The sequence below is a fragment of the Pseudomonas sp. R3-57 genome (assembly GCF_051132065.1).
Lineage (GTDB): Bacteria > Pseudomonadota > Gammaproteobacteria > Pseudomonadales > Pseudomonadaceae > Aquipseudomonas.
On record NZ_CP071655.1, the window covers coordinates 4,750,094 to 4,863,402 of the forward strand.

The following is a 113,309-nucleotide window of genomic DNA, read 5'->3' on the forward strand; positions in this document are numbered from 1 at the left end:
ACTGACCGGACGATTTCCAATGAGTTCATTTCTCAACTGCGTGGCGACGGATTACTCTGAACGTCTTGAAAAAGACCCTGCTCAGGAACCACGCCCGTGACAGCACCCACCGACGCTCATGACAGCGAAGCGCAAATCCGACGCACGGCGCTCTACTCCACTCTCGCGCAAGTACCCGAGGGCAAAGTGGTCAGCTATGGTCAGTTGGCCGAACTGGCTGGGTTGGGACGCGCCGCGCGCTGGGTCGGACGAACCCTGAGTCAGTTGCCCGCTAATACCCGGTTGCCATGGCACCGGGTGCTGGGCGCTGGCGGGCGGATCAGCCTTCCTGTGGGCAGCCCGTCCGGCGATGAACAACGGGCGCGACTGCGCATGGAAGGCATCACCGTCCAGAACAATCGTGTGGATATTCGGCGCCATGGCTGGCGTCCGGTAGAGCACAGCGGTTAGAGTGCGCGCTTTGTTTTCGCAATCTTGAGGCAGACTTCAGCCCATGCCCCGTAAAACCTGGCGCGCCGCGCTCGCCGCCTATGCCAGTCCTTCGACGCTCGTGCTGTTGTTGCTCGGTTTTGCCGCCGGCCTGCCGTACATGCTGGTGTTCTCAACGCTTTCGGTCTGGCTGCGTGAAGCCGGCGTCGCCCGTGAAACCATCGGCTACGCCAGCCTGATCGGTCTGGCCTACGCGTTCAAATGGGTCTGGTCGCCGCTGCTCGATCAATGGCGCCTCCCTCTGCTCGGCAAGCTCGGCCGTCGCCGTTCGTGGCTGGTGCTATCGCAGGCACTGGTGATTCTCGGGCTGATCGGCATGGGTTTCTGCGATCCGCAGAAACATCTGTCCTGGCTGATCGCTATTGCGGTGGTCGTCGCTTTTGCCTCCGCCACTCAGGATATTGCCGTCGACGCCTATCGCCTGGAAATCGCCGATGACAGCAGGCAAGCGGCGCTCGCCGCCAGCTACATGTCCGGCTACCGCGTCGCCGCCCTGCTCGCCACCGCCGGCGCGCTGTTCTTCGCCGAAGGCTTCGGCTCCACCGGTTTCAACTATAAGCACGCCGCCTGGACGGGTACTTATGTGCTGTTCGGCGCATTGATGGCTCCGGCACTGCTGACCACACTGTTCATGCGCGAGCCGCCCGTACCGCTGCGTACGCAGTTGCAGGCCGGGCGTTACACCTTCATGCATCAGCTGATGTCGGTGTTCGTGCTGATCATCCTGCTGGTGTCCGTGCCGGCGATGTTCACTCAGCTCTACAACACCGATTTCGCCAGCGTGCTGTTCGGCGACATGAGCCCGCTCGACCTGTTACTGGAAGATCGCGCATTCCTGCGCGCCATTCTCTATACCCTGCTCACCGGCCTGTGCCTTTCAGCCATGGGCCGCCGCGGCCTGGCGCCGGTGCTGACCCCGGTCAACGACTTCATTTTGCGTTACCGCTGGCAGGCGCTGCTGCTGCTCGGCCTGATCGCCACCTATCGCATGTCGGACACGGTCATGGGCGTGATGGCCAACGTGTTCTATATCGACCAGGGCTTCACCAAGGATCAGATCGCCAGCGTCAGCAAGATTTTCGGCCTGATCATGACCCTCGTCGGTGCCGGCATGGGCGGCCTGCTGATCGTGCGCTTTGGCATTCTGCCGATTCTGTTTATCGGCGGTGTAGCCTCGGCGGGGACCAACCTGCTGTTCGTGATGCTCGCTGACATGGGCCCGAACCTGCAGATGCTGGTGGTGACCATCTCTCTGGATAACTTCAGTTCCGGCCTGGCGACCTCGGCGTTCGTGGCCTACCTGTCGAGCCTGACCAACCTCAAGTTCTCGGCCACTCAATACGCCCTGCTCAGCTCGATCATGCTGCTGCTGCCGCGGCTGATGGGCGGCTATTCCGGCGTGCTGGTGGAAAAGTTCGGTTATCACAGTTTCTTCCTCATCACCGCCCTGCTCGGCGTGCCGACGCTGGTACTGATCGCGCTGCACTGGTTTCAGGAGAGCCGTCGCGAAGGCCCGACGCCAACGCCCGAGCCCGCACCGACTCCGGTCGTCGAAGAATCGTAAGACGTTTCGCCGATGGCGCGAGGAATCCCGCCCTCGGACCTCACCAGCGGCCGCATACCTGTACGTCGACAAAACTCGCCGGTACACTGCTCCGTCATTTCCAGTCAAAGCAACCGACAACGGCCAACCATGCGCACCAGTCAATTTTTGCTCGCCACACAGAAAGAAACGCCTTCCGATGCGGTCGTGATCAGCCACCAGCTGATGCTGCGCGCCGGCATGATCCGCAAACTCGCCTCGGGCCTGTACACCTGGCTGCCCATGGGCCTGCGAGTGATGCGCAAGGTTGAAGCCATCGTTCGCGAAGAAATGAACGCGGCCGGCTCTCTGGAAGTGTTGATGCCGAGCACCCAACCGGCCGAGCTGTGGCAGGAATCGGGGCGCTGGGAAGAATACGGTCCTGAGCTGCTGCGCATCAAAGACCGCCACGGTCGCGACTTCTGCGCGGGCCCGACCCACGAAGAAGTGATCACCGATCTGATGCGCAACGAGTTGAGCAGCTACAAGCAGCTGCCGATCAACCTGTACCAGATCCAGACCAAATTCCGTGACGAAATCCGCCCGCGCTTCGGTTTGATGCGCGGCCGCGAATTCATCATGAAGGACTCGTATTCCTTCCACGCCGATCAGGCATCGCTGCAGGTCACCTATGACCGCATGCATGAAGCCTACTGCAACATCTTCACCCGCCTGGGCCTGAAATTCCGTCCGGTTGAAGCCGACAACGGCTCGATCGGTGGCGCCGGTTCGCACGAGTTCCACGTATTGGCCGAGTCCGGCGAAGACGACATCGTCTTCAGCAACGGTTCCGACTACGCGGCGAACATCGAGAAAGCCGAAGCCGTGCCACGGGAAACTTCGCGTCCGGCGCCGGCTGAAGAACTGCGTCTGGTCGATACGCCAGACACCAAGACCATCGCGGCCCTGGTGGAAAAATTCAATCTGCCGATTGAAAAGACCATCAAGACCCTGATCGTGCGCGCCGAAGAAGAAGGCAAGCTGATCGCGCTGGTCGTTCGTGGCGACCACGAACTCAACGAAATCAAGGCCGCCCAGCAACCAGGCGTGGCCAGCCCGCTGGTCATGGCCACCGATGCCGACCTGCGTGACGCGATTGGCGCCGGCGCCGGTTCGCTCGGCCCGCTGAACCTGCCGCTGCCGATCATCATCGACCGCTCGGTCGAACTGATGAGCGACTTCGCGATTGGCGCGAACATCGACGACAAGCACTACTTCGGCGTGAACTGGGAGCGTGACCTGCCGGTTCCGACCGTTGCTGACCTGCGTAACGTCGTCGCCGGCGACCCAAGCCCGGACGGCAAGGGCACGCTGGAGATCAAGCGCGGCATCGAAGTCGGGCACATCTTCCAGCTGGGCAACAAGTACAGCAAGGCGATGAAGTGCGAAGTGCTGGGCGAGAACGGCAAGCCGGTGACCCTGGAAATGGGTTGCTACGGCATAGGCGTGTCCCGCGTGGTTGCAGCGGCGATCGAGCAGAACAACGACGAAAACGGCATCATCTGGAGCGACACCCTGGCGCCGTTCCAGATTGCTCTGGTGCCGCTGCGTTATGAAACCGAGCAGGTGCGCGAAGCCACCGACAAGCTGTACGCCGAACTGACGGCTGCCGGCTTCGAAGTGCTGCTGGACGATCGCGACAAGAAAACCAGCCCGGGCATCAAGTTCGCAGACATGGAGCTGATCGGCATTCCACACCGGATCGTGGTCAGCGACCGCGGCCTCGCCGAAGGCAACCTGGAATACAAGAGTCGTACCGAAGGCGAAGCGCAAGCATTGCCGGTCGCCGACGTACTGTCCTTCCTGCAGGCCCGTATCCGCCGCTGAAACCAGATAGAGACGTCATGTTCAAGCGAAACACCTTAGGCCTCGGTGGCGCCGCCCTGTGCGGCGCCCTGCTGGTCAGCGGCTGCGCCAATCACATGTCGCAGCGCAGCGAGCACGAAGAGCGGGTCGAGCGCAAACTGCTCGACCACAGCCTGCAGATCGATGTCGGCGAGCCCAAGGTGCTTGAGCTGCCGCAACGACGCGTGAAGATCAACGAGCAGAAGACTTTTGAAGTCACGGAGTTCGAGGTCACCCGTCGTTACGACCGCTACACGCCTTACCAACCCTGGCGCGAAGTCTATGAGATTCCGCTGGGCGCGGTCGCCGTGGTCGGCGGTGTCGGTGCCAACGTGGTCAACGTGTTTGCGCTGGGCAACCTGCCGGACAGTGTGACCAAGGACTGGTTCAGCTACGGTTTCGCCGGGCTCAATCCATTCATGAACGCGCAATCCAACGGGCGCGCGCAGCAGAATCTGGCGGGTATCGACGAAGTCCAGCGCGACAAGCGCACGGAATATTCGAGCCTGCCGTGGAGCGAGCGGCCGGTACAGGTCAAGGCTGGCAAGCAGACTTTCGACATGACCACCGATCGCAACGGCGTGCTGCGTTTGAATCTGCTCGACAGCCCGTTCGCCGAAAACGATCTGAATCATATCGGCCGCTTGCAGATCAGTGTCGAGGACGCCAAGGACGACGTGCACTCCGATTCGACGCTGATGCTCAGCAGCCACTTGCGCGACAAGTTGCTGGAAGCGCACGGGCTGATCTATGACGATCTGGAAGACGACGAGGTGAGCCAGTGGGTGCACCGGGTCAAACGCCTGTCGGAGCTGGGCCTGGAAGAAGAAGCCAGCGAACTGGAACAAAGCCTGATCGAATTGACGCGCAACGATCCTGAATTGCAGGCTGAGTTTCTCAAGTCGCTGACTCGGGATGCCGGGCGTCTGGTGGCGGATCCGGGACCGAATTAAAAGCTAAAGGCATCGCGGGCAAGCCCGCTCCCACAGGGTTATGGGTGTTCACACAATAGGTGTTTCACCATCGAACACTGTGGGAGCGGGCTTGCCCGCGATGACTATCTGAGATACGCCGCAAATCTACCGCTCAAACAACTCCATCTGCTTAAACCCGCCACGTAAATCCTCCAGCCTCACCCCAACCCCAAGCAACCGCACCGGCTTACCGCCGCGATTGAACGCCTGCGTCAGCATCAACTGATAGCTGCCAAGATCCCGCCCTGCCCCGGCCTGCTCCAGCGTGGTCTGGGTGAAATCATGGAATTTCACTTTGACGAACGGCTTGCCCGGCCGATAGCTGCTGTCGATCCGCTCCATCCGGGTTTTCAGGGTGTCGAGCAATTCGGGTAACTTGTCGAGACAGCTGCGCAGATCCGGCAGGTCGGCGTCGTAGGTATTTTCCACGCTGATCGACTGTCGCCGACTGTCGTTGTGCACCAGCCGGTCGTCAATGCCACGGGCGAGGTTCCACAGGCGCTCGCCAAAACTGCCGAATTCGCGCACCAGCGCCAATCGCCCCCATTCACGCAGATGCGCGCAATCGACGATGCCGAGTTTGCCCAGCTTGTCGGCGGTGACCTTGCCGACGCCGTGCAGCTTGCTCACTGGCAAGCCGCTGACGAAGTCTTCGACCTGATCCGGCGTGATCACAAACAGGCCGTTGGGTTTTTTCCAGTCACTGGCGATCTTCGCCAGAAACTTGTTTGGCGCTACGCCCGCAGACACGGTGATGTGCAATTGATTGGAGACGCGCCGGCGAATGTCCTGCGCGATTCGCGTGGCACTGCCGCCGAAATGCGCGCTGTCCGAGACATCGAGATAGGCCTCGTCCAGTGACAGCGGCTCGATCAGGTCGGTGTAATCGGCAAAGATCGTATGGATTTCCCTGGACGCCTCGCGATACGCATCCATACGCGGCTTGACGATGGTCAGGTCCGGGCACAATTTCAAGGCGTGCCCCGAGGCCATCGCCGAGCGCACCCCATAGGCGCGCGCCTCATAATTGCAGGTGGCAATCACCCCGCGCCGATCCGCAGAACCACCCACTGCCAACGGCTTGCCGGCCAGACGCGGGTCATCGCGCATTTCGATGGCGGCGTAGAAGCAGTCACAGTCGATGTGGATGATTTTTCGCTGAGTCATGGCAGAAAAGGGAACGTGGCGAGCCAGACCGGCAGTATCTCACTGACACCTGTATATAGCACCAGTGGTGTTGAATGTTCCTGACCGACTGTAGGAAACCGCGATTGAATTTATTTTCTCAATCAAACAAATGCCTTCAATAGAGACAGAACCCTTGCTGCGCCTGCCCTGCGGCCCTACACCCCTCCCAGGAAAAACGCTAACCGATTGAACCTGAACAGATTTATTCCAATCGGCGGTTGACACCTCGGCAAAGCTCTGTAGAATGCCGCCACACAGACGCGGGATGGAGCAGTCTGGTAGCTCGTCGGGCTCATAACCCGAAGGTCGTCGGTTCAAATCCGGCTCCCGCAACCAAACATCAAAAAAGGCTGCTCGTAAGAGTGGCCTTTTTTGTGCGCGTCTGTTTTGCAAATGGGCGCCCTGCTCAATGGCTAACGAAACGGTAACTCGTTGCATTTCCGAAGCTTACGCATCGCCTGCGACCGTTTGCCGCGATTTCGCACTTATTTGATTCTTTACAGGATTAGCGGTTGACACCTCGCCGTTCGCCTGTAGAATGCCGCCACACAGACGCGGGATGGAGCAGTCTGGTAGCTCGTCGGGCTCATAACCCGAAGGTCGTCGGTTCAAATCCGGCTCCCGCAACCAAACATCAAAAAAGGCTACTCGAAAGAGTGGCCTTTTTTGTATCTGTGGAAAAAGTCCTTTCGCAACAATGATCTGTCATCGTGCAGTGAACCGTCCAGGATCCCAGAACCGCCGCGTTGCGACTATGCTTGAGTCGCGGACAAGACGTCTGCAATCCAAGACTGCCCTCGCCGACACCCGGTGAGAGGCGTAATATTTTGTGATTATTTTTTTCGACAGGGATTGGTAACTTGGCTGGATACCTCCATCCTGTCGCGCACAATCCAAGAGGTGATTGATGCGCGCCAACTCGTCTGATCCACAAGACACCGTTACAGCAGAACAACCGATCAAACCCGAGCGTTTACGCTGGCTGGATCGGTTAAGCAAATACCGCCAGCCGATCGGTCTGGCCGTGACGTTGCTGCTGTTTGCCATTGCGCTGATTGCCTGTCGCCATCTGCTCGCCGAGCTTGATCTCGACGCGCTGCACGACTCGATTCTCGACGTGCCGAAACCGGCGTTGCTCGGTGCCATCGGGGCGACCGTGGTCGGCTTCATCATTCTGCTCGGCTATGAATGGTCGGCCAGCCGCTACGCCGGCGTGACATTGCCGCCGCGCATGCTTGCCCTTGGCGGCTTCACCGCGTTTGCCATCGGTAACGCGATTGGTCTGTCGCTGCTGTCGGGCGGATCGGTCCGCTATCGTTTATATGCACGGCTGGGCGTCGGTGCCTCGGAAGTCGCGCACATGACCTTGTTCGCCAGTCTTTCGCTGGGCTGCGCCTTGCCGCCCCTGGCAGCGCTGGCCACTTTGAGCAACCTGTCCGCCGCTTCGCAAGCACTAGGACTGTCCGAGGTGTTGCTGGGCTGCGTAGCCGCCGCCGTGCTGATCCTCAGTGCCGTATTGGCGATCGGCATCTATCGCCGTCGTCTGCCGGAACAACCCTACCCCGACAATCTGTTGGTCAAGGCCGGGCGCCGCACCCTGCGCCTGCCCGGTCGGCGTCTGACCTTCCTGCAACTGGTGATCACTGCACTCGACGTCGCCGCTGCCGCCACCGTGCTCTATCTGTTGCTGCCGCAAGCGCCGCCCTTCGCGCCGTTCCTGCTGGTGTACCTGTTGGCGCTGGCGGCCGGTGTGCTCAGCCACGTGCCGGGCGGCGTTGGCGTGTTCGAAGCGATTTTGCTCGCTGCGTTCGCCGACAAACTCGGCGCGGCGCCACTGGCTGCTGCGCTGCTGCTGTATCGCCTGATCTACGTGGTATTGCCGCTGCTGGTCGCCTGTGTGCTGCTGCTGATCAACGAAGGTCAGCGCCTGTTCCAGACCCAGACCATGCGTGCCGCGTCCGGTCTGGCCGCGCCGATTCTGGCGGTGCTGGTGTTCCTCTCAGGCGTAGTGTTGCTGTTTTCCGGCGCCACCCCTGAAATCGATACGCGTCTGGAGCACATCGGCTTTCTGATCCCGCATCGTCTGGTCGACGCCTCGCACTTCGGCGCCAGCCTGATTGGCGTGTTGTGCCTGCTGCTCGCGCAAGGCCTGCGCCGACGTCTGTCGGCGGCGTGGATGCTGACCACCATCCTGTTGCTGGTCGGTGCCCTGCTCTCGCTGCTCAAGGGCTTCGACTGGGAAGAGGCCACGCTGATGACCCTGACGGCGGCACTGCTCGGCGTCTTCCGTCGCTCGTTCTATCGCCCGAGTCGCCTGACCGAGTTGCCGTTCTCGCCGCTGTATCTGGTCGCCAGCCTGTGCGTCCTTGGTGCGTCGACCTGGCTGCTGTTGTTCGCCTATCAGGACGTGCCGTACAGCCATCAGCTCTGGTGGCAATTCACCCTCGACGCCGACGCCCCGCGCGGCCTGCGTTCGCTACTCGGCGCTGCCGTGCTGTTGCTGGTAATTGCCCTGACCTGGCTGCTGCGTACAGCACGCCCGGTGATTCATCTACCGACAGCGGATGAACTCGATCGCGCGGTAAAAATCCTCATGTCGTCGTCGCAGCCCGACGGCGGCCTCGCGCTGACCGGTGACAAGGCGCTGCTGTTTCACCCCAACGACGAGGCGTTCCTGATGTACGCCCGCCGTGGCCGCAGTCTGGTGGCCCTGTACGACCCGATCGGGCCGAGCCAGCAACGCGCGGAAATGATCTGGCAGTTCCGTGACCTTTGCGATATCCATCACACCCGTCCGGTGTTCTACCAGGTGCGCGCGGAGAACCTGCCGTACTACATGGACATCGGCCTGACGGCGATCAAGCTGGGCGAAGAGGCCCGGGTCGATCTGCAGCGCTTTGATCTCGAAGCCAAGGGCAAGGAGATGAAGGATCTGCGCTACACCTGGAACCGTGGCACCCGCGATGGTCTGTCGCTGGAAATCCATGAGCCGGGTCAGGCGCCGATGGACGAGCTGAAGGTGATTTCCGATGCCTGGCTGACCGGCAAGAACGTGCGCGAGAAAGGCTTTTCCCTCGGCCGCTTCAGCGACGATTACCTGAAGCATTTCCGCATTGCGGTCATTCGCTTCGAAGGCCGCCCGGTCGCGTTCGCCAACCTGCTCGAGACTTACAGCCACGATCTGGCCAGCCTCGACCTGATGCGCGCGCACCCGGACGCGCCGAAGCTGACCATGGAATTCATGATGGTCGGCCTGATTCAACATTATAAGAGTCACGGATACGCGCGCTTCAGCCTGGGCATGGTGCCGTTGTCGGGGTTGCAACCCCGCCGCGGTGCACCATTGACTCAGCGGCTGGGCTCGATGGTGTTCCGCCGTGGTGAGCAGCTGTACAACTTCCAAGGCTTGCGCCGCTTCAAAGACAAGTTCCAGCCTGACTGGGAACCCCGTTATATGGCCGTGCCCGCCGGACTCGATCCGTTGGTGGCGCTGGCCGATACTGCTGCCCTGATCGCGGGCGGCTTGACTGGATTGGTGAAACGCTGATGATTCAACGCTCCCTGAAGTACATCCTGGCTGCACTGATCGTGCTGGCCGTGATTGCCGGCGGCGGTTTCTGGTACCTCAAACGCCCGGCACCGGAACCGACCGTCGAACAGCTCAAACCCGCCGATGGCGCGGCCATGACGCGCGTAATCCCGGGCAGCAAGCCGAAAGCCCAGGTGCTGGTGGCCGTCACCGACGAGCAGAAGCTCTCCGAGAAACAACTGACCACTCTCAGCCGCAGCGCGTCGGCGCAGATCGTTCAGGTGATTCTGCCCAAGGACTGCCTGCTGCAAAGCCGCGCCCTGCAATCGGGCCTGCGTGAACTGAACGGTCCGGCCACGCTGGTCAGCGGTATCGGCCCAGGTGCCGTATTGGCCTGGCGCTGGTTGGCCGAACAGAAAAACGACAAGGCGCAAGCCATCTCCGTCGACCTCGCCGTGGAAAAACCCGGCTGCACTCACCTGCTGCCGAAGTCCGCCGCCCACGGCCACTGGCTGGTTGCGTGGAACGACAACCCGGACGACGCCAGCGCAGGTTTCGTGCGCGATCAACCGAACGCCGAAACCAGCATCAGCGACTACGACATCAACTTGCCGCAAGTGCTGAACAACGAACTGCGCAAAATCCTCGTCGGCGGCGACAAGGCCAACGGCGGTCTGGCGATCCCGGTGGTCGAAGTCCCGGCCGGCCAGGCCAACGACACCGTAACCCTGTTCCTCTCCGGCGATGGCGGCTGGCGCGACCTCGACCGTGATGTGGCCGGCGAAATGGCCAAGATCGGCTACCCGGTGGTCGGCATCGACACCCTGCGCTACTACTGGCAGCACAAGAGCCCGGAGCAAAGCGCGCTGGACCTCACCGAATTGATGCAGCACTACCGGCAGAAATGGGGCACCAAACGCTTCATCCTCACCGGTTACTCGTTCGGCGCTGACGTGCTGCCGGCGATCTACAACCGCCTGCCAGAGAACGAGCAACAGCGCGTCGACGCAATCATCCTGCTCGCCTTCGCCCGCACTGGCAGCTTCGAAATCGAAGTCGAAGGCTGGCTCGGCAACGCCGGCAAAGAAGCCGCCACCGGCCCGGAAATGGCCAAGCTGCCTGCGGCCAAGGTGGTGTGCATTTATGGTGAAGAAGAAACCGATGAGAGTGGCTGCACCGACAAGACTGCAGTGGGTGAGCCGGTGAAACTGCCTGGCGGGCATCATTTCGACGAGAACTACCCGGCGCTGGCCAAGCGCTTGGTGGACTTGATTCAGAAGCGTCAGAGCAAGGACTCGGTCGCCGAAGAATGATCTGAGCCGCACCATCAAAAAGCCCCCGCAACTTCACGGTTGCGGGGGCTTTTTACATCTCGGACGATGAACCCATTCCCCTGGAGTGAGCCTCTCGCGATAGCGGAGTGTCAGCCATCTAGTTGCCAACTGACACACCGCTATCGCGAGCAGGCTCACTACGTCATTGAAGCGAAAACGACAATTGACCTCGTCCTCACCCGTGATCTTGAACCCCTTGGCCGCCAGCCGTTCGGTGAGATGGTTCCAGGCGCTAATACCGGCCAACTCGATCACTAGATCAACGTCATCGGTGAAACGAATGTCGTCCAGCACCGCTGTATCTGTAACCAGCATGGCGGTTGTGCAACCGCCAACAAAAGCAACTTCGGCGCGAAACGCCTCGCCCAAGCCTTCAGCCACGAACTCAATGAGCTCGTAGTTGTGATCCGCGTTTGACGACATGTTATTTCAGCCCCATCCCTGCCTTCAGAATACTGATTGCCACACCACACTCACGTGGACCACCCAGACGGATTGCATCAGCGAGCGCCAGATAGTGGTAAAGGATCCTGTCTTTTTTCACCGCTTCCGGCACTGTTTTGTAAAGCGGCTCTACCGCTTGGCCTCGCTCGGCTCCATGCGCATCGGGCCAGACCGGAATCAAACCACCCGCACTCTTGATGCTTTTGGACAGCGCAGGTGCCGCAAAGCCAGTGGGTATGCCCCGAACCATCGCGCCAGGCTTGACCGGGAAGAAGTACTTCAGCGCGTGCTCGGTAATTTCAAGCAGTTCCCGGCGGTTCACTTTGGCTAGCCCGGTGTCGTAGTCATGAATGAGCAATCCTGATTCCCGGCATCGGGCGAGAGCATTTGAGACTTCGCTTTTGCTCAGTCCGAGAGAAGCAGACAGGGCACGCAGAGAGTACCGATCACTCCAACTGGCCAGTGGTGGGTCAGATGCTGGTTCCGCCCATCCCTCCCAGCCCTGCCCATCAGCGAAAGGCGAATTGATTTCGCGGCGATGGAAGACCGTGTCTTCCCCATCAGTGGAGTAAGTAACCAATGGTTCCCCCACACGCCCCCCTGCAGTCATTCGGCTCATGGCATAAGGCTTAAGCAGCTCTTCGACCCTGTCCGAATTCGATTCGACTTCCATCTCACCCAAGAGATTCTCTTCCTGAGCGTGGAGACTGGCCAATTTGAACAAAAGCAAAATGTCTTGACTCTTCATCAAGTTCAAAACCTCAACTGTCCACATTCCATAAAACGTGGACACTTGTCTCATTGCCGAGAGCGAATAGTCAATACCTTGGGTCGATCGTTAATCACCACGTACCTTGAGCGCATATCGTCGTGGCCGATTGCCTGGGCCAGATCAAAGATGAGCAAGCGTTCACTGGCAGTCTTTTCTACCTGAATGTCCTGCGGTTCATCTTTTTGTTCCGGTGATTCCTTCATAACGTACCTGAATGATTTACACACGTCGGTTCGTGCGTGACGTTTAGTATCGTTTACTTCCAGTTTCGCAATATCAGATGACGCCTCTGGACCTTGTAGGCAAACTCCGAATCTCACATTGAGGCGGCTTGCGGCGCTGTTGCGCTGTTTTTTCACGGGATACTCTTCAGACGTCGCTGACCCATTCAGCGATCGGGCTTGGTAACCCGATGGAATAAGGCGCAACAGCGCACCCGACATGACTCAGGCGTTATCCCGTCCGAGCCCCTGTGTTATGGCAGCTGTGTGTGGGACGCTTTCGAGTGTGCCGGTTTCCTTGGTTCCCCGGTTTACCAACCTGCGCACAGCTGCCACCCATTCGCTTGGTATCGGATGCGGCAGCTCTCAAAATCAAGGGAACTGACCATGAACAATCCATCTGATCTTAAAACCATCGGCTTCACCCCTTTCCTCTACAACTCGGATCAAGCGTTCTTCAACGTCCGCTCCAGCATCCCGATCATCGATGCACTGTCCCGATCCTCCGACCTGCTATATCTCGCAAAGTCCTTCGCAGAAGACGCTGCCTTCATCAGAGACACCGACCGCCATGCATGGGCTGCGCATTATCTGACGGTGATGGGCAAGGCTTTGCTTGATGATGTGATTCAGGCGCTGACGCCGCGACCTGCACGTACAAATACCGAATCCGAAATCGATCTGTCTGAACGCACCACTTAACCCTGTGGGAGCTGGCTTGCCAGCGATGGCGGTGATTCAGTCGACTTGATTCCGAATGTGCCGGCCTTATCGCTGGCAAGCCAGCTCCCACAGGGAATTTGTGGTGGGTTTGAAGTTTATGCGCATGCACAAAAAAGCCCCCGCCAGCACAAGGCTGTCGGGGGCTTTTCGGTTGGGGCCAGGTTTACATCTCCACCTGCGTCCCCAACTCAATCACTCTGTTCAGAGGCAGATTAAAGAACCGCAAATTGCCATTGGCATTCTTCAACATGAACGCAAACAACGCCTCGCGCCAACGCGCCATGCCTTCGAGTTTCGAGGCGATCACAGTTTCGCGGCTGAGGAAGTAGGTGGTGCGCATCGGGCTGAAATCCAGTTCATCCAGATGGCACAGCTTCAGAGCCTGCGGTACGTCCGGTTCGTCGGTGAAGCCGAAGTGCAGGATGACCCGGAAGAAGCCTTCGCCGTGGGCCTCAACTTCAAAACGTCGCGATGGCGGTACGCGTGGGATGTCTTCGTAGACCACCGTCAGCAACACCACCTGTTCGTGCAGCACCTGGTTATGCAGCAGGTTGTGCAACAACGCATGCGGCACGGCGTCGGAGCGGGCGGTGAGGAACACCGCTGTGCCCTGCACGCGATGCGGCGGTTGTACGCGGATGCTGCTGATGAAGATCGGCAGCGGCAGCGCGCCTTCGTCGAGGCGATCGACCAACAGTTGCTTGCCGCGCTTCCAGGTGGTCATCAGCACGAACAAAGCGATACCGGCGATCACCGGGAAGGCACCGCCCTGAATGATCTTCGGCACGTTGGCGGCGAAGTACAGGCCATCGACCAGCAGAAAGCCGAGCAAGACCGGGACCGCGAGGATCGGTGGCCATTTCCACAACAGCAACATGACGGCGGAGACGAGGATGGTGGTCATCAGCATGGTGCCGGTCACCGCTACGCCGTAGGCCGAAGCGAGAGCGCCAGAGGATTCGAAACCGATCACCAGCAGGACCACACCGACCATCAGCGCCCAGTTCACCGCGCCGATGTAGATCTGGCCCTGCTCGTCGCTGGAGGTGTGCTGGATGTACATGCGCGGGATGTAGCCGAGCTGGATCGCCTGGCGGGTCAGGGAGAACGCGCCGGAAATCACCGCTTGCGACGCGATCACCGTGGCCAGGGTCGACAGGCCGACCAGCGGAATCAGCGCCCAGCTCGGCGCCAGCAGATAGAACGGGTTGCGCGCCGCTTCGGGGTTGTCGAGCAGCAAGGCGCCCTGCCCGAAATAGTTCAGTACCAGCGCCGGCAGCACCAACAGAAACCAGGCGCGGGCGATCGGCTTGCGGCCGAAGTGGCCCATGTCGGCGTACAGCGCTTCGGCGCCGGTCAGCGCCAGCACTACCGCGCCGAGAATCGCCACGCCCATGCCGGTGTGCAGCATGAAAAACCGCACCGCCCACGCCGGGTTCAACGCATGCAGCACTTCCGGGGTGTGGCTGATGCCATACACACCGAGAGCGCCAAGCACCAGAAACCAGGTGACCATGATTGGCCCGAACAGAATGCCGATCCGCGCCGTCCCGTGGCGCTGAATCAGGAACAAGGCGACCAGCACGACCAACGACAGCGGCACGACCCAGTGATCGATGCCATCAAACGCCAGCCCCAGACCTTCAATCGCCGACAGTACCGAGATCGCCGGGGTGATCATGCTGTCGCCGTAAAACAGCGCCGCGCCGATCAGGCCGCAGACCACCAGCAACGAGCGCAACTTGCGCCGATGCCCCGCCGCTCGTCGTGCCAGCGCTGTGAGGGCCATTATCCCGCCTTCGCCCTGGTTGTCCGCGCGCAGGACGAACATCATGTATTTGATCGACACGACCCAGATCAGCGACCAGAAGATCAACGACAGAATGCCGAGCACCCCGTCGTGATTGACCGGTACGCCGTAACCGCCGGAAAACACTTCCTTGAGGGTGTACAACGGGCTCGTGCCGATGTCGCCGTAAACTACCCCGACCGCCGCGACCAGCATGCTCAGCGGCCTGGAGGCCGAACCCTCGGCGCCTGCCGCATGACTACTTGCCTGACCCATCCAACACTCCTGATCTCAATACCGGCTTCTTCGAATGAAGCACTATGCTTTGTGGTGCAGCATGCGCTGTTTTACCTGTTGTTACAGACGTTTTGTTGACTGCAAGAAATCGGTAAAGCTCAACGGCGCGAAGCATAGCGCAGCACTCGTCGTATTTCCCTGCATAAAGCTGGTCAAGTGCGTTGCCCGCCGCTAGAATTGCGCACTTTTTGATCAGAGGCGCACGAAACGTCCTGTCTCGCGAATCACTGCTGCTTTTTGACGGTGCCTGTTGTCGCCATGCTGCGTTGCCGCTTCTCGCCATAGCGCGCTATGACTCGGCGCGGCGCCTTGCCTGACGACAACAGTCACTCGTCAAAAAACAGCGGATTCACGAGACAGGACGTAAAGCGCCCATCCGTCGGCTGCCGCGCGTGGCAAGCGACGTCACAAAACACCGAGGTTAGACATGTCCACCACTCCTGCGCCGGCCAATCCAAAGGTTGGCTTTGTATCTCTGGGTTGCCCGAAAGCACTGGTCGACTCCGAGCGCATCCTGACCCAGCTGCGCATGGAAGGCTATGACGTGGTGTCCACTTATCAGGACGCCGACGTGGTGGTGGTCAACACTTGCGGTTTCATCGACTCGGCCAAGGCGGAGTCGCTGGAAGTGATCGGTGAAGCGATCAAGGAAAACGGCAAGGTGATCGTCACCGGCTGCATGGGCGTGGAAGAAGGCAATATCCGCGATGTGCACCCGAGCGTACTGGCCGTGACCGGTCCGCAGCAGTACGAGCAAGTGGTCAACGCCGTGCACGAAGTGGTGCCGCCGCGTCAGGATCACAACCCGCTGATCGATCTGGTGCCGCCGCAAGGCATCAAGCTGACTCCGCGTCACTATGCGTACCTGAAAATTTCCGAAGGCTGCAACCACAGCTGCTCGTTCTGCATCATCCCGTCGATGCGCGGCAAACTGGTCAGCCGCCCGGTTGGCGACGTGCTCGACGAAGCCCAGCGCCTGGTCAAGTCCGGCGTCAAAGAGCTGCTGGTGATCTCGCAGGACACCAGCGCCTACGGCGTCGACGTGAAATACCGCACCGGCTTCTGGAACGGCGCGCCGGTGAAAACCCGCATGACCGAACTCTGCGAAGCGCTGAGCACCCTCGGCGTCTGGGTCCGTCTGCACTACGTTTATCCGTACCCGCACGTCGACGAGCTGATTCCGCTGATGGCTGCCGGCAAGATCCTGCCGTACCTCGACATCCCGTTCCAGCACGCCAGCCCTAAAGTGCTCAAGTCGATGAAACGCCCGGCGTTCGAAGACAAGACCCTGGCGCGGATCAAGAACTGGCGCGAGATCTGCCCGGACCTGATCATCCGTTCGACCTTCATCGTCGGCTTCCCGGGCGAAACCGAAGAAGACTTCCAGTACCTGCTGAACTGGCTGACCGAAGCGCAGCTCGACCGCGTCGGCTGCTTCCAGTACTCGCCGGTCGACGGCGCGCCGGCCAACGATCTGGACCTGGAAGTGGTGCCGGACGATGTCAAGCAAGACCGTTGGGAGCGCTTCATGGCGCACCAGCAGGCGATCAGCTCGGCCCGCCTGCAAATGCGCATCGGCCGTGAAATCGAAGTTCTGGTGGACGAAGTCGACGAGCAAGGCGCGGTTGGCCGCTGCTTCTTCGATGCGCCGGAAATCGACGGTAACGTGTTTATCGACAACGGCAGCAACCTGAAGCCGGGCGACAAGGTCTGGTGCAAGGTGACGGATGCTGACGAATATGATTTGTGGGCTGAGCAGATCTGATCTGAACATCAAAAGCCCCTCACCCTAACCCTCTCCCGGAGGGAGAGGGGACTGATCGGGTTGTTCTTTCTAATTGCGGTAACTTGAAATATCGAGTTGAAACGCAGATTTTGAAAAAGCATGAAGATCTGCTCCCTTTCCCCTCGCCCCCCTTGGGGGAGAGGGGACTGATCGGGTTGTTCTTTCTAATTGCGGTAACTTGAAATATCGAGTTGAACGCTGATTTTGAAAAGCTTGAAGATCAGCTCCCTTCCCCCTCGCCCCCTCTGGGGGGGAGGGTTGGGGTGAGGGGGAAGCTATTGCTGGCGACGCTGACAGCCAGCCGGGCACCCCAGCCATACAAAAAGCCCCGCTCTTTTTCCAGGATGCGGGGCTTTTTTGCGGCTATCGTTTAGCGGGGGACGGACTCCCTTGAAACGTACAAGAGGCTCACGCACATGCGTCACCATTCGGTCATCCATACGCCGAAACTCAGCGATTATCAGGAACTGACCCGGGTCTGGGAGGCCTCGGTCCGTGCGACTCATGATTTTCTGCCGGACAGTTACATCGAGCTGCTGCGCAACCTGGTGCTCACCCGTTATCTGGATGCGGTCATGCTGATCTGCACCAAAGACGCCCAGCAGCGCATCACCGGGTTTGCCGGGGTTGCGGCGGGCAAGATCGAGATGCTGTTCATCGATCCCGATTATCGTGGTCAGGGCCTGGGCAAGAAACTGCTGAGTTACGCCATGCAGCATTTGAACGCCGATGAACTCGATGTCAACGAGCAGAACCCGCAGGCGCTGGGGTTCTATTTCAAGCAAGGCTTTGAAGTGATCGGCCGCTCGGAGGTTGATGGCATGGGCCAGCCGTATCCGCTGCTGCACATGCGTTTGCGACAGAATCAGCAGCGCTCCAGTCATGCCTGACACAACACAATTGCACTGTGGGAGCTAGCCTGCTAGCGATGCAAACACCGCGGTCGGTCAGATACACCGCGCTGATGCCATCGCCAGCAAGCTGGCTCCCACAGGATTTGCCCACCGCCTGCAAATGGAACCGGGCTTAACCGGCGCCACACAGGTACAATGCTCACCCCTTTTTTGTTACGGCCCTGTCATGACTGACCCGATTCGCCTCTCCAAACGCCTCATCGAACTGGTCGGTTGCTCCCGCCGGGAGGCCGAGCTGTTCATTGAGGGCGGCTGGGTCACCGTGGACGGCGAAGTCATCGACGAGCCGCAATTCAAGGTCGGCGAGCAGAAGGTCGAGCTCGACAAGGACGCCAAGGCCACCGCGCCGGAGCCGGTGACCATCCTGCTCAACGCGCCGGCCGGCATGGACGTCGAAACCGCCATGCAATCGCTCAGCGCCGAAACCCTCAGCGAAGAGCACCGCTACAGCAAACGTCCGCTTCGCGGGCACTTCCTGCGTCTGACCGCCAGCGCCGATCTGCAGCCCAAGGCCAGCGGCTTGCTGGTGTTCACCCAGGACTGGAAAATCCTGCGCAAGCTCACCGCCGACGCGGCGAAGATCGAGCAGGAATACGTGGTCGAGGTCGAAGGCGACATGGTCGCCCATGGCCTCAATCGTTTGCAGCACGGCCTGACCCACAAGGGCAAGGAGCTGCCGCCGGTCAAGGCCAGCTGGCAGAACGAAAACCGCCTGCGCTTCGCCATGAAAAACCCGCAACCGGGGATCATTGCGCAGTTTTGCGAAGCGGTCGGCCTGAAGGTCGTCAGCATCCGCCGCATCCGCATTGGCGGCGTGTCGATCGGCAAGGTCCCGGTCGGCCAATGGCGCTACCTGTCCGGCAAAGAGAAGTTCTGACTCTTCCACTGCCGTCACACATCTCGGCAGCGCCCGTGAGTGCTGCCCACCACGCATCAGGAATACCGACATGGTTCACAACGACGTACTGCGCAGCGTGCGCTACATGCTCGACATCAGCGACAAGAAAGTTGTCGAGATCATCAAACTCGGCGGCCTGGACGTGACCCTCGCCGACGTGGTGACCTGGCTCGACAAGAAAGAAGAAGACGAAGAAGGTTTCGTACGCTGCCCGGACGAAGTCATCGCGCACTTCCTCGACGGTCTGGTGATCTTCAAGCGCGGCAAGGACGAAAGCCGTCCGCCGCAGCCAATCGAAGTGCCGGTGACCAACAACATCATCCTGAAAAAGCTGCGCGTGGCCTTCGAGCTAAAAGAAGACGACATGCACGCGATCCTCAAGGCCGCCGATTTTCCGGTGTCCAAGCCTGAGCTGAGCGCGCTGTTCCGCAAGGTCGGCCACACCAACTACCGCCCGTGCGGCGACCAGTTGCTGCGCAATTTCCTCAAAGGGCTCACGCTTCGCGTGAGAGCGTAAAGCAGCTACAAGCTGCAAGCTGCAAGTTACCGCCCCGCTTTAACTTGCCGCTTGTGGCTTGCAACTCGAAGCTGGCCGCATGGCCCCTCATTCCCTCCGAAAATAGTGGCTCCGCTTTGCGCGGCTGACGACTAGGGTGTACTCAACCCCAATCTTCAGGACTCGCCATGCACCCTTACTTTTCCCTGCAAGGCCGCACCGCTCTGGTGACCGGCGGTACCCGTGGTATCGGCAAGATGATCGCCAAAGCCTTTGTCGAGGCTGGCGCCCGTGTCTACGTCTGCTCGCGCGACGCCGAGGCCTGCCATCAAACCGCTGAAGAACTCGGCGCCTTGGGCAATTGCCATGGCGTGGCGGCGAATCTAGCGACTGAGGAAGGTGTGCAGGAACTGGCTGCGCGCCTGGGCGAGCAAATTACCCATCTGGATATTCTGGTGAATAATGCCGGCACCACCTGGGGCGCGCCGCTGGAAAGTTACCCGGTCAAGGGCTGGGAGAAGGTCATGCAACTCAACGTGACGTCGGTGTTCAGTTGCATCCAGCAATTTCTGCCGCTGTTGCGCAAGGCCGGTTCGGCGGCGAATCCGGCGCGGATCATCAATATCGGTTCGGTGGCGGGGATTTCCTCGTTTGGTGAGCAGGCGTATGCCTACGGGCCGAGTAAGGCCGCCCTGCACCAGTTATCGCGGATTCTGGCGCGGGAGCTGGTCAGCCAGCACATCAACGTCAACGTGATCGCGCCGGGGCGGTTTCCGAGCAAGATGACCCAGCATATCGGCAATGATGAGCAGGCGCTGGCCGAGGATACGGCGTTGATTCCAATGAAGCGCTGGGGGCGCGAGGAAGAGATGGCGGCGCTGGCGATCAGCCTGGCGAGTACGGCCGGGGCTTACATGACCGGCAATATCATTCCTCTCGACGGTGGGTTCAGCCTTTAAGATCGGCGGTGTAGCTATCGCTGGCAAGCCAGCTCCCACAGGGTTCGCGGCAGTTCGCATCATATGTGTACTCCACAAAACCTGTGGTAGCTGGCTTGCCAGCGATGGCGTCTGCCCGTTCACCACCAGACTTGAAGCGAGCCGGGGTATCATGCCCACCCTGCCCCGCTTCGATTGCAAACCATGACTTACAGCGTCTCCCCCATCGGCTTCGTGCGCTCCTGCTTCAAGGAGAAATTCGCCATCCCCCGTCAGCCGCAACTGGCGCCCGCCGCCCGTGGCGTGTTGGAACTGGTGGCGCCGTTCGATCAGGGTGACGCGGTGCAGGGGCTGGAACAGGTCAGCCACGTCTGGCTGCTGTTCCTCTTTCACCAAGCGCTGGAAGACAAACCGCGGCTGAAAGTCCGTCCGCCGAGGCTGGGCGGCAACAAGTCGATGGGCGTGTTCGCCACCCGCGCCACACACCGGCCAAACGGCATTGGCCAATCGGTCGTGAAACTCGACCGAGTCGAAGCCGATCGACTGTTCATTTCCGGCATCGATCTGCTCGACGGCACGCCAGTGCTCGACATCAAACCCTATGTGCCTTACGCCGATATCATTCCCGGCGCCGCCAACAGCATCGCCAGCGCCGCGCCGCCGTTGATTGATGTGCAGTGGACGGATTCCGCGCTGCAACAGGCGCATACCCATGCACAGCGCCTCGGCGAGCCGTTGGTTGCGCTGATCGAGCAGTGTCTGGCACAGGATCCACGCCCCGCCTATCAGACCCCGGCGCCGGAACGTGAATATGGCGCGCAATTCTGGGATCTGGATGTGCGCTGGCATTACCCGACGCCTGAGCGGATTTGCGTGCTCGAAGTGATTCCCGCCTCAGCGTAAACCCCGAAAACGCAAAAGCCCGCGCTGCCTTCTCAGGCAACGCGGGCTTTGCTTTTCTGTAAGAGTGAGCCTGCTCGCGATAGGGCCCTGTCAGTCGACATTCATCTTGACTGATCCACCGCTATCGCGAGCAGGCTCACTCCTACAGTTTTGGTGTTTACTTCTCGACGAACGCACGCTCGATCAGGTAATCACCCGGCTCGCGCATCCGCGCCGAGATCTTCAGGCCGAAGCTGTCGAGCACTTCGCTGGTCTCGTCGAGCATGCTTGGGCTGCCGCAGATCATCGCGCGGTCGTCCTGCGGGTTGATCGGGGGCAGGCCGATGTCGCTGAACAGCTTGCCGCTGCGCATCAAGTCAGTCAGACGACCCTGATTCTCGAACGGCTCGCGAGTCACGGTCGGGTAGTAGATCAGCTTGTCACGCAGTGCTTCGCCGAAGAACTCGTTCTGCGGCAGGTGCTCGGTGATGAATTCGCGGTAGGCGACTTCGTTGACGTAGCGCACGCCGTGCACCAGGATCACTTTTTCGAAGCGCTCGTAGGTTTCCGGGTCCTGAATCACGCTCATGAACGGCGCCAGGCCGGTGCCGGTGCTGAGCAGGTACAAGTGCTTGCCCGGGTTCAGGTCATCAAGGACCAGGGTGCCGGTAGGCTTTTTCGAGATGATGATCTCGTCGCCTTCCTTCAGATGCTGCAACTGAGAGGTCAGCGGACCGTCCTGCACCTTGATGCTGAAGAATTCCAGATGCTCTTCCCAGTTCGGGCTGGCGATCGAGTAAGCGCGCATAAGCGGGCGGCCGTTGGGCTGCTGCAGGCCGATCATCACGAACTGACCGTTCTCGAAGCGCAAACCCGGATCGCGGGTGCACTTGAAGCTGAACAGAGTGTCGTTCCAGTGATGAACACTGAGGACACGCTCGTGGTTCATGTTGCTCATGTACGTTTGACTCCTGGAGATTGGGTCTGCGCAGGCCCACCAAGGCCATAGCGCGCAATTGCATCGCATTCTAATAGCGACGACAATATCTGTTAACTGGATTATTAAGATAAGGGTTATCGGTTATATCGATATGCGATTTACTCTCCGTCAACTGCAAGTCTTCGTCGCCGTCGCCCAGCAGGAAAGCGTATCCCGTGCTGCGGGTCTGCTCAACCTCTCGCAGTCGGCGGCCAGCACGTCGATTACCGAACTCGAGCGCCAGTCCAGCTGCCAGCTGTTCGATCGCGCCGGCAAACGGCTGAGCCTCAACGCCTTGGGCAAACAGCTGTTGCCGCAAGCGGTGGCCCTGCTCGATCAGGCCAAGGAAATCGAAGACCTGCTCAACGGTAAATCCGGTTTCGGCTCTTTATCAGTGGGGGCGACGCTGACCATTGGCAACTACCTGGCCACCCTGCTGATCGGCAGCTTCATGCAACGCCACCCGGAAAGCCAGGTGAAGCTGCACGTGCAAAACACTGCCAATATCGTGCAACAAGTCGCGCATTATGAAATTGATCTGGGTCTGATCGAAGGCGATTGCAGCCACCCGGATATCGAAGTGCAGAGCTGGGTCGAGGATGAGCTGGTGGTCTTCTGCGCGCCGCAGCATCCGCTGGCGCAACGCGGCAGCGCGAGCATGGAAGAGCTGACCCACGAGGCGTGGATTCTGCGGGAACAGGGTTCCGGCACGCGCCTGACCTTCGATCAAGCCATGCGCCACCACCGTAGTGCGCTGAATATCCGTCTGGAGCTGGAGCACACCGAAGCAATCAAACGCGCGGTGGAGTCAGGGCTGGGGATTGGCTGCATTTCACGTCTGGCGCTGCGTGACGCGTTTCGTCGCGGCAGCCTGGTGCCGGTGGAAACGCCGGACCTGGATCTGGCCCGGCAGTTTTACTTCATCTGGCACAAGCAGAAGTATCAGACCTCGGCCATGCGCGAGTTTCTCGAACTGTGCCGCGCGTTCACCGCCGGGGTGCAGCGCAGCGATGAGATCGTTTTGCCGACCATCGCTTAAAGCAGAATCACCGCCCACACCAGCGCGATCATGCTCAATGCCACGAATTGCGCGGCGCTGCCCATGTCCTTGGCGTTCTTCGACAGCGGGTGCAGTTCCAGCGAGATGCGGTCAATGGCCGCTTCCACCGCCGAGTTCAACAGCTCGACGATCAGCGCCAGCAGACACACGGCGATCAATACCGCTTGTTCAACACGGCTGACGTTCAAAAAGAACGTCAACGGGACCAGCACGACATTGAGCAGCACCAATTGGCGAAACGCCGCTTCGCCGGTGAAGGCCGCGCGCAGGCCATCAAGCGAATAACCGGAGGCGTTGAGGATACGTTTCAGGCCGGTCTGGCCCTTGAAAGGTGACATATGGAAAAGACCAACCAAAAAGGAGTGGGGAAGCTAGATCAACGAAAGTCAAAAAAGCGTGAAACCGCCAGCCATCACTGGCTCGGAATTGACTCAAGTTGTTGCAGCAGTAAAGCCGCTTGCGTGCGGGTGCGCACATTCAATTTGCGGAAGATCGCCGTGACGTGGGCCTTGATGGTCGCTTCCGACACACTCAGCTCATAGGCAATCTGCTTGTTCAGCAGGCCTTCGCAGACCATGGTCAGTACGCGAAACTGCTGCGGTGTCAGGCTGGCGAGGCCATCGCTGGCGGCTTTGGCTTCGTCGGAAACGCTCACCGCTTCGAACGCTTGTGGCGGCCAGAACACGTCGCCATCGAGGACTTTGCGCACGGCTTGCTGAATCACGCTCAGATCGCTGGACTTGGGGATAAAGCCGCTGGCACCGAACTCGCGGGATTTGACCATCACCGAAGCTTCTTCCTGGGCCGACACCATCACCACCGGAATCTGCGGGTATTGCCCGCGCAGCAAGACCAATCCGGAAAAACCGTAGGCGCCGGGCATGTTCAGGTCCAGCAGGACCAGATCCCAATCAGCCTTTTCGGTCAGGCGGGTTTCCAGTTCGGCGATGCTCGCCACTTCCACCAGCCGCACATCCGGGCCGAGGCCCAGCGTCACCGCTTGATGCAGGGCGCTGCGAAACAGGGGGTGATCATCGGCAATCAGGATGTCGTATGTGGCCATTTTTCAAATGATCCTGTTTTTGATGGCCGGCCGGTGCATTCCGGCCAGACCAAAGCAACTCGAGATGCCGCTTGCAAGCGATATCCACAGGGGCACGTTCAACGCCAATCAACAGCAAACACGGCGTTTCAAACCTTGGCCGCACCCAGAACGGCGCCAAGCATGCCCAGCCAGGACAGGGTGGTCAAGCAGCGCGGCCGCTGGTTTGTACAGTATGGGCCACTATTGCGCCAACTCCGCCTGCGGCTTTGGTATATAGCGCTGCAACTCGGCATGGGCCGGCGTCGACTCGTTCTTGTCCAGTTGCTGCTTGGCGCCGAGGTAATGCTGGCTGAACACGTCGAAATACGCGTCCAGCGCCGAAGCGGCATCCGCATCACCGGCCAGTTCCAGACACAACGCCGCCACTTCTGCGGTGCACAGATGCTCGCTGCGGGTCGAGCGGCGCAAGCGGTAGCGCGACAGTTTGTCAGGCAACAGGCTCAAGATCGGCAGTCGATCGAAATACGGACTCTTGCGGAAAATCTTCCGCGCTTCGGTCCAGGTCGCATCCAGCAGGATGAACAGCGGGCGCTTGCTGGTATCGGCGGCAACCGTGTTGGTCACTCGCGACGGCTCGACATACTCGCCGGGAAACACCAGATACGGCTGCCATTGCGGATCGTTGAGCAATGCCAGCAACTGCGGGTCTGGCTCGGTGCGCGACCAGATGAACGCATGGTTGTCGCGCACCACATCAGCAATCAGCCAACCGGTGTTGCTGGGTTTGAACACTTCTTTACCGGTCATGATCAGGCACACGCCCGAACGGGTTTCGACAGTCGGCCGCCAGGCACACAGGCAATGGCTGATGATCACCCGGCAGTCGCGGCACCGCTCGGAGCGAAAGCCCCGAGCCTGAATCGGCTTGATGCCTTCATCTTCACGCTGATCGCGCAGACGGGCTACGGCGTTGGGGGCATGGTTCATCGCAGGCAACGTCGGCAGGCAGGGAAACTCGACACGAACAACACTCGGCAGGGCAATAAAGGCCGGCAGTTTACCAGAGCGAGAAGCACAAGCCTGTACCCTCCCGACCGGCTCCCCTATAATTCGCCGCCACTGAACGCACAGTCACGTGACGGGTCGAACCACCAGTCACTGAACCAGGAGAGTTTCATGCTGCGCCTTATCGTTCCCACCGCTGCCATTCTGCTGGCGTCGTCCTTCACCGCTCAGGCAGCGTCCCTGAGTGAGCAGAATCTGAACAGAGAGCTGCGCAACGTCGCCGCCCAGAGCAGCGTCGGCACGCCTCGGGGAATCAATGAAGATATCCTTGATCAGGGCTACACCGTTGAAGGCACTCAGTTGATCAATCACCTGAGCGTGCAGAAGAGCCACGCCGACAAAATGCGTGCTGACCCCAAAGCCGTGTATTTCCAGTTAGGCGCTTCGGTGTGCAACAACCCGTCGTACCGCAAGCTGATGGCCAAGGGCGCGATCATGCGTTACGACTTCACCGAAGTGAAAACCAACAAGGCGATCGGCTCCGCGAGCTATCAGGAATCCGACTGCCCGAAAGCTGCCCCGGCGAAGAAGAAGTAATCACGACGCATTGGCGCGCCGCTGTTCATCCTCGGCGCGCAATTCGGCCAGCAAGGCCTGCAGATACTGAGAACGGCGTTCGCCGCCGGCCAGACGTCGACAACACTCCTCTTCGAGACTGATCTGGTTAGTCTCGGCCGCTGCCAGCAACATTCGATACAGTTGCGTATCGATTTCCAGAACTACTCTGGCCATGTGTCCCGCCTCCATGCCACCTGCAAATCCTTCAATAGCCTGTCACTTGCGTACCTGATTGGTGCGAAGTTGTCGCATAACGCCTGTAAATCAGTTAATCAGAGCGCTGACGGCCCGGTACGCGTTCGGACGAGCGGTAGCGCTTCGCGCTGAGCCATTCTGTGTTGCTTACAAAAGAAGTCGCAGCGTAATGCCGTGCGAAGGTCTAGATTCAGAGTATTCCCGATCATCTGTTGACGGCAGCCAAGGAACTGCCCAGAGGTGTGTTTTTGCAGCGCGGCACTGACGCCGCTCGTCAGGGCCATCCGCTCTGTGCATAAAGGAGACATTGAATGCCTTACCAACCGAATGACCTCTTGAGTCGTCATTTTCAGGAAAGCGGCCCCGACCTCATCAGCAAGGTCGAAGAACAACTCAACCGCGTTTCACCCAACAGCCCGAACCTTCCGATCTACCGCGACATGATCCTGACCGTGCTGCGCATGGCCCAGGACGACCACAACCGCTGGAACGCCAAGATCACCCTGCAGGCCCTGCGTGAACTGGAGCAGGCCTTTCGCGTGCTCGAACAATTCAAGGGGCGACGCAAGGTCACGGTGTTCGGCTCGGCGCGCACGCCGCTTGAACATCCGCTGTATGCGATGGCCCGTGAGCTCGGCGCCGCACTGGCGCGTTCCGACATGATGGTGATCACCGGTGCTGGTGGCGGCATCATGGCCGCCGCCCACGAAGGGGCCGGTCGCGATCACAGCCTCGGCTTCAACATCACCCTGCCCTTCGAGCAACACGCCAACCCGACCGTGGACGGCACCGGCAATCTGCTGCCGTTCCACTTCTTCTTTACCCGCAAGCTGTTCTTCGTCAAAGAAGCTGATGCGCTGGTTCTATGCCCGGGCGGTTTCGGTACGCTGGATGAAGCGCTGGAAGTGCTGACGCTGATCCAGACGGGTAAGAGCCCCTTGGTCCCGGTGGTACTGCTTGATACACCGGGCGGCACATTCTGGCAGGGCGCAATGGATTTCATTCGCCAGCAACTGGAGGCCAACCGCTACATCCTGCCGACCGACATGAAGTTGATGCGGTTGGTTTTCAGCGTCGATGAGGCGGTGGAGCAGATCAATCAGTTCTACAGCAACTTCCACTCCAGTCGCTGGCTCAAGCGCCAGTTCGTGATCCGTATGAATCACAAGCTCAGCGATCAGGCAATGGAACATATGCAGGATGCCTTTGCCGACCTGTGCCTGAGCGACCGGTTTCATCAACACGCCTATGCCGGCGAAGAGCACGATGATGCCCAATTCAGCCATCTGGCGCGGCTGGCGTTCGCCTTTAACGCTCGCACCCACGGGCGTCTGAGGGAATTGATTGATTATATAAACCTGCCGGAAAACTGGGCTCATTCCCAACCACAGCCCTCGCAGCGAAGCCGGGAATCTTCGAAGGCAATTTGAGGGCAAAAAAAACGGCCCGCTATTTTCATAGCGGGCCGTTTTTTATCGAATCGTTCTAATCGTCCATCCCTCGACCGCTGAACAAGCGGTTGATCATCTCCATCGAAAATCCCCGATATGCCAGGAACCGGCCTTGTTTGGCCCGTTCTTTCGCATCAATCGGTAGATGTCCGGAGAACTTGCGCCGCCAGGTTTCCTGAAGTTGCTCCTGCCAGTTGATACCACTTTCGCGCAGGGCGAGTTCGATATCGGCACGCTGTAGACCGCGCTGGCTAAGCTCCTCACGAATCCGCAGAGGGCCATAGCCGGAACGGGCACGATAGGAAACAAAGCTTTCCAGGTAACGGGCTTCGGAAAGCAGCCCCTCCTCCGTCAATCGGTCGAGGGCTGTTTCGATCATCTCCGCTTCAGCGCCGCGCTGACGCAACTTGCGCGTCAGCTCGACTCGACCATGCTCGCGACGTGCGAGCAGGTCCATGGCGGTTCGTCGCACTGCGACGAGTGTATCGAGTACGACGGTGGTCATCGCTGCTATCAGATATCAGCGTCAGCCAGATCGTCTTCGGTTTCCTTGACAGCAGAAGCCTTGGAGTCGGCAATCACTGCTGGCGACAGCAGCTTGTCACGCAGTTGCTTCTCGAGCTTCGCGGCGATTTCCGGGTTGTCCGCCAGGAACTTGGCCGAGTTGGCCTTGCCCTGACCGATCTTGGTGCCTTCGTAGGCATACCAGGCGCCGGATTTTTCGACGAAACCGTGCAGTACGCCCAGGTCGATCATCTCGCCGTTGAGGTAGATGCCCTTGCCGTAAAGAATCTGGAATTCAGCCTGACGGAACGGCGAAGCGACCTTGTTCTTCACAACCTTGACGCGGGTTTCGCTGCCGACCACTTCGTCGCCTTCCTTCACCGCGCCGGTACGGCGGATGTCGAGACGAACAGAGGCGTAGAACTTCAGCGCGTTACCACCGGTGGTGGTTTCCGGGCTACCGAACATCACGCCGATCTTCATGCGGATCTGGTTGATGAAGATCACCAGGCAGTTGGCGTTCTTGATATTACCGGTGATCTTACGCAGCGCCTGGGACATCAGACGGGCTTGCAGGCCCACGTGCATGTCACCCATTTCGCCTTCGATTTCAGCCTTCGGCACCAGTGCAGCCACGGAGTCGACGATGATCACGTCAACGGCATTGGAGCGCACCAGCATGTCGGTGATTTCCAGTGCCTGTTCGCCGGTATCCGGCTGGGAAACCAGCAGGTCGTCGACGTTGACGCCCAGTTTGCCGGCATACTCGGGATCGAGGGCGTGTTCGGCGTCGACGAATGCGCAGGTCGCGCCGGCTTTTTGCGCCTGGGCGATCACCGACAGCGTCAGCGTGGTTTTACCGGAAGATTCAGGACCGTAGATTTCAACGATACGACCTTTTGGCAGGCCGCCGATGCCGAGTGCAATGTCCAGACCCAGAGAGCCAGTGGAGATGGCCGGGATCGCCTGACGGTCCTGATCGCCCATACGCATTACGGCACCCTTGCCGAATTGACGTTCGATCTGACCCAGGGCCGCAGCCAAGGCTTTCTTCTTGTTGTCGTCCATTAAAGTCCTCACGTAATCAATAAGGCCTGACGGCCAACACCTGTATAAGTAGCCAGTATTATTCCACAGCGTTCGAAGATCGCCTACCCCTGATTTTCGATTTCTCGTGCCGCTAGTCGCAACAGCCCCTCTAGCGCGGCCTTCACCGTTTGTCGGCGGACCTCGTCGCGGTTGCCGGAAAAGTGCTGAACCTCGCTGGAAAGCGCATCACCCACTGCCCATGCCAGCCACACCGTGCCGACCGGTTTGTTCGGCGAGCCGCCGTCCGGCCCGGCCACACCGCTGACCGCCACGGCAAAACGCGCCAGACTTTTATCCTGTGCGCCACGCGCCATCGCCTCGACCACCTCGCGACTGACCGCCCCCACCGTCTCGAACAGCTCGGCCGGCACATCCAGTTGCTGGGTCTTCTGCCGGTTTGAATAAGTCACGTAACCGGCCTCGAACCACGCCGAACTCCCCGGAACCCGGGTGATTGCTTCGGCGATACCGCCGCCGGTACAGGACTCGGCAGTCGTCACATGAGCATTGAGCACTTGCAGACGTCGGCCAAGTTCGGCGGCCAGTTGGGTGATCTCTTTCACGGCGCACTCCGGATCGTGTGGAATGCGTACCACCGTACACGAGCCGGTTGCTCTTTCAATACACAGAATCATTCAAAATGTGCAGGCGCCAGCGCTCTGACATAGGCCTGACAGGCCTGCAAGGCAATCAATCCACGGTCGCCGGTGTCGGTGATGGCGACAATTCGTTGAGCATGCGTCGGGTCAAGTCGGGCGCGTACGGTTGCATGATCCACGCTGCCGGCACCGGCGGTGGCTGGCAGGTTGCAGCCTGGGGTAATGTCGCCGGCGTCGAGAAGGACTGACAGGCGCACATCAGCAGTAGCAAGACGATCGCGCAGGCGATCCTGATCACGTTGGGCATCGCTCAGCGCTCGAAAATGGGTTTGTTCACTGGTCGCGAGGCGCTGCTCCAGCGCCAGGCGTTTATCCTGCTCGGCCTGTTGCGCGGTGGCAGCGGCGAGGTTCTGTTGATTGACGGCCTCAGCGTTTAACCGTGACTGCTCGGCCAGTTGCCGGCCGTAACGCCAGTCCTGAAATTGCCAGGCAGCCGCAAAAGCACCGGCGGCCAGCCATGCAATGCCAATCACTCGCCAGGGGATTGGCATAACACCGCCCTCGACCGCGCCCAGATGTCCAGGCGATCCTGCAAACCGTTCAACCCGCCGTTTATGCGTCGGGTAATGGTGTTGAACTGATCACGGTCGGCCAGTTCATTCAGGCCCTTCTGCTCCCAGAACCATGCTGCAGACTCGGCCGCCCACTGTGGCTGTTCAAGCAGCTCGGGCAAGGACAACAGACGTTCATCGCCGAACAGGCCGAGGCTGCACTGCCGGTAATTCGAACGGCCAGTAATCTGGATCAATCCGCGACCGCGATATTTTTGTCCGTCACCGTCGGCTTCCGGGGTGTTGCCCAGACGCAGCGCCAATGTGCCGGTGTCGTATTTGCTCAGGTATTGGTTGTCGCCCAGTTCGCGCACATAACGCAACTGTCCGGATTCGTGGCCGACTTGCGCAAGAAACGCGGCGATGCGCTTGGGCGTATCGATGCGACGACGCGCCATGGCGTTGTTGAGTGCAGAAACAAAAACGCCCGCTTGGGAGCGGGCGCTGGGCATGATGTCGATAAGGTTGTTTTCGGTTATTTGCATAATGCTTGATCCTCCCTGGATTGATCCTGATTGAATCACGGCTGGCGGGTGCTGCGTGCCAGCCATTTATTTGCCAGAGTTTTCAGAGGGCTGTTCAATGCAGGGTTGTTTGGCGGTTCATTGGCCGGCAATACTTGGCCGCCCGATAACAGCCACTGCTGATACTCAAGCCAATCGCGATTTGTTGTATCTTGCGGGATATACGCTCCATCGCTCAGCCTAAGTACGCCGCATCCAGTCAATTGATAATTCATGGTTTCTCCTAGAGCTCGGCATCAGCTGTCCATTCGATTTGCAGTATCTGTCCGGGAACACTGTCGACCGGCGTCGTTGTGCCAAAGGCAAAACTGCGCTCGGTCACACTCTGCACGATGGATCCAGTGTATGCTTTTATAAGTGAATAATTCCAGATTTCACCGCTGGCCTCGCCGGGGCAATACATCCTGACCGTAGGCTGAACGCGCTTCTGAACCAGCATGGTTACCGCCATCCCGGACTGGGGCGACTTCGAGGCAGCGGCCTGGGTGAACGTAGCGATACAGGTACTTGGGCCGTTGTTTGTCCGAATAGGCAAGCGGCTTGCAAAAGACTTCTCGAAGTAGCGCTGACATAACATCAGCTCTTCCGCAGGTGGACGGATCTCGAAGGGGGTAGCAACCGGCCCTTCTTCCAGCTGAATTCTTGCCAGGTCAACCGTTTGAATCACATTTAGCGGGAGATCGAAACTCAGCCTCAGACAATCATTGGCACCGAGCATTTTTCCGGCGATCACAGGTACCTGAAAGGTAGCCGTGTACCTGGTCCAAGCCGTGGTCAATTGAAAGACCTCGACCGCTTTCATCACCGGCTCCGAGCCACCAGTTCCGAAGTACTGGGTTATGAATATCTTCAGCGGTCGCGCAGCATCGGAGCGTGCCCAAAAAGTCACGGTGGCGGTTTTACCGGCCAGTGTTCTGACCGACTCGACATATTGAGAAATTTTGTGTTCAGTGGAACCGACACCGGCTGTTGTCTGCTGCCAACGCAAAAAACAAGCGGGCTCGCCCGACACTTCGGATTGGCCTGGCGCGAAATCCTGGCGAGAAATATTTACCGCAGCATTGCCGTTCCAGTCACAACGGAAACGATCAGCCACGTAGCCGCCGACATTCGGTCCCTGATTTGTCGTCCCGCGCTGCCAAATATCAAATCCGCCATTGATCAGCAGATTCCTGCGGTACACCTGCACCGGAAAGTGTTGCATCGGATCTGGCTTGGACAGTTGCCGAATCGCTTGAGCCAATTGATCTGTCTGCTGTTCGTCCGGGCTCAGCCCCGCTGCGGTAATCGCGCTGAGTATTTCCTGCGTAACGCTGTTGCCCCAACTCGCTGGAATCAGCGAGCCGGGTGTACCGGCGACGGCGTCCTCGTCAACGAACTTGCCGTTGACCAGGCCCGCGCCGGGAACGCTTTTCGGATAATCCACGATTGATTCCTTATAAAGTAAGAGCGCCGAGCCAGTTCGGCTCAATCGGGCGCGAATGCGCATCCGGAAATTCAGGCTGATCGGGCCAGTCCCGCAGCGCCTGGCGATAGGCAAGCAGTTGCTTGAACTCTTCAGCGTGCAGGGTCGTGCCTTCGCCGGTTTCCAGTTCTTCGGCATCACGCAAAACCAGCCATTGGGTGCTCTGAAGCACCTGGTTGCGCCAAGCGCGCTCCCGGCTGGCGAGCGCGATTGGAGATATAAGCGGATCGATCAGCACAGGCTGGCCAGTAGCGCTAGCGCTGACGCTTTTACCGGCTGCCTGCCCGGCAAACAGCTCGGCATATTGCGCCTGGGTAATTTCCACCGCGTTCTCAGGCACTTCGGTCAGCGAACCTTCGACCCGTTCGAAACCGAGGGTCTGAGCGTAAAAGTAAATAGTCATTTCAATATCCCCAGACCAACACGCGACCTGAAATACCCGACGACGGCTTTATTCCGGTCGGGTCGATATTCCTCACGCGCGCGACCACAACCGATGTTGTCGAAGCCCCAACGTCCAATGCCCAAACGGTCGCATTGCTGGCACTCCAGCCAGCCGGATTGGCCTCGTTGGCGATGCCACCCAAAATGGACGAAGGAAACCTGATTGGCAGCGATAGCGTCATGTTGCCGTTGGCGTCAGAAGCCCCGACCACCCACTGCATAATCAAACCGCTGGGCAGTCTTTGATAACCCGGCGAATTCATCTGGGCACCGAAGGCAGCTGAATACTTGATGCCGGCGGTGCCATACACCACCCACCCCCCCGACTCCCTGACAAAGTTCGCGCTCTCACCACTGTTCATCACAATCGACGCCAGAAACGCCCCTTGAGGGCTAATCTGCGTGCCTGTTTTACTGGCCACCGTTACCGCCGCACTGTTGCGGCAATGCAAGCTGATGGTGGCGCCACTCGGCACCGCAGCAGCATCCGGAAGCGTCACGGTGTAGGCGGCATTGCCGCCCAGACCGATCGAGCAGCCAACATCGGCCGCCGTCAATTGCGCAGCACCGTAAATGCCTCGCGAACTGGCGTAGCTGCCCAGGGCTCGTTGCACGAACTCGCAGGTAGCTGCCGACCGTCCGCTGTCGAACTGCGCTGCTGTGGTGAACAACGCCGCGCTGCGTAACGCCGCCAGCAATTGATTGTTGGATGCCTCGCTGGGTGTCATTCCCGCCGCCTGAACGACGTTGAGAATTTCCTGCGTCAAACCATTGCCCCACGCCGCCGGGATCAGCGAGCCGGGTGTTGCGGCAACTACGTCTTCATCAACGAATTGGCCATTGACCAACCCGACACTGGGCACGCTTTTGGGATAGTCCAATGTTCATCTCCTTGATTGAAATTGTGCGGCGACTCAATCGATCGAATGAGCCAGCCACTGCGGCACTGCCGGCCGGGAATTCATCGCCGGAAAGCTTGGCGAACCAGGCCAGTCGCGCAGCGCCTGACGATATTCGAGCAGTTGCAGATATTGCGCGGCCCGAAGATGGGTGCCGCGTCCCAGCGCCTGCTCGTCACGATGACGAGTGACCAGCCATTCGGTCGCTGCCAGCGATGCCTGGCGCCAGCCGCGTGCGGATGTCGCAGATTCTGTTTCTGCACGGGTGGATGTCTGAAGGCTCACTGAGTGTTGCGCTGCCGACGATGGTTCATCTGCGGCCGGGGTCGTGTCGAGCGGCGCGCCGATTTCGATTTGCTGGTCGTCTGGAACCAGAACCATCGACTGGACAAAGGACGGTGCAAACAGCTGGCTGATGACGTAGTCACCGGTGTCGATCCGTTCGGCGACCACACCGTTCTCAACCCGAGCATAAATAGCCATTATTCGTACTCCCAGATTTCACAGAAGGCGTTACCGCCGGCACCGCTCACCACGGCTGCTGAAGCATTGGTCGAACAGGACCCGCTGCCACCGGAACCACGTCCGCCGGAGACGCCGACGCCATTGACACCCACGCGGGTACCGCCACCGTCATACGGGCTGGCGCCACCTGCTCCGGAAAGAACGCCCCAATTGCCGTTGTACATCGCGTACTCACCGGGTATACCCCGCGCGTTGGCAAGATTCCCGCCGGTGACGGCTTGTCCTCCGGCCCCGCCCTGAACGAAGCCGACCGCAGTGGCTGAAGAAGCGACAGTGAGCACCTGCCCGCCTCCACCGCCCGCCGCGCTCATATAGGTACCGAACGAAGCGCCGCCACCGGCCTGCCCCATCACATTGCTCGCAGCGCCGCCGCTACCCAGCGTAACGGGCACGCCTGCAAGCATTTCCGACGTCACGTCATAAAGACTTTGTGCGAAAGCTCCAGAGCCTCCGCCGCCGCCAATACCCTGGAAACCGGCGGCAACCGGCGAACATCCACCGCCGCTGCCCCCCGCCCCGATCAGCCGGACAAGAATCCGCCTGGCCTTGGGGTTCGGCTTGTACAGCGTGATACCGACCTTTTCGATCTGCCTGACCGCCAACAGCCGCCCCACCGCATCGGTAATGCCGTAGCCACTCAAAGTCGTCGGGGTGTTCTTCAGTCTGGTGAAATCGACCAAGGCACCGATCGCCGTCGCCAACTGATCGGTTCTGGCTTCATCCGGCGTCAACCCGGCAGCCTTGATCGCGTTGAGAATTTCCTGCGTGACGCTGTTGCCCCACGCAGCCGGAATCAAAGACCCCGGCGTGCCCGCCACCGGGTTCTCATCAACGAAACGGCCATCGACCAGGCCGACGCTGGGGACGCTTTTTGGATAGTCCATGGATTACTGGTTCTCTGGTAAATGACAAATGAACCGCGTCGGGCCGGTCGCCATGGCGGTCTATGTGCGAAATAAAAAAGCCCACGTTGAAGTGGGCTCGAGTGACGACGAAATGAGTCTTGTACCTAGCCGGAAATACTGCTGACCAACTCACGAATCGCCACCAAGGCATCATCGGCAGCACTGCGCGCCAGATCGATCTTGCCCTTGCTCGCATGTGCACGGATCTGCGCCTTGGCCTTCAGGCGCAAGGTGCGCAGGCCCAGCAAGTGGTCGGTGAGTTGATCGGCCTTGGCGAGAATCTGCTCGGCTGCCTGTCTCGCGGTGCGGCCTTTGACGACCCACGCAGCGACCGACAGCGGAACTTCCTTTTTCGGGTAGCCGGCGTCCTGATACGCCTGCGCATCGGCGGCGGCCTGGGCGTATTCCATGGCTTTGAGCGGGTCGCCGGCCAGCGTGGCGCGGGCGCTGTCGGCGGCGGCGTCGACCTTCGCGCAAAGATGCTCGACTTCTTGCGCGTCCAGCACAGCCTGTTTGTCAGCGTTCAATACCCACTTCTCGCCGTCCCAGTCATGGGCCGTCGAAGGTTGAGGCTGGCGCATCTCGCCGTCGAACTGGTGAAGTTCTTGGATAACGATCATCGGAAAAGCTCCCAGGACAGTTGCACGTTCACGGCGTCGCCGAAGTTGATTGCGATACCTACGCTGTAATCGGTGATTGGGTGGCTCTTGATGCCCATGCTCAGCAGCAGTTCGTCACTGTCGGCGTTCGATTGTCCAAGGTTGTGCTCAGCCTGATAGCACTGCCAGAGCGAGCGCAGATTGGCATGGTCAAAACTGGCGACCAGCGTGGAAACCGTAACGTCATTAACGGTGTTATTGCTGAACAACACGCAAGGGGAGACGGTCGCCGGGTTCCAGCCAAGGGCGTTATTCGAGACGCCAGTGCTGACTGGTGACAGATAGCTGTAATTGCCCCCGGCCCATCCGGTTGATGGGAAAGCAACGGTCGTCACCGACGTTGAGGACGGTGTCGGGTTACCCGCCACCAGGCGTGCCGAACGCGCATGCGGGTCCAGCGGCAGAAAAATTGCGCCCGTGCCATTGACGGTTTGCGTCCAGGACAAACGAGCGCGGTTGTAGATCGTGCGCACCGTCGGCACGGAGCCGGGCGCCCCGGTGATGACCCAGGCCAGGCACATGTCCAGCGCCGTTGACTGAAAACCGCCACCCGCTGCGGCGTTCGCCGTACCTTTCAACGACTCCGGGACAACGTCATGGATGTTGCCGCGCTGCACGTAAAAGGTCAGCGCACCACCCACGGCTTGCGCACGTAAAAAATAATGACTGTTGGGCAACAGATCGACGCTGCTCCAGGCGGACGTTACGAACGTACGCGACCGCCCCAACTGGCCGCTGACGACTTCCTGACCCAGGCTGATAAACGTTCCTGCGGCAATCGAAACCCTGCCACCGCTGGTAGACGCGGCAGCCGGGCTGACAACCAGTCGGCCATCGGCACTGGCCACCGTCGGCAGCGGTAATGCCACCAACGGCAACGCCAGATCCTGATTCCAGCCCTTGGCCGTCACCGATTGAATCGCCTGCAACAACTGATCGTATTTCTTCTCGTCCGGGGTAATCCCGGCCGCATTGATCACGTTGAGAATTTCCAGCGTGACCCCGTTACCCCAATCCGCCGGAATCAACGACCCCGGCGTCCCGGTCAACGGGTTTTCATCGACAAACTTGCCATTCACCAGACCGGCGCTGGGCACACTGTTCGGATAATCCATCCCTCATTTCTCCCTAGTCATAATTGATGTGCACCTTGGTGTGCGCTGGCGCACTGCGGTGGATCAGGCATTCCAGCGCCGAGCCCGGGTTGACGCCGAAGCGTTCGCCCCAATAGCTCGCGCCGTAACGCCGGCCGAGCAGCAGGCGGCCGCCGGCGTTGAGCGTCCACATGAATTGCGCTTCCCAGGTGCCCCAATGCGCGGAACCGAACCGGGCACGGCCCATGCGCGGGGCTTCGTGTTCGGTGATGGTGGCGTTGGGGTAGCCCTGGCTTTTGGCGATGTCGAGGTAATATCCGACGGCCTGGCTGCCGACCGCGAGCAAGCGGCGGCGTACGGCGAGGCGGCGGTCGTCGAACAGCGGCGTGGCGCCCAGGCAGGGGTCGGGCAGGTTCATCACCTGTTCCCAGTCAGGCACCAGTTCGCTGACGCCGGCCGGGTCCATCTCGTTGAGCAGGTCAGCGGCGCGCGCGTCGAGGCGCGCCAGTTCGACGGCGACGCCTTGCAGCACTTCTTCGAGCTCCGGCACACGTTCCGGGTCCCACGCCGGGCCGCTGGGCAGCAAGGCGCGCAGTTGCGCCTGATATTGCGCGGCGGTTCTTATGCCCCCCATACGCAGCCTCCAAACGTCAGCAGTTCGCTGTCCTTGGCGGTGACGTTGGCAACCGGGGCGCTGAGCACGTGATCAGTTTCACCGGCAGCGCTGCTGATAGCTTCGCGAATATGGCTGATCAGCAGATCCTCACCGAGGTCGGCCTCGCGGTTGTGCAGATCGCGCAACTGGGTTTCGACCGCCGCACGTACGGCACTGGTGTCCGGCGTGAGCTTCAGGCGATAGGTCACCGGCACCTGAATCGGCGCACGCACATGCACTTCGGCGGTCACTGGGCGCAACGGTTCGATGTACGCCTGCACCTGCGCCAGTTGCTCGGCGTTGGGCACCGGTTGTGGATCGTCGTCACGCATGATGTAGACGCCGACGGTGCCGGGGCCGAGAAAGCCGCCGCGACACCAGGCCCGGGTGACGCCGGGCACTTCCAGCGCCCAGGTTTCGTAATCGTCGGCCGAGCCGCCGTGGGGAATGATCCGGTACGAGCGGATCACTCGCGAGCGCAGCGATTCGAGACTTTCCCGCGCGACGCCGCCGCTGAGGCCCGGCGCCAGGACGACGAAGCTGTTGCTGACCACGCCGGCAATCGGCTGTACCGGCGTCAGCGCCAGCCCGGCATCGGCATTGCCGAGGCTGCCGGCTTCCAATGCTGCAATCTTCGTCGTGTTGCTGCCATTGATTGCAGTGCGCGCGCTGGTGACTTTGTAGGTGCGGCCATCGCTCGCTTGCAGCAGCGTGTCGACGTCCAGCAGCGCGCCGGCCGTGGCGCTGAAACTGACGCTGCCGCTGGCAACCTGCGCGGGTTTGCGCGGCTGGTTCAAACGCAGTGCGGCGATGCGTTCCAGGGTCGACTCATCGGCTGTGTCCGGCAGGATCTGTTCGGCGATCCAGTCGAGGTAGCCGTACAGACCATACGCGGCGCCGCTGAGGGTACGGGCCAGCACTTGCGCATCGGACTGGCGCAGCGAATCGCCGGCCAGGTCGCTTTGGGTGCGCTTGATCAGCACCGGTAGCGAAGGGGTTTCAAACGGCATAGATCACCTGCCAACTGTTATCGGGGTTGATGTCCAGACGTTCGCCATTGGCCAGGGTCAGGACCATGCGCAAGTTCAGGCGCTGGGCGTCGAGGCGTTCACTGAGGATGTCGATGGCGCTGCAATGACCGTCGTCGATCAGCCATTGCAACGCCTCGCGGGCATAGAACTCAGCGTCCATCTGGGTCTGTCGGGTCAGCTTGACCCGGCGCAGCAGCCACAGCCGTGAACCGATGCGATCGTCAGCGACGGTGGGAAAGCTGTCGCCCCACCAACCGAAGCGTTCCTCGTCATCGAGGGCGTCGTCATCGGCGGCGCGGCGCCAGGTGAACAGGCTGATCAGCACCGCGCGGGTCAGTGCGGTATGCAGGTTCGGGCTGATCAGCATCATTTGCCTCCTGCCGGCACGCCGGTCTGACCGTTGCCGGCCTGAACGCCGACGTGCACATGGCTGATCTGGCTGACGCCGCCGGCGAGCTGGTCGCCGCTGGAAACGATCTTGCCGGTCTGGTTGATGACGGGCGTATCGAAGTTCACCGCGCTGCTGGCGCGGATGTTCAGCGTGGCGGTGTCAATGTCGATGATCCGCCCGCGCTTGAAATGAATCCGGTCGCCCTCGTCGGTGTAGATCGCCACTTCACCGGCGGCGAGCGATTGCAGGCGATAGCGGCGGTCGGCGATGACCAGGGCGATGGCATGGGAACGGTCACCGCCAATGAAAGTGACGACACCTTCGGCGCCAGCCAGTGGATGGCTGGTAAAACCGTAGGGCTCGAAGTGTTCGAGGTCGTCGCTCACTTCGCCGGCGGTGAGGCGCATTTGCAGCGATTGCAGCTTGGAGGCCGAGTTGGCGAGCACGACAGTGCCGCGCGCCAGCAGGCGTGTCAGTAGGCTCATGGGGTTTTCTCAAAATGGGGGGATGACGCGATCCACTGTAGGAGTGAGCCTGCTCGCGATCGCGGTATGACAATCGACACTTGTTTATCAGTTGTACCGCGATCGCGAGCAGGCTCACTCCTACAGGGATCGGTGTCAGGTCTGGGGTTTTTTCGCTGGCGCTGGATCAGCATCGAAGGTATGCGGTGGTGCCACCTGCAAGGTGGTCACCGAGCCCTGCGCCGACAGCGAATAGGTGACTTTGGAAATCAGCATGTCGCCGTCGAACCCCAGCACCGGATCTTTCACCCGCACCAACGTGTTGTGCCGCCACAGATCGCCGTTGGCCTGCCGCCAGCCCTGCACCTGATAAGTGGTGGTTTGCGCCCGGCCCATGCGGGTGGCGCTTTCCCATTGGGCACGCTGCTGCGCCAACTCAAAGGTCAGTTGCGTGCCTTCATTGATTATCGTGGTGCGCCGGCGCTTGAAGGTCAGGTCGGCGGCCGTTGATTCGACTTCACTGACCGCCGCGCCGCTCTGCTTGTCCGAGCCTTTCTGCTGGCCGATCACCCGGTATTCGGAGAACACCTGGCTGTAATCCATCGGGGCATTGGCGGACAGAATATTCTTGCCCAGCTCGAGCACATCACTGGCCCGCCCGCCGCTGCCGGGTTTGGCCAGCACCAGCCGGCCGTGCTCGTCATCGGTGGAAAACACCCGCAGCAGCGAGAGCAGACGGTCGATCGACTGAAACGCCGTTTCACCGGGCACGATGGTGTGTTTGGTCAAGCGTGTGGTTTCACTGATTTCATTAACCACCGACAAGCCATATTCCCTGGCCAGATCCTGAACGATGTTCAGCAATGGCTGCTGCTGCCATTGGCTGGGCAGGTTACGGGCGGCACAATCGACCACATCCTGGGTTTTCGAACTGCCTTCGATGCTCAGGCTGATCTGCCGGCCGTCATAGCGGATCGGCGCCTTGAACACGTAGCCGGTCAGCACCAGATCCTGGCCGATTTTCACTTCACAGGGATCACCCGGTTTGATCCGCTGATCCACCGTCTGCCCCGGCCACTGCCAAGTGATGTCGAGTTTGAAGGTGCGGAACTGGCGCTCCAGATCAGCGCTGATTTCCACGCTTTTCCAGCCGCCATATTCCATGTTGTTGACGGTCAGCGTGACATGGTTGTCCATCTCGCTCATGGCTCACTCCCTGGAGACTTTGACGTCGTTGGGGGCAAAGCCCGGATGGTTCATGGCGTTGCTCTGTGTCACTTCAGTCACCCGCGTGGCATCGGCAAATTGCCGGTAGGCCACCACCAGTGCGGGCAGGCTTTCCTGGAACGATTTGCTGACCTGTCGCACGCCGGAAGACGCCACGGCCTTGAGATGCGCAAGCAGCGCTTCCTTCACGTCATTGATGGCCTGGTGGTGTTTGGGATCGGCCTTGTCGAGCATCGGGTCAACCGCCGCCCCGACCGCTTTCTGCAGCGCTTTCATTTCCTCGGTCACCGGCACTTCGTGACGGGTCACCGGTTGATCCGCCTGATGCGCCACCGAAGGGGTCGAAAGGAGTTTTACCGCAGGGCTGGCGACCGGCATCGACGCCACCCATTGCGCCACTTTGACCAGCAGCGTGTCCTGCACCAGATCGGCCATGGCTTGCGCCGCCGCGTTGGTGTCCTTGCCAGTGGTGAGCTTCGGCGCATCGGCCTTGCGAATGGCTTCGAGTTGTTGCGACACGTCGGCAATCACGCCACGGTAGCCCTCCTTCGCGAACGCCTTCAGCTCCTTGATATCGCCGAGCAAGCCTTTGAACTCTGCCGCCACTTCCTTGGGCAACTCCTTTACGGCCTTGACCAGTTCGGTGATCTGCCGGTACTGCTCGATCAGCGGTTTGAGCTGTTCCTTGATCACCTCATAAACCCCGGTGAGGCTGTTGCGCAGATTGATGATTCCGATCCGTGCAGCCTTGATCATGATCAACGCCTGTTCGAAGCGCGCCACCGCCGACCCGAGCAGCGTGTCAGCCTTGGCCAACAGCACTTTCTGGGTACTGACCGTCGCGGTCGGAAACGGCAACGGTTTATCCGGATAGAATTTCAGCGCAAAGGTCACCAGCCCGCCGTCCTGGCGGGTGTGGGTCATGTCGCATTCGCCGACCTTGACCTGCAAGCGCCCAAGCCACGGATGCACCAGCTCGCCACTGCCCGCCTCTAATGCCTTGAGTAGCTTGTCGCGCTGCTCCAGACAATCGGCGCCGACGATGAAGGCAGTGATCTCGTGAATCTTCGCCTGCTGGCCAAGGTCTTCGAAGTACGGCAGGTCACGTTGCGGGTACTCGTGCAATTGCCCCTTGCGACCGACCGGGGTTTTCGCCTGGTCGATCCAGAAGCCGACACCGCGAAAGGATGCCGGCAACAAACGGTCACGCCAGTTCATTGAGAACCTCCCATCGACAGCGAGCGATAGCCGATGCGCGACGCCACGGCCAGGCCCGGTTGATTGGTTTGCGGTTGTTCGGTGCGCAACCCTGCCGGCGCATTTTCGAAGCGCACGGTCAGGCCGCCTTCGAGTTGCGTGCGGTTGTTGATTGCGCTTTGCTGGATCAGCGCGCTGGACGTCTGCGTCAGCGAACTGGAGGATTGCGTCAGTGAGTTCGAGGATTGCGTCAGTGTCCCCGCCGACAACGGGGTTTTGGACGTAACGTCCATGTTGGAGCCAAGGAATTGCGGCGCCCATTCACCTTTGCCTTCGGCATTGGTTTTTTCCTGTGAGCGGGTGAGCACGTCGACCCTGGCCGATGCTTCGGCCGCGAGTTTCCCCAGGCCTCCGTTGAAAAAATCCCTGATCGGCGCCAGCACTTCGTAAAACGTGTCGCTCCACTTTTTAATCCAGGCGGTCAAAGGGTCCCAGGCCTGAATGAACATCTCCAGAGGCGACCAGCCCAGTTGGTCGCGGATAACGGCATACAGCGCAAGGATCGGCAGTTTGATGTAATCCACAAGGTCGCGAAAAAAAGCCGCTACCGGCACCGACACCGCCCTGAGCAAATCCCAGATCGATGCAAACAGACCCACCAGCGGTTGCCAGTTCTTCAGAATCAGCGCCTGCGGTGAATACGCAAACAACGTCGCATAGAAGTCGATGACCGGCGCCGCCAGCGATTTAAGTACGTCCCACAGCGCCGCGAAGAAGCCACTGACCGGCCCCCAGTTGTTGATCAGCATCCCCATCGGAGTGAAGCCGAACAGCGTCCGGAAAAAGCCAGCCATCGGGATCACCACCGGAGCAATCTGTTGCCACAGCCGGGCAAAAAACGCTGAGATCGGCTTCCAGTTTGCGACGATCAAACCTGCCGCCAATGCAACCCCGGCGGCAAAAATTCCGATAGGCGAAGCGAGGAGCGTGAGCACAGCACTGAAACCCGCAGCCGCCGTCGTCACGACGGTGAACGCTACTGCTGCTGCCGCCAGTCCTTCGACCAGTTGCGGATGATCGGCGACAAATTCACCGACCGAGGTCATGACCGGCACCAGCGCCGTCACCAAGCCATTGACTGCCGGCAACAACGCCTGACCGATCTTCAACGAAATGTCATCGAGCGAAACGTTGAACTTCGCAAGGTTGGTGGACGTTTCGCCCTTCACCACGGCGGGCACCTGCGCCGTTGCAGGTGCCCCCAGTGGCGCGGGAATCAGGGCGTCCTTGCCCAGCGTCGGGGTTTTAAGGTTTTTGCTTTTGCTCGCCAGTTCGTCCTCGGCCTTGATCGCTTTTTTCAAGCCCTCCTGAAACGGCTTGAGCAAGCCACCGCCCGAGATAAACCCAGACAGATCAAGTGGCTTGATCCCAGTGCTTTCCAGGCTTTTCTTGAACGCCGCGACTTTGCCTCGGACGCCCTTCATCTCGGTCTCCATTTTCTGCAGACCTTGCATGACCACGAGCATGTTGACCGTGGTCTGAACGTTTTGCTGGATCGCGTTTATCTGTGTAATAGCCATCACTGCACCTGCTGCATCGCATTGATCCGTTGCGCGTGCTCCAGCGACTCGCGGAGCACATCCAGTGGCCTGGCCATCATCTGTTCGGGGTCAACCTTCCAGAACCAGGCCAGGTCATAGGCGACGGCGATCAGGTCGGTGATGGCGCCGACGCCGCACTCATGAAAAAACTCGCAACGGCCCAGCTCAGCGCATTGAGGTCAGCCAGATCGAGCTGGTTGACCGACGACGGCGGAATGCCGGCGCACACGGCGATGTATTTGGCCGCCACGTCCATGTCGAGGCTGACTTCTTCGCTCTTGTCGATCTTGTACGGCAGCGCCTTGATCGCTCGCACTTCCTGCACCGTCGGGCGGCGCAGGACGAGTTCGGTCAGGGGCTCGCCGTGAGCTTCGATCGCAACCTGAAGCTTCACGGCGCCGCTCATTGCCAGGTCCCCTTGATGCCTTCGAATTTCAGTTCGATGGTGGCGTCATCGCCCTTGGAAACCGGTTCTTCGACCAGGTAGGCACCGGCCAGTACGTAGACTTTGCCGTTGCTGAATTCGCAGGTGACGGTGATGTCGGTGCCTTCGATCAGCTTCTTCAGCGGGAAATCGGCGGTGTGCAGCGCAGTCACTTTGAACGACGGCGCGATGTCGGTTTCCTTGTAGAAACCGGGCACGACGGTTTCGCGTTTGACCGCCATCAGCGGCGCTTCGCAGCCGCCGTTAATCGTCAGTTGTGCGCCGTCGACCTTGACGTAGCAGGTGCCTGCAATCAGTTGACCCATGGTGTAACTCCCTTCAAATAAAAAAGCCCACCGAGGTGGGCTGAATGCTTACGGTCAAACGCGGCGATCAAGCCGCGTCGTCGTATTGCAGACGGAACTGGTTGAGCAGTGCGAACACGCGCAGACCGTTGATGTAATCCGGCGGGAACAGCACGTTCACGCGGCTCGGGTCCTGCACGTCACGCTCGACGATCAGGTGCTCGGCGAACAGCTCGGCGTTCTCGACGTGGCCTTCCAGTTCGAGCTTGGCGTACTGCGCAATCAGCTCGCCACGGATGGTCGCCGGGGTGACGATCGGCTGGCCGGCGCCGAAACGGGTGCCGTCGGAGGCCAGTTTGTGGCGCCCGTATTTGCTGGTGATCACGCTTTGCAGACGACGCACGATGAACGCCGACTGGTGCATGGTTTCGCTGTCCAGGTAGGAGTTGTCGGCCTGCCCGTAAGCGTTTTTCTGGTAAGTGGTGATCGAGCGCTGGATGCGCACGTAACCGCCTTCGTAATACGCGGTGGCGATGCCGTAGTTGAGCAACGACTGCCGCTCGGTCAGGGTAAAGCGCTCGCTGGCCGGCGCCGGATCGACACCCGGCAGGCTGCCACTTTGCGTCGGACGGCTGGCGTCCGCCGAAATGAACACCGCGGTGCGCGCAGCCAGTGCCGCCGCTTGTACCCAGAACGGTTGCGGAACGCCCGGCTCCAGCGCCTGAATGGTCATGTGCTGGTCGTTGCGCGCCTGGCCTGCAGCGACCAGGGTGCCAACGGTGCCGCGCTTGGCGCTGTAGACGTGACCGAACAGTTGCTTGGCCCACGACCAGCGACCGGTGCTGTCATCCATGACCGCTTGCCAGGTGTTGAGCGTCGACAGATCGGACCACGGCAGTGCGATGAACTCGAACGGCTCGTCGCCCAGTGCCGCCACCGCAGCCACTTGATCCGGCACGCCGGCGCCGCCGGTCATGGCGGTGATCGCAGTGATCAGGCCGGCCGGGGTTTCTTCGCCGTTGCTCTTGCCCAGGCGATTGAATTGCAGGCTGATGTCGTTGCCGCTGTCGCCGGTCCATTTGGCGCTCAGGGTGATGACACCTTCAGCGGCCGCAGCGCTGACTGGCAGGTCGGCGGTGGCGTTGATTTTCTGCGCCAGTGCGGTGGCCGCTTGAGCAGCGGTGGCACCGTTGACCACGGTGGCCTGCACCCGCACGCCGCCAACATACAGGTTGAGCACGCCGGCCTGAGTGGCTGCACCGGTCAGGGTCAGCACGCCTTTGGCGATCGCCCCTTCAGCGTTGTGCAGCGGCAGGCACCAGATCTCACCGATCGGGTCGGCCTTGCGGAAGGTTTCGTACATCGAGGCGAGCATCGAGCCCTGACCGCCGATGCTTTTTGCCAGCGCCACGCTGGAGACCAGCACCAGTTTGCCGACCTCGGTCGGGGCGATGTTGTCGTTGACCTGCGCGACGATCAGACGGCGCATGGCCGACGTCGCACTGTTGGCGGCCGAATTGTCCATTTCGGCATAGAACAGCGGTACACGAATGTCCGCCGGGATGTTGCTGAATCCGATCGCCATTATTTGGCTCCCTTTGGTTTGGCTGTTGCGGTTTTGAGGGTGATGTCGCCGTCGGCCAGACGGCGGCGCCACCAGGCGCTGTCGGGCACTTCACGGCCTTCTGGCGGCAGCAGGTCGCCGGCCTCCGGGTCAGGTACGACGCGGCCGGCGGCCGGCAGCACAGTGATGCGGTTGCTCATGGGGTTACGTCTCCAGAGAAAGTCATTTCCACGCGCCCATCAGGGCCCGGGCGTTGCAGGTTGGGGTCGGCCGGATCGATCGCATCGACCCGCACGGTGGCCCCGGTAAAGGACGACAAACCGTCCAGTTCGCGTTCATGCCAACTCTCCGCAGGCTGACTTGGCAGATTGCGGCCGAGCTGGAACTCGGCAAAAAAGCGCAGCCGATAAAACGCCCGGCTGCTGTTGAGCGAGACCATTTCGCCGCCGTCATAAACGATGGCGCTGCAGTTGGAATCGGGCTTGAAACCCACCAGTGCGCGCCACAGTTCGGCGCGCAGGTCGTGCAACAGATCCAGCGCTTTTGTCGCGTCGCTGGCGTCAAGCACGACGACGATTTCGAAGCGGTCGCGGATCGGTTGGGTGGGAAGGTTTTGGGCGGTGCTGTTGCTGGCCAGATCGGCGATTGGCAGCACGTGGGCCGAAGGTGTTGGCAGATCCGCGTTGCCTTGCAGCAAGGCCAGATCGACGCCCACTGAAATGTGGTTGGCAAGGCTTGGGCATTGCCCACGCAACTGCGTGAGGATCGAGGTGATCTTCATGGGGGGGTCCGGAAAGAATCAGGGTTCGCAGAACACTGCGAATCCTTGTGGGAGCGGGCTTGCCCGCGAAAAGGCCAGCACATTCGGAAGAGAGTTGACTGACACGCCGCCATCGCGGGCAAGCCCGCTCCCACAGGGATCTTCCTCGCTGTGAGGTCGTGGTAAATCAGCCTTTGGCGTCAGCCTTGGGATCGAGGCCGCTCGCATCGATCAGGCAGCGATAGCTGTTTTCGCGATTGCCGCTGGCGGTAACCTTGTCGATCGACCAGCGCCCGCGCATGAAATCCGGCCAGGTGTCATCGAGCAGCAGCAGGCCTTCGGCGGCGAGCCGCGGGTTGCCCGGGCAGGTGATCTTCACCTTGAACTTTTGCCGGAGCATCTTGCGCACTTCGCCCTCTCCCACGGCAATGGCGTCGGCTTCACTGGGTTGCTTCTGGCGGATGGTTTTGAACGGCGCCAGTCCCGTTTCGATCCAATGCAAAACGCCTGTAACAGCATCGACAAAACACGTTTTGCAGCCCTTGGCCTGTTCGCGGGCGGCCTCTTCCAGCGTGGCGCTGATGAAGGCGTGATCGCCGGGGCGATTGTCGTGGGTGACCGACAACGTCACATCCTGCAGTTTCTGCCCCGAGATTGATTTGATCTGACCGGGCCGCGCCAGCACATACGCATCGCCATAAGGTTTGGCGACCAGGTTGTACTTCCTGGCCAGGCGCGTCAGAAAGCCCATGTCGGTTTCATTGGTCTGGTCGACGTGGGCGATCTTGATCATCGACACGTCCGCAGCGACACGCGATGAGAAGCCGTGCTGCGACACCAGTTTGCTGAACAATTGACCGAGCGTCGTCGGGCCATGACTGGCGGTGCGGCGCTGCTTGAAGCCGGTCTCGTCGTCCTTGCTGAAAGGCGCTGCAGTGGCCACCAGGGTCAAGCGAAACGGAAACAGCGTCGGGGTCAGGCGAGTGATTTTGAACTGGCCCTTGTCAACCGTCTCTTCCATTTCCAGGTAACCCACCCGCAGGCCGATTTTCCCGCCGAGGTTCGGCAGCCCTTCGAGGCCTTCCAGATCGATGGTCAGGGTCAGTTGATCCGACTCGATGCCGGCGGCATCAATGTGTTCCCAACTGATCAGACGCTGGTTGAGAAGATCCGCGTTGGCGCCATAAATCTGCACGACCGGGGTAAAACCCAATGCCATACAACCTCCTTAATCCCAGGCCGTGAGCGCTTTGATCGCGGCGGGTTTGCTGTCGAGTTCAGGCAGCACGACCCAGATGCCAGCGGGCAGCACCGGGCCGTGTTCGGCCAGGCTCGGGTTGAGTTTCCACAGGGCTTCTTCAGCGGCATCATCGCTGCGTCCGGTTTCGCGGTAGAGCAACAGATTCACAGAATCACCGGCCACGCTTCGTACCTTACGCATTGTTGAACTCCGCCAGTTCGATGACCCAATCGACCACCATCGCCGTGCCGTCATCGATGATCTGGCTTTGGGTTTCTGAAATATTGCTGATTCGCCACAGGCCCCAGTTGCGCCCGATGCCATCGATCAGCGGCAGCGGCGTGCGCAGTGCCTGCAAGGCGCGCAATTCATCGAGCCGGTCCATGGCCACGGCGTACATCGATTTGCCGGTGATGGTCAGGGTTTCGGGTTTTTGTCCGGTCTGACTGGATTTGGGTTTGCTGGTGAGGATCTGTATTTCGGTCCAGCCACCATCGGACTTGCGCGCCAGCGAGTGATACGCAAAGTCGCGCGACAGGCCGAAGATGAAACTGCCCAATGCCATTTGTTGTTTCATGTGACGGCTCCATCGGTGAGGGCTGCGTCGCGGCGGGTGGCGAGGGAGTTAGTGGTCATCAACGGCAGAAACTGGCCGTGAAATTGCCCGCTCAGTTGCTGTCCGATGATTGTGCGGATTTGTTCAGCCGTGTCTGGAGCCGGACAGGTGACCTGTATCAGAGGTGAAAAGCTCACCTGTTGGTTTTGCGTCTGTGCGCTTGGCAGTTCTTTGGCGACCTCTGCCGGTGGGGCGAGTCGGTCGGACGCCGGTGCCAGTTTTTCACCAAGCCACGAACCGCCCATGTTGCCCAACGTGCTGCCGACAATACCGCCGACCAGACCACCGACAGCCGTGCCGATGATGGGAATGAAACTGCCTATCATCGCGCCTGTCACCGCACCTGCATAACCACCCGCCAGACTGCCGCCGGCTGAACCTAGCGCACCGCCGACCATTTTGTTATCGCCTTCCTGCAGCCCCTTGATCACGTCAGGCGCCGCCGCAGCTACGGTCAGCAAAGCATTGGACTTGCTGAAACCCTTGGCCATAGCCTTGGCGTCGGTGAAACGGCTGCTCAATGTCGGGCGTGTTTGTGCAGGTTTTCGTGGCGCGACGGATGACCGTTTGACGGGGGCTTTGGGACTGGCTGATTTGCGGCGTTTTCCAGGCTTCGTCGACTTTTCGGATTTGTCGGGTTTGTCGGTATCGCCAGCGGCGACAGACCTATCAAGAACATCGATCAGGGGACCGGCTCCTGCCGTCGTCAGCAATTTCGTCGCCGCACCACGAATGAGCGAGGCCGTGGCGACTTTGATCTGTGTGCCGCGCGATAGAGCAATCACGCCGCCTAGCATGAGCAGAGCCGCCGTCGCCTTGGGCTGTTCCTCGGCAAACCTGGCCATACCACTGGCGACAGCGTCCAGAGAAAACACTACACCGTCGAACACATTGGTGAATGCTCCGCCAACGGCCGTAGACAACCGTGTACCGCTGGCATCCAAGGCATTGAAGCGCCCTTGCGAAGTGCTCCCTGACTGGTCGGCGTCTTTGCCGACTGACCCAACGTAATCGAGCTTCGTTGGAGCTTGTGGATTCGCTACAGTCAGCAGACCGAACGCCTTGGTCACATCCTCAGGTTTTTTCAGCAGCTTGAGAATCGCGTCGTTGCCACCGAACAGCGTTTTGGTCAACGCCTCCTTCTCTTCGGGCTTCTTGTCCTTGAGGGCTTCCATGATCTTGATGATGGTCGCCGACGTATCGGTCTTCATACCTGTGGCGACAGCCTCTGGCCCCAGATCATTGCCCAGCGAAGCCCAGGCAGTGCGCTGCTCATCCGTGGCCGTGTCGGCCTTGGCAAGCAAGGTCATCAAACTGTTGAGCCCGGCTCCCGCTGCGGACTTGTCGACACCACTGTTCAAAAACGCCGCGGCCAATGCAGCGACCTGCTCCGGCGCAAGCCCGCCAGCGACAGCTTTTTCACCCACACTTTGCACGACTGAGCCGATATCCGCAGATTTTGCGTCCAGCGTGCTATGCCCCAGATAGTTGGTCGCATCGGCCAGGTGTTGGCTTTTGCCGCGATCAAGATTCATCGCTGACTGCCAGGCCAACATCATCTCACTGGCTGTTTTCACATCAACGCCGAACGCCGAAGCGTTGATCGCCGCGTCGCGAGCGAATTCGGTCAAGGCGGCAGCTTTGCGCTCGGGCTCCAGACCTTCACCCACCCCGGATCTGGCGGCTGCCAGTTGCACCTGCAATAAATCCACACCGGTTGCGCCACTGGGAGCAACCGGTTTTTCGCTGGCCATTCTCAAGGTTTCTTGTGATAGCGCCGCGAGCTGGTCTTTATCCAGTTTCACCACTCGATTGAGCTCAGACAAAGCGGTCTGCTGCGCCATCGCCGCTTGCATGGCTTTAGGTGGTGAGCGCTGCTCGACTTCTGCCTTGAGTTTTGACTTCGCCTCGCTATTGGCAGACGGGGCCGCCGCCACGACTTTGAATAGCGATTGCTGGCTCACCAGCAGTTCGCGCAATTTGATCTGCTCTTGGGTCAGCAGACGGATGTCCACGCTTGCCAATGCCAGTGCCAGGGTCAAATCCTGCACAGGTTTGACGAGGTTATCGCCTAGCGTGGATCCGCCTGTTGTAAGGCCGCCCTCACCGACGTAGGTGAGCGCAAACTTGTTCTCTGCCATGCCGCTCTACTCCTGTTTCACGCCAAGGCGAGTGATCGCTATGTCGTAGCGGCGCAACGCCTTTTCGGCGTCCCATTCCAGAATCTCCGCTTCACTTACCGGGTAAATGAGCGGGACGATATCGAGGATTACTTCGATGTCGCGTTCCGAAAGTAGGCCGCCGGCTGGTTTAAAAAATCGTCGATGCGCACCTGCAATTGCGTCCAGTCCGGCACGCTCAGGTGGGCCAGATCGGGGATCATCAGGCCGGTGCAATGGGCGGTGATGAATTCGGCGCGTTCCTTGGCCGTTTTCAGTTTCTTCATCACTTTGGTGGCGCGCAGCGCGGGCATCTCCAGGCTCAGCGAGGTCACGGTACGGCCGGTGACGGCGAGCGGTTGCAGCAGTTGCACTTGGTCAGGATCGGCGGACTTTTCGGCGTCTTCGACCTGCTCCAGAAAGAACGACGCAGGGCGCGTCGACATCTCGTGCACGTACTGGGCAATGCTTACGTAATCGGGACGCTTGAGCTGGTCGAGCTCCTTGACCGACAGGCCGGTGGCGAGCAGTGCCAGTTCGAAAAACTGGTCGTCCTCGTCATCGCCGGCGCGTTCCAGTGCTTCTTTCTGTGCGGCGTAGAACAGCGGTTTGAGCTGCAGGGTTGCGATTTGCGAACCGTCGTCGCCAGTGATCGGCGACAGCAGCTCATGTTGGGGTGGCATCCACGACATGTATGAATTCCTTGGTGATTCTTTGGGAATTATTGAAATTCCTTGTGGGAGCGGGCTTGCCCGCGATGAGGGCGGCACTTCCAACATTGAGTTGATTGACCCACCGCTATCGCGGGCAAGCCCGCTCCCACAGGTTTTGTGTGTGTGTGGTGTGCTGCCGGGTTACGGCATCAGCACCGCACGCCGCGCATCACCGAGGATGTCGACGCCGTTGAGCACGAACTTCTGCGTGCGCACATCGATGTCGATCACCGGCACGCCGTTTTCCAGGCGGTTATAGGTGCGGCAGGACAGCTCCAGATTGGTCTTGGGTTTTTCGCCCATTTTCACTGCGGTCTCCTCAAGGGATTTCAGCTGACCGCCCACGTTGTGATAGGTGAACCAAGTGTTGCCGTCCTGATCCTGACCGGCTTCACGCACGTTCAGCAGGATGTCGTCGCCCAGCTTCACACCCAGTGCGAGCATCACTTCGGCGCCGAGGCCTTGCAGGGTCAGCTTGGCGTTGAGCGCTTTGCCACCCTTGGCCATTTCCTCAACGATGAAGCGCCCGCCGCGCATTTCTTCCATGTCGAATTCGATTTTCGGCGGGGTGAATTCCTCTACGGTCGCCGACAGCGGCAAGCCTTGCAGAGTGGCCGCGATGGCCTGGCGATTACGGTTGGTAAACATTAGAGAACGTCCTCCAGGAACTGCTCGATGATTTCATCGCGGGCGTTGAGTTGATAAACCATGTGTTCGTTCGGCGCGTAGCGGCCGTAATCGATGACTACGTACCAGGTGCCGTTCTTGTACTTCTCGACGCTGTTGAGTTCCGGGTGCAGATAAACGCTGCCGCCAGGAATGGTTTCGTCGGCAACCAGGGTCTGCAGCCAGTCGTTGATGCGCTTGACCTCCTGGTCCATGAACGACTTGGTGAGGTTCTTGGCCATGGCTTTCTGGCCGGCCTTGACCAGCTTGCGGCTGATCGCATCTTCGAGGCCGACATAGCTGATGAACTTGCCGGTGATCGAGCGGTTGCCCAGCAGCGAGAAGCCACCCAGCACGGTGCGCGCGTAATAGCTGACTCCGTAGCGGTTGAGCAGATCGCCTTCGGTGGAGGTGTCGAGGATGTTGTATTCGACGACGCGCGAGACGTCTTCGGCGAAGGTCACCTGATTGCCCGGACTCTCCCACTGCTTGACCTTGGCCAGCGCGGCGATCGCCAGGCTGGACGGTGCGAGGAAGACGTTTTTCTTTGCCGCTTTCGAGTACACCGCAGGCATGTTGTGCACCACCAGGCAACGGTCGAAACCGAGCTCGGCGCCGCCGAGTTCCTGGCTGTACAGCACCTGATCGGCCACCGAAACGTCTTTACCGTCCAGCACCACACGGGCCTTGATGCGCTTGCCGAACGAGGCGAATTCTCCGGCCACCGCTTTGCTGCCGGTGAAGCCCGGCGCGCCAATGATGGTCAGGTCTTCCGGAACGCTGCCCAGCGCAGCCAGGCCGAGCTTGCGGCCAGTGGCCGGCTCGACACCGCCGATCACCGCGTTGACCGTATCGGCCGGGGTCGCGCCCGCTTCGACGATCACCACGTAGACCGGCACCTTGACCACTTTGAGAATCTGGTAGACCGCGTGGTACAGCGTGCCCTCTTCCGCACCGCTCGGATCGAGCAGCGCATGGGTGGTGAAACTGTTGATGCGAAACGGTGCGTTACGCGGAATCAGCGGATCGGCGTTCGGCGCAGTGCCGACCAGACCGATGACGTTGTCACCCAGGCCACCCATGGCCTCGGGAGATTCGGTGGCATTGACGGTAATGCCGTTGTGCTCGAAGTTCAGAACCTCAGCCATGTTCAGTCAGCCTTTTTGGCAGTGGCCTTTTTGGCCTGGGTGGAAGATGTTTTCAGTTGCAGACGCCCGGCGCTGTGCAAGGCACTGGCCTCGACGTCGAGCAGATCAAGCTCTTGACCGACGCTCGACCAATGCCCACGACCTGTGGGGAACGGGACGAGCACGGTGTAGGTTTGGCGGTTTGCCATTTTTCGTTTCTCCATAAACGGGGAAGCCCCTCGGAGGGAGGGGCTTTGGTGGGTTTTGAATGTTTCTACGCGGACAAGAAAACGCCCCTGAGTAAGGGGCGTTTATTGAAGTGCGTCGACTGGCTCGCTCGCCGAAGTGTCGGGCCAGCCTTCCTCGAGCATTTCGTCTGTGTAAGTACCGGACTCAAGCGCATTCAACAGTTCCAGCTCGCGGTCAAAACAGGCCTGGACGTGAGCACGGACAGCTTTGGCAATAGCCAGGATTTGCGTTGCGTTGATATGGACGAATCCATCCAGCGTTTTGAAGTTGCAGCGGTACTCGGGGTCGAGCATCGCTGACAATCCGGTACTGGCGATGAGTGCCTGGCTGTCACGGGTTGTCTCGATGCTTAAGCCGTTTACCGTTATGCCTGATGTCTCTTGTGCAAAACGCTCAGTGGCGAACGCGGCAGCGTTATTCAAAGAAACATCAGATACCGCGACTTTGACGATTTCCCCGTCAACCCGTTTCCAAACGCCATCCGTATCCGCTCTGGTCGCCTGAAATACTGCTTCGTCAAGTTCTATTGCATCATCGGGAATAACGCTGTGAATGCTTGAGTCGTATCGCCCCATCAGCGTTCCGCTTTCATCAAATGTTGCAAACTTCATGATTAAATCCTCAACACCTGGTGCCTTAACGACCAATTGCAAAATAATAAAACTGTCCGGGAGCCTGACCCGTATTGCGAATGGTCACGTTTGCTTTACTAATCCCTTTGATTTGCCCGATATAGGTCGATCCTACGGGAGCATCCGTCGCTGTATTGGGATAAGTAGTAAAAACTGATGGATTCACCAGTGGAAAGGCTACGGGGAAAGCCTGTACGTAATTGCCTCCAGAGGGAATGGCAAGCGTCATGCCCCATTGGAGAATCAAACCTCCAAGCCAAGTCGGGAAGATGACGTAGCTACCACTCATATCCCCGGATACGCTTATAGAAAATCCCCAGCGCAGTTTCTTGGGAGTGACGATCGTTTTATCGTCTGAGCCTGCATCCGCCTGCAGTTGCGTTGCGACTTTCGCCGTGCCCTGATTGGTTTCGGAGGCTTGTTGCGCCAGATCTGCCAGTGCCGCTACGTCGATGTTTCCCTGATTGATCGGGGCATTCCAGGCCTTGATGCACCACATTACAGCCAGGTTGCGCGGGCGGGTTTCAGTGCCGCCGGCATTCACTGTATTGTGCGCGTTCACCATCTGCATGGTGGTTCCGTTGTCTATCGGCGAAAGGAATGCGCCAACCGAAATGCTTGCTGCCGCGCCGTTGATGGTCCCTCCCTGCCAATTACCCGCAGGATCAAAGGTCGCAGCAGTATCATCAAAGTAACGATGGTTGTGCGCTGCGAAGGCCTCTGTTTGATATGTACCAATCGCACGACCCGCATCAACACCTCGCCCGTGATCCCAACCTCGCATGAACTCGCCGCGACCATCGGGTAACCGGAAGCTGCCTGCGCCCTCATCGCCCTTGTTGAATTTCGTACCGAGGTAAGCAGCCAGATCCGGATAAGTCGCAGTGCTCTGCACGCTGCCATCCAGTTCCAGAAAACCCGGCGGGACGATGCCTGTTGGAAAGGCCATCACAGCGCCGACCGGCACGGCAGATCCGAGCCGTGAAACTTCCTTGACCAGCGCCGCTACGTCGATGTTTCCCTGATTGACCGGGGTATTCCAGGCCTTGATGCACCACATGACAGCGATGTTGCGTGGGCGCGACTCAGTTCCTCCCGAAGCGTTTGTTTGCACATTGTTCTGGGCCCCGTACTCCTGAACGAAATTCCGCGACACCGTGCCAGCTGCAAACGTATCCGTGACCAATTCAAAACTGGTGGTATGAGCGTGGGCTTTATTTTGGTCTGTTTGATAGCTGCCAAGAGTGCGGCCTGCATCTACACTCCGCCCATGATCCCAACCGCGCAAAAATTCTCCACGCGCCTCCGGCAGCCGGAAGTTTCCAACCCCTTCATCACCCTTGTTGAACTTGCCACCCAAATAAGCGCTCAAGTCCGGATAAGTCGCGCTGCTCTTGACGCTGTTATCCAGCTCCAGAAACCCCGGTGGCGGCGCATCAACCGGGAACGCCACAATCGACCCCACCGGCAGCGCCGAGGCGTTAGCAATCAGCGCTTCAACTTCGGCCTTGGTATACGAATCCTTGATACCAAAACCGGCCAGCGTTTCTGGATTGGCACCGGCCGTTGCGCGGCCATATTCATCGACGGTAAGACTTTTATAAGTCCCGGCAGCAATCCCGGTTCGCCCGGCCAGCATCTTGAAGGTCAGCGCCGTGGTGCCCAGCGTGATCGGCGCGTTGGTGGTCAGGTGCCACAGCGAATCACCGTTCGCCGTGCCCTCCTCGACCATCACCGTCAGGCCCGGCGTAACCTTGGCATTGCTGTTGGCGTCGGTCGCGCGCTGCCAGTCGCCGTTGGCAACGATCCACAGGCCGTTGTCCTTTGCCAAGGTCTGGCTCGGCAGCAACACACGGTCGCCAGCGATCACCGCCACACCATCAATCTGCTGTGCGCCGCTCGACACGACATTGCCAGTCGCCGCGACCCGCACCGATTGTTTGCCATCGAGCTTGCCGAGTTCTTCGGCCAGATAGCTCATGACCCAGGCACGCGTGGCCTTGACCACCGTGTCATCAATCAACAAGGTCACCAATGACGCATTGCTGGTCTCGAAAATCGAGCGGATGTAGAACTCCTTGCCCGAGCCCGACGTCGCCAGCACCGGTTTGAACGACTCCGGGTATTTGACGATGGCGTAGAGAATCCCGGTATCGGTCCACAGCCCGGCTTCTCGCACATACCAGCCGCCAACATCCGGCGGGATGGTCACTTCGGCAAGCAGCCAGCTCGGATTTTTTTCGTCCTGGAACAAGGCGTTTAGCGGTCCGCGCCAGACTTCGCGTTTCAGCGCGGTGGCGGTCGCGGCCGGGTTGTAGACCGCGCCGTTACCGTCGCCGACCGAAATCTGCGTCAGCTTGATTGGCACACCCGCGGCCTTGCACGCCGTTTCGTAGGCAATCCCTGCGTTGGTGAGCAGGGTGTAATAGTCAGCCATTCAGGCCCCCTGAGGATAAATAGTGGATGTTTCGACGGTGTACAAAGCGGCGGCCATGAACGCCTCGCCAGAGGTTTCCAGGCCTTCGATGAACACCGGATAAACCGTGGTCAACTCGCCGCAGAACGTCGCGGCGCCGATGACGTGATTGCCGAACGCGCTCAAACCCACCGACACCGAGAGAATGTCCCGTTCGCTTTTCGCATCGGCCAGGCGTCGGTCGAGACGGGCGTCGATGGCTTCGCTGTAGGGTTGTTCAGTGAAAGCGCGCACTGAAAAGCTGTAGGGCGCGCCGGGCGGTGTCTGTTCGTACCAGGCGCGGACTTCCGGGCGCAGTTGCAAACCCTTGGCGGCGTTTTCCAGCGCCTTGCGAGTGCCGGCCTGGCGTGCGGTGGGCCAGGCCAGTTCGACAGTCAGACGTTTTTCCGCTTGCGGCGCATCGCTGCTCCACTCGGCGACGCCGCGATCGGCCGCCAGATACGGCAGGAATGCGACCGGGGTTGCGCTGGGATTCATCAGTTCGGGAAACGGCGGCGCGATGCGATCGAGCAAGATGCCGAAGCCCAGATCGAGCCCGCGTTCCAAGGCCGAGCTGTTGGCTGGCAGCAGCGTCGGACGTTTCGTTGGTTCACTCATAGGGTCAGCACCTCGACTTCGACCGCCGTGCAATACGGCGCCTGAAACGCGGTGGTGACGATCGGCGTCAGCGGTTCGAGAATCTGCAGTTGCACGGCACCGGCGCTGTGCAGCGTGTAGTCGATCCAGCTCGGATCGACCCGGCCTTCGAGTCGATGACAACTGTCGGCGTAAGCCTGCAATTGCTGTTCAGCGGCGACCTTGGTCAGGCCCGAATCAGGGCCGGAATTGATCCTCGCTACGACACGTATTTTGTAGCGCTGAATGTCGGCACCCTTGACGGTGACGAGGTCGGTTTCCGGTCGAACATCCGGCCGGGCAAAATGTTCGCGCACACCGTCAAGCAAAGCGGCGGACGGGGTGCCATCGCCCTCTCGTGCAAGTACCGTGACCTGGACTTCGCCCGGTGCGGTACGCCGACCATTGCCATCCTTGATTTGCGCCGCGAGGCCGTCCGGGTTGAACGTGTACGTGACATTGACCACGCCGGCATCGCTGGATTCGACGTTCACCGTGGGCCGCTCGCCGAGGGTGAACAACTCGCGCCGGTACTGCATGCGCGAGCCCGCTGCCGGCGCATGGGGTGCCAGGTAATAGCGCAGACGGGCATCGTCGTCGCTTTCATAAATCGCCGGCACCGGCGGAAACGCCGCCGGGTCACCGGGATCGAGCAACTGACGCTCAAGGCCCATGTCCGCCAGCCGCGCATCGAGGTTGCTGCCGGTCGCCCACCACGCCAGCATCTGCTTGATGCGGGCGTTGTATTTGCGCTCGTGGGTTTGCAGCCGCACGCAGAACGCTTCGAGGGCGAGGGTCAGCAGTTCGCTTTCGTTCTCCAGGCTGGTCTTGAGTTTCGCCGCACTGTCCGGCGAGCGTACCGCGACGTACTCGACGACGAAGACCTTGAATTCGGCGAGCAGCTCTTCGAAGGCATCGACCTTGATCAACGCCGGTTCGGCCAATTGGTTCTGGCCGGGAATCAACATGCTCATGTCACGACCTCGAAAGTTTGTTGGCGGTTTTTCCAGGTGCCGGCGAAACGCAGGAGCAGACCGGCGCCCTGACGGCTGGCGACGATCACTTGCGGTTGAAAATCGCCGATGCCGTTCTGCACGTTGTAGAACGCTTGCGCTGCGTGACTCTGCGCCAGCAGCAGCACGTCGTCGCCGAGGTTCTGCCCCAGCAGCGTGGGGATCAGCGAACCGTACAAGGGCCGTTTTTGCCGGGTGCCCAGCGGTGTGGTCAGGGCTCGGGTCGCGCGCTGCACAAACTGCAGCCAGTCGTCGACCGTGGCCCCGCTGTCTCTATCGATTCCGATCATGGGAAGCTCTTGAAATCAGGGGCTGATGACGCGGCCCTGGTGGTCGACCAGCGGACCGCTGAAGTGCACGCCCGAGGCGTCGATGCTCAGGCCGACGCCGCCCAGTTGCAGGGTGATCAGTTGTGGCGTCAGCGCCAGTCGCGCCGGGCCGATGCTCAGCTCAAGCGATTCGCGAGAACCGTTGAACGCGGCCGGGCCGTTTTGCCAGTGCAAGGTGTGAGTGGCGTCGTCGTAACCGCTTTCGCTGCCGTCCTGGTGCACTCGACGGGTCAGCGTCGGCACCGTGGCGGCGGGTGGAAAGCGGTCGCTGTTCAAGCCAAACAAGGCCACGCTCTGCGCACCGCTTTCGCCGCTGCCGTAGTTGAACAGCAGGCATTGCTCGCCCACCGTCGGGATGCGCGATTCGCTTTGCGCACCGGCGCTGGGATTGAAGAACTTGATCGCCGGGGTGAGCAAACCGCCGTGGCTGACCGTGCAGGTATTGCTGGCAGCATCGACACTCTGACACAGGCCGATCCGACAGAAACTCTCGGCGCGGCGGTGCAGGTCGTCGATGTCTGCTTCCATTTCCGCCAGGCGCTCGATGATCGGGCCCAGTTGCATCCGCAGTAGTGCATCGAACATCGCTCAGGCCTCCAGCGCGGTGTATTGGTCGGGGTCATCGATGTTGCTGACTTCCCAGGTACGGGCGAATTTGGGAATGCCCAGCGGGTCGTCAAGCAGCGTCGGGCCGAGATAAAGCGTCTGCTCGAATGTCAACGTCCAGGCCTTGTATTGCTGCCCGAGCATTGACGGCAGGCCGTCGATATTCATCGGCAGATCACACTGATCGCCGGGCAGGCCCCAGCGATTGTCGGTGATCAGGTTTTTCAGCACGGCAATCAAATCGCAGGCGGCAAAGGCACTGGCCGCAAGTGCCGGTATGACGTGCAGCGACAGCGTCAGCACATGAGCGATACGTCCATCGGCAGCGCGGGCGCCCGGTGCATTGCGCTCAAAATCGATCAACACCCAGGCCTGTTCGCCAGGTGCGCTGAAATCCTCCTGATGGCCGACCTGTACGTTGAGCCCGGCGTGGTTGCGCAAGGTTGTTGCCATCGCCGTGTACAGCTGCGAAGGCTGCTGGATCGGGGTGGGCATGCATGACCTCCTTTTCGAATGTCCACGCGAAAACCCGCCGCACGGTGTGCAGCGAGTCAAAAAAGTCTGGGGGTTACTGTGAATCGCGCGGTGGCACTTCGCAGACGCCGATGCGCTTGGCGGCCCAGCGTTCGTAAAGCCCGATGGCGACGTCGGCACCGGCCATGGCGGTGAGGCAGCCGAATGCGCCAGCGGCCCAGATCGACAGCCCTGCGGCATACAACAGCATGATCGCCGACACGCCGCAGATCATGCAGGCGCCGGAGCGCAAGGCCAGGCGCCGCAGCAATGACCAGCCGCGCGCACCCTCCTTGTCCGCGCGCCACATTTCGCCGGACACCCCGCCGACAACGGCCAGCAGGATGACCAGCCAGATTGGCATGTCCGCCAACGCTTGTTGCTCGTTTGTCATGTCACGCCTCCGTGGGTGATTGATGAGTGGTGGGTTGGTTTCAAACGGTCTCTTTTGAGGCAGGCATTCCAAAAAGCCCGGCGCTTGCACGCCAGGCTTTTCAGTAATGCGCTCCACGGGGCAGGGTTGACGCGTGATTGAATCAGAACGGAGCAACCGGCCAATTGACCGTGTACGGGTAGCCGGATTGTGTTTTAACGCCGCTGACATCAACGCAGTAATGCTTGTAAGCAAGTAACAGCGCTTGCTCTTCAGCTGAAGCAACTCCGATGTCGTTTTTATACTCAAGCGGATTTACCAGCAGCCACTTGCCAGCCGCGTTCAGCAATGTCAGTACCTGATAGGCAATGTCTTTTTCACGTTCGTCATAAGTCGGCTCACTGAAAAACCAATCGACATAATTCACAGTCGTGGCCTTCCAACCTACTTGAACGGCTGTGTTGCCAGTAATCTCAACCCAGAAACCATTGGGGAGGTACGTTGGTGTTTCCTCAGCATCTACAATCTGCATCACCTTGTTAAAAGGTTTTACATAGTCAACCACAACGTAAGCATAACGGTTCATTTATTGCTCCTTAAGTAACTGACGGCAAATGGTGCCGTTGCTTTCCGCTCTCCCAAACTTCCGCTCTAGAGCGGAGCGATGTCAGGCAGGCATTCCAAAAAGCCCGGCGCTTGCACGCCAGGCTTTTCAGTAATGCGCTCCTTCGCCTTCCTTCAAATCCTGTAGTCATGAAGGAAGCTGACTTTTCGGCACTACTGGTGCGGTACGAGTCCATTCAGATTGTTTTTTCCGACCGCGGTCCCTGCCCGCCGGATAACTGCTTCTGGTGCTTTACGCTGCACACCCGGGTCAGTTGCCAACCCTCTGAACCGTTGAGGCCGGTTCATCGCTGCCTGTTCTTGTGGAACTAAAGAGCTTGTCTTGCCAGCCGCTTTGTCGAGCGGCTTGGTGGCAAGAATATGCATGGATGCATATACAGTCAATGCGTAAATGCATTTATTTATGCGCAAAAAATGCGCGAATGCATGAAAGCCCCGCTATCAAAGGGTTTGCCGGTTTCGTCCAAGCGAAAAAAAACCCGCCGAGGGCGGGTTTATCTGAAAGTCATGGGCCTAACGGGCGTACATGCCCCACCAGAAGACGTGGCCAAGGATGACGATCTGCTCTTCCTGGATTTCCTGGAAGCTGTAGTCCTCGTCCGGGTGCTCATCGCGATTGAAGCTGCGCAGACGGATGCCGGTGGGCAGACGGTAGAGCTGTTTCACTCGCAACTGACCGTTGTGGTTGATCGCATAAAGGTCGCCATCGATGATGTCGCCAATGCCGCACTTGCCCGCGTTCACACCGACGGTGGCGCCATCACGCAGCACCGGCAACATGCTGTTGCCACGTACGGTCACGCATTTGGCCTGATCGAACTGCACACCGTTATGGCGCAGGCTGCGCTTGCCGAAGCGCAGACTAGAGCGTTCGCTCTCTTCGATGACGAATCTTCCTGATCCAGCAGCCAATTCAACCTCGCGAAGAAAGGGCACCGACACCTCGTCGTCATCGACAGGGGTGTCGTCGTCCCACAGGCTTATGTCCTTGAGTTCCGCATGCACATCATTCCGCCCGCCGCCGGCCGTCGCTGCGACGTCCGCGCGCCCGCGCAGCTGATCGGTGCTCACGGCGAAGTATTCGGCGATTTTCGAAATATGTTTATCCGAAGGATCGACGATCTTCCCGCTGAGAATCCGCGAGAGTGTGGATTGAGGCACGCCGGTGCGACGGTGGAGCTCCGTGGGGGAGATCCCGTGCTGATCGAGCAGTGCTCTTAAGACGGAGGCTACGTTGCGTTTTTGCATAACGCGCATAATGCTTGAAGTTTTTTGCGAAGACAAATGCTGTTTTGCATAAAACATGCATATAACAAGATTTCGATGAACAAACTCGTCAATCCACCGCGATGCCTGCGTCCGATTGAGCACCCATGGTAACCTTGCGTCCATCGCGGAAACGCCCGGCCGATGCCGCGCTTTTGCCCTACATCTTCTAATGAGTTGCCTGACAATCCGATGAATAAAGCCGTCTCCGACCTGTCCTCCCACACTCCGATTGTGTTGGAGTACCTTCGTCGTTGAGGCCTTGCCCCTTGTATTTATTGGGGTCTAGCGCGCTTCGCTACTGCATGCACTAACGCATGAATGGCATTTCATGGCATAGATTGGCGTAGGGTTTGCCCCATTTTTGCCCCAAACCACACCTCCGTACATCACCGTCAATTCGCTTTCGACCGATCATGGATCGTGCAATATTCGACGTAGATACCGCTACGCCCAGCCTGTGCAGGGTTTCGAAGGATAGAGGTAGCAAAATCTAACCAAGTGTTGCTTCTATCATTGTCGCCAGGTTACACAGCTACGGGCCACCGTTCAAAGCAAGTCTGGTACAGTCAGTTTCGGTAAATACTTTGACAGGGAGTCAAGCATGGCAAAGCCAGCGGCACGTATCACTGATCCAACCAGTTGCCCCATACCTGGGCACGGTTCGAAAGCAATCGCGTCCGGTTCTCCAGACGTGTCCTTCGACGGTCTCGCAGCAGCCCGCAAAGGGGACATCTGTACGTGCGGCAGTGCATTAGCCTCGGAAGTGTCCGGCAACGTGTTTATCAACGGCCAAAATGCCGCACTTGTCGGCACTGTTGGCGCTCACGGCGATGTCGTCATCGGCGGTTCGAGTACGGTTATTATCGGAAGCACTCACACCCCCGCTCCTTTCATTCCGCCTACGCCCATGGTCATCCACGGGAACTGGATCGGCTTTAAAATCCCTGCAGAAGAAAGCTACGCAGGAGTTGCTTGTACAGCTCACTTTGACGATGGGTCGTCCATGCCGGGCGTTTTTGACGCAAACAACTCGGTCAAATTTTTAAACCCCACCGGAAAAACATGCCATACATTGGCATTTGCCCAACACGAGAACACCTGCACAATCGCAGGTATTGACGGACTGCTGAACGATATTTTGGGATAAGGAAATCTCGTGATGGAATCAAATCTGGTAACCGGAAGTTACGTTGTCAAAAGCGAGCATACGCTCGAACGGTCCCCCCTTGAAATGGCGGTTGCGGGCATGGAGGGGGCGGCTAGTCGTTTTTCCATTGATGCCATCAAGGACGAACGCGTCCGTGCAAGCTACGAGGGAAATATTCGACGAATGTCGCAGCAGATATTCGCTGAGGTTAGGGCCGGTAAAATCAGCGTCGAGGATGCTACGAAGTTCAGCAACGAGATGCGCAACAAGATCATGTACGAACACCGCAAGCTGACCTCTGCACATGGCTTGGCCATTGTGCAGAAAAAGAAAAAAACCGGAAAAACATACGGCGAAATTCTGGACGGAAAATCTCAGACCCAATTCAAAAAGAATTATGAACAACTTTCTAAGGCCCAACAGAAAGAAGTTTTGTACAAAGCTCTTGAACGGTCTGGCAGCGCAAATGCCAAGTTCACGTCTGGCACTAAAATCATGGCCGTTATGGGCAAGGTTGGGATCATCATGACAGCGGTGCTTGCCACATATCAAATACTAGACGCAGACGACAAAGCCAAGGAAACGGCCCGTCAAGCCACCATTCTCGGTGGTGGTGCGGCAGGTGGTTTTTTGGCGGGATTGGGCATATCCGCGCTTTGTGGTCCTGGAGCTCCGGCCTGTGCCATAGGCGTTGTTCTCATTGGAAGCATCGCCGGCGGTATCGCTGGCGGGGTAGCTGCAGATACGTTCGACGCAGAGCTAGAGGAGCTGGCCCATTGGGACATATTTTAACTCCTGCGGAACGAGCGAGCATCCAGATTGCGCTCGCTGAAGCGTTTGTAGACACCGACGTCGACTACGCCTCTATCGCAGAGCGAATCCGCAGCTATGATCCACAGGTTGTGGAAGAAATCTTGTACTCAGAGGTCGCGCCCGTGTGTTTCAGCAACCTTGAAACGCCTGTCCCTCCTGTCTGGACCGGTTTTCAGGATGAATGGTTACTTTATGAAATAGGCAAAGAACTCAAAGCGCGAGAAAGCAGTTGGATTCGAAGTATTTTCGACCGGTTAAAAGTTACATGGCTACGTTACAGCTACGGTTACATCTGGAAAGAACTCACGAAACTGAACCAGTCCCATTAATTCTAAAAAACACTCCAGCCAGTACAATTGGCTTCGGGGTTAGGCATTCGAACCCGACCTGTACGCACTTCAGCCCGCTAAAGGCCGTATTCCTCGTGGGCATCATGTCGATTGCTAGGACAGAAACGGCCTACAGCGGCCTCGATTTTGCCCTAATGTTGCCCTAGACCTTGAATAATCACTGCCCGATAAGTTGGAGAGGATTACCACAATCAGCATGGCCTGGAAGCTGCGATTATGGAGATTAGCTTTTGGGTGAAGCACCGTGATTCAGTAGAAGTAAGGGGTAACGTTCGCGGTGCGCTGGAGGCGACTGGGGACAATGCGGGCCGTATCTAGCAAGGACTGGCTTGCCTCAAGGTTTTTGATCTCAGTTAGGAGCCGCCACCAGCCTCTCCCCTAGCGATGAGCAAGCTCCATTCTGCAAGACTGAAACAGTCGATTATGAGCTTGCCCCCCAAGCGTATGCCTAGAAATGCTCAGTTAATTCGCTTATTGTCTACTCGGGTCGATTGCACGCAGCTGAAAGCAATGACACCTTCACTGACCGCAATAACCCTGTGGATCAATGAATAGTTTTTTTCCAAACTAGGGAAGTTAGTTTCGTCAATTACGGATCGTTAAATTGAAACTACCAGATAGCGCATCAAGTTTTACTGAGTCGGTAATCACAGACAGTCGAAACCTGATCAGTCGAGGCTTATGGGAAATACCCACAGCCCGGTTCGATCGTTGGGTAAATCAGTTTGTGGGTCCAGAAGAAGAATTTTTTGCAGCGTGCTTGCTGGACCACTTGATTTTCCGAACCTCTTCTCAATTTGAGGCAGGACTTCGCGCACTTTTTCGCAGCAACCTTCAAGGAAAAATCTTCGCTGGAAACTCCGACGAAGAGTTGATGCTTAAACTGGCAGGTCGAGTTGAAAGCAAATTACGGGTAGTCCCTGTTATAGGTGAAGACGACCCGCCCACCAAATCGGGCCCACTAGTGCTTCGACGTCTCCAAAGGATTATGCATATTCGGCATAAGTGGCTCTGTTGGCCATGGCAAGCCGCAAAGAAAATACAGAACTCTGAAATTAACACAGTAATATTCGTCGACGATTTTTTAGGGTCCGGCCAACAGTTCGAAAACTTCTTTAACCAATGGGGATTTAGTCAGCTACTGAATGATACAAACTATTATTATGCTTCCGTCGTAGCCCATAATAGTGGGCTGGACCACATAACAAAAACCTTCCCCTACGTCCAAGTCATATCAGCAGAGCAACTTGATATATCCCATAATTTTTTTTCCGATGATGTTTGGCACCGCTTAGGCCAAGGTGCAATCACAGCAACAGAGGCTAAAGCATGGTACTTATTATTTGCTAAAGAAAAAGGTTTGATTCCCAGAAGCATTGGCGCTTTCGGCACTGGTGAGCTTTCATTGGCATTTGGATTCAGTCATTCAACGCCAAACAACTCATTACCGATTTTTTGGTATGAGAACGAATCTACAGGCTGGCAGCCTTTACTGGAGCGCTAAAATGATAAATAAACTGCCTGAAATTTTCTCAAAAAACCGAAATGAAGAAACGAAAGAGGATAACTGGTCGGACTTTGTTGTACCAGGTTTTCTCAATGAGCTTGAAATAAAGTCACAGAGCAAGGCCATCGTTATTGTTGGCGGGCGTGGTACGGGAAAGACTACACTACTGCGATATTTTTGCCATGCAACTCAGTTTTCATCTAGACGACCAAACCTACCAGATAACATATTAAACCACATTGGCCTATACTGGAGAGCCGACACCAACTTTCTAAACTCCTTCGCAGGAGGGGAACAAACTCCAGAAGTCTGGCGATCTGCTTTTGAACACATGCTGGCGTGCGAGTTCGGGAAAGAAATTATACGCGCACTGAAGAACTTAAACTGTAACCCTGAAAGACAAGAACGATTCGGTTTACTCGAAAGCTTGAGCATTTCGGTGCTTAGAGATTTTGATGATAGCCTAGGTGATACCATATTCGAACTCGAAAAAAGCCTACAACGAAGTCGCACTAGACTTGCAATGTGGGTTAATAATTTAGACACCTGTCCCCGCCCAGTATTTTTACCAGCCGACGCATTCCTCAGAGCACTTATAGGAACACTAAAAGATCAACTACCCTACTTGTCAGAATCCACATTCGGCATTTTTATTGATGAGTATGAAAACCTCAGAGATGAGCAACAACGCTTCATCAACGGGCTATTGAAACATGGGTCTCCTCCACTAATTTACAACATTGCACTTAAGCCAAAAGGCTGGCATACAAAGCAAACAATCGGCGGAGAGTCCATTCAGGAAATATCCGACTACCGAGCAATTGACCTAGAATCTTACATTGCAAAAGATTTTGATGTTTTCGCCGCAGAGTTACTTTTTTTTCGTCTAGCAGAGCACGAGCCTGAACTTCAAAATAAACTCCCCATCGTGCCTGAACACCTCAGATCGATAGATCATATACAAGAGAGGTATGACAACCCTAAATACCGGGAGATCATTGTCAACGCGGCAGAGCAAATGTTGCCGCGTGTATCACTACGAGCAGCAGCAACAGAGGTGTTAACCGATGCGAAACTGCTTGACCGGCTGATTAACAAAATTCGTTTTGCCTTGCAACGAAAGGGCAGCGAATTAGAAGCTGAAGACTTTATTGATATTCAACATCCTGAAGTTTCAGTAATCATGCCGGCACTCCTTAGCAGGGACCGCGAGAGCGCCGATGCACTTCTTAAAGAATTTATAGATCTCAAACACGGCACTGGAGTAAGGCTTTCATCAAAGGGCGCATTAGTTTCAAACAACTTGTTTGGATGCATAAACTCTATCTACATAGACGCGAGACGTACATCTATTTTGTTCTCTGGCTTCACAGTATTAACAATGATAGCGAGGGGGAATGTACGTCACTTATTAGAATTGATCCACCGAATTTTCAAAGAATATAAACCGTCCGAAGATGAAGTTCTCCCCGTAGTTCCACCTTATGTACAAGCCCACGCGATATACATAGCAAGCGAATCGATACTCAACACTGTCAGCGGATTTGGTATTTTCGGACCACAATTATATGCCCTAGTGTTATGCTTGGGGTCAATTTTTAGACAACGCCATAGAAGTGACAAACAGAGCGAGCCAGAAATCAATCATTTCACGATTGCGGGAGGGGAGTTAAGTGAAAAACTTAATCGTTACCTTCTCGAAGCGGAGAAATGGTCAGTTCTGTTTCTTTCAAGAGAAACAAAAATGAAAACGCTGGGAGTAATTGCTTCAGACTATACACTCAATCCGATATTCTCACCTTACTTCCAGATTTCCTATAGAAAAAAGAGAAGTCTTCATTTCAACACCACTCAGCTTTTGCAAATGTTCGAAGGTGATCAACAGGTACGAGATGCGCTTGTAAGAGAACTTGGCAAACAGGATGTTAGCGAACCCGAGCAAATAGACCTGTTCGGTGAGGTGCGTTATGAATGACGGACGTGATGGCCAATACTTTTTTACCTCAAAGACTTCTTTAGAGATTCCTATCAGCCTCGAAGGCGTGGATGTTGCTTTTGTTGGTGGTGAAGTAGACCAGCGAGGGGTCGCGAGTATCGCTGCATTAGAAAATATAGCAGGTGATGTTTTTCGCTTAAGATTTGATGCGGCGAACCAGCAGACTTATATCAATGATAAACCCGTATTAAGGGAAGCGCTCTCGAAAATTCTCAATAATAAAAATCGCATCATTCTGGACGCTACCACTCTCGGCTTGGGAGAGATTTTACAAGTATTACTCGTAGCGAAGAAACTAAGACTTCCTACCATCGAATTTTTGTATGCAGAGCCAAAACGATATACGAGAAGAGAAGGTGTGATTGATTTTCGAATGAGAGACTTTAGCCTCACGCAAAACTGTCACTTTCGGTCGATACAAGGTTTTGCTTCTGAATATGATCCATCTATGAGAGCAGCGCATGTTTTTCTTCTTGGTTTCGAACCCGGGCGCATACGAAACGCAATAGAACAACGCGGTGATTACGATCCTACTCGGTACCGCTTCCAAATGGTTATTGGCGTTCCAGCTTTTCAAACTGGCTGGGAGTCGAATACTATTCGACCGCACTTGGCAGTTCTTGAGGATTTGGACATAACCGAAAGATCCATTATGTACTGCCAAGCAAACTCAATTAGAGAATCTTATCTTACTTTATGGAGCTTATATCGCCAGCTCGGGGATGAACGGGGGTGCTTTTTCGTTTCGCCACTGGGAACAAAACCCCACGCCGTCGGCGCAGCACTTTTTTTGCTGGAAACTAAAGGAAACGAAATATCTACATCACTTTACTACGACCACCCCGAACGCGTCATAAAAAGAAGCACTGAAATAGCTGTTTGGCACCACGTTATCGCGCACTTAAAGCATTAACATAAGGAATTCATTCTGTAATTTTATAGTGTGACTTTAAGATCCAAAAGACCTTCTACGGTAATGAAACTTGCACCAACCCCGTGTGCAATACTGGTCAAGCTTGCACGACCCGCCTCACTGATAAGATAGTCAAAAACCCTATCTGAGTAGATAGGGTCTATCCTTAGCAAAAGAATGCAGTCGGTTATTACCACAGACCCGATTGTCACTTTCCAAATCTTCTGACTAAGATTACGACCTACTCTAGCAATTAGAATATCGCCTATTTCAGCGTAAGTAAAAGCACCACCTTTAAGCGACGCCTTTTTTGTAGTAAATTTTCGAGGCACACTAAGTCGATCAGCCGTAAAATCCGTCGTGTGCAAAATTTTTAAACTACTACTCTTTCTTTCAATAGAGCTAAACGAGCCTCGTCTTAATGACTTAGTTAAATCTCTAAGGGTTAACTCTCGCCTAATGATTTTCGTTTGCTGTGCGACAAGATAAGAATAATCAAGTCTTGACGAAGCTTTTTCCGATGGCAATTCTATTATATCAGAAAGCTTACCATTGGAGTCTAACCGTTGAATCTGAATAAATTCGGAAGCAGCTATATTTTTTGAAAGCACCATAATATGTGCTTTGGCATCAGTATTACGAAATATTCGCCTCGGAAGCTCAACAACTCGTTCAAGTCGGTGTGTTGCAGCGAGAGTTTTTCTAAGAGTTGAAAACTTTTCACCAGCAATTATTCCGTCTGGCAATATCAATCCCAACTTTCCGCCGACTTTCAAAAACCTCAAATTCTGCGCTATAAACAGTACTTCAGCGGGGATACATCCAAACTTAGGCAAAATACTTTGTAGGCCTGCCTCCTCTAAGATTTCGCTAAAATGTTTACGCCATCTCGGTCGCACATATGGAGGATTACACACGGCAGAGTCGACTGTTCCAAAACCAACTCCAATTTTTTTATCTAGAGCATGCTCCAGTGCATCCCCCACATGATGCTGTATTAGATTCTTCGAGAAATTAAGTGGTAACCGCTCTTCAGAGTTCGTATCTATATCCACGGTGAAAAATTTAGCAGTTACCCACTTTTGGGTCGCTTCACGAATGAGCGCACCATCCCCAACACCCAGTTCGATTACAGTGGCTGGCGTTTCAATCGACATGGATTGTATAAGAAGGCCAGCAACTTCCTGCGCGGTATAGTATCGACCTAAATGATCTGATGTTTTTGGAGTCCGCAGTAATTGCATTTGAGCTACATTTCACCTAGAAGGGAGTGGAGGACGACAGATTGCGAATTGGCCGATACGAAGTCCCTAAACACGACCTCGTCAGACAGGTCAGCACCACTAATTTCACCTGGCAGCATATTCCACTGTTCGACCTAATGCGAGTTTCTCCCGTTTCTGGGAGCGCGATCGATAAGGACTTCGTTGAAAAAATCGCCCTCCACTTCGTCTCCTTGCCCCCCAATCGGCATCCTTCAGCGGGTTGCATCATCCTAGCCAAAGTCGAGGGATATCGCGGGTATTGCTGCTGTATATTCAGAATAACCCGCCCAGCGCTTCCTTCTCCCAGTTCATGATTACCAGTTCGCCACTGACTTCGGCCTTCCCCTGCCGCTGATTGGCTGTGGTGTAGCGGATGTCCAAGGTCTCAAAGTAGAAGCCTTCGAACACTCGGCGGATGTCCGGGTGGTCATTGATGCTGACCATCACTTTGCCTTTGCAGCGGCGCATGAAGTCGGCCATCCGCTCGTAGTTTTCGAACGGAAAGTCGACGCCGTAGCCGGCGGTCTGCCAGTAAGGCGGGTCCATGTAATGGAAAGTGTGGGCACGGTCGTAACGTTCTGCGCATTCAAGCCAGGGGAGGTTTTCGATGTAGGTGCCGGTCAGGCGCTGCCATGCGGCCGAGAGGTTTTCCTCGATGCGCAGCAGGTTGATGGCCGGCGCAGTCGTCGCCGTGCCGAACGTCTGACCGGAAACCTTGCCAGCGAAGGCATGGTGCTGCAGGTAGAAGAATCGGGCGGCGCGCTGGATGTCGGTGAGGGTTTCGGGGCGGGTCATTTTCTGCCATTCGAACACCTGTCGCGAACTGAGCGCCCATTTGAATTGGCGCACGAATTCTTCGAGGTGGTTCTGCACGACGCGGTAAAGCGTGACTAGGTCGCCGTTGATGTCGTTCAGGACTTCGACCGGCGATGGCTGGGGCTTCATGAAGTACAGAGCGGCACCGCCGGCAAAGACTTCGACGTAGCATTCGTGAGGCGGAAAAAGCGGAATGAGGCGATCGGCCAGGCGGCGTTTGCCGCCCATCTAAGGGATGAAGGGTGTAGACATTGAAAGCAAGACCTTTACTGTATGGATAAACAGGTGCTAGGCTCGCCGCGCTTTGTGCACGGAGCAAGAGCCTTGGCTGGACTTGCAGGGACATCTGCGGGGACGGCGGTCGATCCGGATGTTGGCGCATCCGGACTGACCGCTCTTTTTTACTCAGATTTGAAAGTTGATACGCTCAGTAGCTTGCAGTGGCTTATGGCCACACACTGAAGTACCCTCTCGGGCTTTTCACAGGAGTGTTGTATGAATAAGAAACTCATTCTGGCGATTCTGCTGTCCACCGTCAGCGGACTCGCGGCTGCTGAAAACGCAAAATCCATCTTGGTACCAGGCTCACAAGACCGTGACTTTGGTGTTGTCTGCAGAATCAATGGCAACGAGACGTTTTCTGTCAAAGAGAGCAATCGCAATAACGGGTACAAAGTGGCGAGAAACATCTACCTCACTGATATCAGTGCGGGACGGGTTGCAATCAGCATGATGCGCGGATTTGTATCAGCTAATGAATATACGACCTATGTGACTGCCACTGGAGAATCGTGCGAGACCTTTAGCAAATAAGCGTCGCCAGTTGCTGGCATAGCCAATCGAGCGAGTTCGCCCAGAGCTATGCCTAGCATGCCAAAATCGATAGCGTCATTTCAGTTCCGAGCATTAACTTCTCTCACATACGATTGGCATGCACCCAGTGCAATCAATCCTCGATCGCCGTCGTCGGTGATGCCGATAATTCGTTGAGCATGCGCCGGGTCAAGTTCGGCTCTTGTGGGGCCATGAACCACGCCGCTGGTGGCGGTGGTGAATGAAACCGATCCGTTGCCGGCGCCGGTGGTGGCGTCGAGTAGGACTGACAAGCGCAGATCAGCAGTGGCAAGACGGTCGCGCAGGCGACCTTGATCACGTTGGGCATCGCTCAAGGCTCGGTAATGGGTTTGTTCGCTGGATGCCAGACGCTGCTCGAGCGCGAGGCGTTTGTCCTGTTCCGCACGCTGTTGCGCGGCCGAGGCCAGATTCAGTTGGTTGAGGGTTTCGGTGTGCAGCCGGGACTGCTCGCTGAGGCGACTACCGTAGCGCCAGTCCTGCACCTGCCAAGTGATTGCTGCGGATGTGCCGGCCAGGGCGATCAGTAGCACCGGTTTGACCATCAGCCGATACGGCGCTGGCATCAAGTCGCCGAAACGCATAACACCGCCCTCGCCCGCTCCCACAGTTCGAGCCGATCTTGCAGGCCATTTAGACCGCCGTTGATTCTGCGGGTGATCGCGTTGAATTCGTTTTGATCCGCGAGCGTGTTCAACCCATTCACCGACCAGAACCACGCGGCTGACTCAGCGGCCCATTGCGGCAACTCCAGCAGCTCCGGAGTGCGTAGCAATCGTTCATCGCCGAACAGCGCCAGACTGCAACGCAGGTAGTTGTCATGGCCGGTGACCTGGATCAGTCCGCGACCGCGATAGCGCTGGCCATCGCCATCCGCTGCAGGGGTGTTGCCTAGTTTTGCAGCCAACGTACCCGTGTCGTATTTGCTCAGGTATTGATCGCCGCCCAGCTCGCGCACGTACTGCAGTTGACCAGACTCGTGACCGACTTGAGCCAAGAATGCGGCTTGGCGTTTCGGTGTGTTGATCTGTCGATGCGCCATAGCTGCGTTGAGGGCGGAAACAAAAACGCCCGCTTGGCGGCGGGCGTTGGGCATGATGGTTTGAATCTGCTGCGTCGTTATCTGCATAAATGCTCCAAATGAAAAAGCCCGCTTTCGCGGGCTTCTCAGTTAATTGACCTTTCGATCAAAGGGTACATTTCGAGGTGGTAGGGTGGCGGATCATTTCATGCGCGCATTCTAAGTCAGCATTCCTCTTCTCAACGAATGGCGGCAACGCTGCTGCTGCAAATGCGAGCATCGGCACGAAATACAACGTTAGGTACAGTCTTCCAAGCATCACAAGCTACCTTTCTGGTGGGTTTCAGAGACGCTAACGAAAAACCAAACTCCGTGCCATCGAACACGATGTAGTTACTCGAATGGGGTTCGCTTTCCATACGATCACGGACGCTTCGCTACTGCTTGAGCTGAACGACCTTCAAATCCTTCACCGTTTTTTTCTTCCTGCCTTTCGCTTTCGCCTTGCCCTTCTTGCCACCGTTGCACTCGACCGTTGTGCTCCAGCCTGACCGGGTAAACACCTGCTCCACCGAGTCGACCAGGTATTCACCATCGAGACCAATCTTGAACCCTTGGGCATTGATCGATCGCTCGGCGAATAAGTCGGTGCGCCCAGGCATTTCCAACCGGACCCCGGCCGTAGACCGGTTGAAGGCAGCCAACCGCGCCTTGGCCGCTTCTTCAGCTGCAGACTTGTTCGGGTAGATGTGGCGGTCGGTACCCGAAGATATTCAACGACTGAGGACTCAACTGATCGCCACTAGGGCACCGTCGACGGTGAACCACTACCTGGCTACTTTCGCCGGATTCTTATCGTGGTGTGAAGACAACAGATATTGCCGTGATGGGTTGGCGGCGGCTTGCGTCCGTTTCGCAATGATCGGACGTGAACCAGATCCCCTGACGAAGGCAGAGTTTGACCAGTTGATAAATAAGGGCTGTTTACACGTTCAGGATTCGGCTGCGATCACACTCGCCGTTTACACAGGACTTAGACCCGGAGAATTATGCGGGCTGGCGGTGGAGGATATTGACCTGGCGTCCGGGCAGCTACACATAACCAGAGCGATCACTGCAGACGGCACCTTCAAAGTCCCCAAAACTGGTAAGTCCCGCACCGTATTTTTGATGCCACCAGCCCTCGATGCTTGCAAAAGCCTTATCGGTCTCGTCGAAAACCATGAACCGAGGACTATCGAGATTTATATGAATCGGCATGAGAGCAGGCAGGAAACGGTAACGCCATTGCTGTCTCCGACTACGCAGGCTCGAAAGAAAATCATCAATCACTGGTACGTCCCGACATCATGGAATACTAAATGGGCCGCCGTACAAAAACGCTCTGAGATACGCCCGCGTCGGCCCTATCAGACCAGACATACATATGCATGCTGGTGCCTGACTGCACGCGGAAATCTGGCGTTCATTGCGAAACAGATGGGTCACAAAGACTTCACCATGCTCGTGGAAGTCTACGCGAAATGGATGGACGATGAATCCCCCCAAGAACTTGAACTTATATGGCGCAATATTAAAAAATTAGCAAAACCCTTAACTTAGTCACCACCACCGTCCTTCTTCCCCATTTTAGAGGCGAACAAGCGCTTTTGCTCTTCGTATATTTCAGCAACTAGTCTTTCCGCCTCACGCTTTCTTCTGCGGACTTCTCGTGGATCACTAGGAGACCTACCAGAAATCGAATTATTATACGCTCGCTGACTTGCTATTAACTGCGCATAGGCGAGAGCAACATCACTAGGAACAGGATTATTATAAGGATTAGTGATCGCGTCAGTATTAATCTCATCAAAATCTAGCTCTTCACCTATGGCATGAGCCCAGGTGTGTTTTGAGGAATTATCGAACGTAATCTTCCACTCGGCGGCGTCATCCAAGGCAGCCTCTCTCACTTCATCAATAACCTCTGGGGATGTGGTTTGCTCCAAGTAAGTATTAGCGAAATCGAGGAATTGGTGGTGGCTATACAGAAAAAAATCCTGTCCAGTCTCCTCTGAGAATTCTTCGATTAAGCGCGGCAATGGTCCAATCGTCTTGCCTCCTTGCCTATCCCACCAGTCGTCTTTCTGCTCTCCCGTCACCAGTATGACGGGCTTGTTAACCGCTTTAGCTTTTTCAATAACTTGCTTCCAAATAATCAAGTCACCATAACGTTTGCATACATCACTAAAAACGGTAGAGCCTTTGTGTTTTCCAACATCTTCGAAGCCAGGAGGAATTCTATTCGCATACCGAACCTCTCCATCTTTTACAACAGCTTTCAATTGCTCTTCGGAATACCGAGCCCCTACCTTGCCCATCAACGCTTCAGAAAGCGAAGACTTGACATCATCCGAGGTCAGTCGAGATTCGTGAAAGTCACGCTTAGCCTCAAGCTCAGCAATGACTTTATTAGAAACCTCAACAAATTCCTTATGGAGACTCTCAGGCAAAAAAGGATGTTTCGTTGCGCTATCGAAATTATCAAGTACCGAAGTCAGGCTACCTACGGCTGCTGTGTATAATCCGGCTTGTGCATGAGCAATTGAAGCGCGGTTATCGAGCAACTCATAGATTACTTGATATGGAATCCATAAACGGTCACCGAGGGAAGCAATCACTTTATAGAGCGCATCTCGCGCTTCATCAGATCGTTTATATACTGAGGTTAGGACGTTTGTATCAAAAACAAAAAAGCAGTTTTGCCACAATTTTGCGCGTCGTTCAGCGTCATCAGCGAAATGACTAGAGAACACATCCTTCATGCCTAACCCCTCCATATGAACAATGGCACATTAATACCATGCCGAGCTGATCCTCACCACCGTAGTTGGCGTTGAGGGCAGGGCATCACGACGTGATACCCTTAAATACAGAATCTTACGATTTGGGTCTTTGTAATCCACGTGCCGTCAAACGCCCCAAATTTGCCCCATTTTTTTCAGCGTACCCTCCTAACCTACTGATGAATAAGCCAATTTCCGATCTATCCAGCCACACCCCGATGATGCAGCAGTACTGGCGCCTGAAGAATCAGCACCCGGACCAGCTGATGTTCTACCGCATGGGCGACTTCTACGAGATTTTCTATGAGGACGCGAAGAAAGCCGCGAAGCTGCTCGACATCACTCTGACGGCGCGCGGGCAATCGGCGGGTCAGGCAATTCCGATGTGCGGTATTCCTTACCATGCGGCGGAAGGTTATCTGGCGAAGCTGGTCAAGCTTGGCGAGTCGGTGGTGATCTGCGAGCAGGTCGGCGACCCGGCGACCAGCAAAGGCCCGGTCGAGCGCCAAGTGGTGCGGATCATCACCCCGGGAACGGTCAGCGACGAAGCGTTGCTCGATGAGCGCCGCGACAACCTGATCGCGGCAGTGCTGGGTGACGAGCGCCTGTTCGGTCTGGCGGTGCTGGATATCACCAGCGGCAATTTCACCGTGCTGGAAATAAAGGGCTGGGAAAATCTGCTGGCAGAACTGGAGCGGGTCAATCCGGTTGAGCTGCTGATCCCGGATGACTGGCCGAAAGACCTGCCGGCGGAAAAACGCCGTGGCGTGCGCCGTCGTGCGCCGTGGGATTTTGAGCGCGACTCGGCGCTGAAAAGCCTTTGTCAGCAGTTTTCCACGCAGGATCTGAAAGGCTTCGGTTGCGAGAACCTGACGCTGGCCATCGGCGCCGCCGGCTGCCTTCTGGCGTACGCCAAGGAAACCCAGCGCACTGCCCTGCCCCACCTGCGCAGCCTGCGTCACGAACGGCTGGATGACACGGTGGTGCTCGATGGCGCGAGCCGACGCAATCTGGAACTCGACACCAACCTGGCGGGCGGTCGTGACAACACCTTACAATCGGTGGTTGATCGTTGCCAGACCGCCATGGGCAGCCGTTTGCTGACCCGCTGGCTGAACCGCCCGCTGCGCGATCTGACCGTATTGTTGGCGCGTCAAACCTCGATCACTTGCCTGCTTGATCGCTATCGCTTTGAGAAGCTGCAACCGCAGCTCAAGGAAATCGGTGACATCGAGCGCATTCTCGCGCGGATCGGCCTGCGCAATGCGCGACCGCGTGACCTTGCGCGTCTGCGCGATGCACTGGGTGCACTGCCGGAACTGCAAGCGGCGATGACCGATCTGGAGGCGCCGCACCTGCAAAATCTGGCGACCATCACCAGCACCTACCCGGAACTGGCGGCATTGCTGGCGAAAGCCATCATCGACAACCCGCCCGCAGTGATCCGCGACGGCGGCGTACTGAAAACCGGTTACGACAGTGAACTGGACGAGTTGCAATCGCTGAGCGAAAACGCCGGTCAGTTCCTGATCGATCTTGAAGCCCGGGAAAAAGCCCGTACCGGCCTGGCCAATCTGAAAGTCGGCTACAACCGCATTCATGGCTATTTCATCGAACTGCCGAGCAAGCAGGCCGAGTCGGCGCCAGCGGACTATATCCGCCGCCAGACCCTGAAAGGCGCTGAGCGCTTCATCACCCCTGAGCTGAAAGAGTTCGAAGACAAAGCACTGTCCGCCAAGAGCCGTGCCCTTGCGCGTGAAAAAATGCTCTACGAAGCGCTGCTGGAAGATCTGATCAGCCAATTGCCGCCATTGCAGGACACCGCAGGCGCGCTGGCCGAACTGGACGTGCTGAGCAACCTCGCCGAACGTGCACTGAACCTCGACCTGAACTGCCCGCGTTTCGTCAGCGAGCCGTGCATGCGCATTACTCAGGGCCGCCACCCGGTGGTCGAGCAAGTGCTGACGACGCCGTTCGTGGCCAACGACCTGAGCCTGGATGACAACACGCGCATGCTGGTGATCACCGGCCCGAACATGGGCGGTAAATCCACCTACATGCGGCAGACCGCGCTGATCGTACTGCTGGCGCATATTGGCAGCTTCGTGCCGGCGGCCAGTTGCGAATTGTCACTGGTGGACCGCATCTTCACCCGCATCGGCTCGAGCGATGACCTCGCCGGCGGCCGTTCGACCTTCATGGTCGAGATGAGTGAAACCGCCAACATTCTGCACAACGCCACCGAACGCAGCCTGGTGCTGATGGACGAAGTCGGTCGCGGCACCAGCACCTTCGATGGTCTGTCGCTGGCCTGGGCTGCGGCTGAACGTCTGGCGCATCTGCGCGCGTACACGCTGTTCGCGACGCACTATTTTGAACTGACCGTGCTGCCGGAGGCCGAACCCCTGGTGGCCAATGTGCATCTCAACGCTACCGAGCACAACGAACGCATCGTGTTCCTGCACCACGTGCTGCCGGGGCCGGCCAGTCAAAGCTACGGTCTGGCCGTGGCACAACTGGCCGGCGTGCCGAGCGAAGTGATTGTGCGTGCCCGTGAGCATCTGAGTCGTCTGGAAGACACCGCGCTGCCCCATGAGGCGCCGAAACCGGCCGCCAAAGGCAAACCCGCAGCGCCGCAGCAAAGCGACATGTTTGCCAGCCTGCCGCACCCGGTGCTGGATGAACTGGCGAAAGTCGACCTGGACGACATGACCCCGCGTCGCGCGCTCGAAATGCTCTATACACTGAAGAAGCGGATATAAGCACTGAAGAAGCGGATATAACGCAAATCGCTTCAAGCTGTTAGAATCTCGCGCGGTTCGGGATGCTGCTGGCTCATAGCCTGGCCAGCAGGTATCGCTCCCGAACCTGGCGACCCCAACCGTGAAGGGGCAACGCTGCCGCCGCCTGAGGAGAAAATTAGAAATGACCTTCGTCGTCACCGACAACTGCATCAAGTGCAAGTACACCGACTGCGTAGAAGTGTGTCCGGTGGACTGCTTTTACGAAGGCCCGAACTTCCTGGTGATTCACCCGGACGAGTGCATCGACTGCGCACTGTGCGAACCAGAATGCCCTGCTGTGGCCATCTTCTCGGAAGATGAAATCCCTGCCGGCATGGAAAATTTCATCGAGCTCAATGCTGAGCTGGCTGACATCTGGCCGAACATCACCGAGAAGAAAGAATCGTTGCCGGATGCCGAAGAGTGGGATGGCGTCAAAGGCAAGATCAAAGATCTCGAACGCTGATCCCCCCGCGCTCGAAATAAAAGGCCCCTCGCGGGCCTTTTTGCTTTTCTGCAGGCAAAAAAAGGGGCGGTATGACCCGCCCACATTTTTTCCCTATTCCCTGTATTCCCTTTCATCGTCCTGATGAATCACGTCCTGCGATGTCCGTTCCCCTCCTCCCTGAAGGGCGTGTCTGTCCGTCGACACAGTTCAGATACTAATGATTTTCCAGAACGGGACAATCGGCCTCGAGCGCCAGAAGTTATCGTCACGAGGTTTTAATAATCAGAAATATGCTTGTCTATCAATGTGTTACGTAAAATCAGCAAGCGGAATAGCCGTCCGCCACACTGTAAAAATATCGAACACTTACGAAACAGTAAGCATTGGCTTACAGAGCGAGACTACATCTCGCTCATCCAGCCCTTTGACCGCATCACAATCCGCCGCATTTGCTAAAGGCAACAAAAAGCCCCGAACCAGTCGGGGCTTTTTGCGGGCGGTCGTGCAGGCGCTTATTGAAACAGCGACTCGCTCGACAGGCCATTCTTCTCAAGGATCTCACGCAGGCGTTTGAGGCCTTCCACCTGGATCTGCCGCACCCGTTCCCGGGTCAGCCCGATCTCCAGGCCTACGTCTTCCAGCGTACTGCTTTCATGACCGCGCAGGCCGAAGCGACGTACCACCACTTCGCGCTGCTTGTCGGTCAGTTCCGACAGCCATTGATCGATGCTCTGCGACAGGTCGTCATCCTGCAGCAGTTCGCACGGATCGGTCGGACGGTCATCGGTGAGGGTATCCAGCAGGGTTTTATCCGAATCCGGACCCAGCGAGACGTCGACCGAAGAAACCCGCTCGTTCAGGCCGAGCATGCGCTTGACCTCGCCCACCGGTTTTTCCAGCAGGTTGGCGATTTCTTCGGGTGAAGGTTCGTGGTCGAGTTTTTGCGTCAGCTCCCGTGCAGCCCGCAGGTACACGTTGAGCTCCTTGACCACATGAATCGGCAGCCGGATGGTCCGGGTCTGATTCATGATCGCGCGTTCGATGGTCTGACGAATCCACCAGGTCGCGTAGGTCGAGAAGCGGAAGCCGCGCTCGGGATCGAACTTTTCCACCGCCCGGATCAGCCCGAGGTTGCCCTCTTCGATCAGATCCAGCAGCGACAGCCCCCGGTTGACGTAACGCCGGGCGATTTTGACCACCAGCCGCAGATTACTTTCGATCATGCGCTTGCGCCCGGCGGGATCGCCACTTTGCGACAAACGCGCAAAATGAACTTCTTCTTCCGGGGAGAGCAGAGGGGAAAAGCCGATTTCGTTGAGATACAACTGCGTGGCATCAAGTGCACGCGTGTAATCGATGTACTTGTGTTGTTTGAGTGTTGCGGAGTGTCTGGATCTGGAACGAACGGAAGGTGGAGCAGCCCCTTCATCATTCGACATCGAATCCGAATCGATGCCGGTCTCCATAAGGAGAACCTCATCGTCGATGTCAAACTCCGGCACTTCTTTACTGAGAGCCATTGTTATAGTCCTTTGGTGAGTTCGACCCCAAGCTCAAGCGACGCCTTTATCCTTGGCAACGCTGGAGCCTGTCCCCTCTACGCGACGGAACAGGCTGGCTTACACATCAACGTCTGGGCAGGAACTGCAGTGGATCTACAGGTTTACCTTGGCGGCGAATCTCAAAATGCAGTTTCACCCGGTCTGTACCCGTTGACCCCATTTCGGCAATTGTCTGTCCGACCTTGACCTGCTGCCCCTCCCGAACCAACAGCCTGCGGTTATGTCCGTAGGCACTGACGTAGGTTTCGCTGTGTTTGATGATGACTAATTCGCCGTAGCCCCTTAAGCCACTCCCGGCGTAAACCACCGTCCCATCAGACGCAGCTAAAACAGGCTGTCCCAAATCTCCGGCGATATCAATGCCTTTATTCAAACTACCGTTTGAAGAGAATTTTCCAATCAGAACGCCATTAGATGGCCATCCCCAGCCGGTCGGGGCCGGGCCGGCCGGAGGCAGTGGTGCAGGTGCTGGCTTGCTTGCGACGGACGGTGCAACGCCAGTAGATCCGCGGGTTGTAGTGGTGGTGGTGCCATTTGCCTGGCGTCGGATTACCGTGGTTTTGCTCGACGAGGAAGGTGACGAACTGCTGGTGCTGACCACCGCGGTCGGCGTTGAACCGCTACGGCCGTCGAAGCGAATCGTCTGACCCGGATGGATCGTATACGGCGTAGGAATATTGTTCCGGGCGGCGAGGGTTTTGTAGTCCCAGCCGTAGCGGAAGGCGATCGAAAACAAGGTGTCGCCGGGACGGACTACATACTGCCCGGTCGTCACGGTAGGCCTTTGTGCAACGGCATTGTTGCGATCGACCACCCGGACATTGCTCGATTTGGTGCTGGAGCAACCGACCAGCAAAGTACTCAAGACAAGGCCAGTCACCAGGCGCTGAAAGCTCGTGTTACCCATACGCTGCGCTATGACTGTGAGACTCACCCGCCGCTCCTTTGTGGTGGCTGAAAAATGTACAAGTGCCGCATCCCGGCCCAGGTTGTCGCAAGTATAACGGGCCGGTTCGGCTTTACCTTTAATGACGCGAAATCGCTGCACGCACACGTTTGCCACTGGCCAACTCGCTGCGTTTAATTCTTCGCTGCCGGTGTAAGACACAGGCGAACGAAAGGAATTCAGCAGGCTTTTATAAATGCTCAGGCGAGTGGCCCGTTGAGCAATGGCACGAAACGCACGGCGCCGAGAACGTGTCGGGAAAACCCGTTTTCCTCGCGCACGATCAGCATCAGTTGCTGCACTTCGCCCGAGCCCACCGGGATCACCATGCGCCCTCCCGGTGCCAGTTGGTCGAGCAAGGCTTGTGGTATGTCGGTGGCGACGGCGGTGACGATAATGCCGTTATACGGTGCCAGCGCCGGCCAGCCTTCCCAGCCATCGCCCCAGCGAAACACCACATTGCGCAGGTTCAGTTCGACCAGGCGCTCCTTGGCGCGATCCTGCAGGACCTTGATGCGCTCGACCGAGAAAACGCGCTCGACCAGCTGCGACAAGACCGCAGTCTGATAACCGGAACCGGTGCCGATCTCCAGCACTTTATCCAGCGGGCCCGCCTCAAGCAGCAGCTCGCTCATCCGCGCGACCATATAAGGCTGGGAAATCGTCTGGTTGTTGCCGATCGGCAGCGCGGTGTCTTCGTAGGCGCGATGGGCCAGCGCTTCGTCGACAAACAGGTGGCGCGGAGTCCGGCGAATGACTTCCAGCACCTTGGCGTTCGACACGCCTTCTTCATACAGGCGCTGGATCAGCCGCTCGCGGGTGCGCTGGGAGGTCATGCCGATGCCGCTGCGTAGTCGGTCTTCGTGTTCGCGGGCCATCAGCTCAACCCTCCAAGCCAGCCGTCCAGACTTCTGAACGCATCATTGAAGGTGCGATCGAGCTGCAACGGAGTGATGGACACGTAGCCTTGCATCACCGCATGAAAATCAGTCCCCGGACCGCCGTCTTCGGCATCGCCGGCTGCCGCGATCCAGTAACCGGCCTTGCCGCGCGGATCGACCACTTTCATCGGCGCCGCCGCGCGGGCACGGTGGCCGAGCCGGGTCAGTTGAATGCCACGAATATGGTCAAGGGGCAGATTGGGGATGTTCACGTTGAGTACCGTACGCGGCGGCAGGTCAAGGCTGGCATGCGCCTCGACCAGTTTGCGCGCGAAGTGGGCCGCTGTCGGCAGATTATCCACCTGGCGTGATACCAGCGAAAAGGCGAACGACGGGCGTTCGAGAAAACGCCCTTCAAGAGCTGCGGCCACGGTTCCGGAATACAGCACGTCATCGCCCAGGTTGGCGCCGAGGTTGATGCCGGACACGACCATGTCCGCCTCGCGTTCCAGCAAGCCGTTAAGGCCCAGGTGCACGCAGTCGGTCGGTGTGCCGTTAAGGCTGATGAAGCCGTTGGCCAGGTATTGCGGGTGCAGCGGACGGTCGAGCGTCAGCGAACTGCTGGCGCCGCTCTTGTCCTGCTCAGGGGCGATAACCACGCACTCGGTGTAATCCGCCAGCGCAGCATAAAGCGCGGCGAGACCGGGTGCAGTTACCCCATCGTCGTTAGAAATCAGAATACGCATGGGCTGTCCGTCTGCCCCACCGGCACCAGATCAACGAGTTCGCGCACCAATACGGTGGCGAAGCATCCGGCCGGGAGGACGAATTCCAGTTGCAGAATGTCAGGCTGGGGATAATGCCACGTCAACCCGCCAATGGGCAGCCGCAGGATGCGCCGTTCGTGGCTCATTCCGGCATTGACCAGCCAATCGCGCAGTTCGCCTTCAGCGCCAGCGATCCCCTGCTCCAGATCATGGACAGCCCCCGACGCCGGAGAGTCACCTTCGCCCCACTGCGGACCGGTGGGGTGCAAGTCGAGAATCGCCAGGCGCGGGTCGCTGCACTCCGCTTCACCGGCAGGAAAAAAACTGCGGCTATCGGTGAACGCGAGCAGATCGCCGACCTGGGCTTTCTGCCAGGTGCCGTCCGCCACGCGTGCTGCCAGCACTTTGTTAAAGAGAAAACTGCGCGCGGTCGACAGCAGTCGCGAACGCACGTTGCGCTGCTCCGGCAATGCCTTGCGCGCCGCCCAGCCACGGGCATCGACGACATTGCCGCCGTCATGACCGAACCGCTGGGCGCCGAAATAGTTGGGGATGCCTTGTTTGGCGATCAGTTGCAGACGCTCATCGATCGCTGCCTTGTCGCCGGCAAACTGGGTCAGACGCAACGTAAAGCCGTTGGCCGAGTGCGCCCCCCGTTGCAGCTTGCGCTTGTGGCGGGTGGTCTTGAGAATCTTCAGTGTGTCGTTTTCCGCCGCCGACAGATCCGGATCGGCCTTGCCCGGCAATTGCACGCTGAACCACTGGCGGGTCAGCGCCTGACGATCCTTGAGGCCGGCATAACTGACGGTGCGCAACGGCACACCCGCCGCCTTGGCGATTCGACGGGCCGCTTCTTCGGTATTCAGACCGCGTTTTTCGACCCAGATCCACAGGTGCTCGCCGTCGCCGCTGAACGGGATATCGAGCACTTCGTCGACCTGGAAATCTTCCGCGATGGCTTTCAGTACCGCCGTGCCGAGGGGTTCGCCATAGGCGCGCGGGCCGAGCAATTGCAGATCATTCATGCGCGCAGCAACAAGGCAACGGAATGCACGGCGATGCCTTCTTCGCGACCGACAAAGCCAAGCTTTTCGGTGGTGGTAGCTTTGACGTTCACTTGATCGAGCTCAACTTGAAGATCCGCAGCAATCAGCGCGCGCATCGATTCGATGTGCGGGGCCATTTTCGGCGCCTGGGCGACGATGGTGTTATCGACGTTGCCGACTTTCCAGCCCTTGGCGTGGATCAACGCAACCACATGACGCAGCAGCGCGCGGCTGTCGGCGCCCTTGAATTGGGGGTCGGTGTCAGGGAAGTGTTCGCCTATGTCGCCAAGCGCCGCGGCGCCGAGCAAGGCATCGCTCAAGGCATGCAGCAGGACGTCACCGTCGGAATGAGCGAGCAGCCCGAAGCCGTGTGCAATGCGCACGCCGCCCAGAGTAATGAAATCGCCTTCAGCGAAACGGTGCACATCATAGCCGTGGCCAATACGCATAAAAAAAACGCCCCGATTTTTGTCAGGGCGTGATTCTACCTGCTTTGGCGAACATTAGGCGCCTAGAGCGCGTGCGTGATGCTGCAAGTGGTCGTCAATGAAGCTTGATATGAAGAGATAGCTGTGGTCGTAGCCCGGTTGCAAACGCAACTCCAGCGGATGCCCCGCTTGTTTTGCCGCGTGTTGCAGGGCTTCGGGCTTGAGCTGGGTAGCGAGGAAATCATCGCGATCACCTTGATCGACCAGCAGCGGCAGTTTCTCCTTCGCGTCGGCCAGCAGTGCGCAGGCGTCCCACTCTTTCCACTTCGAACGGTCTTCACCCAGATAGTGGGAGAAAGCCTTCTGCCCCCACGGGCAATCCATCGGGTTGTTGATCGGCGAAAACGCCGACACCGATTGATAACGCCCCGGATTGCGCAACGCACAGATCAACGCGCCGTGGCCGCCCATCGAGTGGCCGCTGATGCTGCGTTTCTCCGAGGCTGGGAAATGCGCTTCAACCAGTGCAGGCAATTCCTCGACGACGTAGTCATGCATCCGATAGTGCCGCGCCCACGGTTGCTGCGTGGCATTCAGATAAAACCCGGCGCCGAGGCCAAAGTCCCAGCCCTTGTCCGCATCGTCCGCTACATCCGGGCCGCGGGGGCTGGTGTCCGGCGCGACGATGATCAGGCCAAGCTCGGCGGCCATGCGCATGGCACCGGCCTTCTGCATGAAATTCTCGTCGGTACAGGTCAGGCCTGATAGCCAGTACAGCACCGGCAATTTACCACCCTGCTCCGCCTGCGGCGGCAGATAGACAGCAAAGACCATGTCGCAATCGAGCACTTCGGAGCGATGGCGATAGCGCTTGTGCCAGCCACCGAAGCTCTTCTGACAGGAAATATTTTCCAGATTCACGGGATTCTCCCCAGCGGCAAGCGGCAAGCTTCCAGCTACAAGAAAAGGCACGCTCGCTCTCACTTGCAGCTTGAAGCTTGAAACCTGGAGCTGCTGTTAGAAATGGATGACGGTACGGATGCTCTTGCCTTCGTGCATCAGGTCGAAAGCCTTGTTGATATCTTCAAGCCCCATGGTGTGGGTGATGAAGGTATCCAGCGGGATCTCACCGCTCTGGGCCATATCGACGTAGCTTGGCAACTCGCTACGACCACGCACGCCGCCGAATGCCGAACCGCGCCAGACACGGCCGGTCACCAGCTGGAACGGACGGGTAGCGATTTCCTGGCCGGCCCCGGCGACGCCGATGATCACCGACTCGCCCCAGCCTTTGTGGCAGCACTCGAGGGCTGCACGCATCAACTGCACGTTGCCGATGCACTCGAAGGAGAAGTCGACGCCGCCATCGGTCATGTCGACGATCACTTCCTGGATTGGACGATCGAAGTCTTTCGGATTGACGCAGTCAGTGGCGCCCAGCTGTTTGGCGATTTCGAACTTGGCCGGGTTGATGTCGATGGCGATGATGCGCGCAGCCTTGGCTTTTACCGCGCCGATGACCGCCGACAGACCGATGCCGCCCAGACCGAAAATGGCCACGGTGTCACCCGGTTTGACCTTGGCCGTATTGATCACTGCGCCGATACCGGTGGTAACGCCACAGCCGAGCAGGCAGACCTTTTCCAGCGGCGCGTCCTTGGAAATTTTCGCCACTGAGATTTCCGGAAGCACGGTGTACTCCGAGAAGGTCGACGTGCCCATGTAGTGGAAAATCGTTTCGCCCTTGTAGGAAAAACGCGAAGTACCGTCCGGCATCAAGCCTTTGCCCTGAGTGGTGCGAATCGCCTGACACAGGTTGGTCTTGCCCGATTTGCAGAATTTGCACTGACCGCATTCCGGGGTGTACAGCGGAATGACGTGATCGCCGACCGCAACCGAGGTCACGCCCTCGCCGATGGCTTCGACGATGGCCCCACCTTCGTGGCCGAGAATCGACGGAAAGATCCCTTCCGGGTCGGCGCCGGACAAGGTGTAAGCATCGGTGTGGCAAACCCCGGAAGCCACCACGCGCAGCAACACTTCACCGGACTTGGGCATGGCTACATCGACTTCTACGATTTCCAGCGGCTTCTTGGCCTCGAAGGCAACGGCGGCGCGCGACTTGATCATGCTGACTCTCCAGTGAATCCATTGAATAAAAACCAGACAGGCAGTGTAGTTCAGCGCCGCTTGGTGAATAATCCGGGCGAAAGCAAAACATTATTGCCATACAGGGATAATCCCGATGCTGGAAAACCGCTGGGAAGGTATCGACGAGTTTGTCGCCGTGGCCGAATGCAACCAGTTCACCGCCGCCGCCGAACGTCTCGGGGTTTCGTCTTCACATATCAGTCGACAGATCGCACGTCTGGAAGAGCGTTTGCAGACGCGCTTGCTCTATCGCAGCACGCGCCGCGTGACGTTGACCGAAGCCGGGCAGACTTTCCTGCAACATTGCCAGCGTTTGCAGGACGGCCGCGAAGAGGCGTTGCGCGCGGTCGGCGATCTGGCCAGCGAGCCGAAAGGCATGCTGCGCATGACCTGCGCCGTGGCGTATGGCGAACGCTTTATCGTGCCGCTGGTGACGCGCTTCATGGGTGTGTATCCACAGTTACGCATTGATATCGAGCTGAGCAATCGCCAGCTCGATCTGGTCCATGAAGGCCTCGATCTGGCGATTCGCCTCGGTCGTCTGCAAGATTCGCGGTTGGTTGCCACACGGCTGGCGCCCCGGCGCATGTATCTCTGCGCGTCACCGTCCTACCTCGAACGGTATGGTCGCCCACACAGCTTGTCGGAATTGAGTCGGCACAATTGCCTGATCGGCAGTTCGGACATCTGGCAGCTTGAGCAGAACGGCCGGGAGTTTTCCCAGCGGGTGCAGGGCAACTGGCGCTGCAACAGTGGCCAGGCAGTATTGGATGCGGCGTTGCAGGGTGTGGGGTTGTGTCAGTTGCCGGATTATTACGTGCTGGAGCATTTGCACAGCGGCGCGCTGATTTCGCTGCTGGAGGCGCATCAGCCGCCGAATACGGCGGTGTGGGCGCTGTACCCGCAGCAGCGGCATTTGTCGCCGAAGGTGCGTAAGTTGGTGGATTTTCTTAAGGAGGGGTTGGCTGAAAAGCCAGAATATAGAGCTTGAGATCCAGGCTGGCTGAGCGACCGCCATCGCTAGCAGGCTAGCTCCCACAGTGGGACGCATTCAGCCGGCGAACGCATTTCAAATGCAGGAGTGAGCCTGCTCGCGATGGCGGCTCAACAGCCGACGAACATCAGCGGCGGTTAGCCCAGCGCTGGCGCAACCACTCCAGATCTTCCGGCCGGGTCACCTTGAGGTTATCCGCCCTGCCCTCGATCAGACGCGGCTTCAATCCAGCCCACTCCATCGCCGAGGCCTCATCGGTTATCACAGCATCAGCGACCAGACTGTCGGCCAACGCCCGATGCAACGCCCCAAGGCGAAACATCTGCGGCGTGTACGCCTGCCAGATCACGCTGCGATCGACGGTTTCAACCACGCGCCCGGACTTGTCGACGCGTTTGAGCGTGTCGCGCGCCGGCACCGCAAGCAAACCGCCAACCGGGTCATCCGCCAGTTCAGCCAACAACTTGTCGAGATCGTCGCGACTCAGATTGGGCCGTGCCGCATCGTGCACCAGCACCCAGTCGTGATCATCGGCACCCTGCGCATGCAAATGCAGCAACGCATTGAGCACCGAGGCGGAACGCTCGGCACCGCCGTCGACGCGCTGAATGCGCGGATCGCTGATGCACGCCAGGTTCGGCCAGTAAGGATCATCAACGGCAAGACTGACCACCAGCCCCTTGAGGCTCGGGTGATCGAGAAAACAGCCGAGGCTGTGTTCGAGAATTGTGCGCCCGCCCAGTTGCAGATATTGCTTGGGACGGTCCGCGGCCATTCGGGCACCAACGCCCGCGGCAGGAATCACGGCCCAGAAGGCCGGCAAGGAATCGATCATTGGGCCAACTGGTAAAGGGTTTCACCGTCCTTGACCATGCCCAGTTCGTGACGAGCCCGCTCTTCAACGGTCTCCATGCCTTTTTTCAACTCGCTGACTTCAGCGTCCATCACGCGATTGCGCTCCAGCAAACCTTCGTTCTCGGCATGTTGGTCAGCAATCTGCTGCTTCAGCTCGGCGACCTGCGCCAGACTGCCGTTGCCCACCCACAGGCGGTACTGCAGACCGGCCAGCAGCAAGAGCAAAACGAGAAACAACCAGTAAGGACTGCGCATCGAATATCAGGTATCCAGTGAAAAAAGACCGCCACGCGAAAACTTGAAGCATCTGATAGCACGAAGCCTGGAAAGATCCAGGCTTGTGCTTTCAAGGCATCAGATTAGTGGCAAATCCATCGCTGTCACGACTTTTTCGACACAATCCGGTGTCCTTCCATCAGTTTGTACTCAGCCGCGGAACTCGCTGCGGCCGTTGTACCTGGCCTTGCCGTTCAACTGCTCTTCGATACGCAGCAGTTGGTTGTACTTCGATACGCGGTCGGAACGACACAGTGAACCGGTCTTGATCTGGCCAGCCGAGGTGCCCACCGCCAGGTCGGCAATGGTCGAATCTTCGGTTTCGCCCGAACGGTGCGAGATCACGGCGGTGTAACCGGCAGCCTTGGCCATCTGGATGGCTTCCAGGGTTTCGGTCAGGGTGCCGATCTGGTTGAACTTGATCAGGATCGAGTTGGCGATCTTTTTATCGATGCCTTCCTTGAGGATCTTGGTGTTGGTGACGAACAGGTCGTCGCCTACTAGCTGAGTCTTCTCGCCGATCTTGTCGGTGAGAATCTTCCAGCCAGCCCAGTCGGACTCGTCCAGACCGTCTTCGATCGAGATGATCGGATAACGCTCGGTCAGGCCTTTGAGGTAGTCAGCGAAACCTTCAGCGGTGAACACCTGGCCTTCGCCGGACAGGTTGTACTTGCCGTCTTCGTAGAATTCGCTCGCCGCGCAGTCCAGGGCCAGGGTCACGTCGGTGCCCAGCTTGTAACCGGCGTTGGCCACGGCTTCGGAGATCACTTTCAGCGCGTCTTCATTGGACGCCAGGTTCGGTGCGAAACCGCCTTCGTCGCCCACCGCAGTGCTCAGGCCACGGGCTTTCAGCACAGCTTTCAAGTGATGGAAGATCTCAGTGCCCATGCGCAGACCTTCCGAGAACGACTTGGCGCCAACCGGCTGCACCATGAATTCCTGGATGTCGACGTTGTTATCGGCGTGCTCGCCACCGTTGATGATGTTCATCATCGGCACCGGCATCGAGTACACACCCGGAGTGCCGTTGAGGTTGGCGATGTGTGCGTACAGCGGCAGGTCCTGATCCTGCGCAGCCGCCTTGGCCGCAGCCAGGGATACCGCGAGGATGGCGTTGGCGCCCAGGGTTGCCTTGTTTTCGGTACCGTCGAGCTTGATCATCGCGTGGTCAAGGGCTTTCTGGTCGCTCGGGTCGGTGCCCAGCAGCAGATCGCGGATCGGACCGTTGATGTTGGCTACCGCCTTGAGCACGCCCTTGCCCAGGTAACGGCTCTTGTCGCCATCACGCAGCTCGAGTGCTTCACGCGAGCCAGTGGATGCACCGGACGGCGCGCAGGCGCTGCCGATGATGCCGTTGTCAAGAAGCACGTCCGCTTCCACGGTGGGATTGCCACGGGAGTCGAGAACTTCACGACCTTTGATGTCGACGATTTTTGCCATTGTTGTAAACACTCCAAAGTTGACGAAAACGACGCAGCTAGAGGAAATCTTCAATCGTCGGCAAGCGAAAGACAGCGGGCAGACTTGCAGACGACAACGCTCATGCCCGAGGGCATGAGCGACAAATCGTGCGGTACTTTACCGGACAAATGAGTCTTACGCGGTTTCTACCGTCGGAAAACTCTTCACCAGTTCGTCCAAAGCTTTGAGCTGGGCCAGAAATGGCTCCAGTTTGTCCAGACGCAAGGCGCAAGGGCCGTCGCATTTGGCGTTATCCGGATCCGGGTGCGCTTCGAGGAACAGACCCGCCAGCGACTGGCTCATGCCGGCCTTGGCCAGATCGGTGACCTGAGCGCGGCGACCGCCGGCGGAGTCGGAACGACCGCCAGGCATTTGCAGCGAATGGGTCACGTCGAAGAATACCGGGTATTCGAACTGCTTCATGATGCCGAAGCCGAGCATGTCGACCACGAGGTTGTTGTAGCCGAAGCTCGAACCACGCTCGCAGAGAATCAGTTGATCGTTACCCGCTTCCACGCACTTGTTCAGGATGTGTTTCATTTCCTGAGGCGCGAGGAATTGGGCTTTCTTGATATTGATCACGGCGTTGGTCTTGGCCATCGCGACAACCAGATCGGTCTGGCGCGACAGGAAGGCCGGCAGCTGAATGATGTCGCAGACCTCAGCGACGACCGCGGCCTGATCAGGCTCGTGGACGTCGGTGATGATCGGCACGCCGAAGGCTTGCTTGATGTCCTGGAAGATGCGCATGCCTTCTTCCAGGCCAGGGCCGCGATAAGAGGTCACAGAAGACCGGTTGGCCTTGTCGAAGCTGGCCTTGAACACGTAAGGGATACCGAGCTTTTCGGTGACCTTCACATACTCTTCGCAAACCTGCATGGCCATGTCACGGCTTTCCAGCACGTTCATGCCGCCGAACAGCACCATGGGTTTGTCGTTGGCAATCTCGATATCGCCGACGCGGATGATCTTCTGTGCCATCGGGGTTACGCCTTCTTCTGGTGTTGAGCCAACGCGGCCTTGACGAAACCGCTGAACAGCGGGTGGCCATCGCGTGGAGTCGAGGTGAACTCAGGGTGGAACTGGCAAGCGACGAACCACGGATGGTCGGCCGCTTCAACCACTTCAACCAGCGCCGCATCAGCAGAGCGACCGGAAATTTTCAGGCCGGCTTCGATCAGTTGTGGCAGCAGGTTGTTGTTCACTTCGTAACGGTGACGGTGACGCTCGACGATCACGTCCTTGCCGTAGCAGTCATGGACCTTGGAGCCCGGCTCGAGCAGGCAGTCCTGAGCGCCGAGACGCATGGTGCCGCCCAGATCGGACGCTTCGGTACGTACTTCTACAGCGCCGGTGGCGTCTTCCCACTCGGTGATCAGACCGACCACCGGGTGGCCGCTGGCGCGGTCGAACTCGGTGGAGTTGGCATCTTTCCAGCCCATCACGTTACGGGCGAATTCAATCACCGCCACTTGCATGCCAAGGCAGATGCCGAGGTAAGGCACCTTGTTTTCGCGGGCGTACTGAACGGCTGTGATCTTGCCTTCCACGCCGCGCAGACCGAAGCCGCCTGGTACGAGGATCGCGTCGACACCTTCGAGCAGCGCGGTGCCCTGGTTTTCGATGTCTTCGGAATCGATGTAACGCAGGTTGACCTTGGTGCGGTTGCTGATGCCGGCGTGGCTCATCGCTTCGATCAGCGACTTGTAGGCATCGAGCAGTTCCATGTACTTGCCGACCATGGCGATGGTCACTTCGTGTTCCGGGTTCAGCTTGGCATCGACCACCGCGTCCCACTCGGACAGATCGGCGCTGTTGCATTGCAGACCGAAACGCTCGACGACGAAATCGTCCAGACCCTGCGAGTGCAGGATGCCCGGGATCTTGTAGATGGTGTCGGCGTCTTCCAGCGCGATCACCGCACGCTCTTCGACGTTGGTGAACTGGGCGATCTTGCGACGCGACGAGATGTCGATCGGGTGATCGGAACGGCACACCAGCACGTCTGGCTGCAGGCCGATCGAACGCAGTTCCTTGACGGAGTGCTGGGTTGGCTTGGTCTTGGTTTCGCCGGCAGTGGCGATGTACGGCACCAGTGTCAGGTGCATCAGCATCGCGCGCTTGGCGCCGACTTCGAAACGCAACTGGCGGATCGCTTCGAGGAACGGTTGCGACTCGATGTCGCCCACGGTGCCGCCGATTTCGACCATCGCCACGTCAGCGTCACCGGCACCCTTGATGATACGGCGCTTGATTTCGTCGGTGATGTGCGGGATCACCTGGATGGTTGCACCCAGGTAGTCACCACGGCGTTCTTTGCGCAGCACGTGCTCGTAGACACGGCCAGTGGTGAAGTTGTTGTTCTGGGTCATGGTCGTGCGGATGAACCGCTCGTAGTGACCCAGGTCCAGGTCGGTCTCGGCGCCGTCGTGGGTGACGAACACTTCACCGTGCTGGAACGGGCTCATGGTGCCTGGATCGACGTTGATGTACGGATCCAGCTTCAGCATGGTGACCTTAAGCCCCCGCGCCTCCAGGATAGCCGCCAATGAAGCCGAGGCAATGCCTTTCCCCAATGAAGAAACAACACCGCCCGTGACGAATATGTAGCGCGTCATGAAAAACCCTAGAAGTCTGCGTTAAAGCGGAACGAGCCGCCGGGGAAAGCGAAGGAAGGCCGAAGCCCCCGATCACCTGCATTAATCACAGTGCACCTTTCAAAAAAACCGCCGCGTTGGGACAGACCGGCAGGTGAAACACCGGTACGTTGCTCGCTACACATTTTTTGGAATCGCCCAGCAAAGACTGCTTGGTAATCGGCAACTCCTGCAATTCAGGCGAATCCACAGAAGTTGTATCAAGAAGGGAGCGTAGTCTACCGGAATGCTCCTTTCAGCTCAAACCTTGATCTTCATCGCTTGGCCGCCATTGCAATTTCCAGCCACCCTGCGCCGGGCCGTCGAGCCCCGGCAGGTTCGCCACCGCGAGCAGTTCAGCGCCGCGAAACAGCAGCGGCAATCTGCCACGGAGAAAACCCGGCACGGCACGCTCGTTGAGCAGGCGCTTGAGGTCGCGATGACCGCGCTCGGCGATCTGCATGACTTCGCCGCCCTGACGATAAGCAATGCGCAATGGCCCGGAGGGCGCCGCCCCGCTGAACATCACGCTGCCGTTATCGGCCAAGCGTAGCGTCAACGACGGGGTCTGCCAGTCGGCGCCGATCGCTGGCGCGCGCAACCATTGGCCACTCAGCCACCACACCCGCCCGGCGCTGCGGTGCAGTTCGCCATCGGCCAGACGCCAGATCGGCGAAGCGTCGGCAGCGGCCTCGCACAGATTGCTCCAACCCGACCAATGGTCGGCATCCGGCAAGCGTGTCAGTGGTTCGAGCCAATGGCTGAGGGCGTTGCGCTGACGAGCCACAGACAGCGCGGCCAGCGGCGCCAGCTCCAGCGACGGCAGTTCCAGCCATGCAAAATCATGCGCGGTGCAGGCCTGCGCCAGATCCATCTGCGCCAGCTCATCGAGCAAGCCCTGCGCCTCGCGTAGATGCCCGGCGCTGCGGGCCATGCTTGCCTGCGCCTGCGGCCAGCGCTCGGTCAGCGGCGGCACGACTTGATGGCGTAGATAATTGCGTGAGAAATGCCGATCCTGATTCGACGGATCTTCGATCCAGGCCAGTTCATGGGCGTTGGCGTAAGCCTCCAGCTCGGCCCGCGGAACATCCAGCAACGGACGAACCAGCATGCCCTGCCCCACCGGGCGTTGCGCAGGAATGCCTGACAAACCGCGCACACCGGCGCCGCGCAGCAACCGGAACAACAATGTTTCCGCCTGATCGTCACGATGTTGGCCGGTAAGCAGCACGTCATTGTGCTCGGTCAGCGTATTGAACACCGCATAACGCGCATTCCGCGCCGCGCGCTCCAGGCTTGCGCCCGGCTGCACCTTCACCCGTTCGATGATCAACGGCACGCCCAGCGCATCGCAGACCGCCTGACAATGTTGCGGCCACGCATCGGCAGCCGCCTGAAGACCGTGATGGATATGGATGGCGCTGAGCGCAGGCAGGGACTCGGATTTCGCGAGATGGGCGAGCAGGTGCAGCAGGACAGTGGAATCGAGGCCACCGGAGAAGGCGATGCGCCAGTGAGCGGCGTCGCGCCAGGGTTTGAGGTTCAGTAATAGCCGGGACGGCAAATCAGTGGGGGACGGGCCCATATCTTTCTCTTTGCCCCAATCGAATGTAGGAGTGAGCCTGCTCGCGATAGCGGTGCAACAGTCAACACATGGGTCGAATGTTACATCGTTATCGCGAGCAGGCTCACTCCTACAGGGGTAGCGCTCGACTTTAGAGACCGTAGCTCATCAGTCGATCATAACGGCGCTTCAACAGCGCTTCGTTATCGAACTGCTTCAGCATCGCCAGTTGCGAGCTCAGCTCGGCTCGGATCGATGCCGCGGCAGCGGCCGGGTCGCGGTGCGCGCCGCCCAGCGGCTCGCTGATTACCTTGTCGACGATGCCCAGGCCTTTCAGACGCTCGGCGGTGATGCCCATGGCTTCAGCAGCATCCGGCGCTTTTTCGGCGGTTTTCCACAGGATCGATGCGCAACCTTCCGGCGAGATCACCGCGTAGGTCGAGTACTGCAGCATGTTCAGTTGATCGCAGACGCCGATCGCCAGTGCACCACCGGAACCACCTTCACCGATGACGGTAGCGATGATCGGGGTTTTCAGGCGCGACATCACGCGCAGGTTCCAGGCAATGGCTTCGCTCTGGTTGCGCTCTTCGGCGTCGATACCCGGGTAGGCGCCCGGCGTGTCGATGAAGGTCAGGATCGGCATCTTGAAGCGTTCGGCCATTTCCATCAGACGGCAGGCCTTGCGATAGCCTTCCGGACGCGGCATGCCGAAGTTGCGGCGAACCTTCTCGCGCACTTCACGGCCCTTCTGGTGACCGATGATCATCACCGGCTGGTCTTCCAGACGGGCGATACCGCCGACAATCGCGGCGTCGTCGGAGAAGTGACGGTCGCCGTGCAGTTCGTCGAACTCGGTGAAGATGTGCTCGATGTAGTCGAGGGTGTAAGGGCGTTTCGGGTGACGCGCCAGGCGTGCGATCTGCCAGCTGGTCAATTTGCCGAAGATGTCTTCGGTGAGCGTTTTGCTCTTGTCCTGCAGGCGGGAGATCTCATCGCCGATATTCAGCGAATTGTCATTACCGACCAAGCGCAACTCTTCGATCTTGGCTTGCAGGTCGGCGATCGGCTGTTCGAAATCTAGAAAATTCGGGTTCATAGGCGTCCGTCTTGGGTCGTGTCCCAAATGAGCTTGGGCCGGCCGGTTGTCTATTCGCGCCCTACCTTAAGGGAGAGGCGCGCTAAGGTCGAGATTAAAAATTCAGGTTGCGGGCGAGCGCAGTAATGGCCCTCGCCGGTCAACGGTATTGGAGGAAGACGTTGTCTCGCCCGAACTGGTCACGCAGGGCTTGAATCAACGCATCCGCCGGGTCGATCCGCCAGGTCTCGCCGAACTGCAGCAAGGTCTTCGCATCTGGACTTGTGTATTCCATGGTGATCGGGCACGCGCCGCGATGACGCTTGAGCAGATCCCCCAGCCAGCGTAGCTGATCGCCTTTCAGATCCTGGGTCTGCAATTTCAGGCGCAGGCTCTCGGCGAGGTTGGTGCGCGCATCTTCCATGCTCATCACCCGCTTGACCCGCAGGCGCAGGCCGCCGGAGAAGTCGTCGTTGCTGACCTCGCCTTCGACCACCACCATCGCGTCGGTCTGCAACAGCGATTGCGCGGAATGGAATGCCTCGGCGAACAGCGACGCCTCGATCCGCCCGGAGCGGTCGTCGAGGGTGATGAAGCCCATCTTGTCGCCCTTTTTGTTCTTCATTACCCGCAAGGCAATGATCATCCCCGCCACGGTCTGGGTGTCGCGCGCAGGCTTCAGGTCGATGATGCGCTGACGGGCGAAACGGCGGATCTCGCCTTCATATTCGTCAATCGGGTGACCGGTCAGGTACAGGCCCAGGGTGTCTTTTTCACCTTTGAGGCGTTCCTTGAGGGTCAGCTCCTTGGCCTTGCGATGGGACGCGTAAACGTCGGCATCTGCCTCGACGAACAAGCCGCCGAACAGGTCGGCGTGCCCGGAGTCGTGGGTGCGCGCGGTCTGCTCGGCCGCTTTGATCGCCTCTTCCATCGCCGCCAGCAGCACGGCGCGGTTGCGGTCGATATTGGCTTGATAAGCCTTTTGCTCGTCGTGGAAATACGGGCCCAGACGATCCAGCGCACCGCTGCGGATCAGACCGTCGAGGGTACGTTTGTTGATGCGTTTGAGGTCGACCCGCGCGCAGAAGTCGAACAGATCCTTGAACGGACCGGCCTGACGCGCCTCGGTAATGGCTTCAACCGGGCCTTCGCCGACACCTTTGATCGCGCCGAGGCCATACACGATGCGGCCGTCGTCGTTCACCGTGAACTTGAACTCCGAGGTGTTCACGTCCGGCGCGTCGAGGCGCAGCTTCATCGTGCGCACTTCCTCGATCAAGGTCACGACCTTGTCGGTGTTGTGCATGTCCGCCGAAAGTACCGCGGCCATGAACGGCGCCGGGTAATGCGCTTTCAGCCAGGCCGTCTGATACGACACCAGACCGTAAGCAGCGGAGTGGGATTTGTTGAAGCCGTAACCGGCGAATTTCTCTACCAGGTCGAAAATGTTACCGGCAAGGTCGGCATCGATGCCGTTGGTGGCGCAACCCTCAATGAAACCGCCGCGCTGCTTGGCCATTTCTTCGGGCTTTTTCTTACCCATGGCCCGGCGCAGCATGTCCGCACCGCCGAGGGTGTAACCGGCCATGACCTGTGCGATCTGCATCACCTGTTCCTGATACAGGATGATGCCGTAAGTCGGCGCGAGCACCGGCTTGAGGCCTTCGTACTGGTAGTCCGAGTGCGGATACGCCAGCTCGGCGCGGCCGTGCTTACGGTTGATGAAGTCGTCCACCATGCCGGACTGCAGTGGGCCCGGACGGAACAATGCCACCAGTGCGATCAAGTCTTCCAGGCAGTCGGGCTTGAGCTTTTTGATCAGCTCTTTCATGCCGCGCGATTCAAGCTGGAACACCGCCGTGGTTTCAGCTTTTTGCAGCAGGCTGTAAGTCGGCTTGTCATCGAGCGGAATAAACGCGATGTCCAGCGGCGGCTCGTTGACCTTGGCGCGGTCGCGGTTGATGGTTTTCAGCGCCCAATCGATGATCGTCAGGGTTCGCAGGCCGAGGAAGTCGAACTTCACCAGACCGGCCGCCTCGACGTCGTCCTTGTCGAACTGGGTCACCAGACCGTCACCGGCCTCGTCGCAATAGATCGGCGAGAAGTCGGTCAGCTTGGTCGGGGCGATCACCACACCACCGGCGTGTTTGCCGACGTTACGCACCACGCCTTCGAGCTTGCGCGCCATCTCCCAGATTTCCGCGGCCTCTTCATCGACCTTGATGAAGTCACGGAGGATTTCTTCCTGCTCGTAGGCTTTTTCCAGGGTCATGCCGACTTCGAACGGAATCATCTTCGACAGACGATCCGCCAGCCCGTAGGACTTGCCCTGCACCCGCGCCACGTCGCGCACCACAGCCTTGGCGGCCATGGAACCGAAAGTGATGATCTGGCTTACCGCGTTGCGGCCGTACTTCTCGGCCACGTAATCGATCACCCGGTCACGGCCGTCCATGCAGAAGTCGACGTCGAAGTCGGGCATCGAAACCCGTTCCGGGTTAAGGAAACGTTCGAACAGCAGGTCATATTCCAGCGGGTCGAGGTCGGTGATCTTCTGTACGTAGGCCACCAGCGAACCGGCACCCGATCCACGGCCGGGACCGACCGGTACGCCGTTGTTCTTGGCCCACTGGATAAAGTCCATCACGATCAGGAAGTAACCGGGGAAGCCCATCTGGATGATAATATCCAGCTCGAAATTCAAGCGGTCGACGTAGACCTGACGCTTGGCTTCGTAGTCTTCGGTGGTGTCCTTGGGCAGCAGCACCGCCAGGCGCTCTTCGAGACCGTCGAAGGAAACCTTGCGGAAGTATTCATCGATGGTCATGCCATCGGGGATCGGGAAGTTGGGCAGGAAGTGCGTGCCCAGCTTGACTTCGATGTTGCAGCGCTTGGCGATCTCGACGGTGTTTTCGATCGCGTCGGGAATATCGCTGAACAGCTCGAGCATTTCCTCGGCGCTTTTCAGGTATTGCTGATCGCTGTAATTCTTCGAGCGCCGCGGATCGTCGAGGGCGCGACCCTCACCGATGCACACGCGGGTTTCGTGGGCGGCGAAGTCTTCCTGCTTGATGAAACGCACATCATTGGTCGCCACCAGCGGCGCACCGAGCTTGTCGGCCAGCGCCACAGCGCCGTGCAACTGCTCTTCGTCGTTGGGACGGTTGGTGCGCTGGATCTCCAGATAGAAACGGTCCGGGAACACCGCCATCCACTCACGCGCCAGCGTCTCGGCTTCGGCCGGGTTGCCGCCGATCAGCGCCATGCCGATCTCGCCTTCTTTGGCCGCGGACAACATGATCAGGCCTTCACTGGCTTCGGCGACCCACTGGCGCTCAACAATGATCATGCCGTTGCGCTGGCCTTCGATGAAGCCGCGCGAGATCAGCTCGGTGAGGTTGCGATAGCCCTTGGCATTCATCACCAGCAGGCTGATCCGACTCAGCGGGCCGTCCGGATCCTTGTTCGACAGCCACAGGTCGGCGCCGCAAATCGGCTTGATCCCCGCGCCCATGGTGTTTTTGTAGAACTTGACCAGAGAACACATGTTGTTCTGGTCGGTGACCGCGACCGCCGGCATGTTCAGGGCCGTGAGCGCCTTGACCAGCGGCTTGATCCGCACCAGCCCGTCGACCAGGGAGTATTCAGTGTGCAGGCGTAGATGAACGAATGAAGCCGGCATAGTGATCCTGTCCAGTTACATAGAGACAACGAGGCCCGGATTGTACCGGGCCCCGAATAAAACATCAGCCTTGCGCCTAAACCTGCGTGAGCACTTCCCGCGCCTCGTAAGCCAGGCGCACCGGGGCGAACGAGCGCCGGTGGATCGGGGTCGGCCCGAGCCGCGACAGCGCTTCCAGATGAACGGGCGTCGGGTAGCCTTTATGGCCACCGATGCCGTAACCCGGATAGATCAATTCGAAAGCGGCCATTTCGCGGTCGCGGCTGACCTTGGCCAGAATCGACGCGGCAGCAATCGCCGGGACCTTGCCGTCGCCCTGCACCACCGCTTCGGCACGCATCGGCAATTGTGGGCAGCGGTTACCGTCGATCATCGCCAGTTTCGGCTGAATGTGCAGCCCGGCCACCGCGCGCTGCATGGCCAGCATGGTCGCGTGGAGGATATTCAGCTCATCGATTTCCTCGACTTCGGCGCGGGCAATGCACCAGCTCAGGGCTTTTTCGCAGATCTCGTCGTAGAGCTTTTCACGCTTGGCTTCGGTGAGTTTCTTCGAGTCGTCCAGACCGAGGATCGGCCGGTTCGGATCGAGGATCACCGCCGCCGTCACCACCGCACCGCACAACGGGCCGCGACCGACTTCATCAACCCCGGCCACCAAGTCTTCGACTTCGGCGACGAGGGTGAAATCCAGGCCCATCTGCATGCTTGTCTTGCTCATCGTGTTTGACCGATCAGGTTGAGGACGGCATCCGCCGCCTGATTGGAGGCATCCAGGCGCAACGTGCGATGGATCTCGTCGAAACCGCGAGTCTGCTCTTCGCCGCCATCGATCAACGGCGAGAGCGTCAACGCCAGAGACTCGACTGTCGCATCATCCTGCAACAGCTCGGGCACCAGCAAGCGCTGAGCCAGCAAGTTCGGCAACGAAACGTATGGGCTCTTGACCATGCGCTTGAGAATCCAGAACGTCAGCGGCGCCATACGGTACGCCACCACCATCGGCCGCTTGTACAGCAACGCTTCAAGGGTGGCGGTGCCGGAAGCGATCAACACCGCATTGCACGCCGCCAGCGCCAGATGAGATTTACCGTCAAGCAAGGTCACCGGCAAATCGCGGCCAGCCAGCAACTCTTCAAGCTGCGTGCGACGCTCGGAATTGGCGCACGGAATAACGAAGCGCAAGCCCGGACGCATGGCACGCAAGCGTTCAGCCGTGTCGAGAAACAGCGCGCCGAGACGCGACACTTCGCCGCCCCGACTGCCCGGCATCAACGCGACCAGCGGGCCGTCGGGCAAACCCAGTTCGGCCCGCGCCGCGGCACGGTCGGCTTCAAGCGGAATGGTGTCGGCCAGGGTGTGGCCGACGAACCGCACCGGTACGCCCTGCTCTTCGTAGAATTTTGCTTCGAATGGCAGCAGCGTCAACATCAGGTCGCAGCCTTCGCGGATCTTCAGCACGCGTTTCTGCCGCCACGCCCACACCGACGGGCTGACGTAATGCACGGTTTTGATCCCGGCCTGACGCAGCTTGAGTTCGATATTGAGGTTGAAGTCCGGCGCGTCGATGCCGATGAACACGTCCGGCTTTGCGGCGATCAGCGTGGCGATCAGCTCCTTGCGGCGCTTGAGCAGTTCGCGCAGCCGGCCGAGGACCTCCACCAGCCCCATGACCGACAAGCGTTCCATGGGGAAGTAGGAAGTCAGGCCTTCAGCTTGCATCAACGGCCCGCCGACACCGATGAACTCGACTGTCGGGTGCTGTGTCTTGATCGCACGCATGAGACCCGCACCGAGAATGTCGCCGGAAGCTTCACCGGCCACCAGCGCAATACGCAGACTGGCCATGATCAGCGGGTGATGCCGCGAGTCGACGACAGGATGGAATCACGGAACACCGCGACTTCCGGGTACTGCGCAGCCGGTTCGGCGAGTTCGGCCAGTGCCTGCTCGACGGTCAGCCCCTGGCGATAAACGGTTTTGTAGGCGCGACGTAAGGTGTGAATCGCATCCTCGCTGAAACCACGACGGCGCATGCCTTCGAAGTTCATGCTGCGTGCTTCGGCCGGGTTGCCGAACACGGTGACGAACGCCGGAACATCCTTGCCGATCGCGGTGCCCATGCCGGAAAAGCTGTGGGCGCCGATGTGGCAATACTGGTGCACCAGGGTGAATCCGGAAAGGATCGCCCAGTCATCCACGTGCACATGGCCGGCCAGCGCCGTGTTGTTGACCAGAATGCAGTGGTTGCCGATGACGCTGTCGTGGCCGATGTGCGCATAGGCCATGATCAGGTTGTGATCGCCCAGCGTGGTTTCCGAACGGTCCTGCACGGTGCCACGGTGAATGGTCACGCCTTCACGGATGACGTTGTGGTCACCGATCACCAGGCGGGTTTCTTCACCCTTGTATTTCAGATCAGGCGTGTCTTCGCCTACCGAGGAAAACTGGTAGATGCGATTGTGCTTGCCAATGCGGGTCGGCCCCTTGAGGACCACATGCGGCCCGATCACGGTACCCTCGCCGATTTCCACACCTGCGCCGATGATCGACCACGGGCCGACCTCGACGCCGTCAGCCAGGATGGCGGACGGATCGATGATTGCGCGAGGGTCAATCAAACTCATACTTTTTGTTCCGCGCAGATGATCTCGGCCGAGCAGACCGGCTTGCCATCGACCGACGCCTGGCATTCGAATTTCCAGATCTTGCGCTTGCAACTGATGAAGGTCGCTTCAAGGATCAACTGGTCGCCCGGCTTGACTGGCTGGCGGAAACGCAGCTTGTCGGAACCGACGAAGTAATACAGGGTGCCGTCGGCCGGTTTGACGTTGAGCATCTTGAAACCGAGGATCCCGGCAGCCTGAGCCATCGCTTCGATGATCAGCACGCCCGGCATGATCGGATGCGCAGGGAAATGACCATTGAAGAACGGTTCGTTGATGCTGACATTCTTGTAGGCGCGAATTCGCTTGCCTTCAGTGTCCAGTTCCACCACCCGGTCCACCAGCAGGAACGGGTAACGGTGAGGCAGGTATTCGCGAATCTCGATGATGTCCATCATTTCAGGGGGAAGCCTATGTAAAGATTGGGAGCGCGACTGACGTGCACTCCTCTAGCAAATCAACGAGGCAGTCCAGAGGCTGCACACACTTGATATGGAAATGGTATCAGCCATCAGATGAAGCATTGCCGTCAGGGGTCACTTCCCCTACGCGCTTTTCCAGCTGTTTGAGCCGTCGCGCGATGTCATCGAGCTGACGGATTCGGGCCGCGCTTTTGCGCCATTCGGCCGCCGGTTGCATGGCTGTGCCGGAAGAATAGGCACCCGGCTCGGTAATCGAGTGGGTCACCATGGTCATTCCGGTCAGGAAAACGTTGTCGCAAATATCAATGTGGCCAACCAGACCGACACCACCGGCGAGCATGCAGTGCTTACCGATTTTGGTGCTGCCGGAAATGCCGACGCACGCGGCCATGGCGGTGTGATCACCGACCTGAACGTTGTGCGCGATCTGAATCTGGTTGTCGAGCTTCACACCATTGCCGATCACGGTATCGGCCAGGGCGCCGCGGTCGATGGCGGTGTTCACGCCAATCTCGACATCGTCACCGATGGTCACGCCACCGATCTGTGCGATCTTCTGCCAGATGCCCTTCTCATTGGCGAAGCCGAAGCCCTCGCCACCGAGCACGGCACCGGACTGAATGACTACACGCTTGCCGATGCGCACATCGTGATACAGCGTTACGCGTGGAGCGAGCCAGCCGCCTTCGCCGATTTCGCTGCGAGCGCCGATGACGCAATGCGCACCCAGGGTCACTTGCGCGCCGATTCGCGCGCCAGCCTCGATCACCACAAACGGCCCGATGCTGGCGGTTGGATCAACCACCGCGTCCGCAGCAATCACTGCTGAAGGATGAATACCCACGGGCGCTTTCGGCTTGGGATCGAACAAATGCGAGAGACGCGCATAGGCCAAGTAAGGATCCGGCACCACCAGCGCATTACCGGCAAAACCTTCGGCATCGGCTTCCTTGAGCAGCAACGCTGCTGCCTGCGAGCCCGCCAGGTATTTGCGATATTGAGGGTTTGCCAGAAAGCTCAACTGAGCTGGGCCAGCCTCTTGCAAAGTGGCTAGCCCAGTAATTTGCTGCTCGGGGTCGCCACGCAGGGTGGCGCCGAGGAACTCGGCCAACTGGCCGAGCTTGATGGTCACAGTCATGGGTTACTTCAGCTGATTCATGCGCTCGATAACCTGGCGCGTGATGTCGTACTGCGGTTTGACATCGATCACTGCGCCACGCTCGAACACCAGGTCAAAACCACCTTTCTTGATGACTTCTTCCACAGCGCTGTCCAGTTTCGGCTTCAGTTGCTTGAGCATTTCGCGGTCGGCAACGGCTTTGGCTTCGTTCAGCTCTTTGGACTGGAACTGGAAGTCACGGGCCTTTTGCTTGAATTCCAGCTCCAGACGCTCACGCTCACCTTGCTGCATCTTGTCGCCACCGGCCATCAGACGATCCTGAATGCCCTTGGCGCTGCTTTCCAGAGTCTTCAGCTTGGTCAGTTGCGGACCGAACTTCTTCTCTGCATCCACGGCGTACTTCTTCGCCGCATCGGATTCCAGCAGAGCCATTTGATAGTTCAGAACGGCAATTTTCATGTCGGCAAATGCCGGGCCTGCCACCAGTACGGAGGCCAGGAGAACCAATTGAGTCAACTTACGCACGATGCACTCCTACAAAATCCATTGTCGTTGTCTTGGGGCAGACGCTTAGAACGTCTGGCCGAGGGAGAATTGGAACACTTGAGTTTCAGCGTCATCCGGTTTCTTGATCGGCATGGCCAACGCGAAGCTCAGAGGACCCAGTGCGGTGACCCAGGTCACACCCACACCCACGGAACTGGCCATGTTGCTCAGACTGATGTCGTTGCACTTGGTGTTGGACGACGAACCGTTAGCGTTCGTAGTGTCCTTGCACTGCGAGTCAAATACGTTACCGACATCCCAGAATACCGAGGTACGCAGGGAGCGCTGATCTTTCACGAACGGCAGCGGGAACAAGACTTCCACGCCACCTTGGATCAGGACGTTACCACCGAACGGCAGTGGATCCTGGTCCGGGTCTGCGATGGTGCCCGGGTTGGTACCACGGCTCGGCGTACTGCGCGGACCGAGGGTGCTGTCCTTGAAGCCGCGCACCGAGTTGAAACCACCAGCATAGTAGTTTTCATAGAACGGCAAGCCATCGGTCGAACCGTAACCGTCGCCATAACCCAGTTCGGTATGCAGGCGCAGAGTGTAGTTTTCAGTGATCGGCTGGAACAACTGACCACGGTAGTCGAGCTTGAAGAACGACAGGTCGCTGCCCGGAATGGTGCTTTCCAGGGTCAGGCTCTGGGAACGACCACGTGTCGGCAGTACACCCTTGTTCAGGGTCGACTCGGACCAGCCGGCCGAAGCCTTGAAGTTCAGGTAGCTGTCGCCTTCCTTCTCGACGAAGTCGAAAATCTCGTCAACGGTGTAACGACCGGTGTTGATCGTGTCCTGCTGGGCAGACAAACCGAACGTCAGACGCGAAGTCTCGCTGATCGGATAGCCAATGTTCACGCCGGCACCCAAGCTGTCTACGGCGTAGCTCGAGATATCGGCATCGAGTTCATCGTAGTCGGTGGTGCGGTAGAACGCGTTGTAGCCCAGGCTCACGCCATCGGCGGTCCAGTAGGGGTCAACGTAGCCGAAGTTGTAGCGGCTCTGGTATTCGCTGCGGGTCAGACCGATGCTGACGCGGTTACCGGTACCGAGGAAGTTGTTCTGGGTGATCGAACCACCGAGGATCAGACCGGCACTCTGGGCGAAACCGACGCTGGCGGTAATCGAACCGGACGCCTGTTCTTCCACGGCGTAGTTCACGTCGACCTGGTCATCGACACCCGGAACAGCCGGGGTCTCGACGTTGACTTCCTTGAAGAAGCCCAGACGCTCGAGACGGGTCTTGGACTGGTCGATCAGGTAGGTCGAAGCCCAGCCACCTTCCATCTGACGCATTTCACGGCGCAGCACTTCGTCTTCGGACTTGGTGTTGCCACGGAAGTTGATGCGGTTGACGTAGGCACGCTTGCCCGGATCGACAGCGAACAGGATATCGACGGTGTGGTCGTCATCATGCGGCTGAGGTACGCCGTTGACGTTGGCGAAGGTGTAACCCTCGTTACCCAGACGGCGGGTGATCAGTTCAGAGGTGGTGGTCATCAGCTTGCGCGAGAACACCTGGCCTTTTTGCACCAGCAACAGAGATTTGATCTGGTCTTCAGGGACCTTCAGATCACCGCTGAGCTTGACGTCGCGAACGGTGTACTTCTCGCCTTCGGTGACATTGACGGTGATATAGACGTGCTTCTTGTCCGGGGTGATCGACACCTGGGTCGAAGCGATATCCATGTTGATATAGCCACGATCCAGGTAGTAGGAACGCAGACGCTCCAGGTCACCGGACAGTTTTTCACGGGCATATTTGTCATCGTTCTTGAAGAACGACAGCCAGTTGGTGGTTTTCAGTTCGAACAGGTCGGTCAGGTCTTCCTCGGGGAACACCGTGTTGCCGACCACGTTGATGTGCTGAATCGCGGCAACGGTACCTTCGTTGATCTTCACTTTAAGACCAACACGGTTGCGCGGTTGCGAGACCACTTCGGTATCGACGGTAGCCGAGTAGCGACCCTGCGCGACGTACTGACGCTGCAGTTCGTTACGCACGCCTTCGAGGGTGGCACGCTGGAAGATCTCGCCTTCAGCCAGACCGGATTGCTTGAGGCCCTTCATCAGGTCTTCGGTCGAGATCGCCTTGTTGCCTTCGATCTCGATACTGGCAACCGACGGACGTTCGACGACCGTGATCACCAGAACGTTGCCTTCGCGGCCCAGCTGGATATCTTGAAAGAAACCGGTTTTGAACAACGCACGAGTGGATTCCACCAGGCGACGATCATCCGCCTGCTCGCCGACGTTCAACGGCAAGGCACCAAAGACACTACCCGCGGAGACCCGCTGGAGGCCATTGACGCGAATATCAGAGATAGTGAAGGACTCGGCGTGAACTTCGGCGATCATCAATACGGTGAGAACCGCAGTTAGCAGCAGACGTTTCATGAAGTCCTTTCTTATTCCAACTGGCAATAAACAAACTGCCGCAAAATGCGGCAGATTCGCAATTCAGCGAAGCGTTACAGTCGACCCAGATCGTTGACCAGAGCAAGCAACATCACCCCGACCACCAAACTGATACCGATCTGTATCCCCCAACCTTGCACCCGATCCGACAAGGGGCGACCACGCACCCACTCGATCAGATAAAACAACAAATGCCCCCCATCCAGTACAGGAATGGGCAGCAAATTCAGAACCCCCAGGCTAATACTCAGATAAGCAAGGAAATTCAGGAAATCAGCGACGCCCGACTGGGCAGAAGCGCCCGCCACTTTAGCAATGGTTATCGGTCCACTCAAGTTTTTTACCGAGAGCTCGCCGAACAGCATTTTCTTCAGTGAATCGAGGGTCAGAATGCTCATGGTCCAAGTGCGTCGGGCGCCCTCGCCAATTGCCGCCAACGGCCCGTAACTGACCTCGCGAATCATCTCCGGCGGCCAGTCGATTGCCTTGACCCCTGCCCCCAGATAACCGCTCGGCGCCTTGCTTTCGCCACGCGCGGCCAAGGTCACCGGGACGTCGATTTGAGCATTGTCACGCTCGATGCGCAGCATGATTTTGGTATCAGGACGCGTACGAACGGTATCGACCACTTGCTGCCAGTCGTTCAACGGCTGGCCATCCAGAGCCAGCAAGCGGTCACCGGTCTTCAGGCCTGCAGCCTGCGCCGGGCCTTTCGGATCGAGCTCGGCGAGTACCGGTGGCAACGCCGGGCGCCACGGGCGAATACCCAGAGAACGGATCGGATCCGGCTCATCGGCGCCCTTGAGCCAGTTGTCCAGTTTCAGTTCACGCGGCGAATCCGCGGTAGAACCTTGTTCGCGCACCAGCAAGTGCAGAGAACCGCTTTCGCCGAGACGTCGAACCAATTGCAGATTGACGGCTGCCCACCCGGAAGTCGGCTCGCCATCGATGGCGACGATTTCCTCGCCCGCATTCAAACCCGCCCTGGCGGCAATGCTGCCGGACTCGACCGCACCGATGACCGGACGCACCTGCTCGCTGCCGAGCATGGCCAGCACCCAGAAGAACACTAGCGCCAACAGGAAGTTGGCCACAGGGCCGGCTGCAACAATGGCAATGCGCTGACGAACGGTTTTACGGTTGAATGATTGATCAAGCTGATCGACCGGAACTTCGCCTTCACGCTCGTCGAGCATTTTGACGTAGCCGCCCAGCGGGATCGCGGCGATCACGAATTCGGTGCCCTGCTTGTCATGCCAGCGCAGCAGCGGCATGCCAAAGCCTACGGAAAAGCGTAGAACCTTGACGCCACAGCGCCGCGCGACCCAGAAGTGGCCGAATTCGTGAAAGGTGACCAGCACACCCAGAGCAATCAGGGTGCCGGCAATCATATAGAGCGCGCTCATCTACTTTCTCCGCAATCCTGTTCAGTGCCGCGTGTAGCCAATGTATTGCAAATTCTATCGAGCGTGACGTTTGAGCCATTGCCGCGCCAGATCACGGGCCCTGGTATCGGCAGTAAACACCGCCTCGAGATCAGCCAGGGCCACCACCGGTTCGAGGCTCAAGATCTCTTCGATGATACTCGCGATTTCCAGGTACCGGACCCGTCCGTCGAGAAACGCCTGTACCGCCACTTCATTGGCCGCATTGAGCATCGCCGGAGCGCTGTCACCCGCCTCGGCAGCTTGCCGCGCCAGACGCAGGCAAGGGAAGCGCCCTTCATCCGGTGCTTCGAAGTCCAGCCGCGCAATGGCGAACAGATCCAGCGGCGCTACCCCGGAATCGATACGCTCCGGCCATGCCAGTGCGTTGGCGATCGGCGTACGCATATCGGGATTGCCCAACTGCGCCAGTACCGAGCCGTCGACGTAATCGACCAGCGAGTGAATCACGCTCTGCGGGTGGATCACCACCTCGACCTGCGCAGGCTTGGCATCAAACAACCAGCAGGCCTCGATCAGCTCGAGGCCTTTATTCATCATGCTTGCCGAATCGACAGAGATCTTGCGACCCATCGACCAGTTCGGATGCGCACAGGCCTGATCAGGTGAAACATGCGCCAGTTCGCTCATCGGCGTCTGTCGGAACGGACCGCCAGAGGCTGTGAGCAAGATCCGACGGACACCGACCGCGCCCAACCCACGGGCGAAATCCTGTGGCATGCACTGGAAAATCGCGTTGTGTTCGCTGTCGATCGGCAGCAGCACCGAACCGCTTTTGCGTACGGCCTGCATGAACAAGGCGCCGGACATCACCAGCGCCTCTTTGTTGGCCAGCAGGATTTTCTTGCCCGCCTCAACGGCCGCCAGGGTCGGGCGCAGTCCCGCCGCACCGACGATCGCCGCCATCACCGCATCGACTTCCGGCGCGGACGCGATCTGACACAAGCCCTCCTCGCCTACCAGCACTTGAGTCGACAAACCGGCCGCACGCAAATCGTCCTGCAAGCTGCGCGCAGCGGCTGCTTGCGGCACCACGGCAAATTGCGGCGCGTGACGAACACACAAGGCCAGCAGCTCACTCAGACGACTGAAACCGCTCAGCGCGAAAACCTGATAGCGCTCAGGATGACGGGCAATGACGTCGAGCGTGCTCAGCCCGATCGAGCCTGTCGCTCCCAGAACGGTAATCTGCTGCGGGCGACTCACGGCGCGGCCATCCACAGCAGCACGGCGAATACCGGAATCGCTGCCGTGAGGCTGTCGATGCGATCGAGCACACCACCATGACCGGGCAACAGGTTACTGCTGTCCTTGATGCCGGACTGGCGCTTGAACATGCTTTCGGTCAGGTCGCCGACCACCGAGATGAAAACGATCACGGCCGCGCCAATCAAGCCCTTGAGCAGTTCAGCCACCGTCCAGTCACGCACCAGCCCGACAATCGCGGTAATCACCAGGCTCAGCGCCAGACCACCGTATACGCCTTCCCAGCTTTTGCCCGGACTGACATGCGGCGCCAGCTTGCGCTTGCCGAATTTGCGACCCGAGAAATAGGCGCCGATATCGGCCCCCCAGACCAGCACCATCACCGCCATGATCAGCCAGTTACCCAGCGGGTACTGCTTGATCTGCACCAGGCCCTGCCAGGCCGGCAGCAGAATCAACAGACCGATCACCAGTTTGGTGGCAGCACTGGACCAATGCGCGCTGGAACGCGGATAGGTCAATACCAGGTACGTCGCCACGATCCACCAGAGCACCGAAGCGCCCAGCACCCAAGGCGCGAGCCCGGGCAGCACATGCATGATGAACAGCAACAGTGCAACGACCGCAGCGAAACCGACGCGGTACGATTGCGCAGCGAAGCCGGCCAGGCGCGCCCATTCCCAGGCACCCAGGCACACGACCAGCCCGATGAACAGGGCAAAACCCGTGCCCTTGAGCAGGAAGAACCCGCACAAGGCAATCGGCAGCAGGATCAGTGCAGTGATGATTCGTTGTTTAAGCATTAAACCCGGGCTCCAGCTTCGACCTGCTCACTCGTTTTACCGAAGCGACGCTGGCGCGAAGCGAAATCAGCCAGCGCACCGCGCATGGCATCGTGTTTGAAGTCCGGCCAGAACAGGTCGGAGAAATACAACTCGGCGTAGGCCAGCTGCCACAGCAGGAAATTGCTGATGCGGTGCTCACCGCCCGTGCGGATGCACAGGTCCGGCAACGGCAGATCGCCGGTCGCCAGACAGGTCTGCAGCAGATCCGGAGTGATGTCCTCCGGGCGCAAATGCCCGGCCTGGACTTCACGGGCCAGGCGCTGCGCTGCCTGTGCGATATCCCACTGACCGCCGTAGTTGGCGGCGATCTGCAGGATGAAGCGGTTGGCGCCCGCTGTCATCGCTTCGGCTTCACGCATGGCGGCCTGAAGCTCCGGATGAAAGCGCGAACGGTCGCCAATGATGCGCAGGCTGATGTTGTTGTCGTTGAGGCGCTTGGCCTCGCGACGCAAGGCCTTGAAGAACAGGTCCATCAAGGCACTGACTTCGTCGGCCGGACGCTGCCAGTTCTCACTGGAAAACGCGAACAGGGTGAGCACCTCGACCTTGGCCTCGGCGCACACCTCGATCACTGCACGCACAGCATCCACGCCCGCTTTATGCCCGGCGACACCCGGCATAAAGCGTTTTTTCGCCCAGCGATTGTTGCCATCCATGATGATCGCGACATGGCGCGGCACCGCGGACGGCGCAGACTGCTTGGTCTTGTCCATTTAAAGCTCGACCCTTATACGGTCATCAGGTCTTTTTCTTTCTCATCCGTGGCCTTGGTGATCTGGGCCTCGGACTCTTTGGTCAGCTTGTCGATATCAGCGATGGCACGACGTTCTTCGTCTTCGCTGATTTCCTTGTCCTTGACCAGCTTCTTCAGATCACCCAACGCGTCACGACGGATGTTACGCACGGCAACACGCGCGTCTTCCGCTGCGCTACGGGCCTGCTTGGTGAAGCCTTTGCGCGTTTCCTCGGTGAGGGCCGGCATCGGGATCAACAGCAATTCGCCAAGGTTGGTCGGGTTGAGGTTCAGACCGGCGCTCTGGATCGCCTTGTCGACGGCCGCGAGCATGTTGCGCTCGAAGGCCACAACCTGCAGGGTGCGCGAGTCTTTCACGGTGACGTTGGCCACACTGCTCAGCGGGGTGTCAGTACCGTAGTAAGGCACCATGACACTGCCCAGGATGCTCGGGTGAGCCTTGCCGGTACGGATCTGGCCGAACGCGTGAGCCAGAGACTCCAGCGATTTCTGCATGCGCTCTTTGGCGTTTTTTTGGATTTCGTTGATCATTGTTGACCTTCCTCGATCAGGGTACCTTCAGCGCCGCCATGAACGATGTTCAGCAGGGCGCCCGGTTTGTTCATGTTGAAGACGCGCAACGGCATCTTGTGATCGCGGCACAGGCAGATAGCGGTCAGGTCCATGACACCCAGCTTGCGATCCAGTACTTCATCATAAGTCAGATGATCGAACTTCTCGGCATGCGGGTCTTTGAATGGATCTGCGGTGTAAACGCCATCAACCTTGGTCGCCTTGAGCACGACATCGGCGTCGATTTCGATTGCGCGCAGGCAGGCTGCCGAATCCGTGGTGAAGAACGGGTTGCCAGTACCGGCAGCGAAGATCACCACGTCCTTGGAGTTCAGGTGGCGCATGGCTTTGCGGCGATCGTAGTGATCGGTCACGCCGACCATGGAAATGGCCGACATCACGATGGCCGAGATATTGGCACGTTCCAGCGCATCACGCATGGCCAGAGCGTTCATCACAGTGGCCAGCATGCCCATGTGGTCGCCCGTGACCCGGTCCATCCCGGCTTTGCTCAAGGCTTCGCCGCGGAACAGGTTGCCACCGCCGATCACCAGACCGACCTGAACGCCGATGCCGACCAACTGGCCGACTTCCAGCGCCATCCGATCCAGCACTTTTGGATCGATCCCGAACTCTTCCGAGCCCATCAGGGCCTCGCCGCTAAGCTTGAGTAGAATGCGTTTATAGCGAGCCTGATAACCACTGCCCTGCTGAGCCATTGCGAATCTCTCCTGCGGCGTATTTAAAATTCTGTGCGAGCTGTTTACAGCTGCCGTTCACTCTAGCTTGGCGCTGCTTCAGCGCCATCGGAACATGGCTTTGTAAGTCAGTTCCAAGCGGAAACCAATAAAAAACTGGTACCCGATCTGAAAAGAGGCTGCGCGCGTGAGCGGGCAGCCTCTTTCGGCGACAGTTGAAAAACCGTCTTATTGCTTGGCGGCAGCCAGCTGGGCAGCAACTTCTTCAGCGAAGTTGTCGACCGGCTTCTCGATGCCTTCGCCTACTTTGAAGTAAGTGAAGGAAACGATTTCAGCACCGGCCTTCTTGGCCAGTTCGCCAACCTTGACTTCAGGGTTCTTGACGAATGCCTGCTCGACCAGGCTTGCTTCTGCCAGGAACTTGCTGATACGGCCCTTGACCATGTTCTCAACAATGTTTTCTGGCTTGCCTTTGATCTTCTCTTCGTTCAGCTGCAGGAACACAGCTTTCTCACGCTCGATCGCTTCGTCGGAGACTTGCGAAGGCAGCAGGAATTCCGGGTTGCTTGCAGCAACGTGCATTGCGATGTCTTTGGCCAGCTCGACGTCACCGCCTTTCAGGACGACTGCAACACCGATCTTGTTACCGTGCAGATAGGTGCCGACAACGTCACCCTCTACGCGAACCAGACGACGGATGTTGACGTTCTCGCCGACTTTGGCAACCAGAGCCTCACGAGCCGATTCCTGAGCGGCGATCAGCGGAGCTGCGTCGGTCAGTTTTTCGTCGAAAGCTTTTTCTACGCTGGCAGCAACGAAGTTTTTGAAGTCGTCTTGCAGGGCCAGGAAGTCGGTCTGCGAGTTGACTTCCAGCAGCACGGCTGCCTTGTCATTCGATTTGATGGCGATTGCGCCTTCAGCGGCAACGTTGCCGGCTTTTTTCGCAGCCTTGATGGCGCCCGAAGCGCGCATGTCATCAATGGCTTTTTCGATGTCGCCGTCAGCCTTTTCCAGGGCTTTCTTGCAGTCCATCATGCCTTCGCCGGTACGCTCGCGCAGTTCTTTGACCAACGCTGCAGTAATTGCTGCCATTTTCAAATTCCTCTTGGATAGGTTTTCAACCATTCCACCCGATCGAACGGGCGTTCAATTCTTCCCGAGCCACCCTTGTTAGCTGCCGCACATTACAAACAGTGCCGTGGGCGCCGACAAATGGTTTTCGAGGTGGCAAAAAGGGGGCCAAGCCCCCTTTTTGCTTACTGAGTCAACGCCAAGGCGTCAATTACTCAGCTGCAGCCTGAGTTTCTTCAGCTGCGAATTCTACAGTACCGCCAGCAACGTTGTTGCGACCGCGGATCACTGCGTCAGCCATCGAACCCATGTACAGCTGGATAGCGCGGATTGCGTCATCGTTGCCTGGGATGATGTAGTCAACGCCTTCCGGGCTGCTGTTGGTATCGACAACGCCGATGACCGGAATGCCCAGCTTGTTGGCTTCGGTGATCGCGATGCGCTCGTGGTCAACGTCGATCACGAACAGTGCGTCAGGCAGACCGCCCATGTCCTTGATGCCGCCCAGCGAACGATCCAGCTTTTCCAGGTCACGGGAGCGCATCAGCGCTTCTTTCTTGGTCAGCTTGGCGAAAGTACCGTCTTCGGCCTGAACTTCAAGGTCACGCAGACGCTTGATGGAAGCACGAATGGTCTTGAAGTTGGTCAGCATGCCGCCCAACCAGCGGTGATCGACGTACGGCGAACCGCAACGTGCTGCTTCTTCAGCAACGATCTTGCCAGCGGAACGCTTGGTGCCGACGAACAGAATCTTGTTTTTGCCCTGGGCCAGACGCTCTACGAAAGTCAGAGCTTCGTTGAACATTGGCAGGGTTTTTTCAAGGTTGATGATGTGAATCTTGTTACGCGCGCCGAAAATGTACTTGCCCATTTTCGGATTCCAGTAACGGGT

General features: G+C 58.4%; 115 protein-coding genes, 2 tRNA genes and 2 pseudogenes (1 of these 119 cut by a window edge). 29 read left to right on the forward strand and 90 right to left on the reverse strand.

From position 1 onward, the window contains the following. Window positions 1-96 precede the first annotated feature (96 nt). From J3P93_RS21395 to J3P93_RS21410, 4 genes are all read left to right on the forward strand, one after another. Complete coding sequence (locus J3P93_RS21395; RefSeq protein WP_434591636.1) at window positions 97-450, forward strand: MGMT family protein; 354 nt, start codon at window positions 97-99, stop codon at window positions 448-450. Between the two features lie 43 nt (window positions 451-493). Continuing rightward, the gene (locus tag J3P93_RS21400; RefSeq protein WP_434591638.1) at window positions 494-2,053 is read left to right on the forward strand and encodes an AmpG family muropeptide MFS transporter; all 1,560 of its coding nucleotides are present in this window, start codon (window positions 494-496) and stop codon (window positions 2,051-2,053) included. 129 nt (window positions 2,054-2,182) lie between these two features. Continuing rightward, window positions 2,183-3,898 (forward strand): proline--tRNA ligase, encoded by a 1,716-nt coding sequence (locus J3P93_RS21405; protein ID WP_434591641.1) that lies wholly within the window; start codon window positions 2,183-2,185, stop codon window positions 3,896-3,898. Between the two features lie 17 nt (window positions 3,899-3,915). Further along, entirely contained in the window at window positions 3,916-4,869 is a 954-nt protein-coding gene (locus J3P93_RS21410) for a hypothetical protein (RefSeq protein ID WP_203420996.1), read from the forward strand. Between the two features lie 126 nt (window positions 4,870-4,995). On the opposite strand, the gene dinB is transcribed toward J3P93_RS21410, so the two are convergent. After that, window positions 4,996-6,057, reverse strand: a complete 1,062-nt coding sequence (gene dinB, locus J3P93_RS21415) for a DNA polymerase IV (protein WP_434591643.1) — start codon at window positions 6,055-6,057, stop codon at window positions 4,996-4,998. A gap of 280 nt (window positions 6,058-6,337) precedes the next feature. Here dinB and J3P93_RS21420 point away from each other — a divergent pair. The 4 genes from J3P93_RS21420 to J3P93_RS21435 all read left to right on the forward strand — a co-directional run bounded on the left by J3P93_RS21420 (window position 6,338) and on the right by J3P93_RS21435 (window position 10,920). Beyond that, window positions 6,338-6,414, forward strand: a tRNA-Met gene (locus J3P93_RS21420). Between the two features lie 217 nt (window positions 6,415-6,631). Further along, window positions 6,632-6,708 (forward strand) — tRNA-Met (locus J3P93_RS21425). Between the two features lie 277 nt (window positions 6,709-6,985). Continuing rightward, a complete protein-coding gene (mprF, locus tag J3P93_RS21430) occupies window positions 6,986-9,625 on the forward strand; it encodes a bifunctional lysylphosphatidylglycerol flippase/synthetase MprF (RefSeq protein ID WP_434591645.1) in 2,640 nt (879 codons plus the stop codon). Further along, window positions 9,625-10,920 carry an AcvB/VirJ family lysyl-phosphatidylglycerol hydrolase gene (locus J3P93_RS21435; RefSeq protein ID WP_434591646.1) on the forward strand — a complete coding sequence of 432 codons (1,296 nt, stop codon included), beginning with the start codon at window positions 9,625-9,627 and terminating at the stop codon, window positions 10,918-10,920. Before mprF ends, J3P93_RS21435 begins: the two co-directional genes overlap by 1 nt. 156 nt (window positions 10,921-11,076) lie before the next feature. Here the strand turns inward: J3P93_RS21435 and J3P93_RS21440 are convergent. From J3P93_RS21440 to J3P93_RS21450, 3 genes and pseudogenes are all read right to left on the reverse strand, one after another. Then, window positions 11,077-11,364 (reverse strand): annotated as a pseudogene (locus tag J3P93_RS21440) (hypothetical protein); the annotation flags it as partial. Between the two features lies 1 nt (window position 11,365). Then, complete coding sequence (locus tag J3P93_RS21445) at window positions 11,366-12,133, reverse strand: MarR family transcriptional regulator (RefSeq protein ID WP_434591648.1); 768 nt, start codon at window positions 12,131-12,133, stop codon at window positions 11,366-11,368. Window positions 12,134-12,183: 50 nt separating this feature from the next. Continuing rightward, window positions 12,184-12,516: a hypothetical protein gene (locus tag J3P93_RS21450; protein WP_434591650.1), complete on the reverse strand. Its 333-nt coding sequence runs from the start codon at window positions 12,514-12,516 to the stop codon at window positions 12,184-12,186. 249 nt (window positions 12,517-12,765) lie between these two features. On the opposite strand from J3P93_RS21450, the gene J3P93_RS21455 reads away from it, so the two are divergent. Continuing rightward, window positions 12,766-13,080 (forward strand): DUF3077 domain-containing protein, encoded by a 315-nt coding sequence (locus J3P93_RS21455; protein WP_434591653.1) that lies wholly within the window; start codon window positions 12,766-12,768, stop codon window positions 13,078-13,080. A 184-nt stretch (window positions 13,081-13,264) separates the two neighbouring features. On the opposite strand, the gene J3P93_RS21460 is transcribed toward J3P93_RS21455, so the two are convergent. Continuing rightward, complete coding sequence (locus J3P93_RS21460; RefSeq protein WP_434598458.1) at window positions 13,265-15,106, reverse strand: potassium transporter Kup; 1,842 nt, start codon at window positions 15,104-15,106, stop codon at window positions 13,265-13,267. Between the two features lie 508 nt (window positions 15,107-15,614). On the opposite strand from J3P93_RS21460, the gene rimO reads away from it, so the two are divergent. From rimO to tsaA, 6 genes are all read left to right on the forward strand, one after another. Further along, window positions 15,615-16,952, forward strand: coding sequence for a 30S ribosomal protein S12 methylthiotransferase RimO (rimO, locus tag J3P93_RS21465; protein WP_024011887.1), 1,338 nt, complete (start codon window positions 15,615-15,617; stop codon window positions 16,950-16,952). Window positions 16,953-17,389: 437 nt separating this feature from the next. Next, a complete protein-coding gene (locus J3P93_RS21470; protein WP_434591656.1) occupies window positions 17,390-17,863 on the forward strand; it encodes a GNAT family N-acetyltransferase in 474 nt (157 codons plus the stop codon). 190 nt (window positions 17,864-18,053) lie between these two features. After that, window positions 18,054-18,764, forward strand: coding sequence for an rRNA pseudouridine synthase (locus tag J3P93_RS21475; RefSeq protein WP_434591659.1), 711 nt, complete (start codon window positions 18,054-18,056; stop codon window positions 18,762-18,764). A gap of 70 nt (window positions 18,765-18,834) precedes the next feature. Further along, the gene (locus J3P93_RS21480; RefSeq protein ID WP_434591662.1) at window positions 18,835-19,302 is read left to right on the forward strand and encodes a DUF1456 family protein; all 468 of its coding nucleotides are present in this window, start codon (window positions 18,835-18,837) and stop codon (window positions 19,300-19,302) included. Window positions 19,303-19,469: 167 nt separating this feature from the next. Then, complete coding sequence (locus tag J3P93_RS21485) at window positions 19,470-20,240, forward strand: SDR family oxidoreductase (RefSeq protein WP_434591664.1); 771 nt, start codon at window positions 19,470-19,472, stop codon at window positions 20,238-20,240. A gap of 183 nt (window positions 20,241-20,423) precedes the next feature. After that, window positions 20,424-21,122, forward strand: coding sequence for a tRNA (N6-threonylcarbamoyladenosine(37)-N6)-methyltransferase TrmO (gene tsaA / locus J3P93_RS21490; RefSeq protein WP_434591667.1), 699 nt, complete (start codon window positions 20,424-20,426; stop codon window positions 21,120-21,122). 157 nt (window positions 21,123-21,279) lie between these two features. Here tsaA and fpr read toward each other — a convergent pair whose 3' ends face one another. Then, window positions 21,280-22,059, reverse strand: coding sequence for a ferredoxin-NADP reductase (fpr, locus tag J3P93_RS21495; protein WP_007908723.1), 780 nt, complete (start codon window positions 22,057-22,059; stop codon window positions 21,280-21,282). A 133-nt stretch (window positions 22,060-22,192) separates the two neighbouring features. Between fpr and J3P93_RS21500 the strand changes: the two genes are divergently transcribed. Further along, the gene (locus tag J3P93_RS21500; RefSeq protein WP_093104099.1) at window positions 22,193-23,119 is read left to right on the forward strand and encodes a LysR family transcriptional regulator; all 927 of its coding nucleotides are present in this window, start codon (window positions 22,193-22,195) and stop codon (window positions 23,117-23,119) included. Here the strand turns inward: J3P93_RS21500 and J3P93_RS21505 are convergent. The 3 genes from J3P93_RS21505 to J3P93_RS21515 form a co-directional block, all read right to left on the reverse strand. Further along, window positions 23,116-23,478, reverse strand: coding sequence for a diacylglycerol kinase (locus J3P93_RS21505; protein ID WP_090282071.1), 363 nt, complete (start codon window positions 23,476-23,478; stop codon window positions 23,116-23,118). The genes J3P93_RS21500 and J3P93_RS21505 overlap by 4 nt on opposite strands. 74 nt (window positions 23,479-23,552) lie before the next feature. Beyond that, window positions 23,553-24,203: a response regulator transcription factor ErdR gene (gene erdR / locus J3P93_RS21510; RefSeq protein ID WP_090282070.1), complete on the reverse strand. Its 651-nt coding sequence runs from the start codon at window positions 24,201-24,203 to the stop codon at window positions 23,553-23,555. 222 nt (window positions 24,204-24,425) lie between these two features. Then, entirely contained in the window at window positions 24,426-25,172 is a 747-nt protein-coding gene (locus J3P93_RS21515; RefSeq protein WP_434591673.1) for a tRNA-uridine aminocarboxypropyltransferase, read from the reverse strand. Between the two features lie 189 nt (window positions 25,173-25,361). Here J3P93_RS21515 and J3P93_RS21520 point away from each other — a divergent pair, with 189 nt between their 5' ends. Then, window positions 25,362-25,787 (forward strand): PA3611 family quorum-sensing-regulated virulence factor, encoded by a 426-nt coding sequence (locus J3P93_RS21520; protein ID WP_434591676.1) that lies wholly within the window; start codon window positions 25,362-25,364, stop codon window positions 25,785-25,787. Here the strand turns inward: J3P93_RS21520 and J3P93_RS21525 are convergent, their stop codons facing one another. Further along, entirely contained in the window at window positions 25,788-25,982 is a 195-nt protein-coding gene (locus tag J3P93_RS21525) for a hypothetical protein (protein ID WP_434591679.1), read from the reverse strand. 332 nt (window positions 25,983-26,314) lie between these two features. Here J3P93_RS21525 and J3P93_RS21530 point away from each other — a divergent pair, with 332 nt between their 5' ends. After that, window positions 26,315-27,433: a TIGR00730 family Rossman fold protein gene (locus J3P93_RS21530; protein WP_434591682.1), complete on the forward strand. Its 1,119-nt coding sequence runs from the start codon at window positions 26,315-26,317 to the stop codon at window positions 27,431-27,433. A 55-nt stretch (window positions 27,434-27,488) separates the two neighbouring features. On the opposite strand, the gene recX is transcribed toward J3P93_RS21530, so the two are convergent. The 43 genes from recX to J3P93_RS21745 all read right to left on the reverse strand — a co-directional run bounded on the left by recX (window position 27,489) and on the right by J3P93_RS21745 (window position 61,590). Beyond that, the gene (gene recX, locus J3P93_RS21535; RefSeq protein WP_434591685.1) at window positions 27,489-27,959 is read right to left on the reverse strand and encodes a recombination regulator RecX; all 471 of its coding nucleotides are present in this window, start codon (window positions 27,957-27,959) and stop codon (window positions 27,489-27,491) included. An 8-nt stretch (window positions 27,960-27,967) separates the two neighbouring features. Further along, entirely contained in the window at window positions 27,968-29,026 is a 1,059-nt protein-coding gene (recA, locus tag J3P93_RS21540) for a recombinase RecA (protein ID WP_090282065.1), read from the reverse strand. Window positions 29,027-29,109: 83 nt separating this feature from the next. Further along, complete coding sequence (locus tag J3P93_RS21545; protein WP_434591688.1) at window positions 29,110-29,610, reverse strand: CinA family protein; 501 nt, start codon at window positions 29,608-29,610, stop codon at window positions 29,110-29,112. 68 nt (window positions 29,611-29,678) lie between these two features. Beyond that, entirely contained in the window at window positions 29,679-30,197 is a 519-nt protein-coding gene (locus J3P93_RS21550) for a lysis system i-spanin subunit Rz (protein WP_434591690.1), read from the reverse strand. Beyond that, window positions 30,176-30,742: a glycoside hydrolase family 19 protein gene (locus J3P93_RS21555; protein WP_434591693.1), complete on the reverse strand. Its 567-nt coding sequence runs from the start codon at window positions 30,740-30,742 to the stop codon at window positions 30,176-30,178. The genes J3P93_RS21550 and J3P93_RS21555 overlap by 22 nt, the downstream gene beginning before the upstream one ends. A 35-nt stretch (window positions 30,743-30,777) precedes the next feature. Then, on the reverse strand, window positions 30,778-30,996 hold the full coding sequence (locus J3P93_RS21560; protein ID WP_434591696.1) for a hypothetical protein: 219 nt from the start codon (window positions 30,994-30,996) through the stop codon (window positions 30,778-30,780). Window positions 30,997-31,004: 8 nt separating this feature from the next. Beyond that, complete coding sequence (locus J3P93_RS21565) at window positions 31,005-32,207, reverse strand: carbohydrate-binding protein CenC (RefSeq protein ID WP_434591699.1); 1,203 nt, start codon at window positions 32,205-32,207, stop codon at window positions 31,005-31,007. A gap of 10 nt (window positions 32,208-32,217) precedes the next feature. Continuing rightward, on the reverse strand, window positions 32,218-32,649 hold the full coding sequence (locus tag J3P93_RS21570; protein ID WP_434591702.1) for a phage tail assembly chaperone: 432 nt from the start codon (window positions 32,647-32,649) through the stop codon (window positions 32,218-32,220). Window position 32,650: 1 nt separating this feature from the next. Then, on the reverse strand, window positions 32,651-33,571 hold the full coding sequence (locus J3P93_RS21575; RefSeq protein ID WP_434591705.1) for a gp53-like domain-containing protein: 921 nt from the start codon (window positions 33,569-33,571) through the stop codon (window positions 32,651-32,653). Between the two features lie 33 nt (window positions 33,572-33,604). Beyond that, window positions 33,605-34,072 (reverse strand): phage tail assembly chaperone, encoded by a 468-nt coding sequence (locus J3P93_RS21580; protein WP_434591708.1) that lies wholly within the window; start codon window positions 34,070-34,072, stop codon window positions 33,605-33,607. Then, complete coding sequence (locus J3P93_RS21585) at window positions 34,072-34,998, reverse strand: hypothetical protein (RefSeq protein WP_434591711.1); 927 nt, start codon at window positions 34,996-34,998, stop codon at window positions 34,072-34,074. The genes J3P93_RS21580 and J3P93_RS21585 overlap by 1 nt, the downstream gene beginning before the upstream one ends. Window positions 34,999-35,123: 125 nt before the next feature. Next, window positions 35,124-35,639, reverse strand: coding sequence for a phage tail protein (locus J3P93_RS21590; protein ID WP_434591714.1), 516 nt, complete (start codon window positions 35,637-35,639; stop codon window positions 35,124-35,126). Further along, window positions 35,636-36,793: a phage tail protein gene (locus tag J3P93_RS21595; RefSeq protein WP_434591716.1), complete on the reverse strand. Its 1,158-nt coding sequence runs from the start codon at window positions 36,791-36,793 to the stop codon at window positions 35,636-35,638. Before J3P93_RS21595 ends, J3P93_RS21590 begins: the two co-directional genes overlap by 4 nt. 13 nt (window positions 36,794-36,806) lie before the next feature. Further along, on the reverse strand, window positions 36,807-37,406 hold the full coding sequence (locus J3P93_RS21600) for a YmfQ family protein (RefSeq protein WP_434591718.1): 600 nt from the start codon (window positions 37,404-37,406) through the stop codon (window positions 36,807-36,809). Further along, window positions 37,394-38,437, reverse strand: a complete 1,044-nt coding sequence (locus J3P93_RS21605) for a baseplate J/gp47 family protein (RefSeq protein ID WP_434591721.1) — start codon at window positions 38,435-38,437, stop codon at window positions 37,394-37,396. Before J3P93_RS21605 ends, J3P93_RS21600 begins: the two co-directional genes overlap by 13 nt. Beyond that, the gene (locus tag J3P93_RS21610) at window positions 38,427-38,825 is read right to left on the reverse strand and encodes a phage GP46 family protein (RefSeq protein ID WP_434591724.1); all 399 of its coding nucleotides are present in this window, start codon (window positions 38,823-38,825) and stop codon (window positions 38,427-38,429) included. The genes J3P93_RS21605 and J3P93_RS21610 overlap by 11 nt, the downstream gene beginning before the upstream one ends. Then, on the reverse strand, window positions 38,825-39,334 hold the full coding sequence (locus J3P93_RS21615; RefSeq protein ID WP_434591727.1) for a phage baseplate assembly protein V: 510 nt from the start codon (window positions 39,332-39,334) through the stop codon (window positions 38,825-38,827). Before J3P93_RS21615 ends, J3P93_RS21610 begins: the two co-directional genes overlap by 1 nt. 135 nt (window positions 39,335-39,469) lie before the next feature. Continuing rightward, window positions 39,470-40,519 carry a phage baseplate assembly protein gene (locus tag J3P93_RS21620; RefSeq protein ID WP_434591730.1) on the reverse strand — a complete coding sequence of 350 codons (1,050 nt, stop codon included), beginning with the start codon at window positions 40,517-40,519 and terminating at the stop codon, window positions 39,470-39,472. Window positions 40,520-40,522: 3 nt separating this feature from the next. Continuing rightward, complete coding sequence (locus tag J3P93_RS21625; protein ID WP_434591733.1) at window positions 40,523-41,758, reverse strand: DNA circularization protein; 1,236 nt, start codon at window positions 41,756-41,758, stop codon at window positions 40,523-40,525. Then, window positions 41,755-43,317 carry a phage tail protein gene (locus tag J3P93_RS21630; protein ID WP_434591736.1) on the reverse strand — a complete coding sequence of 521 codons (1,563 nt, stop codon included), beginning with the start codon at window positions 43,315-43,317 and terminating at the stop codon, window positions 41,755-41,757. The genes J3P93_RS21625 and J3P93_RS21630 overlap by 4 nt, the downstream gene beginning before the upstream one ends. Before the next feature lie 130 nt (window positions 43,318-43,447). After that, window positions 43,448-43,744, reverse strand: coding sequence for a phage tail assembly protein (locus tag J3P93_RS21635; RefSeq protein ID WP_007908778.1), 297 nt, complete (start codon window positions 43,742-43,744; stop codon window positions 43,448-43,450). Further along, window positions 43,741-44,088, reverse strand: a complete 348-nt coding sequence (locus J3P93_RS21640; protein ID WP_007908779.1) for a phage tail tube protein — start codon at window positions 44,086-44,088, stop codon at window positions 43,741-43,743. Before J3P93_RS21640 ends, J3P93_RS21635 begins: the two co-directional genes overlap by 4 nt. A gap of 67 nt (window positions 44,089-44,155) precedes the next feature. Beyond that, window positions 44,156-45,652, reverse strand: a complete 1,497-nt coding sequence (locus tag J3P93_RS21645) for a phage tail sheath subtilisin-like domain-containing protein (protein ID WP_434591740.1) — start codon at window positions 45,650-45,652, stop codon at window positions 44,156-44,158. Then, window positions 45,652-45,831, reverse strand: coding sequence for a DUF2635 domain-containing protein (locus J3P93_RS21650; protein WP_208938508.1), 180 nt, complete (start codon window positions 45,829-45,831; stop codon window positions 45,652-45,654). The genes J3P93_RS21645 and J3P93_RS21650 overlap by 1 nt, the downstream gene beginning before the upstream one ends. Further along, a complete protein-coding gene (locus J3P93_RS21655) occupies window positions 45,828-46,412 on the reverse strand; it encodes a phage tail terminator protein (RefSeq protein ID WP_434591743.1) in 585 nt (194 codons plus the stop codon). The genes J3P93_RS21650 and J3P93_RS21655 overlap by 4 nt, the downstream gene beginning before the upstream one ends. Window positions 46,413-46,578: 166 nt before the next feature. Further along, window positions 46,579-47,610, reverse strand: coding sequence for a phage late control D family protein (locus J3P93_RS21660; protein ID WP_434591746.1), 1,032 nt, complete (start codon window positions 47,608-47,610; stop codon window positions 46,579-46,581). 9 nt (window positions 47,611-47,619) lie between these two features. Beyond that, entirely contained in the window at window positions 47,620-47,832 is a 213-nt protein-coding gene (locus J3P93_RS21665; protein WP_090282040.1) for a tail protein X, read from the reverse strand. Then, window positions 47,825-48,208, reverse strand: coding sequence for a phage tail protein (locus tag J3P93_RS21670; RefSeq protein ID WP_434591749.1), 384 nt, complete (start codon window positions 48,206-48,208; stop codon window positions 47,825-47,827). The genes J3P93_RS21665 and J3P93_RS21670 overlap by 8 nt, the downstream gene beginning before the upstream one ends. Beyond that, the gene (locus tag J3P93_RS21675; RefSeq protein ID WP_434591752.1) at window positions 48,205-50,388 is read right to left on the reverse strand and encodes a phage tail tape measure protein; all 2,184 of its coding nucleotides are present in this window, start codon (window positions 50,386-50,388) and stop codon (window positions 48,205-48,207) included. Before J3P93_RS21675 ends, J3P93_RS21670 begins: the two co-directional genes overlap by 4 nt. Window positions 50,389-50,516: 128 nt before the next feature. Next, window positions 50,517-51,098 (reverse strand): phage tail assembly protein, encoded by a 582-nt coding sequence (locus J3P93_RS21680; RefSeq protein ID WP_434591755.1) that lies wholly within the window; start codon window positions 51,096-51,098, stop codon window positions 50,517-50,519. A gap of 162 nt (window positions 51,099-51,260) precedes the next feature. Then, window positions 51,261-51,767: a phage major tail tube protein gene (locus J3P93_RS21685; RefSeq protein ID WP_434591757.1), complete on the reverse strand. Its 507-nt coding sequence runs from the start codon at window positions 51,765-51,767 to the stop codon at window positions 51,261-51,263. Further along, window positions 51,767-52,933 carry a phage tail protein gene (locus J3P93_RS21690; protein WP_090282035.1) on the reverse strand — a complete coding sequence of 389 codons (1,167 nt, stop codon included), beginning with the start codon at window positions 52,931-52,933 and terminating at the stop codon, window positions 51,767-51,769. The genes J3P93_RS21685 and J3P93_RS21690 overlap by 1 nt, the downstream gene beginning before the upstream one ends. Before the next feature lie 2 nt (window positions 52,934-52,935). Then, complete coding sequence (locus J3P93_RS21695; RefSeq protein ID WP_434591760.1) at window positions 52,936-53,121, reverse strand: hypothetical protein; 186 nt, start codon at window positions 53,119-53,121, stop codon at window positions 52,936-52,938. Between the two features lie 102 nt (window positions 53,122-53,223). After that, window positions 53,224-53,772, reverse strand: coding sequence for a DUF4376 domain-containing protein (locus tag J3P93_RS21700; protein WP_434591763.1), 549 nt, complete (start codon window positions 53,770-53,772; stop codon window positions 53,224-53,226). A 25-nt stretch (window positions 53,773-53,797) separates the two neighbouring features. Further along, entirely contained in the window at window positions 53,798-56,230 is a 2,433-nt protein-coding gene (locus J3P93_RS21705) for a phage tail-collar fiber domain-containing protein (RefSeq protein ID WP_434591766.1), read from the reverse strand. Next, entirely contained in the window at window positions 56,231-56,866 is a 636-nt protein-coding gene (locus J3P93_RS21710) for a phage tail protein I (protein WP_434591769.1), read from the reverse strand. Beyond that, window positions 56,863-57,858: a baseplate J/gp47 family protein gene (locus tag J3P93_RS21715; protein WP_434591772.1), complete on the reverse strand. Its 996-nt coding sequence runs from the start codon at window positions 57,856-57,858 to the stop codon at window positions 56,863-56,865. The genes J3P93_RS21710 and J3P93_RS21715 overlap by 4 nt, the downstream gene beginning before the upstream one ends. Further along, window positions 57,855-58,187, reverse strand: a complete 333-nt coding sequence (locus J3P93_RS21720) for a phage baseplate protein (protein WP_208938521.1) — start codon at window positions 58,185-58,187, stop codon at window positions 57,855-57,857. Before J3P93_RS21720 ends, J3P93_RS21715 begins: the two co-directional genes overlap by 4 nt. 15 nt (window positions 58,188-58,202) lie before the next feature. Next, window positions 58,203-58,811 (reverse strand): phage baseplate assembly protein V, encoded by a 609-nt coding sequence (locus J3P93_RS21725; RefSeq protein ID WP_434591776.1) that lies wholly within the window; start codon window positions 58,809-58,811, stop codon window positions 58,203-58,205. A gap of 3 nt (window positions 58,812-58,814) precedes the next feature. Then, complete coding sequence (locus J3P93_RS21730) at window positions 58,815-59,327, reverse strand: hypothetical protein (protein WP_434591779.1); 513 nt, start codon at window positions 59,325-59,327, stop codon at window positions 58,815-58,817. A gap of 73 nt (window positions 59,328-59,400) precedes the next feature. After that, window positions 59,401-59,739, reverse strand: a complete 339-nt coding sequence (locus J3P93_RS21735) for a phage holin family protein (RefSeq protein WP_186550225.1) — start codon at window positions 59,737-59,739, stop codon at window positions 59,401-59,403. A 142-nt stretch (window positions 59,740-59,881) separates the two neighbouring features. Beyond that, window positions 59,882-60,304, reverse strand: coding sequence for a tail fiber assembly protein (locus J3P93_RS21740; protein WP_434591783.1), 423 nt, complete (start codon window positions 60,302-60,304; stop codon window positions 59,882-59,884). A 551-nt stretch (window positions 60,305-60,855) separates the two neighbouring features. Then, entirely contained in the window at window positions 60,856-61,590 is a 735-nt protein-coding gene (locus J3P93_RS21745) for an XRE family transcriptional regulator (protein WP_434598460.1), read from the reverse strand. 622 nt (window positions 61,591-62,212) lie between these two features. Between J3P93_RS21745 and J3P93_RS21750 the strand changes: the two genes are divergently transcribed. From J3P93_RS21750 to J3P93_RS21775, 6 genes are all read left to right on the forward strand, one after another. After that, window positions 62,213-62,758 carry a PAAR domain-containing protein gene (locus tag J3P93_RS21750; RefSeq protein WP_434591785.1) on the forward strand — a complete coding sequence of 182 codons (546 nt, stop codon included), beginning with the start codon at window positions 62,213-62,215 and terminating at the stop codon, window positions 62,756-62,758. Window positions 62,759-62,767: 9 nt separating this feature from the next. Further along, the gene (locus J3P93_RS21755; RefSeq protein ID WP_434591787.1) at window positions 62,768-63,550 is read left to right on the forward strand and encodes a hypothetical protein; all 783 of its coding nucleotides are present in this window, start codon (window positions 62,768-62,770) and stop codon (window positions 63,548-63,550) included. Next, window positions 63,535-63,900 carry a DUF7079 family protein gene (locus J3P93_RS21760; RefSeq protein WP_434591790.1) on the forward strand — a complete coding sequence of 122 codons (366 nt, stop codon included), beginning with the start codon at window positions 63,535-63,537 and terminating at the stop codon, window positions 63,898-63,900. The genes J3P93_RS21755 and J3P93_RS21760 overlap by 16 nt, the downstream gene beginning before the upstream one ends. A 625-nt stretch (window positions 63,901-64,525) precedes the next feature. Then, on the forward strand, window positions 64,526-65,425 hold the full coding sequence (locus J3P93_RS21765) for a phosphoribosyltransferase-like protein (RefSeq protein WP_434591792.1): 900 nt from the start codon (window positions 64,526-64,528) through the stop codon (window positions 65,423-65,425). Between the two features lies 1 nt (window position 65,426). After that, complete coding sequence (locus tag J3P93_RS21770; protein ID WP_434591795.1) at window positions 65,427-67,403, forward strand: ORC-CDC6 family AAA ATPase; 1,977 nt, start codon at window positions 65,427-65,429, stop codon at window positions 67,401-67,403. Beyond that, window positions 67,396-68,337 carry a hypothetical protein gene (locus tag J3P93_RS21775; protein ID WP_434591798.1) on the forward strand — a complete coding sequence of 314 codons (942 nt, stop codon included), beginning with the start codon at window positions 67,396-67,398 and terminating at the stop codon, window positions 68,335-68,337. Before J3P93_RS21770 ends, J3P93_RS21775 begins: the two co-directional genes overlap by 8 nt. A 23-nt stretch (window positions 68,338-68,360) precedes the next feature. Here J3P93_RS21775 and J3P93_RS21780 read toward each other — a convergent pair whose 3' ends face one another. After that, window positions 68,361-69,581, reverse strand: coding sequence for an N-6 DNA methylase (locus J3P93_RS21780; protein WP_434591801.1), 1,221 nt, complete (start codon window positions 69,579-69,581; stop codon window positions 68,361-68,363). Window positions 69,582-69,875: 294 nt separating this feature from the next. Beyond that, entirely contained in the window at window positions 69,876-70,646 is a 771-nt protein-coding gene (locus J3P93_RS21785) for a DNA adenine methylase (RefSeq protein WP_434591804.1), read from the reverse strand. A 267-nt stretch (window positions 70,647-70,913) separates the two neighbouring features. Between J3P93_RS21785 and J3P93_RS21790 the strand changes: the two genes are divergently transcribed. After that, window positions 70,914-71,231: a hypothetical protein gene (locus J3P93_RS21790; RefSeq protein ID WP_320336664.1), complete on the forward strand. Its 318-nt coding sequence runs from the start codon at window positions 70,914-70,916 to the stop codon at window positions 71,229-71,231. A gap of 80 nt (window positions 71,232-71,311) precedes the next feature. Here J3P93_RS21790 and J3P93_RS21795 read toward each other — a convergent pair whose 3' ends face one another. The 3 genes and pseudogenes from J3P93_RS21795 to J3P93_RS21805 all read right to left on the reverse strand — a co-directional run. Then, window positions 71,312-71,854 (reverse strand): lysis protein, encoded by a 543-nt coding sequence (locus J3P93_RS21795; RefSeq protein WP_434591807.1) that lies wholly within the window; start codon window positions 71,852-71,854, stop codon window positions 71,312-71,314. After that, window positions 71,836-72,399, reverse strand: coding sequence for a glycoside hydrolase family 19 protein (locus tag J3P93_RS21800; protein WP_434591810.1), 564 nt, complete (start codon window positions 72,397-72,399; stop codon window positions 71,836-71,838). Before J3P93_RS21800 ends, J3P93_RS21795 begins: the two co-directional genes overlap by 19 nt. Window positions 72,400-72,728: 329 nt before the next feature. Then, a pseudogene (locus J3P93_RS21805) lies at window positions 72,729-73,052 on the reverse strand (phage late control D family protein); the annotation flags it as partial. Between the two features lie 157 nt (window positions 73,053-73,209). Between J3P93_RS21805 and J3P93_RS21810 the strand changes: the two are divergent. After that, a complete protein-coding gene (locus tag J3P93_RS21810) occupies window positions 73,210-73,893 on the forward strand; it encodes a site-specific integrase (protein WP_434591813.1) in 684 nt (227 codons plus the stop codon). On the opposite strand, the gene J3P93_RS21815 is transcribed toward J3P93_RS21810, so the two are convergent. Then, window positions 73,890-75,095, reverse strand: a complete 1,206-nt coding sequence (locus tag J3P93_RS21815; RefSeq protein ID WP_434591816.1) for a PIN-like domain-containing protein — start codon at window positions 75,093-75,095, stop codon at window positions 73,890-73,892. The genes J3P93_RS21810 and J3P93_RS21815 overlap by 4 nt on opposite strands. 212 nt (window positions 75,096-75,307) lie before the next feature. On the opposite strand from J3P93_RS21815, the gene mutS reads away from it, so the two are divergent. Both mutS and fdxA read left to right on the forward strand, forming a co-directional pair. After that, a complete protein-coding gene (gene mutS, locus J3P93_RS21820; RefSeq protein WP_434598462.1) occupies window positions 75,308-77,878 on the forward strand; it encodes a DNA mismatch repair protein MutS in 2,571 nt (856 codons plus the stop codon). 163 nt (window positions 77,879-78,041) lie between these two features. Then, window positions 78,042-78,365, forward strand: coding sequence for a ferredoxin FdxA (gene fdxA / locus J3P93_RS21825; protein WP_434591819.1), 324 nt, complete (start codon window positions 78,042-78,044; stop codon window positions 78,363-78,365). Between the two features lie 494 nt (window positions 78,366-78,859). Here the strand turns inward: fdxA and rpoS are convergent, their stop codons facing one another. From rpoS to J3P93_RS21865, 8 genes are all read right to left on the reverse strand, one after another. Beyond that, on the reverse strand, window positions 78,860-79,867 hold the full coding sequence (rpoS, locus tag J3P93_RS21830) for an RNA polymerase sigma factor RpoS (RefSeq protein WP_203420947.1): 1,008 nt from the start codon (window positions 79,865-79,867) through the stop codon (window positions 78,860-78,862). A gap of 106 nt (window positions 79,868-79,973) precedes the next feature. Beyond that, window positions 79,974-80,843 (reverse strand): peptidoglycan DD-metalloendopeptidase family protein, encoded by an 870-nt coding sequence (locus J3P93_RS21835; protein WP_434591823.1) that lies wholly within the window; start codon window positions 80,841-80,843, stop codon window positions 79,974-79,976. Between the two features lie 212 nt (window positions 80,844-81,055). Next, the gene (locus J3P93_RS21840; RefSeq protein ID WP_172833348.1) at window positions 81,056-81,691 is read right to left on the reverse strand and encodes a protein-L-isoaspartate(D-aspartate) O-methyltransferase; all 636 of its coding nucleotides are present in this window, start codon (window positions 81,689-81,691) and stop codon (window positions 81,056-81,058) included. Between the two features lie 41 nt (window positions 81,692-81,732). Then, window positions 81,733-82,482, reverse strand: coding sequence for a 5'/3'-nucleotidase SurE (gene surE, locus J3P93_RS21845; protein ID WP_090282021.1), 750 nt, complete (start codon window positions 82,480-82,482; stop codon window positions 81,733-81,735). Further along, window positions 82,470-83,528, reverse strand: coding sequence for a tRNA pseudouridine(13) synthase TruD (gene truD / locus J3P93_RS21850; protein ID WP_434591826.1), 1,059 nt, complete (start codon window positions 83,526-83,528; stop codon window positions 82,470-82,472). Before truD ends, surE begins: the two co-directional genes overlap by 13 nt. Continuing rightward, window positions 83,525-83,998 carry a 2-C-methyl-D-erythritol 2,4-cyclodiphosphate synthase gene (gene ispF, locus J3P93_RS21855; RefSeq protein ID WP_434591829.1) on the reverse strand — a complete coding sequence of 158 codons (474 nt, stop codon included), beginning with the start codon at window positions 83,996-83,998 and terminating at the stop codon, window positions 83,525-83,527. Before ispF ends, truD begins: the two co-directional genes overlap by 4 nt. A 54-nt stretch (window positions 83,999-84,052) precedes the next feature. Beyond that, window positions 84,053-84,898 (reverse strand): S-formylglutathione hydrolase, encoded by an 846-nt coding sequence (fghA, locus tag J3P93_RS21860; RefSeq protein WP_434591832.1) that lies wholly within the window; start codon window positions 84,896-84,898, stop codon window positions 84,053-84,055. A 96-nt stretch (window positions 84,899-84,994) separates the two neighbouring features. Beyond that, a complete protein-coding gene (locus J3P93_RS21865; RefSeq protein WP_434591835.1) occupies window positions 84,995-86,107 on the reverse strand; it encodes an S-(hydroxymethyl)glutathione dehydrogenase/class III alcohol dehydrogenase in 1,113 nt (370 codons plus the stop codon). 115 nt (window positions 86,108-86,222) lie between these two features. On the opposite strand from J3P93_RS21865, the gene J3P93_RS21870 reads away from it, so the two are divergent. After that, window positions 86,223-87,119, forward strand: a complete 897-nt coding sequence (locus J3P93_RS21870) for a LysR substrate-binding domain-containing protein (protein ID WP_434591838.1) — start codon at window positions 86,223-86,225, stop codon at window positions 87,117-87,119. Window positions 87,120-87,249: 130 nt separating this feature from the next. Here the strand turns inward: J3P93_RS21870 and ispD are convergent, their stop codons facing one another. The 23 genes from ispD to rpsB form a co-directional block, all read right to left on the reverse strand. Next, window positions 87,250-87,957 (reverse strand): 2-C-methyl-D-erythritol 4-phosphate cytidylyltransferase, encoded by a 708-nt coding sequence (gene ispD, locus J3P93_RS21875; protein WP_434591841.1) that lies wholly within the window; start codon window positions 87,955-87,957, stop codon window positions 87,250-87,252. Next, window positions 87,954-88,232: a cell division protein FtsB gene (gene ftsB / locus J3P93_RS21880; RefSeq protein ID WP_007964293.1), complete on the reverse strand. Its 279-nt coding sequence runs from the start codon at window positions 88,230-88,232 to the stop codon at window positions 87,954-87,956. The genes ispD and ftsB overlap by 4 nt, the downstream gene beginning before the upstream one ends. Before the next feature lie 171 nt (window positions 88,233-88,403). Beyond that, window positions 88,404-89,693, reverse strand: a complete 1,290-nt coding sequence (gene eno, locus J3P93_RS21885; RefSeq protein ID WP_258450356.1) for a phosphopyruvate hydratase — start codon at window positions 89,691-89,693, stop codon at window positions 88,404-88,406. A 156-nt stretch (window positions 89,694-89,849) separates the two neighbouring features. Then, the gene (gene kdsA / locus J3P93_RS21890) at window positions 89,850-90,695 is read right to left on the reverse strand and encodes a 3-deoxy-8-phosphooctulonate synthase (RefSeq protein ID WP_007954807.1); all 846 of its coding nucleotides are present in this window, start codon (window positions 90,693-90,695) and stop codon (window positions 89,850-89,852) included. 5 nt (window positions 90,696-90,700) lie between these two features. Further along, window positions 90,701-92,332, reverse strand: coding sequence for a CTP synthase (locus tag J3P93_RS21895; protein WP_090282014.1), 1,632 nt, complete (start codon window positions 92,330-92,332; stop codon window positions 90,701-90,703). A 274-nt stretch (window positions 92,333-92,606) separates the two neighbouring features. Then, window positions 92,607-93,935: a tRNA lysidine(34) synthetase TilS gene (tilS, locus tag J3P93_RS21900; RefSeq protein ID WP_434591845.1), complete on the reverse strand. Its 1,329-nt coding sequence runs from the start codon at window positions 93,933-93,935 to the stop codon at window positions 92,607-92,609. A 130-nt stretch (window positions 93,936-94,065) separates the two neighbouring features. After that, complete coding sequence (locus J3P93_RS21905; protein WP_262140254.1) at window positions 94,066-95,013, reverse strand: acetyl-CoA carboxylase carboxyltransferase subunit alpha; 948 nt, start codon at window positions 95,011-95,013, stop codon at window positions 94,066-94,068. Between the two features lie 139 nt (window positions 95,014-95,152). Further along, window positions 95,153-98,674 (reverse strand): DNA polymerase III subunit alpha, encoded by a 3,522-nt coding sequence (gene dnaE, locus J3P93_RS21910; RefSeq protein WP_434591847.1) that lies wholly within the window; start codon window positions 98,672-98,674, stop codon window positions 95,153-95,155. A 76-nt stretch (window positions 98,675-98,750) separates the two neighbouring features. After that, on the reverse strand, window positions 98,751-99,377 hold the full coding sequence (rnhB, locus tag J3P93_RS21915) for a ribonuclease HII (protein WP_434598464.1): 627 nt from the start codon (window positions 99,375-99,377) through the stop codon (window positions 98,751-98,753). 11 nt (window positions 99,378-99,388) lie between these two features. Then, window positions 99,389-100,519: a lipid-A-disaccharide synthase gene (gene lpxB, locus J3P93_RS21920; RefSeq protein WP_434591849.1), complete on the reverse strand. Its 1,131-nt coding sequence runs from the start codon at window positions 100,517-100,519 to the stop codon at window positions 99,389-99,391. Window positions 100,520-100,521: 2 nt separating this feature from the next. Further along, window positions 100,522-101,298, reverse strand: coding sequence for an acyl-ACP--UDP-N-acetylglucosamine O-acyltransferase (gene lpxA, locus J3P93_RS21925; protein WP_093104250.1), 777 nt, complete (start codon window positions 101,296-101,298; stop codon window positions 100,522-100,524). Further along, a complete protein-coding gene (fabZ, locus tag J3P93_RS21930) occupies window positions 101,295-101,735 on the reverse strand; it encodes a 3-hydroxyacyl-ACP dehydratase FabZ (RefSeq protein WP_090282007.1) in 441 nt (146 codons plus the stop codon). Before fabZ ends, lpxA begins: the two co-directional genes overlap by 4 nt. 106 nt (window positions 101,736-101,841) lie before the next feature. After that, window positions 101,842-102,897 (reverse strand): UDP-3-O-(3-hydroxymyristoyl)glucosamine N-acyltransferase, encoded by a 1,056-nt coding sequence (lpxD, locus tag J3P93_RS21935; RefSeq protein WP_434591852.1) that lies wholly within the window; start codon window positions 102,895-102,897, stop codon window positions 101,842-101,844. 3 nt (window positions 102,898-102,900) lie between these two features. Further along, entirely contained in the window at window positions 102,901-103,404 is a 504-nt protein-coding gene (locus tag J3P93_RS21940) for an OmpH family outer membrane protein (protein ID WP_003222140.1), read from the reverse strand. Between the two features lie 45 nt (window positions 103,405-103,449). Next, window positions 103,450-105,825, reverse strand: coding sequence for an outer membrane protein assembly factor BamA (gene bamA / locus J3P93_RS21945; RefSeq protein ID WP_090282005.1), 2,376 nt, complete (start codon window positions 105,823-105,825; stop codon window positions 103,450-103,452). A 74-nt stretch (window positions 105,826-105,899) separates the two neighbouring features. Beyond that, window positions 105,900-107,252: a sigma E protease regulator RseP gene (gene rseP / locus J3P93_RS21950; protein WP_434591853.1), complete on the reverse strand. Its 1,353-nt coding sequence runs from the start codon at window positions 107,250-107,252 to the stop codon at window positions 105,900-105,902. A 54-nt stretch (window positions 107,253-107,306) separates the two neighbouring features. Continuing rightward, entirely contained in the window at window positions 107,307-108,497 is a 1,191-nt protein-coding gene (gene ispC, locus J3P93_RS21955; RefSeq protein ID WP_434591854.1) for a 1-deoxy-D-xylulose-5-phosphate reductoisomerase, read from the reverse strand. Then, complete coding sequence (locus J3P93_RS21960) at window positions 108,494-109,300, reverse strand: phosphatidate cytidylyltransferase (protein WP_090282002.1); 807 nt, start codon at window positions 109,298-109,300, stop codon at window positions 108,494-108,496. Before J3P93_RS21960 ends, ispC begins: the two co-directional genes overlap by 4 nt. Beyond that, a complete protein-coding gene (gene uppS, locus J3P93_RS21965; RefSeq protein ID WP_090282001.1) occupies window positions 109,300-110,055 on the reverse strand; it encodes a polyprenyl diphosphate synthase in 756 nt (251 codons plus the stop codon). The genes J3P93_RS21960 and uppS overlap by 1 nt, the downstream gene beginning before the upstream one ends. Before the next feature lie 14 nt (window positions 110,056-110,069). After that, a complete protein-coding gene (gene frr, locus J3P93_RS21970; protein ID WP_434591855.1) occupies window positions 110,070-110,627 on the reverse strand; it encodes a ribosome recycling factor in 558 nt (185 codons plus the stop codon). Further along, window positions 110,624-111,367, reverse strand: a complete 744-nt coding sequence (gene pyrH / locus J3P93_RS21975; protein ID WP_003222124.1) for a UMP kinase — start codon at window positions 111,365-111,367, stop codon at window positions 110,624-110,626. The genes frr and pyrH overlap by 4 nt, the downstream gene beginning before the upstream one ends. 207 nt (window positions 111,368-111,574) lie before the next feature. Next, window positions 111,575-112,438 (reverse strand): translation elongation factor Ts, encoded by an 864-nt coding sequence (gene tsf, locus J3P93_RS21980; protein ID WP_016771476.1) that lies wholly within the window; start codon window positions 112,436-112,438, stop codon window positions 111,575-111,577. 190 nt (window positions 112,439-112,628) lie between these two features. Continuing rightward, window positions 112,629-113,309, reverse strand: partial view of a 30S ribosomal protein S2 gene (rpsB, locus tag J3P93_RS21985; protein WP_003222119.1) — the 3' portion only. The gene runs 57 nt beyond the window's last position; only the last 681 of its 738 coding nucleotides appear in the window; its start codon lies beyond the right edge, outside the window; its stop codon occupies window positions 112,629-112,631.

Excerpts from the sequence above, each read along its gene's own strand:
- J3P93_RS21400 (WP_434591638.1), top strand. The coding sequence starts at position 494 with ATGCCCCGTAAAACCTGGCGCGCCGCGCTCGCCGCCTATGCCAGTCCT.
- J3P93_RS21405 (WP_434591641.1), top strand. The coding sequence starts at position 2,183 with ATGCGCACCAGTCAATTTTTGCTCGCCACACAGAAAGAAACGCCTTCC.
- J3P93_RS21410 (WP_203420996.1), top strand. The coding sequence starts at position 3,916 with ATGTTCAAGCGAAACACCTTAGGCCTCGGTGGCGCCGCCCTGTGCGGC.
- dinB (WP_434591643.1), bottom strand. The coding sequence starts at position 6,057 with ATGACTCAGCGAAAAATCATCCACATCGACTGTGACTGCTTCTACGCC.
- mprF (WP_434591645.1), top strand. The coding sequence starts at position 6,986 with ATGCGCGCCAACTCGTCTGATCCACAAGACACCGTTACAGCAGAACAA.
- J3P93_RS21435 (WP_434591646.1), top strand. The coding sequence starts at position 9,625 with ATGATTCAACGCTCCCTGAAGTACATCCTGGCTGCACTGATCGTGCTG.
- J3P93_RS21445 (WP_434591648.1), bottom strand. The coding sequence starts at position 12,133 with ATGAAGAGTCAAGACATTTTGCTTTTGTTCAAATTGGCCAGTCTCCAC.
- J3P93_RS21455 (WP_434591653.1), top strand. The coding sequence starts at position 12,766 with ATGAACAATCCATCTGATCTTAAAACCATCGGCTTCACCCCTTTCCTC.
- J3P93_RS21460 (WP_434598458.1), bottom strand. The coding sequence starts at position 15,106 with ATGCTGGTCGCGGCGGTCGGGGTAGTTTACGGCGACATCGGCACGAGC.
- rimO (WP_024011887.1), top strand. The coding sequence starts at position 15,615 with ATGTCCACCACTCCTGCGCCGGCCAATCCAAAGGTTGGCTTTGTATCT.
- J3P93_RS21470 (WP_434591656.1), top strand. The coding sequence starts at position 17,390 with ATGCGTCACCATTCGGTCATCCATACGCCGAAACTCAGCGATTATCAG.
- J3P93_RS21475 (WP_434591659.1), top strand. The coding sequence starts at position 18,054 with ATGACTGACCCGATTCGCCTCTCCAAACGCCTCATCGAACTGGTCGGT.
- J3P93_RS21480 (WP_434591662.1), top strand. The coding sequence starts at position 18,835 with ATGGTTCACAACGACGTACTGCGCAGCGTGCGCTACATGCTCGACATC.
- J3P93_RS21485 (WP_434591664.1), top strand. The coding sequence starts at position 19,470 with ATGCACCCTTACTTTTCCCTGCAAGGCCGCACCGCTCTGGTGACCGGC.
- tsaA (WP_434591667.1), top strand. The coding sequence starts at position 20,424 with ATGACTTACAGCGTCTCCCCCATCGGCTTCGTGCGCTCCTGCTTCAAG.
- fpr (WP_007908723.1), bottom strand. The coding sequence starts at position 22,059 with ATGAGCAACATGAACCACGAGCGTGTCCTCAGTGTTCATCACTGGAAC.
- J3P93_RS21500 (WP_093104099.1), top strand. The coding sequence starts at position 22,193 with ATGCGATTTACTCTCCGTCAACTGCAAGTCTTCGTCGCCGTCGCCCAG.
- J3P93_RS21505 (WP_090282071.1), bottom strand. The coding sequence starts at position 23,478 with ATGTCACCTTTCAAGGGCCAGACCGGCCTGAAACGTATCCTCAACGCC.
- erdR (WP_090282070.1), bottom strand. The coding sequence starts at position 24,203 with ATGGCCACATACGACATCCTGATTGCCGATGATCACCCCCTGTTTCGC.
- J3P93_RS21515 (WP_434591673.1), bottom strand. The coding sequence starts at position 25,172 with ATGAACCATGCCCCCAACGCCGTAGCCCGTCTGCGCGATCAGCGTGAA.
- J3P93_RS21520 (WP_434591676.1), top strand. The coding sequence starts at position 25,362 with ATGCTGCGCCTTATCGTTCCCACCGCTGCCATTCTGCTGGCGTCGTCC.
- J3P93_RS21525 (WP_434591679.1), bottom strand. The coding sequence starts at position 25,982 with ATGGCCAGAGTAGTTCTGGAAATCGATACGCAACTGTATCGAATGTTG.
- J3P93_RS21530 (WP_434591682.1), top strand. The coding sequence starts at position 26,315 with ATGCCTTACCAACCGAATGACCTCTTGAGTCGTCATTTTCAGGAAAGC.
- recX (WP_434591685.1), bottom strand. The coding sequence starts at position 27,959 with ATGACCACCGTCGTACTCGATACACTCGTCGCAGTGCGACGAACCGCC.
- recA (WP_090282065.1), bottom strand. The coding sequence starts at position 29,026 with ATGGACGACAACAAGAAGAAAGCCTTGGCTGCGGCCCTGGGTCAGATC.
- J3P93_RS21550 (WP_434591690.1), bottom strand. The coding sequence starts at position 30,197 with ATGCCAATCCCCTGGCGAGTGATTGGCATTGCATGGCTGGCCGCCGGT.
- J3P93_RS21555 (WP_434591693.1), bottom strand. The coding sequence starts at position 30,742 with ATGCAAATAACCGAAAACAACCTTATCGACATCATGCCCAGCGCCCGC.
- J3P93_RS21560 (WP_434591696.1), bottom strand. The coding sequence starts at position 30,996 with ATGAATTATCAATTGACTGGATGCGGCGTACTTAGGCTGAGCGATGGA.
- J3P93_RS21570 (WP_434591702.1), bottom strand. The coding sequence starts at position 32,649 with ATGACTATTTACTTTTACGCTCAGACCCTCGGTTTCGAACGGGTCGAA.
- J3P93_RS21580 (WP_434591708.1), bottom strand. The coding sequence starts at position 34,072 with ATGGCTATTTATGCTCGGGTTGAGAACGGTGTGGTCGCCGAACGGATC.
- J3P93_RS21585 (WP_434591711.1), bottom strand. The coding sequence starts at position 34,998 with ATGGACTATCCAAAAAGCGTCCCCAGCGTCGGCCTGGTCGATGGCCGT.
- J3P93_RS21590 (WP_434591714.1), bottom strand. The coding sequence starts at position 35,639 with ATGATCGTTATCCAAGAACTTCACCAGTTCGACGGCGAGATGCGCCAG.
- J3P93_RS21595 (WP_434591716.1), bottom strand. The coding sequence starts at position 36,793 with ATGGATTATCCGAACAGTGTGCCCAGCGCCGGTCTGGTGAATGGCAAG.
- J3P93_RS21600 (WP_434591718.1), bottom strand. The coding sequence starts at position 37,406 with ATGGGGGGCATAAGAACCGCCGCGCAATATCAGGCGCAACTGCGCGCC.
- J3P93_RS21605 (WP_434591721.1), bottom strand. The coding sequence starts at position 38,437 with ATGCCGTTTGAAACCCCTTCGCTACCGGTGCTGATCAAGCGCACCCAA.
- J3P93_RS21610 (WP_434591724.1), bottom strand. The coding sequence starts at position 38,825 with ATGCTGATCAGCCCGAACCTGCATACCGCACTGACCCGCGCGGTGCTG.
- J3P93_RS21615 (WP_434591727.1), bottom strand. The coding sequence starts at position 39,334 with ATGAGCCTACTGACACGCCTGCTGGCGCGCGGCACTGTCGTGCTCGCC.
- J3P93_RS21620 (WP_434591730.1), bottom strand. The coding sequence starts at position 40,519 with ATGAGCGAGATGGACAACCATGTCACGCTGACCGTCAACAACATGGAA.
- J3P93_RS21625 (WP_434591733.1), bottom strand. The coding sequence starts at position 41,758 with ATGAACTGGCGTGACCGTTTGTTGCCGGCATCCTTTCGCGGTGTCGGC.
- J3P93_RS21630 (WP_434591736.1), bottom strand. The coding sequence starts at position 43,317 with ATGGCTATTACACAGATAAACGCGATCCAGCAAAACGTTCAGACCACG.
- J3P93_RS21635 (WP_007908778.1), bottom strand. The coding sequence starts at position 43,744 with ATGAGCGGCGCCGTGAAGCTTCAGGTTGCGATCGAAGCTCACGGCGAG.
- J3P93_RS21640 (WP_007908779.1), bottom strand. The coding sequence starts at position 44,088 with ATGGGTCAACTGATTGCAGGCACCTGCTACGTCAAGGTCGACGGCGCA.
- J3P93_RS21645 (WP_434591740.1), bottom strand. The coding sequence starts at position 45,652 with ATGGCGATCGGATTCAGCAACATCCCGGCGGACATTCGTGTACCGCTG.
- J3P93_RS21650 (WP_208938508.1), bottom strand. The coding sequence starts at position 45,831 with ATGAGCAACCGCATCACTGTGCTGCCGGCCGCCGGCCGCGTCGTACCT.
- J3P93_RS21655 (WP_434591743.1), bottom strand. The coding sequence starts at position 46,412 with ATGAAGATCACCTCGATCCTCACGCAGTTGCGTGGGCAATGCCCAAGC.
- J3P93_RS21660 (WP_434591746.1), bottom strand. The coding sequence starts at position 47,610 with ATGGCATTGGGTTTTACCCCGGTCGTGCAGATTTATGGCGCCAACGCG.
- J3P93_RS21665 (WP_090282040.1), bottom strand. The coding sequence starts at position 47,832 with ATGCGTAAGGTACGAAGCGTGGCCGGTGATTCTGTGAATCTGTTGCTC.
- J3P93_RS21670 (WP_434591749.1), bottom strand. The coding sequence starts at position 48,208 with ATGAAACAACAAATGGCATTGGGCAGTTTCATCTTCGGCCTGTCGCGC.
- J3P93_RS21675 (WP_434591752.1), bottom strand. The coding sequence starts at position 50,388 with ATGGCAGAGAACAAGTTTGCGCTCACCTACGTCGGTGAGGGCGGCCTT.
- J3P93_RS21680 (WP_434591755.1), bottom strand. The coding sequence starts at position 51,098 with ATGTCGTGGATGCCACCCCAACATGAGCTGCTGTCGCCGATCACTGGC.
- J3P93_RS21685 (WP_434591757.1), bottom strand. The coding sequence starts at position 51,767 with ATGTTTACCAACCGTAATCGCCAGGCCATCGCGGCCACTCTGCAAGGC.
- J3P93_RS21690 (WP_090282035.1), bottom strand. The coding sequence starts at position 52,933 with ATGGCTGAGGTTCTGAACTTCGAGCACAACGGCATTACCGTCAATGCC.
- J3P93_RS21695 (WP_434591760.1), bottom strand. The coding sequence starts at position 53,121 with ATGGCAAACCGCCAAACCTACACCGTGCTCGTCCCGTTCCCCACAGGT.
- J3P93_RS21700 (WP_434591763.1), bottom strand. The coding sequence starts at position 53,772 with ATGAAGTTTGCAACATTTGATGAAAGCGGAACGCTGATGGGGCGATAC.
- J3P93_RS21705 (WP_434591766.1), bottom strand. The coding sequence starts at position 56,230 with ATGGCTGACTATTACACCCTGCTCACCAACGCAGGGATTGCCTACGAA.
- J3P93_RS21710 (WP_434591769.1), bottom strand. The coding sequence starts at position 56,866 with ATGAGTGAACCAACGAAACGTCCGACGCTGCTGCCAGCCAACAGCTCG.
- J3P93_RS21715 (WP_434591772.1), bottom strand. The coding sequence starts at position 57,858 with ATGAGCATGTTGATTCCCGGCCAGAACCAATTGGCCGAACCGGCGTTG.
- J3P93_RS21720 (WP_208938521.1), bottom strand. The coding sequence starts at position 58,187 with ATGATCGGAATCGATAGAGACAGCGGGGCCACGGTCGACGACTGGCTG.
- J3P93_RS21725 (WP_434591776.1), bottom strand. The coding sequence starts at position 58,811 with ATGTTCGATGCACTACTGCGGATGCAACTGGGCCCGATCATCGAGCGC.
- J3P93_RS21730 (WP_434591779.1), bottom strand. The coding sequence starts at position 59,327 with ATGCCCACCCCGATCCAGCAGCCTTCGCAGCTGTACACGGCGATGGCA.
- J3P93_RS21735 (WP_186550225.1), bottom strand. The coding sequence starts at position 59,739 with ATGACAAACGAGCAACAAGCGTTGGCGGACATGCCAATCTGGCTGGTC.
- J3P93_RS21740 (WP_434591783.1), bottom strand. The coding sequence starts at position 60,304 with ATGAACCGTTATGCTTACGTTGTGGTTGACTATGTAAAACCTTTTAAC.
- J3P93_RS21745 (WP_434598460.1), bottom strand. The coding sequence starts at position 61,590 with ATGCAAAAACGCAACGTAGCCTCCGTCTTAAGAGCACTGCTCGATCAG.
- J3P93_RS21750 (WP_434591785.1), top strand. The coding sequence starts at position 62,213 with ATGGCAAAGCCAGCGGCACGTATCACTGATCCAACCAGTTGCCCCATA.
- J3P93_RS21770 (WP_434591795.1), top strand. The coding sequence starts at position 65,427 with ATGATAAATAAACTGCCTGAAATTTTCTCAAAAAACCGAAATGAAGAA.
- J3P93_RS21775 (WP_434591798.1), top strand. The coding sequence starts at position 67,396 with ATGAATGACGGACGTGATGGCCAATACTTTTTTACCTCAAAGACTTCT.
- J3P93_RS21780 (WP_434591801.1), bottom strand. The coding sequence starts at position 69,581 with ATGCAATTACTGCGGACTCCAAAAACATCAGATCATTTAGGTCGATAC.
- J3P93_RS21785 (WP_434591804.1), bottom strand. The coding sequence starts at position 70,646 with ATGGGCGGCAAACGCCGCCTGGCCGATCGCCTCATTCCGCTTTTTCCG.
- J3P93_RS21790 (WP_320336664.1), top strand. The coding sequence starts at position 70,914 with ATGAATAAGAAACTCATTCTGGCGATTCTGCTGTCCACCGTCAGCGGA.
- J3P93_RS21795 (WP_434591807.1), bottom strand. The coding sequence starts at position 71,854 with ATGCGTTTCGGCGACTTGATGCCAGCGCCGTATCGGCTGATGGTCAAA.
- J3P93_RS21800 (WP_434591810.1), bottom strand. The coding sequence starts at position 72,399 with ATGCAGATAACGACGCAGCAGATTCAAACCATCATGCCCAACGCCCGC.
- J3P93_RS21810 (WP_434591813.1), top strand. The coding sequence starts at position 73,210 with ATGATCGGACGTGAACCAGATCCCCTGACGAAGGCAGAGTTTGACCAG.
- J3P93_RS21815 (WP_434591816.1), bottom strand. The coding sequence starts at position 75,095 with ATGAAGGATGTGTTCTCTAGTCATTTCGCTGATGACGCTGAACGACGC.
- fdxA (WP_434591819.1), top strand. The coding sequence starts at position 78,042 with ATGACCTTCGTCGTCACCGACAACTGCATCAAGTGCAAGTACACCGAC.
- rpoS (WP_203420947.1), bottom strand. The coding sequence starts at position 79,867 with ATGGCTCTCAGTAAAGAAGTGCCGGAGTTTGACATCGACGATGAGGTT.
- J3P93_RS21840 (WP_172833348.1), bottom strand. The coding sequence starts at position 81,691 with ATGACCTCCCAGCGCACCCGCGAGCGGCTGATCCAGCGCCTGTATGAA.
- surE (WP_090282021.1), bottom strand. The coding sequence starts at position 82,482 with ATGCGTATTCTGATTTCTAACGACGATGGGGTAACTGCACCCGGTCTC.
- truD (WP_434591826.1), bottom strand. The coding sequence starts at position 83,528 with ATGAATGATCTGCAATTGCTCGGCCCGCGCGCCTATGGCGAACCCCTC.
- ispF (WP_434591829.1), bottom strand. The coding sequence starts at position 83,998 with ATGCGTATTGGCCACGGCTATGATGTGCACCGTTTCGCTGAAGGCGAT.
- J3P93_RS21865 (WP_434591835.1), bottom strand. The coding sequence starts at position 86,107 with ATGATCAAGTCGCGCGCCGCCGTTGCCTTCGAGGCCAAGAAGCCGCTG.
- J3P93_RS21870 (WP_434591838.1), top strand. The coding sequence starts at position 86,223 with ATGCTGGAAAACCGCTGGGAAGGTATCGACGAGTTTGTCGCCGTGGCC.
- ispD (WP_434591841.1), bottom strand. The coding sequence starts at position 87,957 with ATGATCGATTCCTTGCCGGCCTTCTGGGCCGTGATTCCTGCCGCGGGC.
- ftsB (WP_007964293.1), bottom strand. The coding sequence starts at position 88,232 with ATGCGCAGTCCTTACTGGTTGTTTCTCGTTTTGCTCTTGCTGCTGGCC.
- eno (WP_258450356.1), bottom strand. The coding sequence starts at position 89,693 with ATGGCAAAAATCGTCGACATCAAAGGTCGTGAAGTTCTCGACTCCCGT.
- kdsA (WP_007954807.1), bottom strand. The coding sequence starts at position 90,695 with ATGGCACAGAAGATCATCCGCGTCGGCGATATCGAGATTGCCAACGAC.
- J3P93_RS21895 (WP_090282014.1), bottom strand. The coding sequence starts at position 92,332 with ATGACGCGCTACATATTCGTCACGGGCGGTGTTGTTTCTTCATTGGGG.
- tilS (WP_434591845.1), bottom strand. The coding sequence starts at position 93,935 with ATGGGCCCGTCCCCCACTGATTTGCCGTCCCGGCTATTACTGAACCTC.
- J3P93_RS21905 (WP_262140254.1), bottom strand. The coding sequence starts at position 95,013 with ATGAACCCGAATTTTCTAGATTTCGAACAGCCGATCGCCGACCTGCAA.
- dnaE (WP_434591847.1), bottom strand. The coding sequence starts at position 98,674 with ATGCCGGCTTCATTCGTTCATCTACGCCTGCACACTGAATACTCCCTG.
- rnhB (WP_434598464.1), bottom strand. The coding sequence starts at position 99,377 with ATGCAGATGGGCCTGGATTTCACCCTCGTCGCCGAAGTCGAAGACTTG.
- lpxB (WP_434591849.1), bottom strand. The coding sequence starts at position 100,519 with ATGGCCAGTCTGCGTATTGCGCTGGTGGCCGGTGAAGCTTCCGGCGAC.
- lpxA (WP_093104250.1), bottom strand. The coding sequence starts at position 101,298 with ATGAGTTTGATTGACCCTCGCGCAATCATCGATCCGTCCGCCATCCTG.
- fabZ (WP_090282007.1), bottom strand. The coding sequence starts at position 101,735 with ATGATGGACATCATCGAGATTCGCGAATACCTGCCTCACCGTTACCCG.
- lpxD (WP_434591852.1), bottom strand. The coding sequence starts at position 102,897 with ATGACTGTGACCATCAAGCTCGGCCAGTTGGCCGAGTTCCTCGGCGCC.
- bamA (WP_090282005.1), bottom strand. The coding sequence starts at position 105,825 with ATGAAACGTCTGCTGCTAACTGCGGTTCTCACCGTATTGATGATCGCC.
- rseP (WP_434591853.1), bottom strand. The coding sequence starts at position 107,252 with ATGAGCGCGCTCTATATGATTGCCGGCACCCTGATTGCTCTGGGTGTG.
- J3P93_RS21960 (WP_090282002.1), bottom strand. The coding sequence starts at position 109,300 with ATGCTTAAACAACGAATCATCACTGCACTGATCCTGCTGCCGATTGCC.
- uppS (WP_090282001.1), bottom strand. The coding sequence starts at position 110,055 with ATGGACAAGACCAAGCAGTCTGCGCCGTCCGCGGTGCCGCGCCATGTC.
- frr (WP_434591855.1), bottom strand. The coding sequence starts at position 110,627 with ATGATCAACGAAATCCAAAAAAACGCCAAAGAGCGCATGCAGAAATCG.
- pyrH (WP_003222124.1), bottom strand. The coding sequence starts at position 111,367 with ATGGCTCAGCAGGGCAGTGGTTATCAGGCTCGCTATAAACGCATTCTA.
- tsf (WP_016771476.1), bottom strand. The coding sequence starts at position 112,438 with ATGGCAGCAATTACTGCAGCGTTGGTCAAAGAACTGCGCGAGCGTACC.